The sequence below is a fragment of the Halovulum dunhuangense genome, from assembly GCF_013093415.1.
Classification (GTDB): domain Bacteria; phylum Pseudomonadota; class Alphaproteobacteria; order Rhodobacterales; family Rhodobacteraceae; genus Halovulum; species Halovulum dunhuangense.
The window spans coordinates 1-111,808 of the sequence record NZ_JABFBC010000002.1 but is presented as its reverse complement, the minus strand read 5'-3'; the positions used below and the strand labels follow the sequence as shown (position 1 = coordinate 111,808).

Genomic DNA, 111,808 nt, shown 5'->3' with positions numbered 1-111,808 from the left:
CCAATTTCGCGATCCGGGCCCGCGGTGCGGCGCTGCTGGGCCTGCCGGGGGCGCGCTGGTTCGTGCCGCGGGTGATCGGCCCCAGCCGCGGCGGCGCGCCGCTCAATCCCGGTCACGCCGAGGGCTGGATCACCGAATATCCCACCACCGCGCTTGCGCCGCTGGGCGCGGCAGTGGCAGCCGCGCGCCGGGCGCCCGTGCAGCGGATCGGCGTGCCGGCGCTGTTCGTGCTGTCGGACCAGGACCAGGTGGTGCGCGCCGACCGGTCGCGGCTCGTGGCCGCCCGCTGGGGCGGCGGGGCCGAGGTGCTTGCCGTGACGCCCGGGCCGGGCGACGATCCGGCGGGCCATGTGATCGCGGGCGACGTGTTCAGCCCCGGACTGACCGAAAAGGTGCGCGAGGGGATCCTGGACTGGATCGCCCGCCGGGGGATCGCCGCGCCCTGAGCGGGATCAGAGGATCAGGCCCACCACCACGAAGGCAAGGCCAAGCCCCGCGACCCCGACCGAGGCCATGTTCAGCGCGACCAGCCCGTTCAGCTTGCGCCGCACCGCGTCGCGGTCGGGCTCCTTGCGCAGGGCATTCGCGGTGCGGATGCAATGCGCCAGTCCGATCAGTCCGATCAGCGTCGTCAGGGTGCCGAGGATCACGAGCCATGTCATGCCGCCTGCGTTAGCGTGAAGCCCCGCGCCCCGCAAGTGCTTGCCGGGGGACGGGGCGGCAAATAGGGTCACAGGCCAGATTCGGGCAACACCACAAGGACCATCATGGACATCTCCGATCCCGCCCTCGAGGATGACGGCCCGCGCGACATCCAGCGCGTCGCCGCCGCCGAGCTGCGCCAGTTCATCGAGCGTTTCGAGCGTCTCGAAGCCGAGAAGAAGGACATCGCCGACCAGCAGAAGGAAGTCATGGCCGAGGCGAAGGGCCGTGGCTACGACACCAAGGTGATGCGCAAGCTGATCGCGCTGCGCAAGAAGGATCCGCAGGAGATCTCCGAGGAGGAGGCGATCCTCGAACTCTACAAAGAAGCGCTGGGGATGTGAGACGATGACGGCGACACTGTTCCACCTGGCCTATCACGTCACCGATCTTGACCAGGCGCGCGCCTTCTATGGCGGCGTGCTGGGCTGCAAGGAAGGCCGCAGCACCGACACCTGGGTCGATTTCGACTTCTTCGGCCACCAGATCTCGCTGCACCGGGGGACGCCCTTCGAGACGACCGACACCGGCAAGGTCGGCGATCACATGGTGCCGATGCCGCATCTGGGCGTCATCATGGACCCCGACACCTTCAAGGCGGTGGCCGGCCGGCTGGAGGGGGCGGGCCATGCCTTCATCATCCCGCCCAGCCTGCGATTCAAAGGCCAGCCGGGCGAGCAGTGGACGATGTTCTTCCGCGACCCCTCGGGCAACCCGATCGAGGTGAAGGCCTTCACCAGCCCCGAGGGCGTTTTCGCGGCCTGATCCCGGTGGCGGCCCCGCGATCGGCCGCCGCCGATTCCCGGCGGCGCTTTCAAAGCGCTTTGAATCCCTTTTGGCATGCTGTAAGACCCCGGGCTTGAGGCCCAGGACGCGCAATCGACGGAGGTCGCGATGACCCGTGACGAGCTGAAGGCGGAAATGCTCCGCCACCTGCAATACTCCTTCGGCAAGGATCCCGCCCACGCCCAGGTGCGCGACTGGCGCATGGCGCTGTCGATGGCGGTGCGCGACCGGATCGTCGAGCCGTGGTTCGCCGCGACCCGCGCGACCTATTCCGGGCAGCACAAGCGCGTCTACTACCTCAGCCTGGAGTTCCTGATCGGCCGGCTGCTGGAGGATGCGATCGTCAACCTTGGCCTCGGCCAGGCCGCGCGGGAGGCATGCGCGGCGCTGGACCTGGATTTCGAGGCGGTGATGACCGACGAGCCGGACGCGGCCCTTGGCAATGGCGGGCTCGGGCGGCTGGCGGCCTGCTTCCTCGACAGCCTGTCGACGCTCTCGATCCCCGCGCATGGCTACGGCATCCGCTACGAGCACGGGCTCTTCAAGCAGTCCTTCCACGAGGGCCGGCAGGTCGAGCAGGCCGAGGACTGGCTGAACCAGCCCCACGCCTGGGAATTCGAGCGGGCGGAATCGAGCTACGAGATCGGCTTCTGGGGCGAGGTCGAGGAAAAGGACGGCCGCGCCATCTGGCATCCGGGCGACGCGGTGCTGGCGCGGGCCTACGACACCCCGGTGATCGGCTGGCAGGGGCGCTGGGCCAACACGCTCAGGCTGTGGGGGGCGAAGCCGACCAAGCTGTTCGACCTTGCCCGTTTCAACACCGGCGATTTCACCGCCGCGGCCCAGCCGGAAGAGGCCGCGCGCACCATCAGCCGGGTGCTCTATCCCGACGACACCACCGATGCGGGGCGCGAGCTGCGGCTGAAGCAGGAATATTTCTTTGCCGCCGCCTCGATCCGCGACATCCTGCGCCGCTACACGTCGGAGTATGACGACATCCGCAGGCTGCCCCACAAGGTCGCGATCCAGCTCAACGACACCCATCCCGCCATCGCCGGGCCGGAACTGGTGCGGATCCTGCATGACGAGCACGGGCTGGCCTTCGACGAGGCGGTGCAGATCGCCAGCGCCACGCTGAACTACACCAACCACACCCTTCTGCCCGAGGCGCTGGAGCGTTGGTCCGAGGGGCTGATGCGCCACCTGCTGCCGCGCCACATGCGCCTGATCGAGCAGATCGACGACTGGCACGCCCGCACCACGAAGGGCCGGACCCTGTCGGCCATCGACCAGGGCAGCGTCAAGATGGGCGAATTGTCCTTCATGCTGGCCAACCGGGTGAACGGCGTATCGGCGCTGCATACCGGGCTGATGAAGAAGACCGTCTTCGCCGAACTGGACCGCCTGCATCCAGACCGGATCGTGAACCAGACCAACGGCGTGACCCCCCGGCGCTGGCTTCTGGCCTGCAATCCGGGGCTGTCGGGGCTGGTGACCGAGACCATCGGCACCGGCTGGGAGGACGACCTGGAGCGGCTGGGCCAGCTCGATCCGCATGTGTCGGACGCGGGCTTCCGCGCGCGGTTCGCCGCCGTCAAGCGCGCGAACAAGGCGCATCTGTCGGACTGGATCGGGCGCGAGATGGGGATTTCGGTCGATCCCGACGCCATGTTCGACGTGCAGATCAAGCGCATCCACGAATACAAGCGCCAGCTGATGAACGTGCTCGATGTCATCGCCACATGGCACGCGATGCGGGGCGAGCCGGGGCTCGACTGGGTGCCGCGGGTCAAGATCTTTGGCGGCAAGGCGGCGCCGGGCTACCAGACCGCGAAGGAGATCATCCGCCTGATCAACGACGTGGCGACGGTGGTGAACAGCGATCCGGCCATCGGTGACCGGCTCAAGGTGGTCTATCCGCCCAACTACAACGTCTCGATGGCCGAGCGGCTGATCCCGGCGGCGGACCTGTCGGAACAGATCTCCACCGCCGGCAAGGAGGCGTCGGGCACCGGCAACATGAAATTCGCCCTGAACGGCGCGCCGACCATCGGCACGCTGGACGGCGCCAATGTCGAGATCCGCGAGCGGGTGGGGGCCGGGAACTTCTTCCTCTTCGGCCTGACCGCCGAGGAAGCGATGGCCCGGCGCGAGGTGCCCGATCACGCGGGCCGCGCGATCGCCGCCTCGCCGGAACTGGCGCAGGCCATCGCGCACCTGGAGCGCGGCACCTTCAGCCCCGGCGAGCCGGATCGCTACCGCCACCTGGCCCAGATCCTGCGCCACCACGACTATTTCCTCGTGTGTTCGGATTTCGCGGCCTACCACGCGAAACAGCGCGCGGTGGACGCGGTCTTCCGCGATCGTGACGCCTGGGTCGCGATGGCGGCGCGCAACACCGCCCGCTCGGGGTGGTTCTCGTCGGATCGCACCATCCGCAGCTATGCGGCTGAAATATGGGACGTGACACCGGTGGAGGTCGGGCCTGGGGCTTGCGTTCTGGCGTCCTGAGGCTAGGCTTCGTTCATGGCTTCTGACGCACCCGACCCGACCATCCCGATCGATGCCGAGGCTGCCCGCGCCGTGGCCGAGGGCCGGCATCCCGATCCGTTTTCCATCCTCGGGCCGCACCTGACGGGGCGGGGGCGCGTCCTGTGCGTCTTCGATCCCGGCGCAGAGGAAATGTCGGCCCGCATGACCTCGGGCGAGGTGGTCCCGCTGGCCCCCGTGCCGGATGCGCGCGGCGTCTTTGCCGGCGCGATCCCGGACGGTGGCTATCGCCTGAAGGCGCGCGGCTACGGCCAGGACTGGGAGGTGGACGATCCCTACCGCTTCGGCCCCGTGCTGGGCGAGATGGACGAATACCTGCTGGGCGAGGGCACCCATGCCCGGCTGTGGACCGCGCTCGGCGCCCATGTGATGACCCATGAGGGCGTGGACGGCACGCATTTCGCGGTCTGGGCGCCCAATGCCTCGCGCGTGTCGGTGGTGGGGGATTTCAACGGCTGGAACGGCCGCCGCCACATCCTGCGCAGGCGCGGTGCCAGCGGCATCTGGGAAATCTTCATGCCCGGCCTGGGCGAGGGCACCGTCTACAAGTACGAGATCCTCGACGCGGACGGCAGGCTTCTGCCGCTCAAGGCCGACCCGGTGGGCTTCGGCGCGCAGCACGCGCCCGAAACCGCAAGCGTGGTGCGCGACATCCGCGGCTATGGATGGCGCGACGCGCCCTGGATCGAGGCGCGGGCGGAACGCCAGACGATCCACGCGCCCATCAGCATCTACGAGGTGCATCTGGGATCCTGGCGCCGGCTGGCGGCCGAGGGCGACCGCCCGCTGTCCTACCGGGAACTGGCAAAGGAACTGGTCGACTATGTCGTCGACCTGGGCTTCACCCATATCGAACTGATGCCCGTGTCCGAGCATCCCTTCGACGGCTCATGGGGGTATCAGCCGGTCGGGCTGTTCGCACCCACCGTCCGTTTCGGCCCGCCGCACGAGTTCCGCGACCTGATCGACGCGGCGCACCAGCGGGGCCTGGGCGTGCTGATGGACTGGGTGCCGGGGCATTTCCCGAGCGACGCGCACGGGCTGGGCCGCTTCGACGGCACGGCCCTCTACGAGCATGCCGACCCGCGAGAGGGGTTCCACCAGGACTGGAACACGCTGATCTACAACTTCGGGCGGACGGAAGTGGCGAACTTCCTGATCTCGAACGCGCTCTACTGGCTGGAGGAATACCATATCGACGGGCTGCGCGTGGATGCGGTGGCGTCCATGCTCTACCGCGACTACAGCCGCAAGGATGGCGAGTGGGTGCCCAACCGGCATGGCGGGCGCGAGAACCTGGAGGCGATCGCCCTCTTCCAGCGCATGAACGCCCAGGTCTATGGCGAGGTGGACGGCATCCTGACCGCGGCCGAGGAAAGCACCGCCTTTCCCGCCGTGTCCCGCCCCGTGGACATGGGCGGGCTTGGCTTCGGGTTCAAATGGAACATGGGCTGGATGAACGACACGCTGGGCTACATCCAGAAGGATCCGATCCATCGGCGCCACCATCACAACCAGATGACCTTTGGCATACATTACGCGTGGTCCGAGAATTTCATCCTGCCGATCAGCCATGACGAGGTGGTCCACGGCAAGGGCTCGATGCTGGGCAAGATGCCGGGCAGCGACTGGGAGAAATTCGCCAACCTGCGCGCCTATTACGGCTTCATGTGGGGGCATCCGGGCAAGAAGCTGCTGTTCATGGGGCAGGAATTCGCCCAGGGCCGCGAATGGCGCCACAACACGCAGCTTGACTGGCACCTGCTGGACCAGCCGCTTCACAAGGGGATGCAGGCGCTGGTGCGCGACCTGAACCGGGTCTATGTCGATACGCCCGCGCTACACGCGCGCGACTGCGAACCCGAGGGGTTCCAGTGGATCGAGGCGAACGCGTCTGACATCTCGGTCTTTGCCTGGCTGCGCAAGGGCGGCCATGACAGCGCGCCCTGTGCGGTGATCTGCAACTTCACCCCCGTCGAGCGTACCGCCTGGGTCTGCGGCCTGCCGCTTCCGGGACACTGGGAAGAGGTGCTGAACACCGATGCCGGGCTTTACGGCGGCGGCAACCGGGGCAACATGGGCGGCGTCGCAGCAGACGGCCCCCCGGCGCATGGCCAGCCCCATTCCGCGAAGGTGACGCTACCGCCATTATCGACGATCATTCTGCGCCACAGCGGGCACTAGATCCGCAAGCGCGCCACAGGGAGGGGATAGTTCCATGCACCAACCAAGCCGCCGCCTGACCGCGCGGACCATGGCCTTCGTCCTGGCGGGGGGGCGTGGCTCCCGGCTGAAGGAGCTGACCGACCGACGGGCGAAACCGGCCGTCTATTTCGGCGGCAAGACGCGGATCATCGACTTCGCGCTTTCGAACGCGCTGAACTCGGGCATCCGCAAGATGGCGATCGCCACCCAGTACAAGGCGCACAGCCTGATCCGCCACATGCAGCGTGGCTGGAACTTCTTCCGGGCCGAGCGGAACGAATACCTGGACATCCTGCCCGCCTCGCAGCGCGTGGCGGAAAACAAGTGGTACCTGGGCACGGCGGACGCGGTCACGCAGAACGTGGACATCGTGGACAGCTACGACGTGGATTACGTCCTGATCCTGGCGGGCGATCACATCTACAAGATGGATTACGAGCTGATGCTTCGCCAGCATGTGGACAGCGGCGCGGACGTGACCGTGGGCTGCCTGACCGTGCCCCGCGCCGAGGCGTCGGCCTTCGGGGTGATGGACGTGACGGCCGAGGGGCGGATCACCTCGTTCCTGGAAAAGCCCAGGGATCCGCCGGGAATGCCGGGCGACCCGGACCGCACGCTTGCGTCCATGGGCATCTACGTCTTCGACTGGAAGTTCCTGCGCGAGCTGCTGCTGGCCGATGCCGAGGATCCGAATTCCACCCATGATTTCGGCGGCGACCTGATCCCGCATATCGTGAAGAACGGCAAGGCGATGGCGCACAAGTTCGACGAGAGCTGCGTGCGCCACCGCCCCGACGCGCCCGCCTACTGGCGCGATGTCGGCACCGTGGACGCCTTTCACCAGGCCAATATCGACCTGACCGGCTTCGACCCCGAGCTGGACCTGTGGGACACCAACTGGCCGATCTGGACCTATTCCGAAAGCGTGCCGCCCGCCAAGTTCATCCATGACGAGGAGAACCGCCGCGGCTCTGCCGTCAGCTCGATGGTGTCGGGGGGCTGCATCATTTCGGGGACCGAGGTGCGCAAGTCGCTTCTGTTCACCGGCGTGCACACGAATTCCTATGCCGTGCTCGATCACGTCGTGGCGCTGCCCTATGCGGTGATCAACCGCTCGGCGCGGCTGAAGAACACGGTGATCGACCGCGGCGTGGAAATTCCCACCGGCCTTGTCGTGGGCGAGGACCCGGAAGAGGACGCCAAGTGGTTCCGCGTGACCGAAACGGGCCGCGTGCTGATCACCCAGCCGATGATCGACCGCTGGAGCGCCGCCCGCTGATGCGCGCCGTCCTGTCCGTCGCGTCCGAATGCGCACCGCTGGTCAAGACCGGCGGGCTGGCCGACGTGGCCGGCGCACTTCCGGCGGCGATGGCGGGACAGGGCTGGCGCATGCGCACGCTGATCCCCGGCTATCCGTCCGTGATGGCGCAACTGGACAATGCAAGCGTGCATTGGGAGGCGGCCGAGCTGTTCGGCGGCCCGGCCCGGCTCTGGGGGGGCAGGGTGGCGGGGCTCGACCTGATCGTGCTGGATGCGCCGCATCTCTATGACCGGGACGGCTCGATCTACCTCTCCACGCAGGGCGCCGACTGGCCCGACAACCCGGAACGCTTTGCCGCCCTGTGCTGGGTGGCGGCGATGATCGCGCGGGACGGGCTGCTGGACTGGCGCCCTGAGCTGGTGCATTGCCATGACTGGCAGGCAGCCCTTACCCCCACCTACCTGAAGTCGCAGGGCACCGCCGTTCCCAGCCTTCTGACGATCCACAACGTGGCCTTTCACGGGCTGGCCGGGCCCGACCGGCTTTTCGCCCTCAGGCTTCCGGCCGATCGGTTCAACCCCGACGGCTTCGAGTTCTACGGCCAGATCAGCGCGCTGAAGGCGGGGCTGATGGATGCGGACGCGATCTCTACCGTCAGCCCCACCTATGCGCGCGAGCTGATGACGCCGGATTTCGGCATGGGGCTCGATGGCGTGCTCAGGATGCGGGCGGGCGACCTGCACGGCATCCTGAACGGGATCGACCTGGACATCTGGTCGCCGGCGACGGACCCGGCGATCGCGCAGTTCAGCACGCCGCGCGGCAAGGCGCGGGCGCGGGCGGGCCTGCTGGCCGAATTCGGCATCGAGGATGGCGGCGGGCCGCTGGCCATCGTCGTCTCGCGGCTCACGGGGCAGAAGGGGCTCGACCTGCTGCTGGAAGCCGCGCCGCGCTTTCTGGCGCAGGGGGGCAGCCTTGCGGTGCTGGGTTCGGGCGAGCGCTGGCTCGAGGACCGCTTCCGCCTGCTGGCCGAGCGCGAGCCGCGGGTCGGCACCCGGATCGGCTATGACGAGCCGCTCAGCCACCGCATGTTCGCCGGCGCCGACGCGGTGCTGGTCCCCTCGCGGTTCGAGCCCTGCGGCCTGACCCAGATGTACGGGTTGCGCTATGGGGCGGTGCCGCTCGTGGCCCGCACCGGCGGGCTGGCCGACACGGTGATCGACGCGAACGAGGCGGCCCTGCGCGCGGGCGTTGCCACCGGGATCGTCGTCACCCCCGGCGATCCCGGCGCGCTGGCGCAGGGGCTGGAGCGGCTTTGCACGCTGCATGCCGATCCCGTCGCCTGGTCGCGCATCCAGCGCAACGCCATGCGCCACCCCGTCGGCTGGGAGGACAGCGCCGCCCGCTACGCGCAACTCTACGCAGCACTTGCGGGCTGAGGCGATGGGGCGGACAGATCTCGGACCGGGGCGGCCCGATCCGCTGGGCGCGACCGTCACCGAAAGGGGCGTCAATTTCGCCCTGTTCTCGGCCCATGCAGAGCAGGTGCTGCTGTGCCTGTTCGACCCCGACGGGCAGGAAACGGACCGCATCCCGCTGCCGGAACGCACCGGTGACATCTGGCACGGAGAGTTGCGCGGCCTGACCGCCGGCCAACGCTACGGCTACCGCGTCGACGGGCCCTACGCGCCCCATTCGGGGCACCGCTTCAACCCCAACAAGCTGTTGATCGACCCCTATGCCCGCGCGCTGGACGGACCCCTGGTCTGGGATCCGGCGATCATGGGCTACCATGTCGGCGACACCGGGCAGGACCTGAGCTACGACCGCCGCGACAGCGCGCCCTTCGTGCCGAAATCGGTGGTCACGCCGCCGCTGCCCGATGCCGAGGAACCGCGCCCCGACACGCCCTGGTCGGAAACCGTGATCTACGAGGCGCATGTGAAGGGGCTGACCATGCAGCGCCCCGGCGCCGCCTCTCCGGGCCGCTATGCGGGTCTGGCCGAGCCCGCGACGATCGCGCACCTGAAGGCGCTGGGCGTCACCGCGATCGAGCTGCTGCCCGTGCACGGCTTCATCGAGGACGCGCACCTGGCCGCGCGCGGCCTGCCGAACTACTGGGGCTACCAGACGCTGACCTTCTTCGCGCCCGAACGCCGCTATGCGCAGGCCGACCCGCTGGCCGAGTTCCGCGCCGCCGTCCGCGCCCTGCACGAGGCGGGGATCGAGGTGATCCTAGACGTGGTCTACAACCACAGCGCCGAGGGCGACTGGGCGGGGCCCACGCTGATGTTCCGTGGCATCGACAATGCCAGCTACTACCGGCTCGGCCCCGACGGGCGCAGCTATGTCAACGACACCGGCACCGGCAACACGCTGAACACCGCGCATCCGATGGTGCTGCGGCTGGTCATGGACAGCCTGCGCTTCTGGGCGGGCAAGATGGGGGTGGACGGGTTCCGCTTCGACCTGGGCACCGTTCTGGGCCGCGAGGCGCATGGTTTCGACCGTGGCGCGGGGCTGTTCGACGCGATCCGGCAGGACCCGCTGCTGGCCCGCTGCAAGCTGATCGCCGAGCCCTGGGACATCGGGCCGGGCGGCTACCAGCTGGGCGGCTTTCCCGCCCCCTTCGCGGAATGGAACGACGTCGCGCGCGACACGATCCGCCGCTTCTGGCGCCGCGATCCGGGGCAGGTGCGCCACCTGTCGGGCGTGATCGCGGGCTCTGCGCATCTGTTCGACCATTCGGGCCGCCCGGTCACCAGCAGCATCAACCTCGTGACCACCCATGACGGCTTTACCCTGATGGACGTGGTCAGCTACGACAACCGCCACAACCACGCCAATGGCGAGGACAACCGCGACGGCCACGGCCAGAACTATTCCGACAACATGGGCGTCGAGGGCCCGACCGACCGCGAGGCGATCCGAAGCGCCCGCGACAGGCGGCGGCGGAACATCCTGGCCACGCTGTTCCTGGCGCAGGGCACGCCGATGCTGCTGGCGGGCGACGAACTGGGCAACAGCCAGCAGGGCAACAACAACGCCTATGTGCAGGACAACCCGGTGGGATGGGTGGACTGGGACGGCGCCGATCCCGATTTTCTCGATTTCGTGCAGCGGCTTGCGCGGCTCAGGCGCGGCCATCCGGTCCTGCGCCAGCACCGCTTCCTGCACAGCTCGAGGCGCGCGCGCGACGGGATGCCGGACCTGATCTGGCACCATCCCGACGGCGCCGAGATGACCGACGCGAAATGGGAGGATGACGGACTCCACACCCTGTGCGTCGAGCTGCGCATGGCCGAGGGCACGCAGCACTACGCCGACAGCGACGCGGCGCTCTATCTGGTGTTCAACGCCGGACAGGCCGAGCATATCGCGTTGCCCGACTGCGCCGACGGCCGCGCCTGGCGGGCGTGCCTGTCCACCGCGCGTCGCATGCCCGAGATCGTGGACAATGCCGTGACCGTGCCGCAGGATTCGGTGCTGGTGCTGTCGCTCGAGGCGGCGGCCGCCAGCCCGGCCGCGCAAGACTGACCAGAAGACGGAGCAGACCCATGCAGATCGCCACCCACAAGACCGCCCCGATCGACGGACAGAAGCCCGGCACCTCGGGCCTGCGCAAGAAGACCCGCGTCTTCATGGAGCCGCATTACCTGGAGAACTTCGTCCAGAGCATATTCGACGGGATCGGCGGCGTCGCGGGCAGGACGCTGGTGCTGGGCGGCGACGGGCGCTACTTCAACGACCGCGCCGCGCAGGTGATCCTGCGCATGGCCGCAGCCAACGGGGCGGCCCGGGTGATCGTGGGGCAGGGCGGGATCCTGTCCACGCCCGCCGCTTCCCACATCATCCGGACCCGCGGCACCGATGGCGGCATCATCCTTTCGGCCAGCCACAACCCCGGCGGCCCGGACGAGGATTTCGGCGTCAAGTTCAACACCCCCAATGGCGGCCCCGCCCCCGAAGAGGTGACCGAGCGCATCTTCGCGGCGACGAAGCAGATCGCCGCGTACCGCATCCTCGAGACCCATGACATCGATCTGGGGACCCTGGGCGAGACCCGCCTTGCCGAGATGGTGGTCGAGGTGATCGACCCGGTCGCGGATTACGCCGCCCTGATGGAGCGGCTTTTCGACTTCGACGCCATCCGGACCCTGTTCAGGAGCGGCTTCACCCTGCGCTTCGACGCGATGCACGCGGTCACCGGGCCCTATGCGACGCGCATCCTCGAGGAGATGCTGGGCGCGCCAGAGGGCAGCGTGGTCAACGCCGTGCCCAGCCCCGATTTCGGCGGCGGGCACCCGGACCCGAACCCGGTCTGGGCCAGTGACCTGATGGACCTGATGATGGGGGCGGACGCCCCCGATTTCGGCGCCGCCTCGGATGGGGATGGCGACCGCAACATGATCGTCGGGCGCGGCGCCTATGTGACGCCCTCGGACAGTCTTGCGGTGCTGGCGGCGCTGGCGCATCTGGCGCCGGGCTATGCCGGCGGGCTGAAGGGGGTGGCACGCTCGATGCCGACCTCGGCCGCGGTGGACCGGGTGGCCGAGGCGCGCGGCATCCCCTGCTACGAGACGCCGACGGGCTGGAAATTCTTCGGCTCGCTGCTCGATGCCGGTCGCGCCACGCTCTGCGGCGAGGAAAGCGCCGGCACCGGGTCCGACCATGTGCGCGAGAAGGACGGGCTATGGGCCGTGCTCTTGTGGCTCAACATCCTCGCGGCCACTGGCAAGTCGGTGCAGCAGATCCTGACCGAGCACTGGGCGCGCTATGGCCGCAACTACTACTCGCGCCACGATTACGAGGCGGTGGATGCGGGACAGGCGGCGCGGATGCTGGACGCGCTGCGCGCACGGCTGGACGACCTGCCGGGCCAGTCCTTCGCCGGGCTCAAGGTCGAGGGCGCGGACGAGTTCGCCTATACCGACCCGGTGGACGGCGCCACCTCGACGGGGCAGGGCCTGCGCATCCGCTTCGAGGGCGGCAGCCGGATCGTGCTGCGCCTGTCGGGCACCGGAACCGTCGGGGCGACGCTGCGCGTCTACCTGGAACGCTACGAGGCCGACCCCGCAGCCCAGGCCGAGGATCCGCAGGCGGCACTTTCGCAGGTGATCGCGGCGGCCGAGGCGATCGCCGGGATCCGCGCGCATACGGGCCGCGAGGCGCCCGACGTTCGGACATGAGCCGGGCCGGTAACGCTTCGTCAAGGATCGGGGCCTAGTCCTTTCCCCAAGAGGGAGAGGACGCGATGATTCATCTCGATTTCGCTTTCCGCAACGCGGACCGCCAGGTCTGCCTGCACGGCTGGACCGACGAGGGCAGGGCGCCCGACATCGCCTGCACCCTGAACGGGGTGGACTCCACGCCCCGCCTCTTGCCGCTGTTCGTTCGCGGCGACCTTGACCCGTCGCGCGGGCGCGGCTTTCTCGCCTTTCTCGATCTGCCGGACGGAACCGGCCCCCTGCGGCTTGACCTGCGCTGGTCCGGCAACCGGCGACGGCTGGACCGGGCCGCGCTTGACGCGGACCTGCCGCGCTTTGCCGATGCGGCGCTCGATGCGGCGCTTGTCGAGTTGCTGCACGCCATCGCCACCGGCACGGCACGGCCGCCCGATCCGGCCCGGCTGCGGGTGCTCGCGCCCCGGATCCGCGCCATCGGCGGCCCCTATGCCGAGGATCGCAGCACCGCGTTCGCGCTCGATCATGCCATTGCCGTGGCCGGGCAGGCCGCGGGTTTCCTGCGCGGCTGGCAGCTTTCCAGGGGCGATGCGCTGCCGCCGCTGAGTGTTCTGTGCATGGCGGAAGACGCGCTGACCACAGCCGACCTGCTGCCCGCAAGCCTGCCGCGCCCGGACCTCGCCAGCATGGCGGACCGCTACCGCTACACGGGCATGGACGGGCTTTGCGGCCGCTTCGCCCTGCCCGCCGACGCCGCGCCGCCCACGCGCGTCATCGCCCTTGTCCGGGGCGAGGATGGCTGCCGCGCCGTCGCGATCCCCGTGCTGCGGGCAGAACCGCGCGATCTCGCGGCGGAAGTGCTGCTCGCGCTGCGCGACATGCCAGCGGCGGCCGATCCGCGCATCGCCCGCAGGCTGATGGCCGCCGCGCCGGAGCGGGCTCCGGCGCGGGCATCCGTGCAGGTTCGAACCGTGGTCCCCGCCCAGCCGGTGCTGCATGTGCTGCTCGATCACGATCTGGGCTGCGACATGCTGCGCGAGACGCTCTCGCGGCTCATCGACGCGCATGCGGGGCGGTTTTCGGTGCAGCTTCTGCGCGATGCGCTGCTGCCGCCCCTTGCCCGGGCCGTTGCCGGGGCAAGGGCCGACCATGGCGGCGCGGCGCGGATGCAGCTTGCCGCCAGCCGCCGGATCGACTGGGCCCGCCTGCCGGATTTCGCCGGTCATGTGCTTTATGCGCGATCCTCGGCCCTGCTCCAGCTCGATGGCTGGCGGTCCGAACTTGCGGCGGCCCTTTCGGGGCCGTGCGGCGGCGTGGTGAGCGTGCCCCATGCCGGGCCGGGCCAGCCCACGACCGGGCGGATGATCGCGGATCACCTGCCTTTCGTGGCGATATTCGAGGCGGGGTTCCTGGCCGACGCGATGCCGGGCGCGCGCCCCTCCTTCCTGACGCTCGAGGGGCGGCTTCGCGACCTGATCCACGCCCAGGCGACCGCGGGGGGCGATCTGCGCCTGCGCACCGACCCGGCGCTGACCCTGTTCGAGGGGACGCAGGCCCCCGACGGCCTGGGCTGCGATCCGCATCTGGGCCCCATCGCGCATGACGCAGCCCTGCTGCGCCTTTCCCTGAAGGAGGCTGCCTGACCATGACGCGCATCGCCATCATCGCCCATGCCCATCCCCAGACCAGTCTTGGCGGGGGCGAGCTGGCCGCCCATGGCCAGTTCCGCGCCCTGCAAGCGGCCGGAGAGGAGGCGACCTTTCTGGGCATCTGCTCGGACGAGGCGGCGGCCCGCAGGATCTTCGGGCCGGCCGCGCGGCTCCAGCAACTCGGGGTGCAGGATTTCTGCCTGCGCCTGCCGCCGATGGACCCCTTCACCATGGACCAGGCGCGGGCGGAGGACGAGGACTGGCTTGTCGATCTGCTCGTGGGGCTCGAGGCGGAGGTCTATCATTTCCACCATTTCTGGAACATCGGCGCAGGCACCATCCGCCGCCTGCGCGCGGCGCGGCCCGATGCGCGGCTGGTCTGCACCCTGCATGAATACGCGGCAATCTGCGCCAATCACGGCCAGATGGTCACGGCGGGTGGCCAGGACCTGTGCAGCCGGTCGGGCCCGGTGGCCTGCGCCACCTGCCTGGCCGGGCGCGCGCCGGTCGATTTCGTGCTCAGGCGCGCGCGGCTTCTTCGGATGCTCGACCAGTTCGACCTGCTGATCTCTCCCAGCCTGTTCCTGCGCCAGCGGATGGAGGAGTGGGGCATCGCGCCCGGCCGGATCTCGGTGCTGGAAAACGGGCTCGACATGCCCGACGCCGGACCGGAGGACACGCTCGAGACGCTGGCCGAACGCGCCCGCACCTTTGCCTTCTTCGGCTCCGCCACGCCGACGAAGGGGCTCGACGTGCTGGTGCGGGCCGCCAGCCGCCTTGCGGGCAAGCGGCAGCAGGGCCGGCAGGTCAGCATCGCCGTCCATGGCGTGACCCGCGGCCGGTTCGAGGAACTTTGGCCGGGCCTTGACGTGCCGCCGAACCTGCGCTTCCAGGGCCGCTATGCCCCCGGCGAAGCGGTGTCGCTGATGCGCGGCTATGGCTGGGTGGTGGTCCCCTCCACCTGGTGGGAAAACGCCCCCGTGGTGATCGAGGAAGCGCGCGCCGCGCGCACGCCCGTCATCGCCTCGGGCATAGGCGGGATGCTGGAGAAGACGCAGGCCTTCGGTCGCCACTTCCCCCCCGGCGATGCCGTGGGCCTTGCCGACCTGATGACGCGGCTGGCGGGCGATGTCACGGCGCTGATCGAGCATCGCCAGGCGATCACCCCGCCGCTGAGCCATGCGCAATACCTCAAGGCATGGCACGGTCTGCTTGCCGGGCTTGCGGCGCGGGGCGACAGGCCCGGGCGGCTTGCGCTGCCCTGACCTGTCCCGCGCCCGCGGCGCCCCGCCGGGCAGAGCGAACGCGAACCGGTGATCCGTATGCCACCGGACATGGCCGATGCGCGACGCGGGGCGCGGGGGCCGGTCGCGCGCCCCACGCGTGCGGGTCGGCCGGTTGCGCGCCCGCGCGCGCGGGTCGCGGTGCAGCGGCGCCGTTGCCGTAGCCGCCCTGATCTTGCGGGCTTGCCGTCATTCGCCCGCGCTTGCTGGCGTGTCGTGACCGGCCGGCAGAGCCGATGTCGCAATCGCCCTGGCCTGTTGCCGAGGCGGCCTTCATGCGCGGGCGTTGCCCGTCTGCTCCCCGCGCATCCTTCGCCGCTTTTCGCGCGGCGGGCGCGCCGTGGTGCATGGGCCGCCCCGGCCATTGCCCGATCGCATGCCCCCGAGCATCGCCGCATCCCACGCGGCCCTGTGGAAGGCCGGGCCGGCCCGCCGATCCGCCAGCGGCCCTGCCCTGCCGGCACCCGACGCGCCCTGTCCCGGATACGCGCCAGGCCCCGCTGACAGCGCCGTTCCTTGCGCGCTTTAGCGGCTGGCCCATGGTCCCGCCCGGTCCGGAAACATGCGCCATGTCCGCGCGCGTCTTGCGGGCCGGCCGCCGATCTGCCGAAGTCGCCCCCGATGCCGCGCCTGCCGCCCGCGCCATTCCGCGCGCGGGGCCCCGGGTTCGCTGGCATGTGGAGCCGACCGGCGCAGAGCGGTAGTTGTAAGATTATCTTACTGTAATCGTCATGATTTATTCCTTTCTGATATATCTTCTAAGACTTATAACGGTCCGAGACGGATCGAAGGAGAGAACGGCATGACCGGTTCGGCAGGCAGGCAACCGCTGGAGGTGACGGTCTGGCGCGGCTCCACCTCGGGGGGGGCTACGCAAAGCTTCGAGGTGCCGGCGCAGGACAGCCAGACGGTGCTCGACGTGGTCAGCTGGATCCAGCAATACGCCGACCCCACCCTGACCTACCGCTTCGCCTGCCGGGTCGGCATGTGCGGCAGCTGCGCGATGATGGTCAACGGCGTGCCGCGCTGGACCTGCCGCACCCATGTCTCCAAGGTGGTCGAGGGCAACAGCCTGCGGATCGAGCCGCTGCGCAACCTGCCGGTCATCAAGGATCTGGCGACCGACATGGACCCCTTCTTCGACAAGTGGGTGCAGGCCGAGGCGGTGCATCACCCCTCGCGCGGGCGGGCGGACGCGTTCGATCCGGTGGACCCGGACAGCCCGGACCGCGCCGCGGCCAGCGCCGGGATCGAGTGCATCAACTGCGCGGTCTGCTATGCCGCCTGCGATACCGTCGCGGGCAATCCCGACTACCTGGGCCCGGCCGCGCTTCAGCGCGCCTGGACGCTTCTGAACGACAGCCGCGACGCCGGGCGCGAGGCGATCCTGGATGCGGTATCGGGCACGGGCGGCTGCCACAACTGCCATTCCATGGGCAGCTGCGCGCAATACTGCCCGAACGAGCTGAACCCGCTGGCGGCCATCGCCGGGCTGAAGCGGGAAACGTCGAGGCGCTTTTTCCGGAGGCGGCGCAATGCTTGATCTGCGGCTCTACATGGCGCAGCGCATCACCGCGCTGATCATGGCGCCCCTGGTGCTGGGCCATATCGCGGTGATGATCTACGCGATCCAGGGCGGGCTTTCGGCCGACGAGATCCTTGGCCGCACCCAGGGATCCCTGGTCTGGTTCGCCTTCTACGGAACCTTCGTCGTGGCCGTCGCGATCCATGCCGCGATCGGGCTGCGGGTGATCCTGCACGAATGGGCGGGCCTGCGGGGCCGCGCCCTGAGCTTGCTCAGCACGGGCATCGGGATCCTGCTGCTTGTCATGGGGGCACGGGCCGTCTGGGCCGTGACGCTGGCATGAGACGCCCGCCGCGCGCCCATCCGCTTTGGCTGGCCTTCATCCTGCACCGGCTGTCGGGGCTGGCGCTGGCGCTGTTCCTGCCGCTCCATTTCTGGGTCCTGTCCAAGGCCCTGACCGCACCGGACCAGCTGGACCGGATGCTCGAATTCACCGAGCTGCCCTTCGTCAAGCTGGCCGAATTCGGGCTGGTCTTCCTGCTGGCGGTGCATTTCTTCGGCGGGCTGCGGCTTCTGGCGCTGGAATGGCTGCCCTGGTCCGACCGCCACAAGACGCTGGCCGCCGGCGCCGTCGCGATGGCCTTCTTCCTGTCCGGCGCATTCTTCCTGAGGGCTGTGTGATGAAACCGCAGATCGACCGGCACGACACCGACATCCTGATCCTGGGCACCGGGGGCGCCGGGCTGTTCGCGGCGTTGCACGCCCAGCAATCCGCGCCCGAGGGCACCCGCATCACCATCGCCGTGAAGGGGCTGATCGGCAAATGCGGCTGCACCCGCATGGTGCAGGGCGGCTACAACGTTGCGCTCGGCAATGGCGACACGGTCGAGCGGCATTTCATGGACACGATCCGCGGTGGCAAGTGGCTGCCCAACCAGGACATGGCGTGGCGTCTGTGCGAGCAGGCGGTGGTGCGCATCCACGAGCTCGAGAACGAGATCGGCTGCTTCTTCGACCGCAATCCCGACGGGACCATCCACCAGAAGGCCTTTGCCGGGCAGACCGCCGACCGCACCGTGCACAAGGGCGACCTGACAGGGATCGAGATCATCAGCCGCCTGATGGAGCAGGTGCTCGCGCGCCCCGTCGAGAAGTTGCAGGAACACCGCGCGATCGGGCTTGTGCCGACGAAGGATGGCAGCGCGCTGGCGGGCGTGCTGATGATCGACATGCGGACAGGGCGCTTCCGCTTCGTGCGGGCAAAGACGGTGCTGATGGCCACCGGCGGCGGGCCGACCATGTACAAGTACCACACCCCATCGGGCGACAAGACGATGGACGGGCTGGCCATGGCGCTGCGCGTGGGGCTGCCCCTGCGCGACATGGAAATGGTGCAGTTCCACCCCACGGGGCTGCTGGCCGGGGATCACACGCGGATGACCGGCACCGTGCTGGAAGAGGGGCTGCGCGGCGCGGGCGGGCAGCTTCTGAACGGGGCGGGCAACCGCTTCATGTTCGACTATGACGCCAAGGGCGAGCGCGCCACCCGCGACGTGGTCAGCCGCGGCATCTATGCCGAGATGCGCAAGTCCAACGTCTCGCCCAACGGCGGCGTGTTCATCTCGATGGCGCATCTCGGGCCCGAGATGGTGGCCGAGAAGTTCAAGGGCATGGTCAAGCGCTGCGCCGATTGCGGCTTCGACCTGGCCGGGGGCAAGGTCGAGGTGGTGCCGACCGCGCATTACTTCATGGGCGGCGTGGTGGTGGACGTGGACACCCGCACCGCGATGGAGGGGCTATACGTCGCCGGAGAGGATGCCGGCGGCGCGCATGGCTCGAACCGGCTGGGCGGCAACGGTGTCGCCAATTCCACCGTCTATGGCGGGATCGCGGGCGACGTGATGGGCGCCGACATCCGCCGCATGGGCGCCCTGCGCGACCCGGACGAGGCGGTGCTGGACGCCGAGATCGCCCGCGCCCTGCACCCGCTGACCCGCAAGCCGGACCTGGTGCAGCCGCTGCGCAACCGCCTGCAGGAGGTGATGTGGGACGATGTCGGCGTGATGCGGACGGGGCGCGGAATGGAGCGGGGGCTCGACGGCATCGCGCAGGTGTCGGATGCGCTGATGGAGACGGGCGTCGCGGGCGACGACCTGGCCTTCAACCTGACCTGGCACGACTGGCTGAACCTGCGCTCGCTGTGTGACATCTCCGAGGTGATCGCCCTGGCCGGGCTTGCGCGCGAGAACTCGCGCGGCGCCCATTTCCGCGAGGATTTCCCCGAACCGGGCGATCTGGACGCCTCCTACTTCACCGTGGCGCGCAAGGCCGGAGAGCGGGTCGATGTCAGCCGCGAGCAGGTGCAGTTCACCATCGTGCGCCCGGGCGAGACGATCCTGCCCGAGGACGCCCCGGAAACGCTGGTCGCCGCACAATGAGCACGGACACGAAAGGGCAGGGCATGATCCCGATCGATCTGATCCAGAGCACCGCCGGGCGGCTGATGGAAAAGGCCGCGATCGAGATCCCCGAGGACTACCTTCAGGGGCTGAAGGCCGCCGCCAGTACCGAGGACGGGGATCTTTCGTCTTTCGTGCTGCAGGCGATGCTGGAGAATTACGAGGCCGCGAAGGAAGATCGCCGCGCGATGTGCGGCGATACCGGCGTGCCGCGCTGGTTCGTCAAGATGGGCAACGACGCCCGGATCGAGGGCGGGCCGGTCGCGCTGGAAGCCGCGCTGCGCCGGGCCACCGCCAAGGCGACCTATGACGTGCCCCTGCGCCCCAACCGGGTGCACCCGCTCTGGCGGACCGATCACAACAACAACGTCGGTATAGGCGCGCCCGAGATCGAATACGGCTTCGAGCCGGAAGGCGACTGGATCGACCTGATCACCGTGCACAAGGGCGGGCTGTTCGGCACCGATTACCGGATGCTGTTCCCCTCAGACGGGATCGAGGGGATCAAGCGTTTCTACCTCGATTGCCTCGTGGCCTTTGGCAAGCGCGGGCTGGCCTGCCAGCCGGCGATCATCGGCATCGGGCTCGGCGGGTCCAAGGATACCTGCATGGTGCTGGGCAAGCGCGCCTCGGTGCTGCGCACCGTGGGCAGCCGCAATTCCGACCCGCGCATCGCGGCACTCGAGGACGAGTTCAAGGAGCTTGGCAATTCCATCGGCATGGGGGCCATGGGCTTTGTCGGCAAGAACATGGTGATCGACTGCAACATCGAGGTGGGCTACTGCCACACCGGCGGCATGCAGATGAGCGTGCACGCCTTCTGCCTGTCCTCGCGGCGCGCGGTGGCGCGGCTCTGGCCGGACGGGCGGGTCGAGTACCGCACCGACCCGGACTGGTTCACCCCCTACCAGCGGCGCGAGACGGTCGAATGGGACCCCTTCGCGCAGGCGGCGGAATGACCGACCCGACCCCAACGGGGCCGCTTTGCGGGGTCACCGTGCTGGACCTGACCCATGTCCTGGCCGGCCCCTATGCCACGGGGCAACTGGCCCTGATGGGGGCAGAGGTGATCCGGGTGGAACGCCCCGACGGGGACGATTTCGTGCGCCGTCATGGCGGCACGCAGGAGATGCGAGAAAAGGGCCTCGGCGCCTCGTTCCTCAGTCAGAACGCGGGCAAGCGCTCGATCGTGCTGAACCTGAAGGAAGCAGGCGACCGCGCGCGCGCCCTGCAATTGGCCGCCCGCGCCGATATCGTGGTCGAGAATTTCCGCCCCGGCGTGGCCGAGCGGCTGGGCATGGGCTTCGAGGCGCTGCGCGCGTGCAGGCCGGACGTGATCTGTGCCAGCCTGTCGGGCTACGGGCCGGACGGACCGCTTTCGGGGCGGCCTGCCTATGACCACATCCTCCAGGGCATCAGCGGCCTGATGGCCATGACCGGCACGCCGGAAAGCGGGCCGATGCGCGTGGGCCTGCCGATCGTGGACTATGTGGCCGGGCAGGCCCTGGTCACCGCGCTGCTGGCCGCCCTGCTCGAGCGTGCGCGCCGTCCCGGCAAGGCGCAGCGCCTGCAGGTCTCGATGCTGGAGGCGATGACGACGCTGATGGGCGCCTACGCGCTGCACCACCAGACGACCGGCGCCCTGCGCGGGCTCGAGGGCAACCGCGCCTTCGCCGACACGCCCTTCTCGGGGCGTTTCGATACCGCCGAAGGGGCGCTGGTCGTCACCGCCAACAGCCCCGCACAGGCCACCCGCCTGTGCGCCGCACTCGGCCGGCCCGAGCTTGCGGTCGGGGCGGGACTGTCGGACGCCCAGATTGCCGATGCCCTGCAACAGGTCTTTCGCACCCGCAGCGCCACGGAGTGGGACGAGTTGCTGGCCCGCGCCGATGTGCCCGCAGCACCTGTCCTCACGCTCGCAGAGGCGCTTGCCCATCCGCAGATGACCGACAGCCCGGCCTGGCCCGAACTGCCGGTGCCGGAACTGGGCGTGACCCTGCGCGCGCCGGGCCTGCCCTTCCGCGCCGACTGGGCGCAGCGCCGCTTGCCGCCCGTTCCGCTGATGGGCGCCGACACCGCCACGATCCTGGACAGCCTGTCCCCCCTGACGGAGGCCGCCGATGAAACCGCGTGAGATCCGCCTTTCGACCACCCCCAGCCCCGAGGACCTGGCAGAACTGCGCCTTGGCGATATCGTCTACCTGGACGGGCTGATGTACACCGCCCGCGAGGGCGTCTACATGCGCGCGCTGGAGGAAAAGGCCAACATCCCCATGGAGTTGCCCTCGCAGAGCGCGGCGAACTTCCACTGCTCGCCGGCGGCCGTGATCCGGCAGGATGGCAGCTTCGACATGGGGGCCGTGACCGCCACGGCATCGTTCCGCTTTGCCAAGTGGCTGCCCGACTGGATCGCGCAGACCGGCGCGCGGCTCATCATCGGCAAGGGGGGCATGTCGTCCAGGGACTACCGGGAGTATTTCGTGCCGAACGGCGCGATCTATCTTTCGACCGTGGGCTACGGCACCGGCGCCCTGCTGGGCCGCGGGGTCGAGAATGTCGAGGCGGTCCACTGGCACGAGGAACTCGGCCTTGCGCAGGCGATGTGGGTGATCCGCTGCAACCGGATGGGGCCCTTCATCGTGGCATCCGACCTGGAGGGGAACTGCCTGTTCGAGCGCGAGAACGCGCGCATTGCCGAGAATCTGGAACGGGTTTACGCAGGCACGAAACCCGCGGTCCTGAAACGCTACGGCGAAACCGACGACCGCTCGGACGAGGTGATCGGATGAGCATGCCCGCAAGCCCCTTCGACGGCCCCCAGCCCCGGCGCGAAACCGTGTCCGGGGTTTTCTCGGCCGAGGAGGTGGCGCTTGCGAACCGCAATTCGGGCGCGATGCTGGAACTGCTCGCGCTCGACGTGACGCCCTTGGGCGCGCATTACCTGCTGACGCATTTCGACGTGCCGGTGATCGACCCGGACACGCACCGCCTGCGTTTCGAGGGCGCCTTCGACGCCCCCTTCCAGATCGGCCTGGACGAGATACGCGCCCTGCCGCAGGTGACGATGCCGGTCACGCTGGAATGCGCGGGCAACGGTCGGGCGGGGATGGACCCGCGCCCCTTCTCGATGCCCTGGATGTACGAGGCGGTGGGCACCGCCGAATGGACCGGCACGCCGCTGGCGCCGCTGATCGAACGCGCGAGACCCCGCGCGGGCGTGGTGGATTTCGCGTTCGAGGGGGCGGATCACGGCTATGACAAGGGGGTGGGCCACGCCTTCGGCCGCAGCCTGACGCCCGCGGAACTGGCCGGGCTCGACGTGCTGCTGGTCCACCAGATGAACGGCCAGCCGCTTGCCCCGCAGCATGGCGCGCCGCTTCGGATCGTGGTGCCGGGCTGGTACGGGATGGCCAGCGTGAAATGGCTGACCTCGATCACGGCGCTGACCGAACGCTACCAGGGCTTTCAGCAGGTGGGCACCTACCGCTTCCGCCAGACCCCGGACGAACCCGGCGCGCCGGTGACCACGATCCGCGTCAAGTCGCTGATGGTCCCCCCCGGCGTGCCCGACTGGATCACCCGCAAGCGCCTTCTGGCGCCGGGTCCCGTCACCCTTCGGGGCCGCGCCTGGGCCGGGTCGGTGCCCGTCGCCCGCGTCGAGGTCCTGCTCGATGGCTGCTGGCAGGAGGCGACCCTGGGAGAGCCGCTTGGCCGCCACGCCTGGACCGGCTGGCAGATCGACTGGGACGCAGCACCCGGCCACCACGTCCTTGCCTGCCGCGCGACGGATGCCGATGGCAACACCCAGCCGCTTCAGCCGGAGTGGAACCTGTCCGGCTTTGCCAACAACGCCGTGCAGTGCGTCGAGGTCTTCGTCGAGCGCTAGAGCAACTCTCGCGCCAGCAGCACCGCGCCCGAGACGAAGGTCAGCCCGATCAGCAGCCGCCGGAAAGTGTCGTCCGATACCCTGCGGAACACGAAAATGCCCATCTGCGATGCCGCCAGCGCCATCGGCAGGGCAATCGCGGTGCTGATGACCGTCTGCCGGTCATAGGCGCCCTGCCAGGCCAGCATCACCCCGGTCAGGCCCAGGATCACCACGTTGAAGGGTTGCAGCACCGCCCGCGTCTCGGCCTTGGGCCAGGGTCTGAGCGAGCACCACATCGTCGGCAGCGCCCCCGACAGGCCCGCAGCACCACCCAGGAAGCCCCCGGCAAAGCCGATGGCGCCGTCCGCGACGGGGGTCGCGCGCTCGAATTTCGGCAGGGCGCTGCGCAGGCTGAAATAGCCGCCGTAAAGCAGCAGGAAGCCGCCCGTCACCAGCTTGAGCGTCTGCGCGTCGACCAGCGCCAGCGCCCACACGCCCAGCGGGATCGCCACGATGGCCGGCAGCAGGAACCGCAGAAGCCGGGCCGATTGCGCGCGGATCGTGTGCCGCACCAGCCATACGCCCTGTAGCCCGCTCAGCGCGGAAAGCACCACGATGATGGCCACGGCCTGCACCGGGCTCATCACGTTGAGAAAGAAGCCCAGCGCGAAGAGCGCCGTGCCGAACCCCGCGAGCCCGTTGATGAAGCCGCCCGCAAGCGTGCCGGCGGCCAGGTAGAGAAACACGTCTGCGGTCATTCGACTTTCCGGGCCAGGGTGTTGAGCGCGTCGAGCCGGCCAAGCCGGGCCGCCTTGCACAGGGCGTTGCCGACCTCCTCGATGGTGCGCAGGCGCGGATGGTCGCGCCGGAACACCAGGCCCAGCCGCCGCACCGGCGCGTCGGGGCCAAGCGGGATGCGCTTGATCGGGCGCGGGTTCAGCGCCTGCACGCAGCGCCGCGGCACGATCGAGACGCCCAGATTGACCAGCACCATGCTCGAGATTGCCTCGAGCCCCTCGAGTTCCATCGCTTCCTTCACGCGGATCCCGCGTTCCTGAAGCCAGGCCTCGATCATCTGGCCCACCACCGCATCGCGGCTGAAGCGGATGAAGGGGTGGCTTTCCAGCAGTTCCACCGGGTCGTCGGTCGTGGTGTCCATCGACGCGAGCAGGTGCAGCGGCTCGACCGCGATTTCCACGAATTCGAGATGCGGCGCCAGCGCGAAGGGCCGCGAGACGATGGCCGCGTCCAGCGTCGCGCGCTCGATCTGCACCAGAAGATGCGTGGTCAGCCCCGGATGGAGGTGGACGATCAGGCGGTCGTATTGCTGTTTCAGAAGCCCGATCGCCAGCGGCGCAAGCCCGGTCAGCGAGGTGGGCACCGCCCCCAGCGCGATGTCGCCGCTCAGCCCCTCGTCGCCCAGCACCGATGGCACGATGGCGTCATAGGCGTTCACCACCTCGCGCGCCTTGGCCACGACGGCCCGGCCGATGGGGGTCAGTTCGGGCGTGCGGCGCGTCCGGTCGAACAGCGCCACGCCCCACTCCAGTTCCAACTGGCGCATCTGCTGGCTGACCGCGGCATGCGTGACCAGCATCGCGTCGGCGGCCGCGCTGAAAGTCTTGTTTTGCTCGACCGCGATCAGCGTGCGCAGCATCCTGATGGACATGGGGCCGACACCGAAAGGTATGCTTACATAAAGCGTAATGCTTTATTTCTTATATTAAGTTCGCCTTAAGGTTATAGGTTGTCAAGGGCGCGCGCACCGACCGGGAGACGGGCGTCCGCAAAAGGGAAAGGGAGGAATACCACATGAAGCTGAAATTGCTGGGCGCGGTCTGCGCCGCAACCCTCGTACTGGGCGCCGGCGGGGCGCTTGCGGACTATCCCGAGCGTCCGATCAACATGGTCATACCCTATGGCGCGGGTGGGGCGACCGACATCTCGGCCCGCTCCATCGCGAATCCGCTGGGCGAGGCGGTGGGCCGGCCGCTGGTCGTGGCCAACATCACCGGCGCGGGGGGGGCTACCGGATCGGTCGCGGTGCAGAACGCCCAGCCCGACGGCTATACCATGCTGTTCGCGCGCGTCGGCTCGCACACCGTGAACCCGGCGATGAAGGCGACGCTGCCCTACACGCTGGACGATTTCCGCTTCGTCACCGTCTACGAGATCAACCCCGTCGCCTGCGCCGTCGCCGCCAACTCGGACATCGAGACGATGGAAGACCTGGTCGCCAGGGTCTCGGAAGAACGGGTGAGCTACAGCTCGTCGGGCGTGGGGTCGATGCTGCATCTTGCGGGTGCGATGGTCCTGAGCGAGTTCGGCATCGAGAACCCGGTCGAGCAGGCGGTGCATATCCCGCTGTCGGGCGACGGAGAAGCGGCGACCGCCGTGCTGAACGGCACCGCCACCTTCATCTGCACCAACACCTCGGCGCTGGCGAATTTCGTCGCGAACGGCCAGCTGAAGCCGATCCTCGTGACCACCTCCGAGCCGGTCGAGGGCTTCGATGCCCCCTCGGCCGCCTCGCTGGGCAAGCCCGAGCTGGAAAAGCTGGTGGGCTGGACCGGGATCGCCGGGCCTGCCGGCCTGCCCGATGACGTGGCCGCGAAATGGGGCGAGTGGATGGCCCAGGCGACGCAGGATCCGACCTTCCTCGAGACGATGACCTCGCTTGGCTCGGTGATCGAACTGATGGACCCCGAAGAGGCGAACGCCTTCATCCAGGACCAGTACCAGACCTTCCGCGCGCTGGTTGACCGCCTGGGCATGCGGGTCGAGGGCTGAGCCACGGCGCGCCTGAAGACGCGCAGGCAGGGGGCCGGGCCAGCGGGGCCGGCCCCCACTACAACAAAGGGGTGAGGACATGGTCACGAACCGGAGCATCGGGCTTAAACTAGGGGTCGGGGCCTTGCTGGCCGCGTGCCTTCTGTACTTCTACGCAATACCGACCTGGGTCAGATCGCCCAGCAACGTCCGCGAGATCGTCATGTCGCCGGTGTTCTGGCCGACGGTGCTTTCGGGGCTGATGGCGCTGACGGGCATCGGGCTTGTCGCGGGCGCGCTGCGCGGCGGCGAGATCGACACGCCCGACGACGAAGAGGCCGCCCCCCCCGGCGGCCCGGCCGCCTGGGCGCGCCTGGGCGGGATGGCGGCGATCATGGTGCTGACCATGTTCCTGCTGCCCAGGCTCGGCATGGTCTGGACCTCGATGCTGGTCTTTGCCGCGACGGCCTTCCTGATGGGCACGCGCTACCGCGTCCTTGCGGTCGTCTGCGCCGTCCTGCTGCCGCTGGCGCTTTATGGCTTCTTCGCGCATGTCGCGGGCGTCGCGATCCCGCAGGGCAACTTCGTGAGGCTGCCATGAGCATGTTCGACAGCATCCTTGCGGGCCTGGCGCTTGTCGGCAATGTCGAGGCGTTCCTGTCGCTGGCCGTGGGCATCGCGGTCGGCGTGATCGCGGGCGCGATCCCCGGCATGTCGGCCACCATGGCGGTGGCCCTGGCGCTGCCCTTCACCTTTGCGATGCAGCCCGTGAACGGCATCCTGCTGCTTCTGGGCGTCTACAAGGGCGGCATCTTCGGCGGCTCGATCCCCGCCATCCTGATCAAGACACCCGGAACGCCTGCGTCGTCGGCCACGATCCTCGACGGCCACCCGATGGCCGAGAGGGGCGAGGCCGGGCGCGCGCTGGGCATGGCGCTCTATGCGTCCTGCACCGCCGACCTGGTGTCGAACCTGGCGCTGATCCTGTTCGCGGGCTGGCTGGCGTCGTTCGCGCTGAATTTCGGCCCGCCCGAGTTCTTCACCCTGATCCTGTTCTCGCTGACCATCATCGCGGGCGTGTCCGGCGAAAGCCTGATGCGCGGGGCGCTGTCGGCCGTCCTTGGACTTCTGCTCGCCACCGTGGGGCTCGACCTCGTCTATGGCACCAACCGCTTCACCTTCGGCGATCCGAACCTGATGGGCGGGCTCAACTTCGTGGCGGTGCTGATCGGCCTGTTCGCCATCCCCGAGGTGCTGGCGCTGGCCTGGCATCCGACCGGGCACCTGGGCAAGACCCGCAAACTGGGCGCGAGCCGCGCAAGCTGGGCCGATTACAAGCGCTGCTTCCGTTCGATCCTGCGGGGCAGCGGCATCGGCGTGTTCCTGGGCTCGATCCCCGGCATCGGCGCCGCCCCGGCCGCCTTTCTCAGCTATTCCGAGGCGCGGCGGAAATCGAAGAACAAGGCCAATTTCGGCAAGGGAGAGATCGAGGGCGTCGCCGCCTCCGAGGCGGGCAACAACGGCGTCGCCGGCGCGACCCTGATCCCGCTGCTGGCGCTTGGCGTGCCAGGCGATGTGATCACCGCCATCATCATCGGCGCCTTCATGGTGCATGGCCTGCAACCGGGGCCGATGATGTTCGTGATGAACATCGACCTGATCTATGGGCTCTTCATCGGGCTGATCGTCAGCTCGGTCTTCCTGCTGGTGATCGGCGGCCTAGCGATCCGCGGTTTCAAGTTTGTCGCCGACATTCCCAAGCGCCTGCTGGTGCCGGGGGTGCTCGTGCTCTGCATCTACGGGGTGTTCGCCGTGAACAACAATATCTTCGACGTGGGCGTCATGTTCGTCATGGGCTGGGTCGGCTACGCGATGATGCGCTTCCGGGTGCCCGCGGCGCCCTTCCTGATCGCCTTCATCCTGGGCCCGCTGCTGGAGGACAATTTCCGCCGCGCGATGCTGATGTCGGGCAGCGATCCGTCGATCCTGTTCCGCGGGCCGATCACCTGGTTCTTCTGGGCACTCACGGCGATCACGGTCTTTGCGATCGTGCGCGCGGCGATCCGCTCGACCCGCCCGCAAGGGGCCGGGGCGGCCGCCTCGGGACGGGTGTCCTGAGATGCGGGGCGCCGATCTTCTCGTGCGTACTCTCGCGCTTGCGGGCGTGCGGCACATCTATGCGCTGTCGGGCAACCAGATCATGCCCGTCTTCGACGCCTGCCTCGAGGCGGGCGTCACCCTGACCCACACACGGCACGAGGCAGGCGCCGTCTACATGGCCGAGGCGCATGCCCAGCTGACGCGGGGTATCGGCGTCGCGCTGGTGACCGCGGGGGCTGGCATCGGCAACGCGACCGGGGCGATCCTGTCGGCCCGCGCGTCCGAGACGCCGGTGCTGATCCTGTCGGGCGACAGCCCCGTGGGGCAGGACGGCAAGGGGGCCTTCCAGGAATTCGACCAGGCGGCGATGACCGCACCGCTGACCAAGCTGTCGCGGCGCATCCGCACCGTCGAGGAGATGGGCAGCGCGGTGGCCGAGGCGATCGCCCTGGCGTTGTCGGGCCGGCCCGGCCCGGTGCACCTGGCGCTGCCCTTCGATCTGGTGAATGCCGGGACGGGCATGGACCCGGTCCGGGTCGTGCTGCCGGAGCCTGTCACGCCCGAGCTGCCGCAAATCGCCGAGGCCGTGCGCGCAGCCGCGCGCCCGCTGGTCATCCTGGGCCCGGCGCTGAACGCGACCCGCGCGCCGGGACTGGCCGGGCGGCTGGCCGATGCGCTGGGGGCCCCCGTGCTGGCGATGGAAAGCCCGCGCGGGTTGCGCGACCCCTCGCTGGGCGCGCTCGGCACCGTATTCGCCGAGGCGGACCTGATCCTGTCGCTTGGCAAGCAGGCGGATTTCACCACCGGCTTCGGCGCGGGCGGCGACTGGATCGTCGTGGACCCGGACGCCCCCGCGCGCGACATGGCGCGGCGCAACCTGGGCGAGCGGCTGCGCCGTGTGGTCGCGGCCGACGCGGCAGCGATGGCGCAGGCGCTGGCATCGGGGCAGGGGGCAGACCCGCGGCCTGACTGGCGCGCCCGCGTCGAGGGGCTGACCGCCCGCCGTCCGGACCTGCCGGCACCGGGGGCGCGCCTGAGCTCGGCCAGCCTGTGCGCCGCCCTGCAGGCGCGGATCGCCACGCTGCCCGATCCTGTCGTGATCAGCGATGGCGGCGAGTTCGGGCAATGGGCGCAGGCCCTGACCCGGGGCGCGGCCCGGGTGGTGAACGGCGTCTCGGGGGCCATCGGCGGCGGGCTGCCCTATGCCATGGCCGCGGCCCGCGCCTGTTCCGGTCGTCCCGTCATCGCCTTCGTGGGCGACGGAACCGTGGGCTTCCTTCTGTCGGAGTTCGAGACCGCCGCCCGCGAGGGGCTGCCCTTCGTTCTGATCGTGGGCAACGACCGGCGCTGGAACGCCGAGCACCAGATCCAGTTGCGCGACTACGGCAACGCGCGGCTGATCGGCTGCGAGCTGTCGGACGCCCGTTACGATCTGGCGGCCGCGGCGCTGGGCGCGCATGGCGAGCATGTGACCCGGCCCGAGGATCTGGGCCCCGCGCTCGACCGCGCGCTTGCAAGCGGCAAGCCCGCCTGCCTGAATGTCGAGATGGACGGCCTGCCCGCCCCGACCGTCACCGGACCGTGATCCCGGTGCGCGCGTCCGCGCGTCGAGAAAACGCACGATCCGGGGATTAACCCCCCGGGCCGTGCGCTGTCTTTCCGCAGATGCTTGCGATCGGCTTCCACACGGCAGCCGGCAGGGATCCGACCACAATGGGGCGCGCGGTCCGTCGCCGGTTGCCCGCCCCCCGATCCGGTGCGGGCGGCAGGTCATGGATTCGGGTCTTGGTGCTGGAATTGTCTGGCTGGGGAACCTGGATTCGAACCAGGACCGACGGAGTCAGAGTCCGCTGTTCTACCGTTAAACTATTCCCCAGCAGCGCGCCTCAGGTATCCGCCCCGCGCAGGGAGATCAAGCCGGAATCTGCCGAAATCGCGCCGGATCCGCCATTTTCCGCCGTCGAAACAGGGTTTCACCTTTGTGAATGGCGCCGGGGTTCAATGCGCGACAGCGTCCCCCACATGAGCAGTGCCGGACATCCGGCGCAAACCGACAACTTCCCTTGATGGGAAAACAACGTGGGGACATGAAATGAAACGCATTCTCATCCTGACCGCATCGACGATCGGCCTTGCGGCCCCGGCAATGGCCGGCAATCTCGCCCCGGCTCCGGCCGACACGCCCGTGATGGCGCCCGCCCCGGTGGCGGCCCCGGCGCCGATGGGCAGCGACTGGACCGGCTTCTATGCCGGTGGCAACCTCGGCTACGGCTTCGGCGAGGCGACGCCCGGCGGCGATCTCGATGGCGTGATCGGCGGGCTTCAGGCCGGCTACAACTACGACCTGGGCAATTTCGTCCTGGGGGCCGAGGCAGACCTGAGCCTGGCCGATCTCCAGGTCGAGGGCAGCGCCGACCAGATCGACACCATCGCCCGCCTGAAGGGCCGCGCGGGCTATGACGCGGGCCGGACGCTGTTCTACCTCACGGGCGGCGCGGCCTATGCCGATGGCGATGTCGGCGGGGCCAGCGCCAGCGACTGGGGCTGGGTGGCCGGCGCCGGCATGGACATCATGCTGACCGATCGCTGGGTCGGCGGCGTCGAGTATCTCTACCACAAGTTCGACGATTTCGACGGCTCGGGCGCGGATATCGAGGCGAACACCATCGCCGCCCGCGTGAACTACCGCTTCTGAGCGGGACCGGCGGGACTGCCCCGCCGGCCATGCCTGCCGCGGCCCGGACCTGCCTCCCGGGCCGCGGTTTTTCCCTTGCCATTGCCCTGCGCCCCGCGCATGGTGCGGCCATGACGACGAACGCCACCTGCATTTGCTGCATCATTATCCGCTGACCCACACGTCCGCGGCGCCGTTTCGTCTTTTCCAGACCATCCAAGACTGCTAGGGCGCCACGGGAGCCATCTGCCCGGACCCGCGCCCATGACCCAGATCCAGCTGACCAACACAGCCACCCGCCGCAAGGAGCCCTTCGAGCCGATCGACTCGAGGAATGTCCGCCTCTATGTCTGCGGGCCGACGGTCTATGACCGGGCGCATCTGGGCAATGCCCGCCCCGTGGTGGTCTTCGACGTGCTCTACCGCCTGCTGCGCCATGTCTACGGCGAGGACCATGTGCGCTACGTCCGGAACTTCACCGACGTGGACGACAAGATCAACGCCCGCGCCGCCGCGACGGGGCGCCCGATCCGCGGCATCACCGACGAGACCATCGCCTGGTATCTTCAGGACATGGACGCGCTGGGCGCCCTGCGGCCCACCGACATGCCGCGCGCGACCGACTACATCCCGCAGATGATCGCCATGATCGAACGTCTGATCGGCCGCGGCATGGCCTACGAGGCGCATGGCCATGTGCTGTTCGAGGTGGCGAAATACGCCGAATACGGCCGCCTCTCGGGCCGCTCGACCGAGGACATGATCGCCGGTGCAAGGGTAGAGGTCGCGCCCTGGAAGCGCGATCCGATGGATTTCGTGCTCTGGAAACCCTCGGATGCGGCGACGCCCGGCTGGGACAGCCCCTGGGGCCGCGGCCGCCCCGGCTGGCACATCGAATGCTCGGCCATGTCCGAGGCGCTGCTGGGCACGGATTTCGACATCCATGGCGGCGGCATCGACCTGCAATTCCCCCACCACGAGAACGAGATCGCCCAGTCCAGATGCGCCTGCGACGGCTGCGGCTTCGCCCGCGTCTGGCTGCACAACGAGATGCTTCAGGTAGAGGGCAGGAAGATGTCCAAGTCCCTGGGCAACTTCTTCACCGTGCGCGATCTGCTGGACCAGGGCATCCCCGGCGAGGTGATCCGCTTCGTCTTCCTGATGACGCATTACCGCAGCCCGATGGACTGGACAGCGGAAAAGGCGCGCCAGGCCGAGGCGACGCTGCGCAAGTGGCGCGGGCTGACGGCGGGCATCGAACCCGCCGCCAGCCCGGCCTCGAGCGTGCTCGAGGCGCTCGCCGACGATCTGAACACGCCCGCGGCCCTTGCCGCCCTTCACCGCCTCGCCACGGAGGATGCCGCGGCCCTCAAGGCGTCGGCCGTCCTTCTTGGCCTGCTCGCGGATGACGAGGGCGCTTGGGCCGAGGCGTCCGACGATGCCGCCGCCCTGATCGAGGAACTTCTCGGGGCCCGCCGCACCGCCCGCGCTGCTCGCGATTTCGCTCGCGCAGACGCGATCCGCGACGCCTTCGCCGCCGCCGGCGTCGAGATCAAGGACACGCCCGAAGGCACCAGCTGGAGCCTTCTTCCCGGCTTCGACCCCTCCCGCCTCGAGGCCCTGAAATGACCCGCCCGCCTTCCACTTTCTTCAAATATCCCCGCCGGAGGCATCCCGCCCCCGCCGCCCGCGCAACCGCCCGCAGGAGAGCGCGCCGATGACCCGCGAACGTCTCTATCTCTACGACACCACCCTGCGCGACGGGCAGCAGACCCAGGGCGTGGACTTCTCGTTCGAGGACAAGACCCGCATCGCGGCGGCCCTCGACCGGCTGGGCCTCGACTACATCGAGGGGGGCTGGCCGGGCGCCAACCCGACCGACAGCGAGTTCTTCGCCCGTGCGCCCCGGACCCGCGCCACCTTTACCGCCTTCGGCATGACCAAGCGCGCCGGGCGCTCGGCCGCGAATGACGACGTGCTGGCGGCGGTGATGAACGCGAACACGCCCGCCGTCTGCCTGGTGGGCAAGACCCATGACTTCCACGTCACCACCGCGCTTGGCATCACGCTTGAGGAAAACCTCGAGAACATCGCCGCATCGGTCGCCCATGTCGTGGCCGGGGGGCGCGAGGCGCTGTTCGACGCGGAGCATTTCTTCGACGGCTACCGCGCCAATCCCGACTACGCGCTGGCCTGTATCCGGGCGGCGTACCAGGCGGGCGCGCGCTGGGTGGTGCTCTGCGATACCAATGGCGGCGCGCTGCCCCATGACATCCGCAAGGGCGTGAAAGCCGCGGTCGACGCGGGCGTGCCGGGGGCGCGCCTTGGCATCCACACCCATAACGACACCGAGAACGCGGTCGCCAACAGCCTGGTCGCCGTCGCGGCCGGCGCGCGGCAGATCCAGGGCACGCTGAACGGGCTGGGGGAACGTTGCGGCAATGCGAACCTCGTCTCGCTGATCCCGACGCTGATGCTGAAGGAGCCCTATGCCAGCCAGTTCGAGATCGGCGTCACGCAGGACGGGCTGCGCAGCCTGACCAAGGTGTCGCGCCTTCTCGACGACATCCTGAACCGGGTGCCGAACCCCGCCGCGCCCTATGTGGGCGCCTCTGCCTTCACCCACAAGGCGGGGCTGCACGCCTCGGCGATCGCGAAGGACCCCACCACCTACGAGCACATCCCCCCCGAGGCGGTCGGCAACGCCCGCTTCATCCCGATGTCGAACCAGGCCGGCCAGTCAAACCTGCGCGAGCGGCTGGAGGCGGCGGGCATCACCGTCGAGAAGGGCGATCCGCGCCTGGCCCTCATCCTCGAGGACATCAAGGCGCGCGAGGATCGCGGCTTTGCCTATGACACCGCGCCCGCCTCGTTCGAACTGGTGGCGCGCGGGCATCTGGGGCTCTTGCCGCGCTTCTTCGATGTCGAGCGCTACCGCGTCACCGTCGACCGGCGCTACAATGCGAGGAACGAGCGGATCACCGTGTCCGAGGCGGTGGTCGTGGTGCGCATCGGCGACGAGCGGCTGATGTCGGTGTCCGAATCTCGCGACGAGAGCGGCCACGACCAGGGCCCGGTCAACGCGCTGAGCCGCGCGCTGGCCAAGGATCTGGGCCCCTACCAGTCCAGCATCGAGGATCTGCGCCTCGTGGATTTCCGTGTCCGCATCACCAATGGCGGGACCGACGCCGTTACCCGCGTCATCATCGACAGCGAGGACGGGCAGGGCCGGCGCTGGTCCACCGTGGGCGTCTCGGCCAACGTGGTCGACGCCTCGTTCCAGGCGCTGCTCGATTCCATCGTCTGGAAGCTGCTGCGCGACGGGGTGGAACCGGCGTGACCCCCGAATTCTTCCTTCTGCACAGCGATCTGCCGCGCGAGGGGCCGGGCGATGCCGAAAGCCTGCGCTGGGCCTGCGCGCTGGCCGGTGTCGGGCGCGATGCGCGGATCCTGGACGCGGGCGCGGGGCCGGGCGCCGACGTGGCGGGGCTTCTGGAGGCCGCGCCCAAGGGCCATGTCACCGCGATCGAGGCGCATGCCCCCTTTGCCCAGGGGATCGCCGCGCGCCACGCGGGCGATCCGCGGGTCAGCGCGGTGCAGGGCGACATGGCGGCCCCGCCGGGCGGCCCTTTCGATTTCGTCTGGTCCGCGGGCGCCGTCTATTTCCTGGGCGTCGAGGCGGCGCTGAGGGCCTGGGCAGCGGCGCTGGCGCCGGGCGGGGCCGTCGCCTTCAGCGAGGTCGTCTGGCTGGGCGCCGACCGCCCGCCCGATGCGGCCGCTTTCTGGAAGGAATATCCCGCCATGACCGATACCGAGGGCGTGACCGCCGCGATCGGGCGTGCGGGTTACGCCGTACTCGGCACGCGGGTTCTGGGCGATGCCGCCTGGGAGGGCTATTTCCAGCCGATGGAGGCGCGGATCGCCATGCTGCGCGCCAGCGGCGCGTCGCCGGCGCTGGAAGAAGTGCTGCGCGCGCACGAGACGGAAATCGCCGTCTGGCGGGCGCATCGCGACGCCTTTGGCTACCGGCTGTTCGTGGTGCGCCCCGAATGACCGGAAAGGGGCCCGAGATGCGCGCGGCGCTCGATGCCTGCGCGGCGCGGCTGGCGGGATCGGATCCCGAGCGTTTCGCCGCCGTCATGGCCGCGCCGGTCGAACGCCGGGCGCATCTGATCGCGCTTTACGCCTTCAACCTGGAACTGGCGCGCGCGCCCTGGGTCACGTCCGAGCCGATGCTGGCCGAGATGCGGGTGCAATGGTGGGCCGATGCCGTCGAGGAGATATTTGCGGGTCAACTGCCCCGCGCCCACGAGGTGGTCGCCCCGCTGGCCGCCGCCGTGCACGAGACGGACCTGCCGCGCGCCCCCTTCGAGACGCTGATCGAGGCGCGCCGCATGGACGCGCGGGCCGAGCCGGTCGCGGATGCGCCGGACCGGCTGTGGCGCTATCTTGCGGATACCGGGGGTGCGCTCATGGCCCTTGCCGCCCATGCGCTGGGGCAGGGGGCGCTGGCCGGGCTTGCACGCGATTACGGTACCATCGCGGGGGCCGCGGGCTATATCCGCGCACTGCCCGCGCTGGAACAGGCCGGGCGGCGCGCGCTGCCCGGATCGGGGGCCGACGCCGTGCGCGAACTGGCAGAGACCGCGCTGGCCCGGCTGGATGCGCTTTCCCGCGCCATGCCCGTGCCCCGTGCCGCGCGCCCCGCCTTCATAGCCGGGGGGCCTGCGCGCGCCATTCTCACGGCCGCGAAGGCCGATCCGCAGGCGGCGCTGGAGGGGCGGCTTGCGCTGTCGGAGTTTCGCCGCCGCGCAGCCCTGCTGAAGGCCGGGCTTACCGGGCGCTTCTGACCGCGCGCCCGCGCAGGGTGAACCACAGAAGCACCCCGCCCGCCAGCGTCAGGAACGGGATCATGGCGATGTTCACCAGCGTCCAGCCCTCGACCGCGTCGGTGCCCGCGCAATTCGACAGCAGGCCCGAGGCGAAGGAGGCGATGGTCACCATGCCGAACACGGCCGCGTCGTTCATGCCCTGAACCCGGCCGCGTTCCTCGGGGCTGTGCGCGCCCGACAGCATGGCCGTCGCGCCGATATAGCCGAAGTTCCAGCCCAGCCCGAGCAGGATCAGGGCTGCGTAGAAGTTCAGCAACTCCACCCCCGCGATGGCCACCAGGCCCGCGGCGGCCAGCAGCACCAGCCCGGCCGCGATCACCCGTTCGACACCGAAACGCGCGATCAGGTGGCCGGTGAAGAAGGACGGCGCGAACATCGCCAGCACATGCGCCGAGACGATGTCGGCGGCATTGTCGGTGGTGAAGCCGCAGCCGACCACCGCCAGCGGGGTCGAGGTCATCACCAGGTTCATCAGCGCATAGCTGACCATGGCGCAGATCATCGCCACCGCGATCCGGGGGCTGCGCAACAGCTCCATCCGGCTGCGGCCCGCGGGCGCGTCGATGGCCGGCGCGGGGGGCCTGGGGATGTCGAGGAAGCGGAACACCAGCACGCCCAAAAGGTTCAGGCCCACGATGGCAAGATAGCCGCCCGCGAACGGGATCGGGTCGGTCCAGTCGCCGCTCAGCTTGACCAGTTGCGGGCCGATCACCGCCGACAGAAGCCCGCCCGCCATGACATAGGAAATCGCCTTGGCGCGGAAGGCGTCGCTTGCGGTATCGGTTGCGGCGAAGCGGTAGAAGCCCTGCGCGGCCATGTAGATGCCGGTCCCGATCGAGGCCAGCAGGAACAGCGGGAACGAGCCCAGCAGCAACCCCGCCGCCCCCAGCGCGCCGCCCGCGGCACCGCCCGCCGCCCCGATCACGAAGCCCGCGCGCCGCCCGTGGCGCTGCATGTATTCCGACAGGATGGGGGCCGCGAACATCGTCGTCAGCACGATCAGCGAAATGGGCAGCGTGGCGAAACAGGCGACCGGGCTCAGCATCTGGCCCGACAGCCCGCCAAGCACGAAGCTGATCGGCATCTGCGCGCCCAGGATGGCCTGGGCGGAGACAAGGACGATGACGTTGCGGCGGGCGCGGGAATCCGTGGTCATGGATTGCTTCTACTCGCCGGCCCGGTATTGTCCAGCGGTCCCCGGGGAGTAGCCTGTGCCGTACCGACTTCTGCAATCCGAGACCGACATGGACCATGGCCTCGCCGCGCTGGTGGCCGCCGATCCGGCGCTTGCCCCGGTGGCCGAGGCGACCGGCCCGGTGCGGCTGCGCCGGCGCGAGGCGGGCTTTGCGGCGCTTCTGTCCGCGATCGTCAGCCAGCAGGTGTCGGTCGCCTCTGCCCGCGCGATCTGGGCCCGACTGGAGGGGGCCGGCCTGACCGAGCGCAGCGCCGTCGCCCGCGCCGAAGAGGACGCCCTGCGCGCCTGTGGCCTGTCGCGCCAGAAGATCCGCTATGCGCTGGCGCTGGCACAGAGCGGCGTCGATTTCGACCGCCTGCACGGGATGGATGACGCCGGGATCGTCGCCACGCTTACCGCCGTGCCCGGCATCGGCGTCTGGACCGCCGAGATCTATGCGATGTTCGCCCTTGGCCGGGCCGACATATTTCCCGCCGGCGACCTTGCGTTGCAGGAAGGGGCGCGGCTGGCGCTGGACCTGCCCGAGCGCCCGCGCGAGCGTGCCCTGCGCGCGCGGGCGGAAGCCTGGGCGCCCTGGCGGTCGGTTGCGGCCAAGCTGCTTTGGCAATACTACGCGCTGGTGAAGGAACGCGAGGGAGTGAACAGCCGATGAGCCTGACCGGACCCGCCCGCAACGCTGCCTCCGGCACGGCCAGTTCGCTGGTCGTTCTTCTGCATGGCTATGGCGCGGACGGCGCCGACCTGATCGGGCTTGCCGATCCGCTGGCCCCCCATCTGCCCGACACCGAATTTCGCGCGCCGAACGCGCCCGAGCCCTGTTCGGTCAACCCGATGGGCCGCCAGTGGTTCCCGATCCCGTGGATCGACGGCTCGTCCGAGGCGCAGGCCCGCGCCGGGATGCTGCGCGCGGCAGAGGCGCTTGACGCCTGGCTCGATGCGCTGGCCACGGAAACCGGCATCGGGCCCGAGCGCACCGTGCTGGTGGGGTTCTCGCAGGGTACCATGATGAGCCTGCATGTCGCCCCCCGCCGCAGGACGCCGCTTGCGGGGATCGTGGGGTTCTCGGGCCGCCTGCTCGCGCCCGAAATGCTCGCATCCGAGACGGTCAGTCGCATGCCCATCCTGCTGGTCCATGGCGACCGCGACGACGTGGTGCCGCCCGCCGCCATGCCCGAGGCGGCCGAGGCGCTGCGCTGCGCGGGTTTCCCCGTGGCAACCCATGTCTCGCGCGGGACCGCCCATGGCATCGCGCCCGACGGGCTGGGGCTGGCGCTGGGCTTCATCCGCCAGCGGCTGGGGATCGACGGCTGAGGCGGCCTAACTCTCGGCCCAGAGCCGGGGCTCGGCGAATTCCAGCGAATTGCCCGCCGGATCGCGCAGATAGATCGACCGCGCGCCCCCGGGCCAGCGCACGTCCGCCTCGATCGGGACATGCGCCGCCTTGAGCCGGGCGACCCAGTCCTCCAGTTCCGCAGCACTTGCGGCAAAGCACAGATGCCCCGGCCCGCGCGCGCCGTGACCGGGCACCGGGCCGGTGTCCCCGGCTTCCGTGGCCGAAGCGCGGAACACCAGCAGCACCCCGTCGCGGACCCGGAAGAAGACGTGCCGACACGACTGGCGCGCCACGACCGGAAGCCCCAGCACCCCGGCATAAAAGGCTTCCGCCGCCTCTAGATCCTCGGCATAGAGCGCCGCCTCCAGGATGGCGGGCGGTTTGCGATCATCCTTCGACATGGACCGAAGCCTAGCACGAATTGCCGGACGGGTGGGATCGCGTCACAAAACCGTCAGTCCCTGTGGATATGTTGCCGGCAATCAAGCGGAGCGGCGCAGATGTAGAGTATTGCGCCGATGCCGCTTCGATATATAGTCAACTAGTGGGGCGGGCGCGTCCCGTCCGCCAGTGTCGGGAAGGGCCGGGCAGGACAGGGGAACGAGTCGCCATGCAGATCGCACCTCAACCGAGTTTCATACGTCAGCCGGCAGGCGCGCGGGACCGCCCGGCGCTGGTGCTGAACGCCGATTACCGGCCGCTGTCCTACATGCCGCTGTCGCTCTGGCCCTGGCAGGAGGCGGTGAAGGCGGCCTTTCTCGACCGGGTGGTGGTGATCTCGGAATACGACGAGGTTGTGCGTTCTCCCTCGATGGAGATCCGCATTCCGTCCGTCGTGGTTCTCAAGGATTATGTGCGCCCCGCCCGGCATGCCGCCTTTACCCGGTTCAACCTGTTCCTGCGCGACGAGTTCGCCTGCCAGTATTGCGGCTCGCGCGGAGAGATGACCTTTGACCATGTGCTGCCGCGCGCGCGTGGCGGGCGCACGACCTGGGACAACGTGGTCGCCGCCTGCGGGCCGTGCAACCTGCACAAGGGATCGAAGACGCTGCGCCAGGCGGGCATGCGCCTGCGCAAGCCCCCGCAAGAGCCGAGCCCGGGCGAATTGCAGAATATCGGGCGCAAGTTCCCGCCCAACCACCTGCATGACAGCTGGATGGACTTCCTCTACTGGGATGCGGAACTGGACGCCTGAGCCGCCTTCCAGGCGGCCAGCAGCCACAGCGCGGCAAGGGCGGCCGATATCAGCGCGTTCCAGCCCGCCATGGATAGCCCCATGAAATCCCACGCGATCTCGTCGCAGCGGATCACCGGGGCGGCAAGGATCTGGTCCAGCAACTCCGACGGGCTGAGGCCCGCGGTCCCGCTTGAGGTGCAGGTGTTCGGACCTTCCCACCAGCGCTGCTCGACGCCGACATGGTAGACGCCGATCCCGGCGGTGGTGGCCGCGGCCAGCGCGCCGAAAAGCGCCACCAGCACGAGGGGCGCGACCAGGGCGACGGCGCCCGCGCCGATCGCTGCGACATGGGGATAGCGCTGCCAGTAGCACAGCTTGCAGGGCGCGAGGTCGCCCAGGTACTGGAAGCCCAGCGCGCCCAGCATCAGCGCGGCCGAGCCGGCGGCTGCCAGGAGCATCAGGGACCGGGCGCTCACAGCCACCTCACCAGGGCGAAGCCGCCCAGCAGGATCACGAAGAACAGCGTGGTCATCAGCCCGAAGCGCCGCTCGACCAGCGCGCGGACGGGGGGGCCGAACTTCCACAGGATCGCGGCGAGCAGGAAGAAGATGAAGCCGCGCGCCACGATCGAGCTGGCCATGAACACCCCGAAGTCGAGCCCGGTCGCGCCCGAGGCGATGGTGATGACCTTGTAGGGGAAGGGCGTGATCCCCGCCATCAGCACGGCCCAGGCGCCGAAGTCGTTGAAACGCAAGGCGAATGCGTCGAACTCTGCGCCCTTGCCGTAGAAGTCCAGCACCGGCTGGCCCACCGACTCGAACAGGACGGCGCCGATCCAGTAGCCCAGCGCCCCGCCCGCCACCGAGGCAAGCGTCGTGACCAGCGCGATGGTCCAGGCGCGGTGAGGGGTGGCGAGGATCATCGGCAGCATCATGACATGGGGCGGGATCGGAAAGACCGAGCTTTCCACGAAGGCCACCGCCGCCAGCGCCGGCAGCGCATAGCGCCCCTCTGCCAGCCGCAAGGTCATGTCATAGATCCGTCGGAACATCGGGTTCCCCTGCCAGATTCCCGACCTCACGGACCATGTCGATGCGCCCGGGTCAAGAGGGCTAAGCGGCGCGGCCAGGCGGTATGGAAGGCGTCTGGAAAGTGTATGGCAAGCGTATGGCAGTCTGCCCGACATCCCCCGCTTCCGGCGCGGCGAAGATTCGGTCTGGCGCGGTTCGGAATCTCATGGTAGCCGACATCTCGTCCAGATGCCCGAGTGGTGGAATTGGTAGACACAGGGGATTCAAAATCCCCCGCCGCAAGGCTTGTCGGTTCGAGTCCGACCTCGGGTACCAGCCAGAACCCTACAGCGCCGCCCGCAGCTCCGAAAGGCTGGGCGGGTTGCAGCCGGCGCGGCCGCAGTTGATGGCCGCAGCGGCCGCCGCGCGGCGCATCAGCAGGCGGGCCTGGTCCGGCGTCAGCGCGTCGAGCGCGCCGCGGCGGAGCCAGCCCTCGTGGTGGCACTGGGCGATCAGCGTTCCCATGAAGGTGTCGCCGGCGCCGACCGTGTCGACCAGTTTCGGGACCGGGTGGGGGGGCACCTCGATCTCGCCCGAGCGGGTGATGCCGAAGGCGCCCTTCGCGCCCAGGGTCAGAACGACCAGCCCGGCGCGGCTGCGCCCGGCGATGGCGCGCAGCGCCGCCCGGGGATCCTGGCCGGGGGCCAGCCAGGCGATATCCTCGTCGGACATCTTGATCAGGTCGGCGGTGGCGATCAGCGTCTCGAGCCGGGCCAGATAGCCCGCGCGGTCATGGATGAAGGCCGCGCGGATGTTGGGGTCGAGCGCGGTGAAGGTGCCCGCCTGCGAAAGGTCGCGGAAAAGCCCGGCCCAGGCCTCGGCGTCGGGGCCGTCGGTGACGGCGAGGGAGCCCACGAAGAAGGCGGAGGGTGCTACGGGCAGGGCTGCGCGCAGGCTTTCGGGGGTCACGTCCCGTTCGGCCGTGCGTTCGCGGTAGAACTGGTAGCGGGCCTGGCCCTGTTCGAGCGAGACGACCGCCAGCGAGGTCGGCCGGTCCGAGGGGGTGTGCAGCGCCTGCGCGCGGGGGTTCGCCAGCAGGTCCGCCTGAAGCTGGCGGCCCAGCGTGTCGGTGGAAAACGGGGTCAGGTAGCCCATGGCCACGTCCTGCCGGGCGATGGCCTTGGCCACGTTGAAGGGCGCGCCGCCGGGCACCGCGCGATAGGCGGGGTGGCCGCCATCGGGGGCGTCCTGGATGAAGTCGATGAGGTTCTCGCCGCCGACGATGATCATGGGCTGTGCCGATCCAATGCTTCGTGTCGGGGCAGGGAAACAGCAGGCGGGGCCCGCGTGTCAACCGCGAAGGCCCCCGCGCCGGGTCGTGGCGCGGGGGTTCGGGGTCATTCCGCCGCTTCGGCGTAGCTTTCCATCGGCGGGCAGGTGCAGACCAGGTTGCGGTCGCCATAGGCGTTGTCGACCCGGTTGACCGGCGCCCAGTACTTGTCCACCCGGAAGGCGCCGGGCGGAAAGCAGGCCTGCTCGCGCGTGTAGGGGCGATCCCAGGGGCCGACCAGATCCTCGACCGTGTGGGGCGCGTTCTTCAGCGGGTTGTTCTCGCGGTCCATCTCGCCCGAGGCGATGGCGTCCGCCTCGGCCCGGATGGCGAGCATGGCGTCGATGAAGCGGTCAAGCTCGGCCTTGGGCTCGCTTTCGGTGGGTTCCACCATCAGCGTGCCGGGGACCGGCCAGCTCATGGTGGGGGCGTGGAAGCCGCAGTCGATCAGGCGCTTGGCCACATCCTCGACCGTGACGCCCGCCAGCGCGTCGAGCGCGCGGGTGTCGAGGATGCATTCATGCGCGACCCGGCCGCCGGCATTGGTGAACAGCACCTCGTAGGCGCCATCCAGCCGTTTGGCGATGTAGTTCGCGTTCAGGATCGCGACCCTGGTGGCCTGGGTCAGACCCGCCCCGCCCATCAGCAGGATATAGGCCCAGCTGATCGGCAGGATCGAGGGCGAGCCGAAGGGCGCGGCCGAGACCGGGCCCTGCTGGCCGCCGGTATGCGGGTGGCCGGGCAGGTAGGGCGCGAGATGCGCCTTGACCCCGATCGGGCCCATGCCGGGGCCGCCGCCGCCATGCGGGATGCAGAAGGTCTTGTGCAGGTTCAGGTGGCTGACGTCGCCGCCGATATCGCCCGGCTTCGAGATGCCGACCATCGCGTTCATGTTCGCGCCGTCGATATAGACCTGCCCGCCATGCCGGTGGGTGATGGCGCAGACCTCGCGCACCGTGTCCTCGAACACGCCGTGGGTCGAGGGGTAGGTTATCATGCACCCCGCCAGGTTTTCGGCGTGTTTCTCGGCCTTTGCGCGGAAATCCTCGACATCGATGTCGCCGTTTTCGGCGGATTTCACGGCGACCACCTCCCAGCCGACCATGTGGGCCGAGGCGGGGTTGGTGCCATGCGCGGAAGTCGGGATCAGGCAGACGTTGCGATGCCCCTCGCCGCGCGCCTTGTGGAAGGCGCGGATGGTCAGAAGCCCGGCATATTCGCCCTGCGCGCCGGAATTGGGCTGCATGGACAGCGCGTCATAGCCTGTGATGTCGCAGAGCTTGGCCGACAGGTCGTCGATCAGTTCCATGTAGCCCTGCACCTGGTCGTCGGGCGCGAAGGGGTGGATTTCCGCGAATTCGGGCCAGGTGACCGCCAGCATCTCGACCGTGGCGTTCAGCTTCATCGTGCAGGAGCCGAGCGGGATCATCGCCCGGTCGAGCGCGAGGTCGCGATCCGCCAGCCTGCGCATGTAGCGGGTGATCTCGGCCTCCGCCCGGTTCATGTGAAAGATCGGGTGCGTCATGTAGGGCGTGTCGCGCAGGCAGGCCTGCGGCAGGCGGTAGGGGCGGTCGTGGTCGCGGTATTTCAGGTGGTCGCCGCCAAAGGCGCGCCAGACGGCCTCGACCGTCTCGCCATAGGTCTTTTCGTTGCAGGAAATGCCGATCCTGGTGGTGCCCACCTTGCGCAGGTTCACGCCGTTGGCCACGGCCGCGTTCAGGATCACGCCCTGAAGCGCGCCGACTTCCACGGTGACGGTGTCGAAGAAGGTCTCGGGCTCGACCTTGAAGCCCAGTTCTTCCAGGCCCCGGACCAGGCGCACCGTCTTGCGGTGGATGCTCTGGGCGATCGCCTTAAGCCCGTCGGGGCCGTAATAGACGCCGTACATGGAGGCCATCACGGCCAGCAGCGCCTGCGCGGTGCAGACGTTCGAGGTGGCCTTTTCGCGGCGGATATGCTGCTCGCGGGTCTGGAGGCTCAGGCGATAGGCCTTGTTGCCGCGCGCGTCGATCGACACGCCGATCAGCCGGCCCGGCATGGCGCGCTTGAAGGCGTCCTTGCAGGCCATGTAGGCGGCGTGCGGGCCGCCGAAGCCCATCGGCACGCCGAAACGCTGGGTAGAGCCGATGGCGATGTCGGCGTCCATCTCTCCGGGGCTTTTCAGCAGGCACAGCGCGAGCGGGTCGGCGGCGATGATGCCGAGCGCCCTGGCGGCGTGCAGCTTTTCGATCACCTCGGTGAAGTCGTGCACATGGCCGTAGGTGCCGGGATACTGGAAGATCGCGGCGAACACCGCCTCGGGGTCGAGATCGCGGAACGGGTCGCCGACGATTGTCTCGATGCCCAGGGGTTCCGCGCGGGTCCGGATCACGGCGATGGTCTGCGGGTGGCAGTTCTGGTCGATGAAGAAGCCCGCAGCCTTGGACTTGGCGCCGCGCTGGGCCATGGTCATCGCCTCGGCCGCGGCCGTCGCCTCGTCCAGCAGCGAGGCGTTGGCGATGTCGAGCCCGGTCAGGTCCGAGATCATGGTCTGGAAGTTGAGGAGCGCCTCGAGCCGGCCCTGGCTGATTTCCGGCTGGTAGGGCGTGTAGGCGGTGTACCAGGCGGGGTTTTCCAGGATGTTGCGCAGGATCACGGGCGGCGTGAGCGTGGCGTGGTAGCCCATGCCGATCAGCGAGGTGAGGACCTTGTTCTTCCTGGCGACCGTCCGCATCCGGTGCAGCATGTCCCGTTCGGACAGCGGCGCGCCGAAATCGAGGGCCTGTTCCTGGCGGATGCCGGCGGGCACGGTTTCCGCGATCAGCGCATCGAGGCTGTCCACCCCGAGCACGGCCAGCATCTGCGCCATCTCGTCCGGACTGGGCCCGATATGGCGGCGATTGGCGAAATCATAGGGATCGTAGTCGGTCAGGGCGAAGGTCATTGCGGTCCTCTGGATGCCGGGATCGGCTCAGGAAATCAGCAGCTTGTAGGCGGCTTCGTCCATCAGTTCCTCAAGCTCCGCCTCGTCCGAGATGCGGATCTTGTAGAACCAGGCGTCGCTTTCGGGGCTGTCGTTCACCTGGGCGGGGGCGTCGCTCAGGCTGTCGTTCACCTCGATGATCTCGCCCGTGACCGGGGCATAGATCTCGGAGGCGGCCTTGACGCTTTCGACGACGCCCATCTCGTCGCCCTTGTCGAAGCTTTCGCCGACTTCCTTCAGCTCGACATAGACGACCTCGCCCAGCTGCTCGGCGGCGTGTTCGGTGATGCCGACGGTGGCGATGTCGCCGTCAACGTCCAGCCATTCGTGTTCTTCGGTGTAGTAGATCGCCATGGGATGCTCCGCTCAGCGCTTGTAGGTGTGGGGGACGAAGGGAAGGGATGCGACATGGCCCGGCAGGGCCTTGCCGCGAACGATCAGCGATATGGGCGTGCCGGGGGCGGCGTGGCCCGTCTCGACATAGCCCATGGACACGGGGCCGCCCAGGGTGGGGCCGAAGCCGCCGCTGGTCACATGGCCGATGATGCGGCCGTCGGCGTCGGCGACTTCGGTGCCGGCGCGGGCGGGGGCGCGGCCCTCGGGGCGCAGGCCGACCAGCTTGCGGGCCGGGCCGTCCGCGATCTCGCGCAGGATGCGCCCGGCGCCGGGAAAGCCGCCTTCCTCGCGCCGGCGCTTCTGGATCGCCCAGCCCAGCCCCGCCTCGATGGGCGAGGTGGTCGCGTCGATGTCGTTGCCGTAAAGGCAGAGCCCCGCCTCGAGCCGCAGGCTGTCGCGCGCGCCAAGGCCCGCGGGTTCCACGCCCTCATGGGCCAGCAGGCGGCGGGCAAGCGCCGCGGCCTGCCCCGCGGGGACAGAGATCTCGTAGCCATCCTCGCCGGTGTAGCCCAGCCGCGAGACGCGCAGGGCCACGCCGTCCAGGGTGGCGGTGCAGGTTTCCATGAATTTCAGCGCCGCCGCCTGGGGCACCAGCGGCGCCATGATCCCCTCGGCCAGCGGACCCTGGAGCGCGATCAGCGCCAGGTCCGTCCGCTCGATGATCTCGATGGGGGCGGGGACATTGGCGCGCATGTAGGGGATGTCGTGGTCGCGGCGCGCGGCGTTCACCACCATGTAGAGATGGTCGCCCGCGTTCGACACGATCAGGTCGTCGAGGATGCCGCCCTGCGCGTCGGTGAAGAAGGTGTAGCGCGCCTTGCCCTCGGGCAGGGCCGCGATGCTGGCGGGCACCAGCGCCTCGAGCGCGCGGGCCGCCCCATCGCCGCGGAGTTCGACCTGCGCCATGTGGCTGACATCGAAAAGCGCCGCCTTCCCGCGCGCGGCGGCGTGTTCGCCCATCACGCCCAGCGGGTAGCTGACAGGCATCTCCCAGCCCGCGAACGCGACCATCCTTGCGCCAAGCTCCAGGTGCAGCTCGTATAGCGGCGTGCGCTGGGTCATGTCTGGCTCCGTCCCTTTGTGTCCGGGATCATAGGCGCGGGCATGGGGGATTGAGAAGGGGGTGCCTTCGTCCGCCCGTTGCCGATACCGGTGCCGGTGCCGATGCCTGTGACCGCGCCGGCCCGGCCCGCGCGGTGCGATCCCTGTCTGGTCATGCGTGTCGAGTATCCCAAGCCCGCTGTTTCTGCCCGCCGCCGGCGCGGGCGCCGGTTTCCGATCGGAAACTTTCAGTTTTGCCGCCGAGTCGCAAGGGTGCCCGGATGCCGCAGGGTGATTTTCGTTTTGACAGGAAAACGAAACTGGTGAACCATGGGCCCTGAAGGAGTCTCGCCCGTGATCGCACGCCAGGAAACCATCCTTGCCCTTGCCCGCCAACAGGGTCGCGTCCTGGTGGACGACCTGGCGCGGCGCCTGTCGATCACGCCGCAGACCGTGCGCAAGGATCTGCGCCTGCTGGAGGAGGAGGGGCTTGTCACCCGCTTCCATGGCGGGGCAAGCCTGCGGGCGGGCAGCGCCTATCTGGACTACGGGACGCGGGCGGGCATCGCCGCGCGCGAGAAGCAGGCCATCGGGGCCGCGGCGGCGGCGATGCTGCGCCCCGGGCAGACGGTGTTCCTGAACGCCGGCACCACGACCGAGGCGGCGGCCCGCGCCATGGGGCAGGTGGCGGGGCTGACGGTGATCGCCGACAGCGTGAATATCGCCAACATTACCAGGCAGATACCGGGGCTGACCACGATCGTGGCAGGCGGCGTTGTGCGGCCTGCGGACGGGTCCGTGGTGGGTGCGGGCGCGGTGTCCTTCATCGGCCAGTTCAGCGCCGACGTGGCGCTGATCGGGGCGGCGGCGGTGGGGCCGGACGGCACGCTGATGGATTACGACCTGGACCAGGTGATGGTCGCGCGCGCGATGATGCAGCATGCCCGCCGCGTGGTGCTGCTGGTGGACGGGGCCAAGTTCGACGCCAGCGCGCCGGTGCGGATCGCGCCGCTTGGGGAGCTGTCCGCCATCGTGACGGATATCTGCCCCTCGGCCACGGTGCGCGCGGCCTGCGCGGCCGCCGGCGTGGAGCTGGTCGAGCTGAAGCGCGAGTCGGAGGTGGCGGCGCGCAGCGCGTGAATCGCTTGACAGGAAGGTTCGTTTTTAGGACCATACGAAAATAACGAAGCCTGAGCGAAAAGACTCGGGTCGACCCCTGGGAGGGAAAATAGGTGTCAGTCCCGTGCTAGTCCTGCATGCACCCCTGCGCGCATTGATCGCCGTGAACTCGGTCCACCTGTGGATCGGGCGTCACCTGGCCTGGATCGCGCTTGCCCTGATGGTCTGCGCGATCCTGGCGCAGGTGATCTTTCGCTACCTGCTGGGCAACGCGCTGGCCTGGTCCGAGGAAGGCGCGCGTTTCCTGATGCTGTGGATGACCGGGCTGATCGCGCCCTCGGCCTATCGTTGGGGCGGGTTCGTCGCCATCGACATGGTGCCGCGCGCGCTGCCGCGCATCACCGGCCTGGTCCTGAACCTGTCGCTGCTGTTCGTGGCGGCGGTGGTGCTGGCCATTTCCATCCGCATCGGCTGGAACGACATGACCGGCTTTGGCGGGCGTTTCGCCTCGCCCTCGCTCAAGGTGCCGCTGTCGCTGATCGGCGGCGAGGACATCGCCTTTCGCCGCGCCTGGATGATGGGCGCGCTGGTGGTGGGATCGGTGATGATGTTCCTTGTCAACATCGAGCTGATCCTGCGCAACCTGGTGGCCCTGCTCGATCCCGAGCGCGAGCCGCCGATGGACCGGGCCATGATTTCCGCGGGGGCCGACTGATGCTGATCTGGTTCCTTCCCCTTTTCCTGGTCATCCTGATGATCGGGATGCCGGTGTTCTTCGCGCTGCTGGCAGCACCCGGCCTGCTGCTCTACCTCGACGGGCAGGAGCGGATGCTGGCCACGCTCTATCGCAACGTGTTCACCGGGATCGACAGTTTCCCGCTGATGGCGCTGCCCTTCTTCATGCTGGCGGGCGAGCTGATGAACCGCGGCGGCATAACGCTGCGCCTGGTGGAGTTCAGCCAGGCCATCATGGGCCACCTGCGCGGCGGGCTTGCGCATGTGAACATCCTGAGCTCGATCCTGTTCGCGGGGCTTTCCGGCTCGGCGGTGGCCGACACCTCGGCGCTGGGTTCCACGCTGATCCCGGCGATGGAGAAGAACGGCTATACCCGCAAGTTCGCCGCCGCGATCACCGCCGCGAGTTCGGTGATCGGGCCGATCATCCCGCCCTCGGGCATCATGATCATCTATGCCTATGTGATGGGCGAGTCGGTGGCGGCGCTGTTCCTGGCCGGCATCGTGCCGGGGGTCATGGTGGGCGTCGGCCTGATGCTGATGGTCCGGCTTCTGGCGGACCGCTACGACCTGCCCAAGGCCGAGCGGATCGTGAAGAAGGACCAGACGATCAGCGCGACCGAGAACCTGATCGCGCGGGTGCTGGCGCGGCTGAACATGATCGGCGTGCTCTGGGGGCTGCATGTGCTGGTGGCAAGCCTGCTGGGCACGGCAAGCCTGCCGCCCCTGGCCGGGCTGATCGGCTTCGCGGTCGTCTCCGAGCTGATCTTCACGGCCGCCCGCAAGCGCATGTCCGAGCCCGCGCGCATCGTCTACAAGCGCGCCGTCGTGCCGCTGCAGACGCCCGTGATCATCCTGGGCGGCATCCTGATCGGCGTGTTCACCCCGACCGAGGCGTCGGTGATCGCGGTGGCCTATGCGATCCTGATCTCGTTCTTCATCCTGCGCTCGATGAAGCTGGCGGACCTGCCGGCGATCCTGATGCGCTCTGCGCTGGGATCGTCCACGGTGCTGTTGCTGGTGGGGGCTGCGGTCGCGTTCAAGACGGTGGTGGCGCTGAGCCACGCGCCCGAGGAACTGGCGGAGTTCATCCTCTCGCTCAGCGAGAACCCCTACATGCTGCTGTTCCTCATCAACATCCTGCTGTTCATCGTGGGGATGTTCCTCGATGCGGGGCCGGCCATCATCATCCTTGGCCCGATCCTTGGCCCCATCTTCGTCGAGATCGGCGTCCACCCGGTGCATTTCGCCATCATCATGTCGGTCAACCTGACCGTGGGGCTGGCGACGCCGCCGATGGGGCTGGTGCTGTTCGTGGCGAGTTCCGTCTCGGGCGAGCGGGTGGAGACGATTTCAAAGGCGATCCTGCCGTTCCTGGCGGTCGAGGTGGTGGTGATCTTCCTGATCACCTACTTCCCGGCGATCTCGCTTACGGTTCCCAGACTTGCGGGGTTCATCCAGTGACGGACCCGGCACAAGACCAACAACAACCAGACATCCATTCGACAGGAGGAAGACACATGCAATTTTCGACAGCCATCAAGTCGCTCGCCGTGGCGACGCTGCTGATGGGCACCGCGGCCAGCGCGCAGGATTTCACCATCCGCGCGACCGCCAACTCCAACATGGAGGACGAGGACGCCGACGGGCTGGCGGTGTTCGAGCAGTATGTCGAGGCGGCCTCGAACGGGCGCATCGCGGTGGAAAGCTTCATCGGCACCCAGCTCTGTTCCACCGGCGAGGAGTGCCTGCAGGGCATCGCCGACGGGTCGATCGACGTCTACATCTCGACCTCGGGCGGCACGGCGGGGATCTTTCCCTTCGTGCAGGTGCTGGACCTGCCCTACCTGATGAGCGACGACCGGGTGGCCGAGGCGGTGCTGGCCAACGGCTCGCCCTTCGTGCGGCGGATGCAGGAAATGGTGATGGAGTATTCCGACGGCACCATCCGGCTGATGACCATCGGCAACACCGGCGGCTGGCGCAGCTTCGCCAACACCGAGCGGCGGGTGCAGGAGCCGGGCGACCTGGCGGGCCTGAAGCTGCGCACGGTTCCGGCCGACCTGCCGCAGGAACTGGTGCGCGCGCTCGACGCCTCGCCCACGCCGATCCCGTGGCCCGAGCTGTTCACCTCGCTTCAGACCGGGGTGGTCGAGGGCACCGCGAACGGCATCACCGACATCATGAACATGAAGTTCCCCGATGCGGGGCTTCAGTACCTGACGCTGGACGGCCATTCCTACATGGGCGCGCTGTGGTTCATGAACAACGAGAAGTTCATGGCCATGCCCGAGGATCTGCGCCGGGTGGTGGTGGACGGGTTCTACCAGCTTCAGCAGGCGACATTCGCCTCGCCCAAGCGCAAGTCGATCGCGGCCTACGAGGCCTATCTTGCGGGGGGCGGCGATCTTTACGTCCCGAGCCCCGAGGAAAAGGCCGCCTTCGCCGAGGCTGCCGCGCCGGTCTATGACTGGTTCAAGGCCAATGTCGAGGGCGGCGAGGAGGTCTTCAACGTCCTGACCGAGGCGGTGGCCGAGGTCGAGGCAGAGATCAATGCCGTCTACGACGCCGAACTGAACTGATCCCTCCCAAGGATCGTGCGCCCGGGGCTGGACCCCGGGCGCGCAGACTGGCCCCGCTGTAAAGGTGGGGCATCTTTCCCGAAAGAACCGACAGACATGGCTCGCCCCGATCCGCGTTCCCGACCCCGTCTTGCCGAAAGGCCCGCCCGATGACCGAGGTGCTGGTCTGCGGCTCGGCCGTGATCGACATGATCTTCGAGGTGGACCGCTTCCCGGACCGCGCCGAGAAATACCGCGCGCGCGACGCGCGCATCCTGGGGGGCGGCTGCGCCGCGAACGCCGCCGTGGCGATCACGCGCCTGGGCGGCCGGGCCCGGATCGCCGCGCGCTGCGGTGACGACCTGATCGGCCGGCTGATGCGCGAGGGCCTGGAGGAGGAGGGGGTGGACACGTCCCTTGTCCAGGTGGCGGAAGGCGGGCGCTCGGCCTTTTCCTCGATCCAGGTCACCCCCGATGGCGAGCGGCAGATCATGGCCTTTCGCGGCGCGGGGCTGGCGGTGGACCTGCCCGCGGGCGGCTTGGGCCGGCCCGATGCCGTGCTGGCCGACACCCGCTGGCCCGAGGCAGGCGTCGCCGTGCTGGACCATGCCCGCGCGCTGGGCGTGCCGGGCATACTGGACGGCGAGGCGCCGGTCGCGCCGGAGTTGCTGCGCGCCGCAAGCCATGCCGCCTTTTCGGCGCAGGGCCTGCGCGCGCTGACCGGGCGGGACGACCTGGCCGAGGGGCTGCGCGCTGCCGCCGCCATGACGGATGCCTGGGTCTGCGTCACCGATGGCGCGCGGGGCACGCATTATCTCGACGACGGGCGCATCGCGCATGTCCCCTCGCCCCGCATCGTGCCGGTGGACACGCTGGGGGCGGGCGATGTGTGGCACGGCGCCTTTGCGCTGGCGCTGGGCGAGGGCATGGCGCTTGGCGCCGCCATCGCCTTCGGCAATGCCGCCGCCAGCCTGAAATGCACGGTGCCGGGGGGGCGCGCAGGCGCCCCGGACCGCGCCGCAACCGAAGCCTTCATGCAAAGGAACGAGGAATGGAACTGACAGCCGGAAAGCTCTGGGGGCTGCGCCGCATGGCCGACGCCGCGGGGCGCTTCAAGATGACCGCCGTGGACCAGCGCCCGCCCATCAAGGGGCCGATCGCGAAGTACCACGACCTGCCCGAGGCCCCCTGGGAAGAGGTGGCGCGCTTCAAGACGCTTCTGATCGAGACGTTGCAGGACGCATCCACCGCGATGCTTCTGGACCCGCATTACGCGATCCCGATGGGGCTGGACCGGCTTTCGCCCGCCAAGGGCCTGATCGTCACGCTGGAGGACAGCATCTTCGAGGATGCGCCCGGCGGGCGGCTTTCATCCGAGATCGACGACTGGTCGGTGAACAAGATCAAGCGCATGGGCGGCGACGCGGTCAAGGTGCTGGCCTGGTATCGCCCCGATGCCGCGCCGGAGGTCTGCCGCGCCCAGCAGGATTTCACCAAACGCATCGGCGAGGCCTGCGCGCGCTACGACATCCCCTTCCTGTTCGAGTTGCTGGTCTATCCGCTGAAGGGCGATGCGGACCAGACCAAGGACTATGTGGAAATGGCCGGCAAGCGCAGCGATCACGTCCTGGGCTCGGTCGAGGAATTCGCCAGGTCAGACTACGGCATTGACGTGTTCAAGCTGGAAAGCCCCGTGGCGGCGAAGGACGCCGACGGCTCGGCCGCCGTTCAGGCCGTCTTCGACGAGATGGGCCGGCTTGCCGGGCGGCCCTGGGTGATGCTGTCGGCGGGCGCGGGCAAGGCCGAGTTCAAGGCGGTGATGGAACATGCCTACAAGGCGGGCGCGTCGGGCTATCTTGCGGGCCGGGCGATCTGGCTTGACGCTTTCGGGGCCTACCCCGACTGGGCCGCGATCGAGGCGGGGCTGAGGGGCGAGGGCTGCGCCTACATGGCAGAGCTGAACGCGCTGACCGACGCCGCGGCACTTCCCTGGTTTGACCACCCCTGTTTCGGGGGGCGGACCGGCGTGCAGCCGGCGGATGCCAGTTTCCGCCATGTCTACGGGGCGATGTGACATGGCACGCATCGGCATCCTGCCGCTGGGGCGCCCCACCTTCGACGTGGACTTCGCGGGCGAGAAGCTGGCCGCGATGCTGGCGCGGCTCGACGCATCCGGGCACCAGATCGCGGGGCCGCGCGGGCTGCTGTTCGACGCGGCCGCGACCCGCGCCGGGCTGGCGGAGTTGCGGGAGGCGTCCATCGACCACCTGCTGATCCTGCAGGTGACATTCACCGACGCGTCCATGACGGTGGAGGCGGCCAACGCCTTCCCCGGCGTGCCGCTCTCGATCTGGGCGGTGCCCGAACCGCGCCTTGGCGGGCGGCTGCGGCTGAACGCCTTCTGCGGGCTGAACCTTGCCTCGCATGCGCTGGGGCTGGCGGGGCGGGATTTCGGCTGGCTCTACACGGATGCCGGGGACGCCGACCTGGACGGGCTGCTGGCCGGGCGGCACCAGGCCGGGCGGCTGGCGCCGGTGGCGGGGGCGGGCGATGCGGGGCGGGGCCGCAAGGTGGCCGACGCGCTTGCGGGCCGGCGCATCGCGCGGATCGGCGCGCATCCCGACGGGTTCGACACCTGCGCCTATGACGCGGACCGGCTGATGGCGCTGGCCGGGGTCGCGGTGGACGCGCTGGAACTGGACACGCTGTTCGACACCGCCCGCGCGGCCGACGCGGACGCCGCCGCCAGCTTGCGCGCGCGCACGGCAGAGGCGCTGCCGGATCTGGACGCGGTGGACCAGGACCAGCTGGACCGCTCGCTGCGGCTGCGGCTGGCGCTTGACGCGATCCGGGCGAAGGGCAGCTACGACGCCTTTGCCATCCGCTGCTGGCCCGAGACATTCACCGAATATGGCGGCGCGGTCTGCGGGCCGGTGGCGCAGCTGGGCGAGGCCCGGGTGCCCTGCGCCTGCGAGGCCGATGTCTATGGCGCGCTGACCCAGCTTCTGTTGCAGGAAGTGGCGCAGGCCCCGGTTTTCCTGGCGGACCTGGTGGACATGGATGCGGCCGACGATACCGGCGTCGTGTGGCATTGCGGGCAGGCGCCCCTGTCGATGGCGGCGGAAAGCGTCGCGCCGCACGCGACGATCCACACCAACCGCAAGATGCCGCTGCTTTACGAATTCCCGCTGAAGCCGGGCCGGGTGACGCTTGCGCGCGTCAGCCAGGCGCATGGCAGCCCGCGCATGGTGATCGCGGGCGGCGAGATGCTGGACCGGCCGATGGCCTTTACCGGGACCTCGGGCGTGCTGCGCTTCGACCGTACGGCCGATGAGACGCTGCAAAGGGTGATGGCCAGCGGGCTCGAACATCACATGGGGCTGGTCTATGGCGACCACCGCGCGGCGCTGGCCGACGTGGCGGCGGCCATGGGCCTGCCCGTACTGGAGCTTTGAGAGATGACGATCAGATACGGGATCATCGGTTCGGGCATGATGGGGCAGGAGCATATCCGCAACATCAACCTGCTTGGCGATGCGCGCGTGGTGGCGGTGTCCGACCCCGATGCCGCGATGCGCGGGGCGGCGCAGGCCACCGCGGGCCCGGGCTGCGCCGCCCATGCCCATCACCGCGACCTGCTGGCCGCGGGCGGGCTGGACGCGCTGGTGATCGGCGCGCCGAACCACCTGCACCTGCCCATCCTGCGCGACGCGATGGCAAGCGGCCTGCCCATCCTGTGCGAGAAGCCGCTGGGCCTGACCGATGCCGAATGCGCCGAGATCGAGGCGTTGCAGGCGGGCAGGCGCGCGCCGCTGTGGGTGGCGATGGAATACCGCTACATGCCCGCCATCACCCGGCTGATCGCCGAGGTGGAGGCCGGGACCGCAGGGCGGGTGCACATGCTCTCGATCCGCGAGCACCGCTTTCCCTTTCTTTCGAAGGTGGGCAACTGGAACCGTTTCGCCGATCAGACCGGCGGCACCCTGGTCGAGAAATGCTGCCATTTCTTCGACCTGATGCGGCTGATCCTGAAATCCGAGCCGGTGCGCGTCTATGCCTCGGGCGCGATGGACGTGAACTTCCTTCACGAGGAGTATGGCGGCCGCAAGCCCGACATCATCGACAATGCCTTCGTGATCGTCGATTTCGCCAACCGCACGCGCGCCATGCTGGACCTGTGCATGTTCGCCGAAGGGTCCTGGTGGCAGGAGGTGGTGTCGGCCACGGGCGACATCGCGCGGGTGGATGCGCGCATCCCCGGGCCCGCGCGCTTCAACCCCGACGGGCAGGACCGGCACAGCCAGCTTGTCGTCTCGCCCCGGCTGAAGCAGGGCTACCGGCAGGAGGATATCGCCAACGACCCGGCGCTGGCGCGGGCGGGCGATCACCACGGGTCCACCTTCTACCAGCACCAGCGCTTCATCCAGATGATCCGCACGGGTGGCGCGCCCGAGGTTTCCGTGCGAGACGGACGCATTGCCGTCGCCGTGGGGGCGGCGGCCGAGGAAAGCATCCGCACCGGGCTGCCGGTGCATCTGCCCGAATTTGCCGGAGTGCCCGAATATGCCTGATGTCGTCATCACCGAATTCATGGACGAGGACGCCGTCGCCGCGCTGAGCGCGCGGTTCGACTGCCTTTACGACCCCGCGCTGGTGGACCGGCCCGAGGATCTGGCGGCGCTTCTGGGCGATGCCCGCGCGCTGATCGTGCGCAACCGCACCCAGGTGCGCGAGGCGGTGCTGGGGGCCGCGCCGAAGCTGTCCTGCGTGGGCCGGCTGGGCGTGGGCCTGGACAATATCGACGTGGCGGCCTGCAAGGCGCGCGGCGTGGCGGTCTATCCCGCCACCGGCGCCAATGACGACGCGGTGGCGGAATATGTCGTGACCGCCGCGCTGGTCCTGCTCAGGGGCGCGTGGCACGCGACCGACCGGGTCGCGGCCGGGGAATGGCCGCGCCAGGCGCTGATGGGCCGCGAGGTGGGCGGCAAGACGCTGGGGCTGATTGGCTTTGGCTCGATCGCGCGCCAGACCGCGCGGCGGGCGGCGGCGCTGGGCATGCGGATCGCGGCCCATGACCCCTTCCTGCCCGAGGGCGATCCGGCCTGGAAGGACGCCGAGCGGATGGACCTGGAGCGGCTGGCGGCAGAGGCGGATGTGCTCAGCCTGCATGTGCCGCTGACCGACGGCACGCGCCACATGGTGAACGCCGATCTTCTGTCACGGATGAAGCCCGACGCGATCCTGGTGAACGCGGCGCGCGGCGGCGTGGTGGACGAGGCGGCGCTGGCGGCCGCGCTGCGCGCCGGGCGCCTGGGGGGCGCCGCCCTTGACGTGTTCGAGGAGGAACCGCTGACGGCGGCCGGCGGGGCGAAGTATGACGGGCTGAACGTGATCCTGACGCCGCATGTCGCGGGCGTCACGCAAGAGGCGAATGTGCGGGTCAGCTCGATGATCGCCGATCGGGTGGCGGCGCATCTGGACGCGCTTTGAGGATGGACGCCCCCTGTCGAGGGACTGGCCCGTCCCGGGCTTGACCCGTCCCGGGCTTGACCCGGGACCCCGCGCCGCGAGGCGAGGCCCCGGGTCAGGCCCGGGGCGCGTATCGTGGGGGGCGCGTATCGTGGGGGGCGCGGAGGGAGGCCCCGGGTCAAGCCCGGGGCGCGTATAGTGGGGTGCGGGGGAGCGAGGCCCCGGGTCAGGCCCGGGGCGCGTATCGTGGGGTGCGGGGGAGCGAGGCCCCGGGTCAGGCCCGGGGCGCGTATCGTGGGGTGCGGGGTAGCGAGGCCCCGGGTCAAGCCCGGGGCGCGTATTGTGGGGTGCGTCTGGTGGTCGCCGTGTCCGGGATGCGCCTCAGCCCTGGCGGGCCGCCTCGGCGCGCTGGCGGGCGAGGCCGCTGTCCACGTCGTTCACGCCCAGCAGCTTCACCACCAGCCGCAGGAAGGCGTTTTCCATGTGGTCGCGGTCGTCATCGGCCAGTGCCACGGACCAGAGCGACTCGACGATGGCGCCGCGTTCCTCGTAGGGAACGCCGGTCTTGATCGCCTTGGTCAGGTGCACGGTGTCGCCGGCCTCTGCCTCCAGCGCCTCGCCTCGGGCGCGCAGGGCGGCGGCGGCGGTTCCGTCCAGCCCGTAGCGGCGCATCAGGATGGCGTCGATCACCGCCTGCTCGTGCGCGGCGTAATCCTCGTCGGCCCTGGCGCAGCGCACCAGCAGCGCCGCCAGCGACAGGCGGTAATCCCCTTCGGGGTCGGCCTGCGGCGCCTCGCCCATCAGGCGTTTGAACAGGTCTGCGATCATGCGGGGATACCTAGTCCGTCCTGCCGCCTACACAAGCCGCGACTGTTCGAGGGCCGCGCGCACGAAGTCGCGGAACAGCGGGTGCGGTGCGAAGGGCTTTGATTTCAGCTCGGGGTGGAACTGCACGCCGATATACCAGGGATGCTCGCGCAGCTCGACGATTTCGGGCAGGCGGCCGTCGGGCGACATGCCCGAAAAGGTCAGGCCCTCCGCCTCCAGTTTCTCGCGGTACTTGATGTCCACCTCGTAGCGGTGGCGGTGGCGTTCCGAAATCGCGGTGGTGCCGTAGATATGGGCGACCTTGCTGCCCTCTTTCAGCACCGCGTCATAGGCGCCAAGGCGCATGGTGCCGCCCTTGTCGTCCTGGGTGGTGCGCTGGATGGTGCGGTTGCCCTCTACCCATTCCTTCAGGTGATAGACCACCGGCTCGAAGCGGCGCACGCCCGCCTCGTGGTCGAATTCCTCGGAGCCGGCGTTCGACAGGCCCAGCAGGTCGCGCGCCGCCTCGATCACCGCCATCTGCATGCCGAGGCAGATGCCGAGGTAGGGGATCTGGCGTTCGCGGGCGAACTTGGCGGCGCGGATCTTGCCTTCGGTCCCGCGCTCTCCGAAGCCGCCCGGCACGAGGATGGCGTTGTAGCCCTCGAGCAGGGGGGCCACGTCCTCCTCGCGCTCGAAGATCTCGGCGTCGATCCATTCGGCGCGCACCTTGGCGCGGTTCGCCATGCCGCCATGGGTCAGCGCCTCGGCGATGGACTTGTAGGCATCTTCCAGCTGGGTGTACTTGCCGACGATGGCCACGCGCACCTCGCCCTCGGGGTTGTGGACGCGGTCGACCACGTCTTCCCACTTGTCGAGCACGGGCTTGGGCGCGGGCGAGATGCCGAAGGCATCCAGCACCGCCTGGTCCAGCCCCTCGCGGTGATAGGCGAGCGGGGCCTCGTAGATCGACTTCAGATCCTGCGCCGCGATCACGCTGTCGGGGCGCACGTTGCAGAACAGCGCCAGCTTCTCGCGCTCCTTCTCGGGGATCGGGCCTTCGGACCGGCAGACCAGCACGTCGGGCGCGAGCCCGATCGAGCGGAGTTCCTTGACCGAATGCTGGGTCGGCTTGGTCTTGAGCTCGCCGGAGGCGGCGATGTAGGGCAAGAGCGTCAGGTGCATGAACACGCATTGCCCGCGCGGCTTTTCCTGCGCGAACTGGCGGATCGCCTCGAAGAAGGGCAGGCCCTCGATGTCGCCTACCGTGCCGCCGATCTCGCAGAGCATGAAATCGACCTCGTCCTCGCCGATGCGGATGAAGTCCTTGATCTCGTTGGTGACGTGGGGAATGACCTGGATCGTCTTGCCCAGGTAGTCTCCGCGACGCTCCTTTTCCAGCACGTTGGAATAGATGCGCCCGGCGCTGATCGAGTCGGTGCGCCGCGCGGCGACCCCGGTGAAGCGTTCGTAATGTCCAAGATCGAGATCGGTCTCCGCCCCGTCATCGGTGACGAAGACCTCGCCATGCTCGAAGGGGCTCATCGTGCCCGGATCCACGTTCAGGTAGGGGTCGAGCTTTCGCAGCCGCACCGAGTAGCCGCGCGCCTGAAGAAGCGCGCCCAGCGCGGCCGAAGCAAGGCCCTTGCCCAGGCTGGATACGACACCGCCGGTGATGAAGATGAACCGCGCCATGCATGCGCCTCCCGTGATTGTCGCCCGATCCTGGAACTGGGCCGTGCCGCTATGCTCACGGGAGTCCATATCTACCGGATTCGGAAATCCGGCACAAGGATAGGGTCACTAGATGCTGTGTTGAAAGGAAAAGGGGCAACCAGCGGTTGCCCCTGCAACTTCGGCCCGGTTATTCCGCCGGGGGCGGGACCGCCGGCCCGCCGGGGGCGGGCGGTGTCAGGTCGCCGCCCAGCGTGGGCGGCAGAAGCGGGCTGTCGCCGCCCGCGGGCTGTTCGATCACGCCGTCGATCACGCTGGATCCGACGCTGTCCTGCGTCGCGAACCATGTCAGCGCCAGGCTGGTGATGATGAAGCCGATCGCCAGCGCCCAGGTCACCTTGGCCATCGGCGTCGAGGGCGGGCGCCCCGACATGACGCCGCCGCCACCGCCGCCGATCCCCAGCCCGCCCCCTTCGGAGCGTTGCAGCAGCACCGACAGGATCAGTGCCAGCGCAAGAATGAGGTGGATGGTCAGAACGATGTTTTCCATGTCGGAGGACGTCTCTTTCCGGCTCGTGTCACGGTCAGGCGCGGTCTAGACCATCAACTGTGGGGTGTCGAGGGTCAAATCAAGTCCCCGCGCGGGGCTCAGGCCTCGGCGTCGTCGATGTCGTCCACATCGGTCTGCCCGGACAGGCGGCGGCGGATGATCGACCAGCTCAGTCCCACCGCCATCACGAAGGACAGCGCCAGAAGCCCGATCCAGGTGGTGAAGTCGGGATCCCGGAACGAGATCCAGCCGATGTCGCGCAGCACCCACAGAAGCGCGCCCACCAGCGCCGCGACCAGGCCGATGCCCACCACCCCGATCGAGCGGAAGGTCGCGCGCAGGTAGATGACATAGCCCACGAACAGGACCAGCCCGAACAGCACCACCAGCGACAGCTGTTCGCCGGTATTGGCCTGTGCCCAGCGGAAGTAGTTCAGCGATGTGGGGTTGAAGGTGGCCATCACCAGCAGGATGGCGGCGGCCCAGCGGATCAGGAAGGATCGTCCCATGCGGCGCTCCGGTCTTGCGTCGCGGGAAGCCTAGCGCGCCGATCCCGCGCTGGATAGGGGAAAGGCGGCGGCCCCGGGCGGATTGCCGGGGCCGCCGCGCAGGGCGTCAGTTCTTCGACTTGTCGACCATCTTGCCGGCCGAGATCCAGGGCATCATGCCGCGCAGCTTTTCGCCGACCGCCTCGATCTGATGGGCGTCGTTGATCTTGCGGGTCGCCTTGAACATCGGCTGGCCGACCGAGCATTCCTGCATCCAGTCGCGCACGAAGCGGCCGGTCTGGATGTCGGTCAGCACCGCCTTCATCCGCGCCTTGGTCTCGTCATAGGGCAGGATGCGCGGGCCCGAGACATACTCGCCGTATTCGGCGGTGTTCGAGATCGAGTAGTTCATGTTGGCGATGCCGCCCTCGTAGATCAGGTCCACGATCAGCTTCACCTCGTGCAGGCACTCGAAATAGGCCATTTCGGGGTCGTAGCCGGCTTCCACCAGCGTCTCGAAGCCCATGCGGATCAGTTCCACCAGGCCGCCGCACAGCACCGCCTGCTCGCCGAAGAGGTCGGTCTCGCATTCCTGGCGGAAATCGGTCTCGATGATGCCCGAACGCCCGCCGCCGATGGCCGAGCAGTAGGACTTGGCGATTTCCAGCGCGGTGCCCGAGGCGTCGTTGTGAACGGCCACGAGGCAGGGCACGCCGCCGCCCTTGACGAATTCGCCGCGCACGGTGTGGCCGGGGCCCTTGGGGGCCATCATGATGACGTCCACGCCGGGCTTGGGCTCGATCAGGCCGAAATGCACGTTCAGGCCGTGGGCGAAGGCGATCGCCGCACCCTCGCGCAGGTTGTCATGGACATACTTGCGGTAGGTGTCGGCCTGCAACTCGTCCGGCATGGTCAGCATCAGCACGTCGGCCCAGGCGGCGACTTCGGCCAGGCCCATGACCTGGAGCCCCTCGCCCTTGGCCTTGGCGGCCGAGGGCGAACCCTCGCGCAGGCCGATGGCCAGGTTCTTCGCGCCCGAGTCGCGCAGGTTCAGCGCATGGGCATGGCCCTGCGAGCCGTAGCCGATGATGCCGACCTTCTTGTCCTTGATCAGGTTGATGTCGCAGTCGCGATCGTAATAGACGCGCATGGTGATCCCCTTTCGCGTTTCAGATGGGCGCAAGGATAGGGCAGGGGGCGCGATTTGATTTTCCATTTTCGGCAATTTCCGCTAAAGCGGCGAAAATTCATTCGCAGAACCGCCGGAAAGCGCCTGTCCAATGCAGCTTGACGCCACCGACCGCCATATCCTGCGCCTGTTGCAGGAAGACGCCAGCCGCCCCAACGCCGCACTTGCAGATGCGGTGGGCGTCTCTCCGGGGGCCTGCTGGCGCCGGATCGAACGGCTTGAGGGCGCGGGCGTCATCAAGGGGCGCGAGGTGCGGATCGATCCCCGCGCGCTGGGCTTCGAGGTGCAGGTCTTCCTGCGGGTGACGCTGGACAAGACCGCGCCGAACGCATTCGACGCCTTCATCGCGGAAGCCCGGCGGATCCCGTATGTCCAGAGCATCGAGACGCTGCTGGGCCGGGTCGATATCCGCATGGACGTGATCGCGCGCGACCTGACCCATTACCAGCAGATCTACCAGGAGCGTATCCTGGCCCTGCCGCATATCGCCGACATCGAGGCGCTGATGCTGGTCTCGGAACTCAAGAACACGGGGGCGCTGGCGATCTGATGGCGCTGGATCTGGACGATACCGACCGCGCCATGCTGCGCGCGCTTCTGGCCGATGGCAGCCTGGGGGCCAAGGCGCTGGGCGACCGGGTGGGCCTGTCCCAGCCCGCCGCCTGGCGACGGTTGCGCCGGCTTGAGGAGGCGGGCGTCATCACCGGGCGGCACGCGGTCCTAGACCGCGAGAAGCTGGGCTTCGGGGTGGTGGTGTTCCTGGGCGTGAAGCTGGCCGGCAAGGGCCGCGTGAGCCTTGCCGATTTCGAGCGGGCGGTGACCGCGATCCCGGAAGTGCAGGTCGTGCAGCACGTCCTTGGCGTCTATGACTTCCGGCTGAAGGTGGTGGCGCGCGACCTGGCCGATTTCGAGCGGATCCTGCGCCGCCGGATCATGACCCTGCCCGGCGTGGGCGAGGTGGAGAGCAACGTGCTTCTGAGCGAGGAAAAGCTGCCCCCCGGCCGCTTTCTCGGGCTGGCCGAGGGGTAGGTTTCAGGCCCCCAGCCCCGCGCGCATCGCGACGCGCCGCACCGGCACCGCGCCGTAAAGCGCCCTGAGCCCCGCGCGCCGCAGGTCGCGCAGGCCCTGCGCCTCGGCCATGGCGGCGCGGTTCAGCACATCGACGCCGGTGACGCGCGCGGCGATATCCGCGTGCCGCGCCCGGTTGTACCGCGCAAGCAGATCCGGCGCGCCGATATCCGCGCCCCGGTCGCGGGCCGCCACGCACAGGTCGCGCAGCGCGCGGATGTCGGCAAGGCTCATGTTCAGCCCCTGCGCGCCGATGGGCGGGATCACATGGGCGGCCTCGGCCACCAGCGCCAGCCGCGGGCCGTCGAGCCTTGCCGCGATCTGGCTGATGATCGGCCAGGACACGCGGCGGCTTGCCAGCGCGAGCGGCCCCAGCACGCCGCAGGAGCGTTCGTTCAGCGCCGCCTCGAATCCGGCATCGTCAAGCGCCGCAAGCCGCGCCGCCTCGGGCCCCGTCTCCATCCAGACCACCGCCGAATGGGGCACGCCGTCCTGGTCGGGCAACGGCACCAGCGTGAAGGGGCCGCCCGTGCGGTGGATCTCGGTCGAGACGTTCTGGTGCGGCAGCGGGTGGCTGACGGCAAAGACCATCGCCCGCTGGCCGTAATCCCAGCGCCGCGCCTCGATCCCCACAGCCTGCCGCAGGAAGCTGTCGCGCCCGTCGGCGGCCAGCGCGAGTGCTGCGCGGATCTGCCGGCCGTCGGACAGCGTCACGATCGCCTCGCGGGTGCGGGGGGTGTAGCGCGCGACCTTTGCGCCGGTCAGCAGCGTCGCCAGCGGCTGCGCCTCAAGATGGGCGAGGATCTCGCGCCGGATCAGCCAGTTGGGCAGGTTCACGCCGAACCGCGCCTGCCCGATCTCGGCCGCGTCGAAATCCGCCACCTCGCGGATGCCGGGTTCCGCGCCGCCCGCATCGGCGAGCCGCATCACGCGCAGATCGGTCGCATGGGGGGCGAAGCGGTCCCAGAGCCCCGCCTCGTCGAACAGCGCGATGGCCGGTTCCAGGAAGGCGGTGGAACGCAGGTCCGCGCCTTCGGCCCCGGCCGTGGTGACGGGGGCAGAGGGTTCCACGCAGATGGTGCGAAAGCCCGCGGCGGCGAAGATGGCGGTGGCGGTCAAGCCCGCGATGCCGCCGCCGGCGATGACGATGTCTGTCTGGGTCCTGTCCATGGCCCGCAATCTAGGCCGTGGCGCAGGGCGCGGGAAGCCCGCTCAGATCACTTGCGACAGAAAGCGCGTCAGATCCTCGGTCCGGTGGTGGATGTGGTCGCCCTCGTGGTGGGGGCCCACCAGCACCGTGCGCATGCCCAGCGCGTGGGGCACTTCCAGGTTGCGGGGGTCATCCTCGAACATGGCGCCGCGGTCGGCCTCGAGCTTCGCCAGCCCGAACACCCGCTCGAAGGCGTCGCGCCGGGGCTTGGGGGCGTAGCCCGCATCCTCTACCCCGTAAAGCGCGTCGAAAAGGCCATCCAGCCCCCGCGCCTGCGTGACCCTGCGGGCATGTTCGCGCGAGCCGTTGGTATAGACGATCTTGCGCCCCGGCAGGGCCGCGATGGCCAGGCGCAGCGCCTCGTCGCGGGGCAGGTTGGTCAGGTCGATCGCGTGAACGGCGTCGAGGAAATCCTCGGGGTCCACCCGGTGCAGGTCCATCAGCCCCGCCAGCGTGGTGCCGTGGCTGCGCCAGTATTCCGAGCGCAGCCGCCCCGCCTCTGTCTCGGTGACGCCGAGGCGGGTCACGATGTAGTCGGTCATCAGCCGCTCGATCTGGTCGAACAGCCGCGCCTCGGGCGGGTAGAGCGTGTTGTCGAGATCGAAGACCCACGCCCGGACATGAGAGAAGTCGCGCTGATACATGACGCAACAGCTAGCGCCGGGCGGGGGCGCGCTCAACCGAAATCGTTAGACACGCGGGCCGCCCGGCGCTAGCACAATTGGAAAACACGAAGAATTGCGACCCCTGCCCATGGACAACCTTACCCTGAAGGACGCCTACGAGATGGTGCTCGATGCCATCGACAAGGGCGAGTACAAGCCCGGCGACCGTCTGGTGGAGGCGGAACTGGCCGAACGCTTCGGCGTGTCGCGCACCCCCATCCGCGAGGCGTTCCAGAAGCTCGAGACGCAGGGCATCCTGGCGCGCGACGGGCGGTCGCTGATCGTCGCCTCGCTGGATCACGACCAGATCGGGGAGCTGTATGTCCTGCGGGCAGAGCTCGAGGCGCTGGCAGCAAGGCTGGCCGCCCAGCATGCCGCCCCGGAAGAGATCAAGGTGCTGTTCGAGATGGTCGAGCAGGACCGCAAGCTGATCGGCCAGCCCGACAAGCTGAGCCGCGCGAACAAGCGGTTTCACCGCCAGCTGCACCTGGCCAGCCACAACCGCTACCTGATCCAGCAGCTGGAACTGGTGCACCGGTCGATGGCGCTGATGAGCTTCACCACGTTTTCGGCCGAGGGGCGTTCGCCCGCGGGGCTGGACGAGCACCAGTCCATCGTCGAGGCGATCGCCGCGCGCAATGGCGAGGCGGCGGATGCCGCGGTCAGGGCGCATATCTCTGCCGCCTACGAGACGCGGCTCAAGCAGAACGCGCTGCGGGGTTGATCGGCGGGCAGGCCCGCCGGGGGGGCTGATCGGCGGGCAAGCCCGCCGGGGGTCTGATCGGCGGGCAAGCCGGGGGGCCGGCCCGCCGGGGGTGCCTTACAGGCTCAGCTGGTAGCTGACCGGCACATAGCGGAAGCCCTCTCCCCGGGCCTCGACGAAGCCCACGCCGGGGAAGGGCATGTGGTAGCCCACGAAGGGCACGCGGTCGGCGGCCAGCATGCCGAAGATTTCCTTGCGGCTGGCGGCGGCGGCGGCCTTGTCCATGTCGAAGCGCACTTCCCAGTCCGGACGCTGAAGCGACAGCACGAAATGGTTCGCGGTGTCGGCGGCCAGCATCAGGCGCCGGCCCTCGCTTTCCAGGTGATAGACCATGTGGCCGGGGGTGTGGCCGAAGGCGCCAACGGCCTCGATGCCCGAGGCGACGGTCTGGCCCGGCTCCAGCAGGGTGATCCGCTCGCCGATCATGTCGGCCAGGCCCTTGACGGTGTTGGAGTTGCCTTCGGCGGGGGTGCCCATGCGCGCATCCGAGGTCCAGAAGTCGAACTCGGTCGCGCCGGTGACGTATTCGGCATTGGCGAAGGTCAGCGCGCCGCCCTCGGTCATGCCGTTGATGTGGTCGCCATGCCAGTGGGTGATGACCACCTTGTCCACCTGGTCGGGGCTGTAGCCAGCCTCGGCCATGCGCTCCAGCAGGTGGCCGCGGGCCGGGCGCGCGCCCTCGCCGTTGCCGGTGTCGAACAGGATCAGCTCGGTGCCGGTGTTCACGAGGACCGGGTGGAAGGTGAATTCCATCGCGTTCGTGGGCAGCAGGTTCTCGGTCAGCAGCGCCTCGACCGTCTCGACCGTCTGGTCCTGCCCGAAGATGCCCTGCGGCCCCTCGACCGGGTTGAAGCCGTCAAGCAGAACGGTCACCTCGAAATTGCCCAGCGTCATGCGGCGGAAGCCGGGGCGGGTGGCGCCCATCATCGGGGCCGCGCCGAAGGCGGGCATCGCGGCGGCGGTTGCGGCGCCGGCGGCGCCGGTCAGAAGCAGATCCCTGCGGGTAATCATGGCGTGCTCCATGTTGGTTTGCGTGGACCGGAGTATGGCCCGCAACCCCAGCGTTTCCACCACGCTCACGCCTGCGTGAACCGCCCTAGAGCCCGTGTTCCGTCTTGGCCCAGAAGAAGGGGCGGGTGAATATCTCGAACACCGCGCGCCAGGCGGCCAGCGCGCCAAGCGGCCAGTAGGCGGCCAGAAGCGGCACGGTGGCCAGCAGATGCCGGCGCGGCTGGGCCCAGACGGCGCGGGCGGCCACCGCCAGCATCACCGCCTGTCCGGCGAACATCGCCGCGAAGAAGCCGTGCCAGGCCGCGGGCGGCGCCGCATCGAACAGCGGCAGGCCGACACCCCACCAGCCCAGCCAGAGCACCCAGAACAGCGGCGTCGCGAGATAGGCGGTCAGCCCGCCCAGCAGCAGCAGCTGGAAGCCTGCGAAGCCCCGCGGGCCAAGATCGCGCCACAGCGCGCGCGGCGCGCGCATGTGGGTGGCCCAGGTCATCGCGTAGCCCTTCAGCCAGCGCGACCGCTGGCGGATCCAGGGCAGCGGGCGGCAGTTCGCTTCTTCATGCGTCGTGGTCGCGACCATCTCGGTGCGGTAGCCGAAACGCGCCAGACGAAAGCCCAGGTCCGCGTCCTCGGTCACGTTGTGGGCGTCCCAGGCGCCCACATCCTCCAGCGCGCGGCGGCGGAAGAAGACGGTGGTGCCGCCCAGCGGGATCGGCATGCCAAGGCGCTGCACGCCGCCCAGCAGCACCCGGAACCAGATCGCGTATTCGATCGCGAAGCAGCGCGACAGGAAGTTCTGGCGCGCGTTGTAGAAATCCAGATAGCCCTGCACGCAGGCGACATCCGGCGCGGCGCGGCCCAGATGGCCCACGACAAGGTGCAGCTGGTCGGGCTCTGGCCGATCCTCGGCGTCGTAGATGCCGACGACGCTGCCGCGGCAGAATTCCAGCGCGTAGTTCATCGCCCGCGGCTTGGTCTTCAGCGCGTCATCCGGCACCCGCAGCACCCGCATCCAGGGCGGCAGGTCGAGCTGCGCCAGCGCCAGCGGCGTCGCCAGGTCGTCGCACTCGGTGATGAGCAGCACGTCGAGCAGCTCTTTCGGGTAGGTGCTGCGTTCCAGCGCGGTGATCAGCTGGCGGATCGTCACCTCTTCGCGGTAGAGCGGCACCAGGATCGACACCACCGGCCAGCCGCCGGGCGGCGGCAGCGGCACCAGCCCCGGCGCGGGGGCCGGGGTGACGGGCTGGGGCCGCAGGCTGGTCGCCAGCGCAAAGGCCCGGAGCGCGGTGGTGCAGAGGTTCATCAACGTGACCCATGCAAGCAGCAGAAGCAGCATCGCCATCGGCGCGGCCGCCGTCAGCGCGAGAAGCGCCAGCAGCGCGGCGGGCAGGGCGGGGCCGCCGCCACCGGCCCAGCTGCGGCAGGACAGCGGCGCGGGGCAGCGGTCGCGGGTAAGGCCGGAGAGCACGGCGCCGCGCAGGCGCACGATCTCGGCCTCGATCTGCCGGCGATCGGCCAGCACGAAGCTCAGCCGGTCCGACAGGGCGGGCAGACGGTCGCGGATGCGGGCGATGTCCTGCGGGTCGGCCACGGCGCAGATCAGCCGCCGCCCCAGCCGCCGCCAGGGCAGGAAGCCCAGCCGCAACAGCCCGCGCGGGTCCATCCCGTCCACCAGCAGCGGGTCGGCCGGATAGTGCGCCAGGTCCACCGTCATGTGGCCCCATTGCACCCCCAGCGCCGCCGCCAGCCCGCCGCCCGAAATCTGTCCGCGGCGGTGCAGGATCTCGCCCAAGGGTCGGCGCAACGCGCCCTGCGCCCCGAGCGCGCTGTCGATCTGGGCCCGGGCGATCCCCGCGTCGCGGCGCAGGATCGTGCCAAGCTGAACCGGATCGGAACCGGCGGCCAGCACGGGCGGCGGGCTTGCGGCGATACTCTGGGACTGGTGACGCATCGCGCATACTCGCTGCTGGCCGCGTGGAAACGTGGCCGGCAGGGTCCGCGCTTGCGGTTAAGGCGCGGTTAAGCGCGAAGGCTTCAGGCCGGAACGCTGTCCGCGCGGGCCCGCATCGCATCCACGAAACGCTCGAACAGGTAGAAGCTGTCCTGCGGTCCGGGGCTGGCCTCGGGGTGGTGCTGGACGGAAAAGACCGGGCGGTCGCGCATGGCGATGCCGCAGTTCGAACCATCGAACAGCGAGACATGGGTCTCGACCACGCCCTCGGGCAGGGTCTGGCTGTCCACCGCGAAGCCGTGGTTCATCGAGGTGATCTCGACCTTGCCGGTGGTGTGGTCCTTGACCGGGTGGTTCGCCCCGTGATGGCCGTGGTTCATCTTGAGCGTGCGCGCGCCCAGCGCCAGCGCCAGCATCTGGTGGCCGAGGCAGATGCCGAAGACGGGGATGTCCGTCCTGTCGAGGATCTCGCGGATCATCGGCACGGCGTATTCGCCGGTCGCGGCCGGATCGCCCGGACCGTTCGACAGGAACAGCCCCTCGGGGTTCAGCGCCAGGATCTCGTCGGCGGTGGTGGTGGCGGGCATGACCGTCACCTCGCAGCCGGCAGAGGCCAGGCAGCGCAGGATGTTGCGTTTCGCGCCATAGTCGATCGCCACGACCTTGTGGCCCGGCCCCTCGCGGCGGCTGTAGCCCTCGGGCCAGGCCCAGCGCATCTCGTCCCAGCGGTAGGACTGGGCGCAGGTCACGTCCTTGGCCAGGTCCGCCCCCTCGAGGCCCGGAAACGCCTTTGCCGCCTTGTGCAGCGCCTCGAGGTCGAAGACCCCGTCGCGGGAATGCTGAAGCGCCACATGCGGCGCGCCCTGGTGGCGGATGGCGCGGGTCAGGCGGCGGGTGTCGACGCCGCCGATCCCGATGCGCCCGCGCCGCGACAGCCAGGCGTCCAGCCGCTCGGTCGAGCGCCAGTTCGACGGCTCGGTCGGGTTCCAGCGCACGACCATGCCCGCGGCGACCGGGTCGGCGGTCTCGTCATCCTCGGGGTTGACGCCGACATTGCCGATATGGGGGAAGGTGAAGGTGACGATCTGCCCGGCATAGGACGGATCGGTCATGATTTCCTGGTAGCCGGACATGGCGGTGTTGAAGCACAGCTCGGCCACGGCCAGGCCTTCGGCGCCGAATCCGTGCCCGAAGAAGAACTGCCCATCTGCCAGCATCAGGCAAGCGGTTGGCTTTTCAGTGAAATTCCCGCCGTCAGAGCCCTGGGAAGTGTCTTCGGTCATGGTCGCATCCCCCGTTCCGCCGCGCAAACTCGCCGGAACCTACGCCTGCCGGGGGGCACGGTCAAGCTTGGGTGATTAATAAATAACCAAGCGAAATCAGCATGTTGCGGGATGGGTAAAGGAATTGTAAGCGCGGGCCGTTGGCTGTATAGCTGGGCGCCTGACATCGAGGCCCCTCAACAACAGGAACCGACATGATCCGTGCAAGGCTGTCGCAGGAGCTGAAGGACGCGATGAAGGCCAAGGACCAGGCGCGGCTGTCCACGCTGCGCCTGATCAACGCGGCCATAAAGGACCGCGACATCGCCGCCCGCTCGGAGGACAATATCGAGGGCGTGTCGGACGAGGAAATCCGCGCCATCATGGCCAAGATGATCAAGCAGCGCCGCGACAGCGCGCAGGCCTATGACGAGGCCGGCCGGATCGAGCTGGCCGAGGCCGAGCGCGCCGAGATCGAGGTGATCCAGTCCTTCCTGCCCAAGCCCCTGTCCGAGGCGGATGTTCAGAAGGCGATCGAGGCCGCCATCGCCGAGACGGGCGCCAGTTCGATCCGCGACATGGGCAAGATCATGGGCGTGCTGAAGGCGAAATATGCGGGCCAGATGGATTTCGGCAAGGCCGGCGCCCAGGTGAAGGCGGCGCTGGGCTGATCCGGCCGCCCTGCGGGCGGGCCAGAGTTCAGAGCGCCGCCACCAGCACCACCCAGCCCGACAGGATCACGGCGCCCGAGAGCGTGTAGACGCCGTTCCAGCGGAAGCCGACATGGGCCGCGCTGACCCCGCCGAGCGCGCCGACCATCAGCGTGGTCGCCGTGAAGGGAGAGCTTGCGCCGCCCAGCGCCCAGCCGGCGGTGATCGCCACCACCAGGTCGTCGGGCGCAAGGCCCAGCGCGCCTGCTGTGGGCAGAAGCGGCGCCATCAGCGAGACGGACAGGATCGGGTTCATCCCGATCTGGCCCACCAGCGGGATATACCACACGATCGCCACCAGGATCACCCAGCCCGGCAGCACCGACAGGTCGATCCCGGCGCGGTCCGCGAGCGGCAGCAGCAGAAGCGCGCCCAGCGTGCCGATGATGCCCGCCATCATCAGCAGCACCACCTCGCCGCGATAGGCGGGCAGGTCGCGGATGACGTAGTCCCGGGCGCGGGCGAGCGCCTGCGCGGCGCCCCCCGGTCCGCGGTGCTGAAGGCCGAGCCAGACCGCAGAGATCACCGGGACGACCAGCATGACGACCCCCACCGCCGGCACGCCGATCACGATGTGCAGGAGCGCCACGCTGCCCATCAGCAGCGCGAGCAGGAAGAGAAGCGGCGCAAGGCTGCGGCCCCATGTGCCCTGGGGCCGGGTGCGCGCGGGCGCGGGCGCGCTGAGGCGGGGCTTGAAGGCGGTGTCGAGCGCCCAGCCGAGGGCTGCCAGGATGAAGGCGGTGCCGAGCGCGGGCAGGGCTGCCCCGGCCCAGCTGGCCCCGGGGATGAGCGAGGTGCTGATCGCGATGGAAAAGCCCAGCGGCGACCAGGCAAAGGTGGACACCAGCCCGCGCTGCACCGCCAGCAGCATCCGCCGGATGCGGTGGCCGCGGATCTCGGCATTGGGCTCGTCGCGGGCCGAGGCGGTGGCGAGGCTGCCCAGAAGCGCGATGGCGCCATAGTTCAGCAGCAGGCCGAACAGCTGGCCCCCCAGCGTCAGCGCAAGGTAGCGCTTGCCGGGCGGCTGGGCGGCAAGGAAGCGGCCGCAATCCCGGATCGCGGGCGATGTCTCGGCGACATGGCGCAGGGTGGTCAGCGCCGCGAAGAAGGCGCCGATGAAGGCCGCCCGCTCCAGCGCGGCCATGACCTGCGCGGGGCCGTCGGCGCGCAAGCCGAGCGTCACCGCCCCGAGGGTCACGCCGACGGCGACGAAGATCAGGCGCCCCCGTTTCACGCGCGGGATCAGCGCGAGGATCAGCAGGGCCGCAAGGATCGCTGAGAGCGGCCCCTCCCAGCGGCCCCCTTCCCATTCGCCCATCACGACCAGAACGGTGATGGCGAGCAGCAGCCAGCCGGCGATCCGGTCCAGAAGGCCGGGCACCTGGGGGGCGACCTGTGCGGTCATGGGTGGTCAAGGGGGCTGGGCATCGGGGCCGTCGGGTCAGTCTGGTGTTCCTGCCGACCATGAACACCCGTTCAGGGCCGGGATCAAGGTATCGCGTCGGATTTCGCGGGAAATGCGGACCCGGCGGGGGTGCCCGCCCCGCTCAGGGGCGGGGCAGGGCGTGCAGCGCGCGGTCCAGGTCGTCGCGCAGCGTGAGCCGTTCCTCGGGGCTGAGGAAGGCGCCCAGTTCGATCTCGCGGCCGTTGCCCTTCAGGGTCAGGTAGTTCTCGATCCGCGCGCGGTCGTGGATCCTGACCGTCACCCAGTAGGGGTTGGCGTGCCAGCGGTGCACGCCGCCCTTCGGCTCGGTGCGGACGACCGTGATCAGGTCGGGCCAGATGCGCAGCTCCTCGCGCAGTTCGCCGTCGCGGTAGCTGCGGCGGATCGCTGCGTAAAGCGCGATCAGCGCCCCCACCAGGAAGGGCAGCAGACCCCAGGCCACGGGCGTGCCGAGGAACGGGATCAGCGGGATCGCCAGGGCGGCGGCGACGAAGATCAGCACCTGGCGGAAACCGTCGATGCTGAGCGAGCGATGCGGCCAGAGCGTCAGCTGGAAGGCCGGGGGATCGTCGCGGTCATAGGGGTCCTGAACGGCAGAGGCCGGGGGGGATCCCCCGGCCTCCGGCGTTGTCGTCGTGTCGGGGTCGGGCATCAGTGATGCGCTTTGTCCCACATGTCGCGCGTCGGCAGCGTCTCGAAGGTGTGCTCCGGCGGCGGGTTCGGCAGGGTCCACTCCAGCGTGTCGGCATGCTCGCCCCAGTAGGCCGGCTCGGTCACGCGCTCGCCACGGAAGATGGTGTAGAACACGATGCCGAAGAACAGCAGGAAGGACGCGCCCGACAGGAAGGCCCCGTAGGAGCTGATCTCGTTCCAGTACGCGAACTGCTCGGGGTAGTCGATGTAGCGGCGCGGCATGCCCTGACGGCCCAGGAAGTGCTGCGGGAAGAAGGTGACGTTGGCCCCGATGAAGAAGGTCCAGAAGTGCACCTTGCCCCAGAATTCCGGGTACTGGCGGCCGGACATCTTGCCCAGCCAGTAGTAGACGCCGGCGAAGATCGCGAAGACCGCGCCCAGGCTCATGACGTAGTGGAAGTGGGCCACGACGTAATAGGTGTCGTGATAGGCCCGGTCCACGGCGGCCTGGGACAGCACGACGCCGGTCACGCCACCCACGGTGAACAGGAAGATGAAGCCGATGGCGAACAGCATCGGCGTCTTGAAGTCGATCGAGCCGCCCCACATCGTCGCGATCCAAGAGAAGATCTTGATGCCGGTGGGAACCGCGATGACCATTGTCGCCAGCATGAAATAGGCCTGCTGGGTGGTGGACATGCCGACCGTGTACATGTGGTGCGCCCAGACCACGAAGCCCAGCGCGCCGATGGCGATCATCGCGAAGACCATCGGCAGGTAGCCGAAGATGGGCTTGCGCGAGAAGGTCGACACGACATGGCTGATGATGCCGAAGCCCGGCACGATCACGATGTACACCTCGGGGTGGCCGAAGAACCACAGCAGGTGCTGGTAGAGCACCGGGTCGCCGCCGCCGGCCGCGTCGAAGAAGGCGGTGCCGAAGTTCCGGTCGGTCAGCAGCATGGTGATCGCGCCCGCGAGCACCGGCAGCGCCAGCAGGATCAGGAAGGCGGTGACCAGGATCGACCAGGCGAACAGCGGCACCTTGAACAGCGTCATGCCGGGGGCGCGCATGTTCAGGAAGGTGGTGATGATGTTGATCGCGCCCAGGATCGACGAGGCACCCGACAGGTGCACGGCGAAGATGGCAAGATCGGTCGAATACCCCGCCTCGGTGGTCGACAGCGGCGCGTAGAGCACCCAGCCGATGCCCGAGCCGAGCTGCCCGTTGCCGCCCGGCGAGACCACCGACAGCACCGCCAGCGACGAGCCGGCGACGAACAGCCAGAAGCTGAGGTTGTTCATCCGCGGGAAGGCCATGTCCGGCGCGCCGATCATCAGCGGCATGAAGTAGTTGCCGAAGCCGCCGAACAGCGCGGGAATCACGACGAAGAACATCATCAGGATCCCGTGGCCCGTGATCATCACGTTCCACAGATGCCCGTTGGGTTCGCCGTCGATGAGCATGTACTGGACGCCCGGCTCCATCAGCTCGAGGCGCATGTACATGGTGAAGGCAACCGAGATCAGCCCCAGAACCGCCGAAACGATAATGTAGAGGATCCCGATGTCCTTGTGGTTGGTGGACATGAACCAGCGGGTGAAAAAGCCCCGCGTGTCATGCTCGGCATGGGCGTGTGCCGTTGCATCTGCCATTGGTGTTCTCTCCTGAGACGTCTTTTCTTTCACGCGCACGCCGTCATCCGCGCGCGCCCCGTCCGTCCCCGTGTATAGCCCAGCGGCTCGGGAGGGCTCAACATCAACATGGTCAAGGGTCGATGCCTAATTGTCGCGCTTGGCTTACGTCAGGCGCGGCTGGCAGGGGCGAAGGGGCCGCGGGGGCGGCCCCTTCCGGTGCGTGTGCGGGTCAGGCGAACTTGCGAATCTCGCCCGAGCGCAGGCGCGCGAAATACGACTGCGTCTCGCGCTTGACGATCGGCATCAGGACATAGAGGCCGATGATGTTGGCGACCGCCATGGCGAAGATCATCGCGTCCGAGAAGTCGATCACGGCGCCCAGCTGCGCCGCCGCGCCGATCACCACGAAGGCGCAGAAGATCAGCTTGAAGATCAGCTCGGTCGTCTTGCCCTCGCCGAACAGGTAGGTCCACGCCTTCAGCCCGTAATAGGACCACGAGATCATCGTCGAGAAGGCGAACAGCACCACCGCCAGCGCCAGCACATAGGGGAACCAGCTGAACACCGTGGCATAGGCGGCCGAGGTCAGTTCAACCCCGCTGGCGCCGCCCACGGTCACGATGGCGCCGTTCTCGACCACATAGAGCCCGGTCTCGGGGTTGATCGTCAGCACGCCCGAGATGGTGATGACGAGCGCGGTCATGGTACAGATCACCACCGTGTCGATGAAGGGCTCGAGCACGGACACCACGCCCTCTGTCACCGGCTCCTTGGTGCGCACCGCGGAATGCGCGATGGCGGCCGACCCCACGCCCGCCTCGTTGGAGAACGCCGCGCGGCGGAAGCCCTGGATCAGCGCGCCGACCATGCCGCCCGCGACCCCCAGCCCGGTGAAGGCACCGGCGAAGATCTGGCCGAAGGCCCAGCCCACCAGTTCGATGTTGGCGATGATGATCACGAGCGAGGCCGCGACATACATCAGCGCCATGAAGGGGACCACCTTTTCGGTGACGCGCGCGATCGACTTGATGCCGCCCACGATCACGGCAAAGACGATGGCGGCCATGACAAGCCCGGTGATCCAGCCGTTGCCGTTCAGGAAGCTTGCCTCGCCGCCGGTGATGTTGACCAGCTGCGCATGGGCCTGGTTGGCCTGGAACATGTTGCCCCCGCCGACCGCACCGCCCAGGCAGAAGATCGAGAACAGGATCGCGAGCAGCTTGCCGCCGCCCACGCCCCGCTCCTTGAAGCCCTTGGTGATGTAGTACATCGGCCCGCCCGAGACGGTGCCGTCGGGATATTCGTTGCGGTATTTCACGCCCAGCGTGCATTCGGTGAATTTCGTGGCCATGCCCAGAAGACCCGCAAGGATCATCCAGAATGTGGCGCCGGGCCCGCCGATGCCGACCGCGACCGCGACGCCCGCGATGTTGCCAAGCCCCACGGTGCCCGACAGCGCCGTGGCGAGCGCCTGGAAGTGGCTGACCTCGCCGGCGTCTTCGGGGTTCGAGTAGTCGCCCTTCACCAGCGAGATCGCATGCCCGAAGGCGCGCAGCTGGATGAAGCCCAGATAGACCGTGAAGACGACCGCCGCGACCACCAGCCACAGCACGATCCAGGGAAAGCTGGTGCCGGGCAGGGGGGCGAAGATCAGGTTGACGAACCATCCGGTGGACGAGGCGAAAATCTCGTTCACGCGCTCGTCGACGGTCTGGGCGAAGGCGCCGGCCGGGCCGAGGCTCAGGGCGGCGGTGGCGGCGCCAAGGCGCCGCGACGGAATGAACTGCTTCATCTGCGAATGCTCCGGGATCATGTGGGAACGACGGTGACGGGCACGCTGGCCGAGGCGACGAGATTGCCGGTGACGCTGCCGAAGATGCGGTTGCGCAGGCCGCTGCCGCCGCTTTCGCGGGCGACGACGATCTGGGCCGCGCCCTTCTCGCGGGCGACCTTTTCCAGGATGTCGGCCGCATGGCCGTGCCGCACCACGCCCTCGGCGTCGAAGCCATCGGACGCGAGCGCGGCGAGCGCGGGCTCGATCACGCGGGCGCGGGCGATGGATATCTCCTCTTCGCGGCGGCGGTGGCGCTGCTCGTTTTCCTCGGGGGTCTGGAAACTGAAGGGCGACCATTCGATCACATAGCACAGGATGATCCTGCTGCCCTCCATGCGCCCGGCCTGGGCCTTGGCGTGGGCCAACGCCTTCTGACCTGCGTCCGAGCCGTCGAGGCCGACCAGTATCGTCATTGACATGGGTCCTCCTGGGTGCGCGCGCACCTCTTCCTGTTGTGGCGGAGGAGCCGCATGGCGCCGGGTCCGTCCGCAGACAAATCCGCGCCGATCAGACAGGACAGCGCAGGCCTGAAAGGCTAAGCGCAAGAGTATAGTTGTGACAACGACTTATTTATTGTCTTCGAATACGGATGCGAATGACCTCATGAGTGCAAGATCGACATCCTGCATGCTGACCGGCAGGCCCAGGTCGACAAGGCTGGTCACGCCATGTTCGGAAATCCCGCAGGGCACGATCCCCGCGTAATGCGACAGGTCCGGCTCGACATTCAGCGAAATGCCGTGGAACGTCACCCAGCGCCGGATCCGCACGCCGATCGCGGCGATCTTGTCCTCGGCGGGGCTGCCATCGGGCAGGGGCGGGCGGTCGGGGCGCACCACCCAGACCCCGACGCGTCCCTCGCGCCGCTCGCCGCGGACGTTGAACTCGGCCAGCGTGCGGATCACCCATTCCTCCAGGTGCCAGACATAGCGGCGCACGTCGCGGCCGCGCCGGTTCAGGTCCAGCATGGCATAGGCGATGCGCTGGCCCGGCCCGTGATAGGTGTATTCGCCCCCGCGCCGCGACTGGAACACCGGAAAGCGGTCCGGGGTCAGCAGATCCCCGGCGCGCGCGCTGGTCCCGGCGGTGTAGAGCGGCGGGTGCTCGAGCAGCCAGACAAGCTCGTCGGCGCGGCCCTCGAGGATGCCCGCGACCCGGGTTTCCATCTCTTCCAGGGCCGCCGGATAGGGCGTCAGGCCTGGGCTGATCTTCCATTCGGGCATCGCGTTCCTCGGGATGGGCGGGGGGTCGATTTTTTTTCGTCCTATGAAGTCGATCGGCGCTTCACAACCCCAAACGGACTTGTTATGTGCAGCCGCACCAATCCTTGCGGTCGTGGCGGAATTGGTAGACGCGCAGCGTTGAGGTCGCTGTGGGGTAACTCCCGTGGAAGTTCGAGTCTTCTCGACCGCACCATAGACCGGAACCCTGGTTCCGGTGCTGACGAAACCGCCCTCGGGCGGTTTTTCGTTTTCGGCCCTGCCGCGGCGGGCCGAAGGACTTGCGCGCGCGGCCAGGCTTGAATAAGCGGGCCGCCCCCGGAGAGGATCGGAGCCGCCCGCCATGCAGACCCCCTATTACCTGATCGACAAGTCCCGCCTGCTGCCCAACATGGAAAAGATCGCCCATCTGCGCGAGGTTTCCGGGGCCAGGGCGCTGCTGGCGCTCAAGTGCTTCGCCACATGGTCGGTGTTCGACATGATGAGCGACTACATGGATGGCACCACCTCCAGTTCGCTGTTCGAGGTGAAGCTCGGGCGCGAGAAGTTCCCCGGCGAGACGCATGCCTATTCGGTGGCCTGGGCCGATCACGAGATCGCCGAGGTGCTGGCGAACTCGGACAAGGTGATCTTCAACACCGCGGGCCAGCTTGCCCGCTTCGAGGAAGTCTCGCGCGGGCATGTGCGGGGGCTGCGCGTCAATCCGGGCGTGTCCACCTCCAGCTTCGACCTGGCCGATCCGGCCCGGCCCTTCAGCCGGCTGGGAGAGCATGACCCCCGCGATATCGAGCCGGTGGCCGATCTGGTTTCCGGCTTCATGTTCCACAACAACTGCGAGAACGCGGATTTCGACCGCTTCGACCAGATGCTGGGCCATATCGAGCAGCGTTTCGGCGCGCTCATCAAGCGCATGAGCTGGATCAGCCTGGGCGGCGGGATCCATTTCACCGGCGCGGGCTATCCGCTGGACCGGCTGGCCGAACGGCTGAAGCGTTTCGCGGGCGAACACGAGGTGCAGGTCTACCTGGAGCCGGGCGAGGCCGCGATCACCAACTCGACCACGCTGGAAGTCACCGTGCTCGACACGCTTTTCAACGGCAAGAACCTGGCCATCGTGGACAGCTCGATCGAGGCGCACATGCTCGACCTGCTGATCTACCGCGAAAGCGCCAGGGTGCTGCCGAACGAGGGCCCCGAGGAATGGATGATCTGCGGCAAGTCCTGCCTTGCCGGCGACATCTTCGGCGAATTCCGCTTTCCGCAGGCGCTCAGGCCCGGCGACCGGCTCAGCATCCAGGACGCGGCCGGCTACACCATGGTAAAGAAGAACTGGTTCAACGGCGTGAAGATGCCCGCCATCGCCATCCGCGAGCTGGACGGAAGCGTCCGGCTGGTGCGCGACTTCACCTATCACGATTTCGCGGCAGCCCTGTCGTGAAGCCGCGGCCACGCGGGCCGCATTCCGCAACATCACCTGAACAAAGGGGGTCGTTTGAGTTGAAGAAGAACGTGCTCATCATTGGCGCCGGCGGCGTCGCGCAGGTCGTGGCGCACAAATGCGCGCAGAACAACGACGTGCTGGGCGACATTCACATCGCCAGCCGGACACTTTCGAAATGCGAGGCGATCCTGGCTTCCGTGCGCGAAAAGGGCGCGCAGAAGGTCGAGGGCCGGCTCGAGGCGCACCAGGTGGATGCGATGGACAGCGCCGCGGTGGCCGCGCTCATCGGGCAGACGGGGGCGCAGATCGTGATCAATGTGGGCTCCGCCTTCGTCAACATGACCGTGCTCGACGCCTGCATCGAGACCGGCGCCGCCTATATCGACACCGCGATCCACGAGGATCCGGAAAAGATCTGCGAAACCCCGCCCTGGTACGCGAACTACGAATGGAAGAAGCGCGATCTGTGCGCCGAGAAGGGCGTGACCGCCATTCTTGGCGCGGGCTTCGATCCGGGCGTCGTGAACGCCTATGCGCGGCTGGCCATCGACGGGATGGACGAGGTGCGTTCCATCGACATCGTGGACATCAACGCCGGCAGCCACGGGCGCTATTTCGCGACGAACTTCGACCCCGAGATCAATTTCCGGGAATTCACCGGCACGGTCTATTCCTGGCAGGACGGCGCCTGGCAGGAGAACGCGATGTTCGAGGTGCCGCGCGACTGGGACCTGCCGGTGGTGGGCACGCAGCGCGCCTATCTCTGCGGCCATGACGAGGTGCATTCGCTGGCCGCGAACTACCCGCAGGCCGATGTGCGCTTCTGGATGGGCTTCGGCGCGCATTACATCAACGTGTTCACCGTGCTGAAGAACCTCGGGCTACTGTCCGAAAAGCCCGTCGTGACCGCCGAGGGGCAGGAGGTCGTGCCGCTCAAGGTCGTCAAGGCGGTGCTGCCCGACCCCGCGTCGCTTGCCCCGGACTATACCGGCAAGACCTGCATCGGCGACCTGGTCAGGGGCGTGAAGGACGGGCAGGAGGTCGAGGTCTTCGTCTACAACGTGGCCGACCACAAGGACGCGTATCTGGAAGTGGGCAGCCAGGGCATCTCCTATACCGCGGGCGTGCCCCCCGTGGCGGCCGCGATGCTGATTGCGCAAGGCGACTGGGATGCCGGGACCATGCGCAATGTCGAGGAACTGGACCCGAAGCCGTTCCTGGCCATCCTCGACCGGATCGGCCTGCCGACCCGGATCCGGGATGCCGCCGGCGACCGGGCCTGGAACGCCTGATCGGGCCTTGACGGGGGGGCGCTTCGGCGCCCCTCAGCGTCTGAGGCCGAAGCGGTCCGCGAGTTTCGCCGTGGTCCCGATGATCAGCGGGGCCGAGGGCAGGATGATGAAGATGCGCACCAGATGGAAGGCGGTCACCACGGCGATCCCCTCCTGCAGCACCTTGGCGGTCAGCGCCATTTCCGTGACGCTGCCCGGGGCGGTGGCCAGCACCATCACCTGCCAGGGCTGCCCCGTCACCGCCGTCAGGCCCAGCCCCAGCGCCACGCAGAGCACCATGATCATGAAGGACGCGACCACCGCGCCGGGCACGAAGCTGCCCGCGCGCCGGATCAGCGCGCGGTCCAGCACGGCGCCCAGCCAGACGCCCAGGAACACCTGCGCCCCCACCAGCATCGGGTAGGGATAGGCTGTCACGGGAAGCCCCGCGACGGTGCCGATGGCCGCCGCGCCCAGCGGGCCCACGAAGAACGGGTTGGCGATGCCGACCTTGCGCCCCGCGAAGGCGCCCACGACGGCAAGCACCAGCATCAGCGCCGCGCCGGACGGGGTCCAGGGCGTGTTGCGCAGCGCCTCTGTCGGGTCCGATATGTTGCCGTCGAGCGCCACCAGGATCGGCGGGATCAGCAGCACCAGCACCATGATGCGGAAGGTCTGCGCCAGCACCACCGGGCCGGGCGCGACGCCGTGGCGTTCGGCCAGCGTGGCGGATTCCACCGGCCCCATCGGGATCGAGGCAAGGCTGGCCGTCACCACGTCCACCCGCGCCATGCGCATCAGCGCCGCCGCCACGATGAAGCCCGCGACCACCGTCAGAAGCGCCGCCGCCACCATCGGGATGGCAAGGTCCACCATCGTCGCCAGCGCTTCGGCGGTAAAGGTGATGCCCACGGCCGAGGACACGATCACCTGCCCCATCGGGCGCGTCACCCCGGGCACGTTCACCGGGTAGTCGGCCAGCCGCACGGCAGACGAGAACACCATCGCGCCGATCATCCACGGCAGCGGCAGGTTGATGCTGTCGGCGATGGCGCCCAGGCTCAGCGCGCCGGCATAGATCAGGGCGATGTGCAGCAGTCGCGGGCCGGTGATGTCGGACAGGCGCATTGGGGGCGTCCCTCGGGCGATCCCGGCTCTGGTGCGGCCGGTTGCAGCCCTTGGTAGTCGAGCGCCGCATCGGGGTAAAGTCCGCTGCGGCGATGCCGCCCCGCCGCGCGCCGGCGACACGAAGCGCGGCCCTGTCGGCCGGGGCTGCCGGATGGTCGGTCTTGCACCGGTTCGGGCCGGGGAAACCGCCGATGGGCGTCAGGAAATGCAGGCGGGCCAGGGGGTGCGGCCCGCGCGCGCCCGGCCTGCCACCCGGGCGGACGCGCGACGAGATCCGGGAAAGGTTACTGGCCGAAGCTTCCAAGCGCGTCCAGATCGATGGTCTCGAACAGGCTCATGATAAGGTCGGGATCGCTGCCGCTGCCCTGCACGAGCACGCGGTTGTTGACCAGCATCGACAATTCGCCGTTCTGTTCCAGCACGCGCTGGCGGCCCATGCGGCGGACATTGCCCATCTGGCCCATCATCGCGGTGTTGTTGAGCATGGCGCCCATGCTGACGACCATGGGATTGTCCACCATGATGGTGATGGAGAAGGACTCGCTGCCGTTCTCGTACTCGCCCCGCGTGGTCGCGCCGCCGCCGCCGAACATCGACATCGCCATGTTCGCATCGGAGTTGACCTCCATCGTCCAGCCCTCGGGGGCCGCGGGCAGGAATTTCGCCAGCTCGCCGGTCTGCAGGCCCTGCATCAGCTGCTTGGCGTAATCCAGTTCCTCGATCGCGTAGGCGATGTCGCCCTCCTCGTAGGCGGCCAGCGCGCTGGCGAGGATATCGGTCACTTCGTCGGCCTGCGCGGGGGCGGCAAGCGCCAGCGCGGCAAGGGTGATCGTGGTGGTGGCAATGCGCATCCTGTCCTCTTGTCCATTGGTCATTCTAATCCGTCCTGCCCCTCGGGGCCGGGTTCGAGACTGCCAGACAGCGGTCGTAATGCAAGCCTTGGCGATGACGGTGCGTGATTTTGGCCGCATCGGCAGGGGATCGGTCGGCGGATCCGGCCGGAAACATGGCCCGGCTATCGAAACCGTCGGGATTTCGGTATCCATTCGGGGAACGGGACCTGCCGGGGAAGCGGACCATGAGCGGACTTCTGAGTCTTCTGGATGACGTGGCCACCATCGCCAAGGTGGCGGCGGCCTCGGTGGATGACGTGATGGGCCAGGCGGCGAAGGCCGGGGCCAAGGCGGCGGGGGCGGTGATCGACGATGCCGCCGTCACGCCGAAATACGTCCACGGCTTCGAGGCGGCCCGCGAATTGCCCATCGTGTGGCGCATCGCCAGGGGCTCGCTGCGCAACAAGCTGTTCTTCCTGTTGCCCGCGGCGCTGGTCCTGTCGGCCCTTGCGCCCTGGGCGATCACGCCGCTTCTGATGCTGGGGGGCGGCTATCTGTGTTTCGAGGGGGCGGAGAAGGTGGCGCACCGGCTGTTCCCGGCGGCCCACGAAAAGGTCGCGCCCGAGCCGGTGCCGGACGATCCGCTGCACCTGGAGGAGGAAAAGGTCGCGGGCGCGATCAAGACCGATTTCATCCTGTCGGCCGAGATCATGACCATCGCGCTGGCCAACATCCCCGAGAGCAGCTTCGCGATGGAGGCGGCGACCCTGGCCGCGGTGGCGGTGGGCATCACCGCGCTGGTCTATGGCGGGGTCGCGGTGATCGTGAAGGCCGACGATGTGGGCCTGCACATGGCCAGCCGCGGCCAGCTGGGGCTGACACGGGCGCTGGGCCGCGGCATCGTGAGGGGCATGCCGGGGTTCCTGACGGCGCTGAGTGTCATCGGCACGGCGGCGATGCTGTGGGTGGGCGGCGCGATCATCATTCACGGGCTGGAGGAGCTGGGCCTTGGCTGGCCCGGCCACCTGATCCATGACGTGGCCCTTGCCGCCGCGCATGCGGTGCCGGCGGCCGGGGCGGCGGTGGAATGGGCCGCCAGGGCGGCGATGGACGGGATCTTCGGCCTGGCGCTGGGGCTGGTGCTGATCCCGCTGGGCACGAAGCTGATTGCGCCCGTCTGGGCGCGGCTGACGGGCGGCGGCGCGCCCGCGCATTGAGGGCGGGCGTCAGGCGGGCAGGTGTGTGCCCGCCTCGGTCACGATCGCATCCATCGCCAGATCATGCGGCTGCGGAAAGATGGTCGGCAGGCGCGCGGCCTCGAGCCCGATGCCGATGGCGAGCGGGCGCGGATCGAGCGCGGCGAGGGTTCGGTCGAAATAGCCCCCGCCATTGCCCAGCCGGAAACAGGCGCGGTCCCAGCCCACCACGGGCGCAAGCGCCACGTCCGGGGTCAGCACTTCGGCCTCGGGCGGCGGTTCGGGGATGTTCCAGGTCCCGCGGATGAGCGTCGCGCCCTTGTCCCAGCGGCGGAACTCCAGAGGGGCTGCCGATTGCACGACGACTGGCAGGACGATGGTCACGCCCTCGTCGCGCAGCGCGTCGAAGAGCGGGCGCAGGTCCGGCTCGCCCTTGATCGGCCAGTAGGCGGACAGCACGCGGCCGGAGAGGGCGCCGAGGCGGGATTGCAGGAAATCGCGCAGGTTGGCGGCGATCTTGCGGTCGGCCTCGGCCCGGTCGGCCTGCGAGAGCATCCGCCGCAGGTCGGTCAGGCGCGCGCGCTCGGCCTTGCGCCAGCGGGCGACGTCGCTTGCCTGCCGCGGATCGGTGGCCTGCGGGTCGAAATAGGCCGGGTCGATCTCATGCGCGAGGCAGGGGGGCGAGGCTTGGTCCTTGGGCTCGTCCGGCACGGGCGGGCGTTCCTTTCCTCAGGCGAGGCCGTGCGCCTTGCGGTGGGCAAAGCGGGCGCGGGCGCCGCGTTCGATGGCCGCCGCCGCCAGGCGGTCGATGGCCAGTTCTTCGCGGATCTCTTCGAGCAGGCGCAATTCGACGGTGCGCGCCTTGCCGTCGGCGGCGATCACGTCGCAGGCCAGTGCGTAGGCGGTCTCGAACAGCGATTCCGGCAGCGCGTCGCGCACCAGGCCGAAAAGCGCGTCGAGGCCCTCTTCCTCGGTGAACAGGTCGAAGACGGCGCGCGAGACCTGGGCGATGCGCTCGCGGTCGTAGTTCTCGAAGACGGGCAGGCTTTCGACGATGCGCAGGATCCAGATCATCTCGGGCGCGCTGAGCGCCTCGTCCGAGGCGGAGGCGGCGATCATCACGGCGACAAGCGCGTCCTCGGCGCTGAAGGAAGGGGGCGGGGCCGGTTCGGGTGTCATTCTGTCTGTCCCTTGATGCCATGGGGCGATTTTTGCCCATATGACCCCTGCCGGGGCGTCCCCGCAAGGGCGGGTGCGGGGGCTGGCCTGTTGACCCTGCTTCCGCCCGGCAGTAGGTGCTGGCCCGAAACCCCCTTTCAAGGATGCGGACAATGACCACGAGCGAGCTGCGCGAGATGGCGATGACGTCGAAGGCCTGGCCTTTCGAGGAGGCGCGCAAGCTGGTCAAACGGTATGAAAAGGCGCCGCCCGAGAAGGGTTATGTCCTGTTCGAGACGGGCTATGGCCCCTCTGGCCTGCCGCATATCGGCACCTTTGGCGAGGTGGCGCGCACCACGATGGTGCGCCGCGCGTTCCAGGCGCTGTCGGACATTCCCACGCGGCTGATCTGCTTTTCCGACGACATGGACGGGATGCGCAAGGTGCCCGAGAACGTGCCGCAGCAGGACATGCTGCGCGGGCATCTGCAGCGCCCGCTGACCGACGTGCCCGACCCGTTCGGCAAGTTCGAAAGCTTCGGCCACCACAACAACGCGATGCTGCGGCGGTTCCTGGACAGTTTCGGCTTCGAGTACGAGTTCGCCAGCGCGACCGAGTATTACCGCTCGGGCAAGTTCGACGACATCCTTCTGCGCGCGGCCGAGCGATATGACGCCATCATGGAGGTGATGCTGGCGAGCCTGCGGGAAGAGCGGCAGCAGACCTATTCGTGTTTCCTGCCGATCTCGCCCAAGTCGGGGCGGGTGCTGTACGTCCCCATGAAGGAGGTGAACGCGAAGGCGGGCACGATCACCTTCGACGACGAGGATGGCGAGGAACTGACGCTGCCGGTGACGGGCGGCAACGTGAAGTTGCAGTGGAAGCCCGATTTCGGCGCGCGCTGGGCGGCGCTGGACGTAGATTTCGAGATGTATGGCAAGGATCATTCCACCAATACCGCGATCTATGACCGGATCTGCGAGATCCTGGGCGGACGGGCGCCGGAGCATTTCGTCTATGAGCTGTTTCTCGACGAGAAGGGCGAGAAGATCTCGAAGTCGAAGGGCAACGGGCTGTCGATCGACGAGTGGCTGACCTATGCCTCGCCGGAAAGCCTGAGCTATTTCATGTTCCTCAAGCCGCGCACGGCGAAGCGGATGTATTTCGACGTGATCCCCAAGGCGGTGGACGAGTACCACCAGCAGCTGCGCGCCTATCCCGACCAGGATGCGGCCGGGCAGATGGCGAACCCGGTCTGGCACATCCATGGCGGCAATCCGCCGGAAAGCGACATGGCGGTGCCGTTCGCGATGCTGCTGAACCTGGCATCTGCCTCGGGGGCCGAGGACAAGGAGACGCTGTGGGGCTTCATCCGCAAATATGCCCAGGCCGAGCCGGAAACCCATCCGGGTCTGGACCGGGCGGCGGAATACGCGGTGCGCTACTACCATGATTTCGTGAAGCCGGCGAAGGTCTACCGGCTGCCCGACGAGAAGGAGCGCGCGGCGCTTCAGGACCTGCGCGACCGGCTGGCGGCGTGGCAGGGCGGCACCGATGCCGAGGAGTTGCAGAGCGTGGTCTTTGCCGTGGGCAAGGCGCATGGCTTCGAGCCGCTGCGCGACTGGTTCACGGCGATCTACGAGGTGCTGCTCGGCGCGAGCCAGGGGCCGCGCTTCGGCGGGTTCATCGCGCTTTACGGGGTTCCCGAGACGGTGGCGCTGATCGAGGCGGGGCTCGAGGGGCGGCTGGCCGGGGGGGCGTGAACCGATCCCTTGCCCGCGGCGTATAACCGGAGAGGATCCGGATACGGACGTGGACAGGGAGCGGTTGAAATGCGGAAGCTGTTGATCGGAGCGGTGCTGGCCCTGGGGCTGGGCGCGCAGGCGGGCGCACAGAGCGCCGAGACGGAGATCCAGGGCGTCATTTCTGGCCAGATCGAGGCGTTCCAGGCGGATGATTTCGTCACCGCCTTCGATTTCGCGAGCCCGTCGATCCAGGGCCTGTTCGGCACGCCCGAGAATTTCGGGCGCATGGTGATGAACGGCTACCCGATGGTCTGGCGCCCGGCCGATGTGCGCTTCGCGCAATTGTCCGAGCGCGCCGGTCGGCTGTACCAGACGGTGCTGGTGACCGACCAGTCGGGGCAGTTGCACCTGCTGGAATACGAGATGGTCCGGACCGAAGAAGGCTGGGAAATCAACGGTGTGCAGTTCCAGCGCCCGGGGGCGCTGGGCGCCTGACCCCTAGAAGCGGAACATCCCCTTCACGTCGCATTTGAGCGAGCGGTTGGGCACGATCTGGCCGTTCGCGTAGCGCAGGCAGCCATCGGCGTCGCGGTAGAAACGCTGGCCGCCGGTGCTGGCCGCCGGCGCCGAGCGCGCCGGTTGCTCGCGTTCCCATTCGGCATAGGCATCGCTGGTCTGGTTGAGAAGCTGGCCCACCTGCGCGGTGGTCAGCTGGCCCGTGGCGAGCAGCCCCTGTTCGGTCTGCCAGGCGGCGATGGCGCTGCGGGTGCGCGGGCCGAACACGCCATCGGCGCTGCCCGCATCGTGGCCCGCGAGCCGCAGGCGGATCTGGATCTGGCGGCGTTCCTCGCGGCTGAGCGTCATCGGGGCGTCATCGGCCTGGGCCGTGTCGCCGTCGTCGAGCGCGATGCCGTCGGCGTCGGCGCGGAACACCAGCGTCACGTCGCGCACCGGATCGCCGGCAAGGTCGAGCGGGGCGCATTCGTGGATTGCGGCCTCGGCCCGGATCAGCTGGCGAAGATGCTGCCGCGAGGCCAGCGCCGCGGCAGGTTCCACAAGCTCGGCCGCGCCCGGGGCCCCGTCGGGCCCGAAATCCACCGCGAAGACCACCGGCGCATGGTCCGGCGATCTTTCGGTGAGCGGGCGCAGGCAGGCGGACAGGCGGGTGGCGATCTCGGCCGCGGCCGCATCCTCGTCCGTCAGCGCGGTCAGCACATCGGCCAGGGCCGACGGATCGGGCGGTGGCGTGAACTGGGCGTGCGCCGGCAGGCCGAGGCTGGCCAGAAGCATGACGAGGGGTGCGCTGCGCATGGACGTCTCCGTTCCCTGAAGTTGGCCGGACGCTAGCAGCCGGGGCGGGGCGGGCACAAGTTGCGGGCCGTGCTTAACCGTTTATTGACCAAATCCTGCTAACACTTGGCCCCGTCGCGGTTCCCGCCCGGACCGCACTTTCCCCCCCCCGAGACACAGGTTTCCCCGCCGGCGCGCCCCTTTTTCCCAAGGTGCGGGCAGCGATGCGCGGCGTGAGCGAAAGGACACTTCCATGAACATGGCCATCACAGACGGGCTTGACCTGATGCCGCCGGATTTCGTCGAGGGGCTGCATCTGTGGTCCAGCGGCGACGGCACCACCGGCAGCCCGACCTATGCGACCGATCCGTCGGGCAGCCTGGTCGCGAGCGATCCCGATTTCGGCGATTGCCTGGAGATCGTGACGGCGGCCAATCCCCAGCGGCTGCGCCACATGGGCGAGACGCCGATCCTGCCCGGCACCTATCTGGAGATCGCTGCCCGGGTGAAGCTGATCGCAGGCCCCTCGCCGCAGGTGCGGATCGCGGCCTTTGCAGGCGACGCGAACGGGGTCGCGGTGACATCCGTGCCGCTGCTGGGGCCGGTGGAGGCGGTATCGGATTACGGCCGGGTCGTCACGGTGCGCGCGATCGTCGGCTCGGGCCATCGGACCGGCGTGGACATGGTCTGGGGCACGGCGCCCGTCTTCGGTCATTTCGGGCTGAACATCTCGGGCGGCAGCGGCAGCGTGCTGCGCATCGAGTCGATCCGGGTCGAGGACGTCACCTCGGTGTTTCACCGCAAGATGATCGATGCGGTGGACGTGATGGATTACGGTGCGCGCGGCGACGGCATCACCAATGACGCGACCGCCTTCGAGACCGCGGATGCGGCCGCCGCGGGGCGGGTGGTGATCGTGCCGAAGGGCAGCTACCTGATCGACCGCAACGTTACCATGACCTCGCCCATGCGCTTCGAGGGGACGGTGGTGCAGCCCGAGAACCGCCGGCTGGTGTTGCGCGGGAACTTCGACTACGCGGCCTATCTGGACGCGTTCGGCGACGAGACGCTGGCGCTGAAGAAGGCGCTTCAGGCGCTGTTCAACTTCACCGACCACGACACGCTGGACCTGTGCGGGCGCACGATCAACCTGACCGGGCCGATCGACGTGGCGGCGGCGGTGAACAACTCCACCTTCAGTGCGGTCCGGCGGGTCATCCGCAACGGGCATATCCTGGCAGAGCCGGGCCCGGCCTGGACCCCGGACGTGGTCGGCGCCACGGCCAGCTATGCCGCCGCCGATCCGCTGCGGCTGACCGACGTGACCGATGTGGGCGCCATCGCGGTCGGCTCGCTGGTCGAGGGGTTCGGGGTCGGGCGCGAGGTCTATGTCCGCTCGCGCGACGTGGCGGCGGGCACGCTGACGCTGAGCCAGCCGCTGTGCCGGGCCGCCGGGCGGCAGGCCTATACCTTCACCCGGTTCAAGTACCTGCTGGATTTCTCGGGGTTCCAGCGGATCAACCGCCTGACGCTGGAGGGCGTGCAGTTCGAGGGCGCCAAGGAGGCCTGCGGGATCCTGATGTCGGACCTGGGCACCTGGTGGGCGTTCCGCAACTGCTGGTTCATGCAGACGGGCATGCGGGGCATCACATCGCACGGGGAGGCCTGCCAGGGGCTGACCATCGAGAGCTGCGAGATGATCGCCTCGGACGCGGACGAGCTGGTGCAGGACCGGCGGAGCGTGGGCTTCAACACCAACAAGAACGACGCCAAGATCCGCAACAACCGTGGCATCAACTTCCGCCACTGGGGGGTGCTGTCGGGCAATGGCAACCTGATCCTGGGCAACCACTTCTGGCAGCTGGATCCGGCCGATCCGGGCGAGCGGACGGCGGGGCTGGTGCTGACCGACAAGAAGTCCAAGACCACGATCACCGGCAACTACATCGACACCCAGTTCATCGAGTTCACCAACGAGCACCAGGCGGGCGCGGCCAGCGCCAACAGTTCCGCCTTCGGGCAGGTGACGATCATCGGCAACATCTTCACCGCGACGCAGGTGCCGGACTGGTTCCGTTTTCTCGTGTGGTCGCCGATCGGGTCGCACCGGCTGGAGGGGGTCACCGTCATCGGCAACAGTTTCCAGCTGTTCGGCGGGTCGGTGATCGACCGGGTGGAGGCGGTGGACACCTCGCTTGGCGGTTTCGACATGAGCCAGACGAAGGCGGTCGTGTTCAGCGGCAACACCTATGGCGAGGTGGCCCATCACAGCCAGTCGCCCGCGCTGATCGAGGCGAGCCGGGGCAGCGCGGCCACCAGCTGGACGGTCGATGCCTCGGGGAAGCTGCCCTTCGGGTGTCGCGCGCTGGGGGTGGACGGCGTCACGGCGCATGGCCCGCTGCTGAGTTCGGGCGGGGCGGTGCAGGCGGCGATGCCCCATGTGCTGCCCGCGACCGGGGCTGGCGGCCAGTCGGTCACGGTGGTGTTCCCGACGGCGGTGCGCGGCACGGTGCAGGTCAGGGTGCGCGCGGACCATCCGTCGTGACGGCAGGCTGCGGCCCGGTGCAGGGGTAGGGGCGGCCGTCGGGCAGAACGCAGAGGCCCGTCAGCCGGTCCGCAGACAGCGCGCCGTAGGACGGCAGCAGGTGGCCGGCGTCGAGCGCGTCGAGATAGGCGCTGCAACTGGACAGGTAGTAGGCGTCGATGCGGTTCGCGGAGCCGAACCACTGGTCGAAGGCCGCGGCGGTCGCGCCGGCGATGTCGGCGCCGTCCCCGATCGCCGCCGCGAAGGCGCGGGCGATGTCGGCGGTCTCGGGCATGGTCTCGAGCGCCGACCAGGCGTCGGGCGCACCGCCCTCGCGCAGCCGCCAGGCCAGCAGCGTGGCGATGGCCTGGGCGTCGGCCTCCATCACCATGGTGGCCTGGGCGTAATCCCGCATGGCGAGATCAAGGCCCGGGCAGAAGCCGCGCGCGATCTGGTCGATGTGGCGCAACTCGTGGAGCAGGATCGCCAGCATCGCGGGGCGGGAGAGCCCGGCCGAGAGCGTGACAAGCCCCGCCTCGGGGATAAAGGCGCCGCGCGCCTCGCTGGGGCGGTCGTCGATGCAGAGCGCGATGCCCGGGGCCGCCAGCAGGTCGCGAAGCGGCAGATCGGGCGGCAGCGCGTCAAGAAGCGCCCGCGCGGTGCGCTGGGCCGCGGTTTCGGGCGGATCGCCGGGGTCGAGCAGGCAGACACGGGCGGCATCGGGATGCCAGTCGATCTGCGCCGGGGTCTGGGCATGGGCGGCGGCCGGAAGCGCCAGCATCGCGATCAGTGCCGCGCGCACCCGCAGGGTCATGGCCCGGCGAGCCCCAGATCGGACGGCGCCAGGCGGTAGGCCTTGCCGAAACCGCCATTGAGATGCGCCTCGTGAACGGCGAGGCGGACCAGGTGAAAATCCCCGAAATCGATGTAGAGCCCCGCCTTGGGTCGCCTTGCCAGGAACTGCGCCCGCAGGGCGGGATGCCCGGGCTCGGTCCTGCCGACGAAACGCGCGCGCACCTGGAGCGTCAGGCGGGGATGGGTCAGCGGATCGCCCTTGCCGGGGTCGGAGGCCAGCAGAAGGGAGGCGGCCGGGTTGGCATGCAGCGCCGCCGTATGCGGGGCGAGGTCCGATACAAGGGTCATCGGCGTGCCGTCATCGGCCGGGCAGAAGGCGATGCGGGTGACGAAGGGGGCGCCTGTCGCGGCGTCGATCACGCCCAGCGCCGCGTGGTCGCACACCGCCAGCAGCCGCGCGGCAAGCGCGCGGGCCTCGTCATCGGCGGGGCGGAACGGATCCCTCGGGTCGCTCATGGCCAGAGGATAGGCGCGCGCCACGCTCGCCGCCAGCCCGGGCTTCGTGCTACGCTGCGCCACGAGGGGGGATTTGCCATGCCGACCATCAAAGAGGGCCCCGGGCAGCAGACGGTCATCACCACCTTCGAGGTCAGCCCAGGCACCTGCGAGGACCTGCTCGACCGGTTGAAGGAGGCGTACGATACCTTCATCCGCCACCAGCCGGGGTTCATCTCCGTGGCGCTGCATGCGAACGACGCGCAGACACGGATCGTCAACTACTCACAATGGAACCGCCGGGAGGACTTCCTGGCGATGCTCCGCTCATCGCGGATGCGGGCCTACAACCGGGAATTCACCGCGCTTTGCCGCAGTTTCGAGCCGGTGATGGTGGACGTGGTCCATGTCATCGGCTGAAGGCTGGCACCTTGCGCCGTCTGCGGGTAGGGTCGTGACGAATGCCAGATGCAGGAGGGACACATGGGCATCGGAGGTCTGATCGCCACGCTGATCATCGGCGCCATCGCCGGCTGGCTGGCCGGGCTGATCGTCAAGGGCGGCGGCTTCGGCATCCTTGGCAACATGGTGATGGGGATCATCGGCGCCTTTGTCGCCGGGCTGGTACTGCCGGGGATCGGGCTGGGCTTCGGCGGCGGCGTGATCGCCTCGATCATCCACGCGACGCTGGGCGCGGTGATCGTGCTGGTGGTGATCCGGCTGGTCAAGCAGGCCTGATGGCCGGAATCCGGGCCGGAATCTGGGCCGGGGGCGACAGCCGGTGCGGCACGCCGTTTTCGTCGTAGAAGGCGTGCAGCTCGGCGTAGCAATGCCGGAAAGCCGCGTTCGCGGCGTCCCAGTCATGGTCGAGAATGGCGCGCACCGGATCGCGCCACTGCTCGGCCGCATCCTGCCAGGGCAGGTTATAGAGGTCGCAGAACTCCCGCAGCCGCGAGTCGTAGGTCCAGTAGAAACAGGGCACCGATTGCAGCAGCGCCGCCATGTTGCCGTGGAACCGGAAGCCCAGCACGGCGTCCATCCGGCCTGCACGGTCGAGCCAGTCCCCGACGCCGCGCACGCTGACCATGTGCGTGACCAGATCCTCGGGGCGCAGCGCATCCGCGCCGCCGATCCGGTCGAGCACCTGTCGCGCGGCCGCGAGGCGGCTCTCCATCGGCAGGCGGCTGTCGGCCGCGTCGAATTCCGATTTCACGCCCTGCTCGAAAAAGGCGGCCTCCGATGCGGCCTCGATCGTGTAGCGCATCGCCTCGATGTGGCGGGCGCGCACCGCCTCGGGGTCGCGGCAGTAGATCGTGCGCCGAAGGCCCGTGTGAAGCGAGACGCCCAGCCGCTGGCGCGGCGAGCCCAGCGCCTCGGGCAGGGCGACCTGGGGGATGCCGCCGCCATGGAAAAGCGACGGGCAGCCGGTGATGCGGATGTCCCTGGCCCCCAGCCGGGTGAGAAGCTCGGCGGTGAAGGGGCCGCGCACGGAGATGGATTTCGACTTCTCGGCCAGCTTCGCGACGAACTCCCGCGCGTCCGCATGGTCGTCCAGAAAGCGCGGATCCTGCGTCGGCGCCTGCGCGCCCAGCCCCACGATGGAGAGCGGCGCATCGATGCTGTCGAGCGTGTCGATGGCCGCGCGGTAGTTGAAGCGGGTGCTGAGATAGGTCGAGCCCCGGATCAGCGCGAAGTCGCAGGGCGTCGTGAGCTTGCGCCCGAAGCCGGTGCGCGTGGTTCTGAGCCCCGGTGCGAGGTGGCCCAGGATCGCCGCGCAGACCAGCATGTCGCCGTAATTCGGCCGGGCGTCGGTGGTGCCGGGGTCGGGCCAGCCGACCTTTCCGTCGATCAGCACATGGTTGAAATGGATGAGGGCAACGGTGGTCAAGGGCGGCTCCGGGGAAATTGGCTCGGACTAGGTGTCGGGACCGGACCACAGATCGGGGGGGAAGGGAAGGATTAGGTAGTGTGGCGCCGGTGGCGTCCGAGAGTCGGGCGGTGTCTGGGCTAACGCTTGTATTTTATCTGAATTAAAATAGAAAAATTATTGATCGTAATTTTATTTAAAGAGATATAAATTATTTTTTGATTAAAATATATTATCCAAAATTATTTGATAAAATTCATAATAAGAAATTTTCTATTTATTGATCTGGCCATTTCCCTCTGCGAAAGTGGCTCACGAAAAGCGATCTAGACCACCATCGCATACGAAGAAAAGGTGACGTGACCCTCTCATACTCTCCAAAAAAATGCACTCCTACGCCGTGATAGCCAAACTCACCTTCTTCTTCGACCAATATACCTTTCCCGGTTGCGCCGATAAGCAAGCTGTAATTTCCGTCATAAAACTCTATAAGACTACTTGAATTTTCAGTTGTTTCGAATCCAATAAATCCCATGTTTGGCCCTCCAATTCTGGAGATACCTGTATAAGCTTCTCCAATAACCTGGAAAACGGACCTACCATCCCAGTTCTTTCTTGTTTTTGTTATCGAGATAACCGACCCGCCATCAAGACTCGAGCGTCGGGCGAATAGGCCTGTTCGGATGGCGGGCAGGTTTCCTCCTGCCTCAAACCTGCTTGTGACAAGACCCTGTCTGCACGCGATCAAGAGCTCATCGCGATAGCGCTTCATTTCAATCTTTGTGAAATTCTTGCTTTGCGATGTTACGCTGTCGTATTGATCATGATGATCAAAGCATAAAAAAACAAGATTTTCAATTCTATTGTCATTTCTGTCTTTGTTTATGTGCGCAATTTGTCCTTTTTTTACATCTAAAATTCCATAAAGAGAAAAACATACAGCGCACCTGCGCTTGGACTCCCATAGAACATCAGCTTCAATATTGGTGCCGCGTAGGCTCTTTCGTGGACTCATATGGAATACCCAAAAAGTTATTAACTAATCACCGCTTCCGCCGCTTCACGTTCCCCCCGCGCTGGCCCGGGCGCCCGGCCGTGCTCCGCCCCTCGGCCTTGCGGGCCTGATCCACCGCCTCCTCCACCGCCGACTGCCGGGCGAGCGGGTCGTCATGGACCAGCAGGTCCACCTGCTCCAGCCGCTTGACCTCGTCGCGGAGGCGCGCAGCTTCCTCGAATTCCAGGTTCTCGGCGGCCTTCATCATGTCCTTGCGCAGCGCGTCGAGATGGGCTGCCAGGTTCGCGCCGACCATGGGCTTGTCGATCTTCGCCGTCACCCGCGCCATGTCGGTGTCGCCCTGGTAGAGGCCGGCCAGCACGTCCTCGACGTTCTTCTTCACGGTCTGCGGCGTGATGCCGTGTTCCTGGTTGTAGGCGATCTGCTTCTCGCGCCGGCGCTCGGTCTCGCGGAGCGCACGTTCCATGCTGCCGGTGATGCGGTCGGCATACATGATGACGCGGCCATCGACGTTGCGCGCGGCGCGGCCGATGGTCTGGATCAGCGAGGTTTCCGAGCGCAGGAAACCCTCCTTGTCGGCGTCCAGGATGGCCACCAGCCCGCATTCGGGGATGTCGAGCCCCTCACGCAGCAGGTTGATGCCGATCAGCACGTCGAAGGCGCCGAGCCGCAGGTCGCGCAGGATCTCGATCCGTTCGATCGTGTCGATGTCCGAATGCATGTAGCGCACGCGGATGCCCTGTTCGTGCAGGTATTCGGTCAGATCCTCGGCCATGCGTTTCGTCAGCGTGGTGCAGAGCACGCGGTAGCCCTTGAGGGCGACCTTGCGGATCTCGTCCAGAAGGTCGTCCACCTGGGTTTCCACGGGCCGGATCTCGACCACCGGATCCAGAAGGCCGGTGGGCCGGATCACCTGTTCGGTGAACACGCCCCCAGTCTGTTCCATTTCCCACGCGGCCGGGGTCGCGGAGACGAAGACCGATTGCGGGCGCATCGCGTCCCATTCCTCGAACTTGAGCGGGCGGTTGTCCATGCAGGACGGCAGGCGGAAGCCGTGTTCGGCCAGGGTGAACTTGCGCCGGTAGTCGCCACGGTACATGCCGCCGATCTGCGGCACGCTGACGTGGGACTCATCCGCGAACACGATGGCGTTGTCGGGGATGTATTCGAACAGCGTGGGGGGCGGTTCGCCGGGGGCGCGCCCCGTCAGGTAGCGCGAATAGTTCTCGATCCCGTTGCAGACGCCAGTCGCCTCCAGCATTTCCAGATCGAAATTGGTGCGCTGCTCCAGCCGCTGCGCCTCGAGGAGCTTGCCCTCGCCCACAAGCTGGTCGAGGCGCTTGGCAAGCTCGGCCTTGATGCCCTTGATCGCCTGCTGCATCGTCGGGCGGGGCGTGACGTAGTGCGAGTTGGCGTAGATGCGCACCTTTTCCAGCGTGTCGCTGCGCTGCCCGGTCAGGGGGTCGAACTCGGCGATCGCCTCGAGCTCTTCGCCGAAGAACGAAAAGCGCCAGGCGCGATCCTCGAGGTGGGCGGGCCAGATCTCCAGGCTGTCGCCGCGCACGCGGAAGCTGCCGCGCTGGAAGGCCTGGTCGTTGCGGCGGTACTGCTGCGCCACCAGATCGGCGATCACCTTGCGCTGGTCGTAGCTGCTGCCCACGATCAGGTCCTGGGTCATGGCGCCATAGGTTTCGACCGAGCCGATGCCGTAGATGCAGGAAACGGACGCCACGATGATGACGTCGTCGCGTTCCAGCAGCGCCCGGGTGGCCGAGTGGCGCATCCGGTCGATCTGTTCGTTGATCTGCGATTCCTTCTCGATATAGGTGTCCGAGCGCGGCACATAGGCCTCGGGCTGGTAGTAGTCGTAGTAGCTGACGAAGTATTCCACCGCGTTGTCGGGGAAGAAGCCCTTGAACTCGCCGTAAAGCTGGGCCGCCAGTGTCTTGTTGGGGGCAAGGATGATCGCGGGGCGCTGGGTCGCCTCGATCACCTTGGCCATGGTGAAGGTCTTGCCGGTTCCCGTGGCGCCCAGCAGCACCTGGTTCTGTTCGCCCGACAGCACGCCCTCGACCAGTTCGGCGATGGCGGTGGGCTGGTCGCCGGCGGGCTGGAATTCGGATTTCATCACGAGCCTGCGCCCGCCCTCGAGCTTGGGGCGGCTGCGCGGATCGGGGCGGGTGGCGGCGAGTTCTGCGGTCATCGGGGGGATCCTCTCTGAGCGCATAGATGTGTCCGGGGGGTGGGGGGAATCAAGGTAAAGATCGGGTTAAAACCAGAGGTTGCGTTCTGAAAATATATATCAACCCAAGGGTTGTTTTCCTGTTGCAAGGGCTGCGGCCAGCTTGTTAACCATGAGGGGCAAGCAACGATGCGCCAGCCGGGCGCGGGCCCCGAACCCCACCCCTCACTCCCCGCGCCCGGCTGGCGCACGCCGAACCCCCGATCCGCCCTTGCCCCACGGGCCGTTGCACGCGATAAGGGGGCGGAATTTCTGCGGAGAGAACGGATGGTTGCGCGCATCTTCAAACCGGCGAAATCGGCGATGTCCTCGGGGCAGGCGCGGACGAAGGACTGGGTGCTGGAGTTCGAGCCGGCCGAGGCGCGGGTCAAGGACCCGCTCATGGGCTGGACCGGATCGGGCGATACCCAGGCGCAGGTGCGGCTGGAATTCGACGACCTGGAGCAGGCGCGCGCCTATGCCGAGAAGCATGGCATCCCCTACCAGGTGATGCAGCCCAAGCCCCGCAAGCCCAACATCCGCCCCGGCGGCTATGGCGACAACTTCGCCAGCGGGCGCCGGGTGTCCTGGACGCATTGAGGGCCCTCACACCACCCTGATCCATGTCCCCATGCCCGCGGCGTGGTGCGAGAGCATGTGGCAATGGAACATCCAGTCGCCGGGGTTGTCGGCCAGAAAGACGATCTCGCGCGTCTGGCCCGGGTCGATCAGGATGGTGTCGCGCCACAGGCCCAGGCTGCCATCGGCGCGCAGTTCGCGGAAATGGTGGCCGTGCAGGTGCATCGCGTGCGGAAAGGCGGTGCGGTTGGCGATGGGGATGCGCAGCGTCTCGCCGATCGCGGCTTCGATGAGGGGCGCATCGCCCATGCCGACGATGCCGTTGAAGGCCCAGAACTGCCCCTCCATCGCAAGGCTGCGGCCGTCCAGCGTCCGGCCCTTCCAGACCGCCTGTGACAGGCCGCGCATGGCGCCGCCATCCATCGCAAGCGGCACCGGCCGCGCATCCGAAAGCCCAAGCGGCGTCTGGCCGGGATTGGCGGGCAGCGCCGCGGGGGCGGGCCTGCGGGGGGTGCCGCCCCCGGGGGCGACGGCGAAGGAGGCAAGGGAAAACCCCTCGCCGCGGTCGATCTCCAGCAGGAAGGCCTCGTCGCCGGGATCGGCGGTCACGTCCACCAGCATGTCCACCCGCTGGCCGGGCCCGACGAAGATCTGCCCGATCGCCGTGGGCGCGTCGAGCGGCATGCCGTCCACCGCCACGACCCAGCCCGACAGGCCCTGAAGGCGCAGCTCGAAGATGCGGGCGGGGGCGGCGTTGATCAGGCGCAGGCGGAACCGCTCGCCCTGGCGGGCCTGGTAGCGCAGTTCCGACTGGCCGTTGGCGGTGACGAAATTGCCCAGCCGCCCGGCATGGGACAGGTCGTGCGGATGGCCGAAATCGTCGGCGATGGCGGCGGTGTCCGACAGGCGCCAGTCCGACAGGTGGATCACCTCGTCGCGGTCCACCTCTGGCGCGCCTTCCGCCTCGGTCACGATCAGCGGGCCCGACAGCCCGCGCGCCACCTGTTCGAGCGAGCGGAAATGCGAGTGGTACCAGTAGGTGCCGGCATCGGGCGCGGCGAAGTCGTAGGCAAAGCTTTCGCCGGGGGCGACGGGGGCCTGCGTCATGCCGGGCACGCCGTCCATGGCGTTGGGCAGGCGGATGCCGTGCCAGTGGATCGTGGTGGGCTGGGGCAGGTCGTTGACCAGCAGGCGGCTCAGGCGGCCGCCCTGCGGCACCCGGATCGCGGGGCCGGGCACGCCGCCGTCATAGGTCCACAGGTCGGTGGCGGGGTAGCCCTCGGGGGCAAGCCGGACCTGCGCCACCTGCGCGCGCAGGGGCGCATCCGCGCCCAGCGCGAGGCGCGGGGCAAGGCTGGCGGCAAGGCTGGTTCCAAGCAGGGTGCGGCGGGTGATCCTCATGGCCGGAGTGTCCTCTCGGCGCCTGTCGCGCGCAAGGGATTTGGTGTCGCGGTTCAGGCCGGCAGCGGGGCCGCCCCCGCCCGCCCGCGCGCGAGGATCGCCAGCATGATGACGATGTTGGCCGCGTTCCACACGATGCCGTTGATGAAGGCAAGGTGGTAGCTGCCGGTCACGTCATAGATCCAGCCCGACATCCAGCCGCCCAGCGCCATGCCGATCAGGGTCGCCATGATGACGAAGCCCACGCGCGCCCCCGCCTCGCGCGCGGGCAGGTATTCGCGCACGATGATGGCATAGGCCGGCACGATGCCGCCCTGGGCAAGGCCGAACACCAGGCTGACCACATAAAGCGATACCAGCCCGTCGAAGGGCAGGTAGAAGAACAGCGCCAGCATCTGCAGGACGGACCCCAGCAGAAGCGTGCGCACGCCCCCCAGCCGGTCCGCGATCAGCCCCGAGACGATGCGCGAGGCGACGCCGCCCAGAAGCATCAGCGACAGCATCTCGGCGCCCACGGCGGGGCCGTAGCCCAGGTCCACGCAATAGGCGACGATATGGACCTGCGGCATCGACATCGCCACGCAGCAGCCGATGCCCGCGATGGCCAGAAGCCCGCTGAGCGCCCGCGGCGACAGGCCCGAGGCGCTGCGGGCCAGCGCCGCCGCGGTGTCTGCGGCCACGCTCGCCCCCTCGGGCAGGCGGCGCTTGAGCATAAGCGCGAGCGGGATCATGCCGGCGACCGCGATGCCGGCCAGGGCCAGGAACACCGCCCGCCAGCCCTGGCTTGCCAGAAGCGGGCTGAGGACCACGGGCCAGATCGCGCCAGACAGGTAGTTGCCGCTGGCGGCGATGGACACGGCGATGCCACGGCGGCGCAGGAACCAGTGCGAGATGTCGGCGATCAGCGGCCCGAAGCTGGCCGCGGTGCCAAGGCCCACGGCGAATTGCAGCAGCGACAGGACCACCACCGAGGGCGCGAGCGCCGACAGCGCGAAGCCCGCGCCCAGCGACAGTGCGGCGCCGATCAGCACCGGGACGATCCCGAAGCGGTCCACCGCGCGCCCGAGCACCAGGTTGCCCAGCGCGAAGCCCAGCATCGTCGCGACATAGGGCAGCGAGGCGCCGCCACGGTCGATGCCGAAATCCGCCTGCACCGCCGGCAGGGTGATGATGATGGCCCACATGCCGACATTGCCGATGGACGCCAGCGCCAGCGTGATGGCGAGCCTTGTCCAGGAATAGCGGCTGTCATGCGCCTCAGCGGTCGCGGACAAGATCGGCCTCCAGCGCGGTCAGCATGTCGAGACAGGCTTCAAGCTGCGCCGTCTCGAGATATTCGTCGGCCTTGTGCGCCTGCGCGATGGCGCCGGGGCCGCAGACCACCACCGACATGCCCAGCGACTGGAACAGCCCCGCCTCGGTGCCGAAGGGCACGCAGTCGGCGGCGTTCGCCCCCGTCAGCGCCGCCACCAGGTCGCGGGCGGCGTTTTCCTCCATCGGGACGAGCCCCGCCACCTCGCCGATGACGCGGGTCTCGATCGCGGACTCGGGGGCGGTGCGGCGCATCTCGGGCAGGAGTTCCTCCTCGACCAGCCGGGCGAGGGAGGCGCGGACATGATCGGCGTCGGCCTGCGTCACGGGGCGCATTTCCCAGTCGATCTCGGCGCGGGGCGGGATCACGTTGTGGACCTGCCCGCCGGACAGCCGGCCAAGGTTGATCGTGGTCCAGGGCGGATCGAAGCGGCTGGGATCGGGCGCGCGGGCTGTAAGGTCGGCGCGCAACTCCAGCAGGCGGGCGGCGTAGCGCACGGCGTATTCCACCGCGTTCACCCCGCGGCCCGGGTCCGAGCCATGCCCCTCGCGCCCGGTGAAGATGGTGGTGTATTCGCAGCAGCCCTTGTGCCCCTCGACCATCCGCATCGATGTCGGCTCGCCGATGATGGCCAGCGCCGGGCGCAGCCGGCGGGCGCGCAGCGTCTCGACCAGGTGCTGCGCGCCGAGGCAGCCGGTTTCCTCGTCGTAGGTAAAGGCGAAGTGCAGCGGGCGGCGCAATTCGCGCGCGGCAAGGCGCGGCGCCACCGCCATGCAGGCCGCGATGAAGCCCTTCATGTCGCAGGTGCCGCGCCCGTAGAGACGGCCGTCGGCCTGATGCAGCGCGAAGGGATCGGTGCTCCATTCCTGGTCCTCGACCGGGACCACGTCGGTATGGCCCGACAGCACGATCCCGCCATCGCCTTCCGGCCCGAGGCTGGCCAGCACGTTGGCCTTGGTCCCGTCGGGGGTGGCGATCAGCTCGACCCGCGCGCCAAGGTCGGCCAGCCGGCGGGCCAGGTGGCGCGCCATGTCGATATTGGGCCGCGCCGAGACGGTCGGAAAGGCCACCAGCCGGTCAAGCTCTGCGATGCTGTCGGCGAGAAGGGACATCAGGGCTTCACGAACATCCGGCGCGGGCGGTTGCACAGCGTCTCGGCCGGGCCGCTGTCGCGGATCAGGATGCTTTCGGTGATCTCGAGTCCCCAGTCGTCCATCCACAGCCCCGGCATGAAGTGAAAGGTCATGCCAGGCTCCAGCACCGTCTCGTCCTCCTCGCGCAGGGATACCGTCCGTTCGCCCCAGTCGGGCGGATAGGACAGGCCGATGGGATAGCCCACGCGCCCGCGCTTGTCGATGCCGGCGCGGGCCAGGGCGTCCTTGACCGCGCGCGCCACATCGCCCGCCAGGTTGCCCGGGCGCGCGGCATCGAGTCCCGCCTCCAGCCCCTCGATCTGGGCCGCCTCGGCGCGCAGCATGTCGTCGGGCGGCGTTCCCAGGAACAGCGTCCGGCAGAGCGGTGCATGGTAGCGGCGGTAGCAGCCGGCGATCTCGAAGAAGGTGGCCTCGCCGCTGGCGAAGGGGCGCCCGTCCCAGGTCAGGTGCGGCGCGGACGCGTCGATGCCGCTGGGCAGCATCGGCATGATCGCCGGGTAGTCGCCCCAGGCGTCGCCCGTGCCCCGGATCGCGTCGCGGAGCGCGTCGGCCACCACCTCGTGCTTGGGCACGCCCGGCTCGATCCGGTCCAGAAGCCCGTCCACGATCTTTTCCGAGATGCGCGCCGCCTTGCGCATGAAGGCGATTTCCTCGTCGGACTTGACCCCGCGCTGCCAGTTCACCAGCCCGGTGGCGTCGGTGATGGTGGCGTTGGGCAGGCTTCCCGTCAGCGCCGCATGGCCCTTGGCGGAATAGTAGTAGTTGTCCATCTCGACCCCGATCCGGGCGCTGCCCAGTTCCCAGTCGGCCAGCTTGGCGGCCAGGTCCTGCATCGGGTGGCGCACGGTGGACTGGACGTATTCCTCGGCATAGACGGTGACGCGGTCGGACTCCATCCAGACGGTCCTGAGCGCGCCGTTGCCGTCCATCGCGCGGCCCCACCAGACCGGGTCCTGGTCGGGCAGCACCAGCACGCCCTGCGGGACATAGAAGCTCCAGCCGTCATAGCCGGTGAGCCAGGCCATGTTCGACGGATCGGTGACGAACAGCGCCTCGATGCCCGCCTCGTCCATGGCGGCGCGGGTCTTGCGCAGGCGGCGGGAATATTCGTGCCGGCTGAAGGGAAGCTGCGAGGGGCCCATCCGGATCAAGTCCTCCTGTCGTGTCGGGTATCGGAACGTCGGAAGACCCCGGCAGGGCACACGTTCGCCCCGACCTTCGGCCCGCCCGGCCCGCCGCGTCAAGGGCCGATCCGGCACCCGTGCGGCACCGATGCAGCACGGCCACCGGGCGACGTTGCGTCAGGGGGTTCACATTCCCGCCCCCGCCCGCGATGCTGGGCGCAGCACATGCCACGCGATGAAGGAGAAGAGGGACATGCTGACGAACGACCAACTGGCCGCCTGGGATCGCGAGAACTTCTTCCATCCCTCGACTCACCTGGCGCAGCACGCGCGCGGCGAGACGCCATCGCGGATCATCACCGGCGCCTCGGGCGTGCATATCGAGGATCGCGACGGGCGAAAGCTGCTGGATGCGTTCGCCGGGCTCTATTGCGTGAACGCAGGCTACGGGCGGCGCGAGATCACCGATGCCATCGCGGCGCAGGCGGCGGAACTCGCCTATTACCATTCCTATGTCGGCCACGGCACCGAGACGTCGATCACCCTGGCCAAGATGGTCATGGACCGCGCGCCCGACCACATGTCCAAGGTCTATTTCGGGCTGGGCGGGTCGGATGCGAACGAGACCAACGTCAAGCTGGTCTGGTACTACAACAACATCCTCGGCCGCCCCGCAAAGAAGAAGATCATCTCGCGCTGGCGCGGCTATCACGGCTCGGGGCTGATGACCGGCTCGCTGACCGGGCTGGAGCTGTTCCACAAGAAGTTCGACCTGCCGCTGGCGAACGTGCTTCACACCACCGCGCCGGATTACTTTCGCCGGGCCGAGCTGTCGCTGTCGGAAGCCGAGTTCACCGCGCAATGCGCCGCCGACCTGGAGGCGCTGATCGCGCGCGAGGGGGCCGATACCATCGCCGCCTTCATCGCCGAGCCGCTGCTGGGGACGGGGGGCATCGTGCCGCCGCCCGCCGGCTACTGGGAGGCGATCCAGCCCATCCTGGAGAAGCACGACATCCTGCTGATCGCGGACGAGGTGGTGACGGGGTTCGGTCGCCTGGGCACCATGTTCGGATCCGAGCATTACGGGCTGAAGCCCGATCTCATCACCATCGCCAAGGGCCTGACCTCGGCCTATGCGCCGCTGTCGGGGTCGATCGTGTCGGAACGGATGTGGAAGGTGCTTGAGGAGGGGACCGACGAATTCGGTCCCTTCGGGCATGGCTGGACCTATTCAGCGCATCCCATCGGGGCGGCGGCGGGCGTCGCCAACCTGGCGCTGATCGACCGGCTGGGGCTGGTGGGCAATGCGGAAAAGGTGGGCGCGCACCTGCTGGCGGGCCTGCGCGACGCGCTGGGCGCGCACGCCCATGTGGGCGATGTGCGTGGCGAGGGGATGCTCGCGGCCGTCGAGTTCGTCAAGGATCGCGAGACGCGCGCCTTCTTCGATCCGTCCGAAAAGGTCGGGGCGCGCATCGCGGCCGAACTGGCAGGCCTGGGCGTGATCGCGCGCGCCATGCCGCAGGGCGACATCCTGGGCTTTGCCCCGCCGCTCTGCCTGAGCGCGGTCGAGGCGGACGAGGTCGTGGACAAGACCGCGCAGGCGGTGCTGAACGTGCTCGGCTGAGCGGGTAGTGGAAATTCTCTCTCGCAGGCGCTAATGCGCTTGCGAAAGAGGAGGTCCCGCATGAGCAACCCGCTGTTCGACACGCTGTTCGCCCCCCATGCCGGGGCCGATACGCCGTTCCTGCTGACCGGGGATGGCGACACCATCACGCATGACGCGTTCCTGAGGCGCGTGGCGAAGCTGGCCCATGCGCTCAGCGGGCTTGGCGTCGAGCCGGGCGACCGGGTGGCGGCGCAGGTGGCGAAATCGCCCGATGCGCTGGCGCTTTACGCGGCCTGCGTGCAGGTGGGCGCGGTGTTCCTGCCGCTCAACACCGCCTACACGGCGCACGAGCTGGCCTATTTCCTGGGCGACAGCGCGGCGCGGGTCTTCGTGGCCGATCCGGCGGATGCGCAGTCGCTGGCCCCGGTCGCCGCGGATGCGGGGGCCGAGCTGCTCACGCTGGACGCCCGGGGCGGGGGCACGCTGGCGGCCCTCGCGGCCGACCGGCCGGACCGCTTCCCGACCGCGCCGCGGCATCTGCATGACCTGGCGGCGCTGCTCTACACCTCGGGGACGACGGGCCGATCCAAGGGGGCGATGCTGAGCCAGGAGAACCTGATCTCGAACGCGCGCGTGCTGGCCGAGACCTGGCGCTTCACCGATGCGGACGTGCTGTTGCACGCGCTGCCGATCTTTCACACCCACGGGCTGTTCGTCGCGACCAACGTGATGCTGCTTGCGGGCGGAGCGACGATCTTCCTGCCGAAATTCGACCCCGACGCGGTGCTGCGCGCCCTGCCGCGGGCGACCGCGATGATGGGGGTGCCGACCTTCTACACGCGGCTTCTGGACGCGCCGGAATTCACCCGTGAGCTGGTCGCCCACATGCGGCTTTTCGTGTCGGGCAGCGCGCCGCTGCTGGCCGAGACGCACACCCGCTTCGAGGAGCGAACCGGCCACCGGATCCTGGAACGCTACGGGATGACCGAGACGAACATGAGCACCTCGAACCCCTACGAGGGCGACCGGCGCGCGGGCACGGTGGGCTTCCCGCTGCCGGGGGTCGAGCTGAAGATCACCGATCCCGCGACGGGCGCGGCGCTGGACCACGGCCAGATCGGGCAGATCGAGGTGCGGGGGCCGAACGTATTCCTGGGCTACTGGCGGATGCCCGAGAAGACCGCCGAGGAACTGCGCCCCGACGGATTTTTCCAGACCGGCGACCTGGGCCTGCGGGACGGCGACGGCTATGTGCATATCGTCGGGCGCGCCAAGGACCTGATCATCTCGGGCGGCTACAACATCTACCCCAAGGAAATCGAGCTGGAACTCGATGCGATGCCGGGGGTGCTGGAAAGCGCCGTGATCGGCGTGCCGCATCCCGATTTCGGGGAAACCCCGGTGGCGCTGATCGTGCCGCAGGCGGGGGCGGTGCCGGATCTCGATGCCATCGCCGCAAGCCTGCGGGGCAATGTTGCCGCCTTCAAGCTGCCGCGTCGGCTGATCGTGGTGGACACGCTGCCGCGCAACACGATGGGCAAGGTGCAGAAGGCCGAGTTGCGGCGGGAATACGCGGATCTGTTCGCCGCCAAATGAAACGGGCCGGGCGCATGGCCCGGCCCGCCTGAACCGCGGCCCCGCTCAGGCGCGGGCGCCGGCGTAGTATTCGACGCGGTTTTCCAGCCGGCCGATGATCTCGGCCAGGCTGAGGGCAAAGGCGAACAGGATCAGGATCAGCGCCCAGAAATGCGCCATCAGGAAGTTGTTCGAATAAAGCTGGAACAACGCCCCAACGCCGATGATCGACACCAGAAGCTGGCCGATCACGACGCCCTTGACCCCGCGCACCACGCCCAGCCGGATCCCTGCAAGGATTTCCGGCAGCGCCGAGAGCAGGATCATCTTCAGCCGCTGCGTGCGCGATGCGCCGAAGCTTTCGGCCATCTCCATCAGCGAGGGCGCGACATGCAGCACGCCCGCCCGGGTATCGAGCGCGATGATCCAGACCGCGAACATGAACACGGTCACGATCACCGTGGGCTCGCCCATGCCGAACAGGATCATGATGACCGGCACCAGCGCGGAAAGCGGCGCCGACAGGAAGATGTTGACCCACATGTTCAGCAGCCGGTCGGCGAAGGGCACCAGCCCCATCAGCATCCCCAGCGCAATGCCGCTCACGGCGGCGATGGCAAGGCCCGTCAGGTAGCAGTAGACGGTGATCCGCGCGGCCTCCGCGAAGCTGGGGGTGGTCACCACCTCGACCAGCGCGGCCAGCACCTCGGTGAAGGGCGGAAAGAGCAGCATCAGCTCGAACCGGCCGACGATTTCCCAGATCACGACCCAGAACAGCAGGGCCGCCATCTTGGGGAGTTTGACGCCATATACCGTCATGCCCCTACTCCACATAGGCGCGCAGGCCGCGCCAGATGTCGTCGATCAGGTCGAGATAGGCGCTGTCGCGCCGGATCGCGTCGGGATCGCCGTTGCGCGGGATGTCGGGGTCGATGATCTGGCTGATCCGGCCCGGCCGCGGCGACAGAAGCACGATGCGGTCCGACAGGTAGACCGCTTCCTCGATCGAGTGGGTCACGATGATGAAGGTCTTCTTCTCGATCTCGCGCAGGCGGATCAGGTCCTCCTGGAACTTGCGGCGGGTCTGCTCGTCCACCGCCGAAAAGGGCTCGTCCATCAGCAGCACGTCGGCATCCACGGCCAGCGCCCGCGCCAGGCCCACGCGCTGGCGCATGCCGCCCGACAGCTCGTGCGGGTACTTGTCCTCGAAGCCGGTCAGCCCGACCTCCCTGATGTAGTGGCGCGCCTTGTCCTCGCGCTCGGACTTGGCCACGCCGCGCAGCTCCAGCCCGAAGGCCGCGTTGCGCAGCACGCTTGCCCAGGGCATCAGCGCGAAGTCCTGGAACACGAAGGCGCGTTCCGGCCCCGGCCCCGTGACCGGCTTGCCCGCGACCCGCACCTCGCCCGCATCGGCATCCAGAAGGCCCGCGATGATCTTGAGAAGCGTGGTCTTGCCGCAGCCCGACGGGCCCAGAAGGCTGGTCATCTGGCCGCGGAAGAGTTCCAGGTTGATGTCCTTGAGCGCGACGACAGAGCCGCCATAGGTCTTGTGGATCCCGCGGATCTCGATGATCGGCTCGGGCCGGGCATTGCTGGCCATGGGAACCTCTTTCAGTTGGGGGCGGATGTTCATTTCGCAGTCCGTTTCTCGGGCCGGAACAGCACCGATTCCAGCTTGTGCATCAGGGTGACGGCGACCACGGCAAAGATCACGATGGACACGATGGCCGCGTACATGTGGTCGAATTTCGCGATCGAGCGGTTGTAGGTGATCAGGTCGCCGATGCCCGTGGGGGTGATCAGCAGCTCGGCCAGCACCACGCCGGAAAAGCCCTCGGCCACGCCCAGCCGGATGCCCGCGAACATCATCGGGCTGGCCGCCGGAAGGATGATCTTGAACACCTGCTCGCGGCGCGAGCCCATGAAGGACTGGCACATCGTCACCAGCGAGGGGGGCACGTTGCGCACCGCCTTGTAGCTGTTGATCGCGATGACCGGCATCGCCAGCATGCAGACCGCCAGCACCTTGGATGTCAGACCGATGCCGTAGACAAAGGTGATGAGCGGGATCAGCGCCGCCATGGGGGCCGCCTGCATGGTGATGAAGATGGGCAGCGTCGCCCATTCCACATCGGCCCGAAGCCCCATCAGCACGCCCGCGCCGACCCCGATCACCAGGCTCAGCACCAGCCCGATGATCAGCGGCTCGATCGTGCGCATGTAGGCCTGGATCATGGATCCGTCGGCCAGCATCGACCAGAAGGCCGCGGCGGTGTCGAGAAAGCCGGGGAAGGCCCAGTTGAAGTTGGTGCGCGCGGCCAGTTCCCACGCGGTGAAGAAAAGCGCCAGCGACAGGATCCGCCAGATCGCGGGAATGCCCGCCAGCGTTTCCGTCAGCTGGCCGAGCGGGCCGGCCGTCGTGGCCTGTGTCCTTGCGCCCGGTATGCCAGTTGCCATTGGTTCCTGCCTTGTCCTGAAGTCGCGGCCCGGTGCCGGGGGCTTGCCGGGGCAGGGCGCCCCGGCACCGGGTCTTGCGGATCACATGCCCTTGGCGGCGTTCAGCGGGCCGAAGGTCCAGAAATCCTCGGGGTTGACCTGGGCGCCCGCCTCGAACTGGCCGGCGGCGGACAGGAAGTCGATGTCGCCCTGCACCACCTCGGGAGAGCCGCCATCCAGCGGATAGATCCCGTTGGCGACCGCTTCCTCGTAATAGGGGACGGCCTCGGCCACGGTTTCGGCCGGCAGGTCGGCCAAGAGGCCGTACTGCTCGCGCAGCTCGCCCACGATGGCGGGGTTGTCGTCGATGTCCTTCCAGGTGCGCAGCAGCTCCTCGACGAAGATCTTCATGTCCTCGGCGCGGGCATCGAGCACGTTGGTGTTGGCGTAAAGCGCCTCGTCGGTGGCTTCCACGCCCTCGACCGACAGGCGGACGAACTTGTCGCCGCCCTGTTCCTGAAGCAGCCGGAAGGCGCTGGCATCCACGATGGTGGCGTTGATCGTGCCCTGAAGCATCGCGCCGGCCCGCACCTCGGAGCCCGGCACATAGGAGATCTGGGAATACTTGATCCCCTCGCGGGTCTCCATCAGGCGCATCAGCGCCTCGGTGCCCGAACCGCGGGAATGCACGGTGACTTCCTGGCCGTCGAGATCCTTCCAGTCCGTGTAGACCTCGGAGTTGACCACCGGGAAGAACAGCAGCTCGCTCATGCGGAAGAACATGCGGATCGGCGCGCCCGAGTTCTGGATGAAGGCGTAGGGCGCGCCGACGCCGATATCGGCCTGCCCGCCAAGCACGGCCTGCGTGGCCACGTCCTCGGAGTTGAAGAAGGTGATCTCCATGGGCACGCCGCGTTCCTTCGTGCGCTCCATGGCGATCAGCAGGTTGAGGCTTTCGACGCTGGCGATGTCGCCGAAGGCGATGCGCAGCGGCGCGTCCTGCGCGGCGGCGCTGCCGGCAAGCCCGCCCGCGGCGATCAGGGCAAGGGCGCCCGCGGTGGCGGACAGAAGATGGCGTCTCAGGATGGTCATGGTTTCACTCCCCAGTTTCCGGCTCGGTTTGTCCGATGCCCGGTTTTCCGTTTTGGTCCCGCCTGCCGCTCAGCCGCCGAACAGGCGGCCGGAGACGGATCTGAGATGGGTGCGCATGGCGGTCTGCGCCCCCTCGGCATCGCGCGCCCGGATCGTTTCCAGGATCCGGTCATGCTCTGCGAAACTGCTGTGGTCGCGCGGCGGGGCGGACTGGCTGCGCTGGACCGTGCCCCATGTGACCGAGCGGCGGATCGAATTGAGCTGGTCGAAGATCGCGAGCAGCGGCAGGTTGTCCGCCGCTTCCGCAACCGCGCGGTGAAAGCGGTCGTCCGCCGCCTCGTAGGCGCGCCAGTCGGGCGCATCGTGGGCTGCGCGCCGCGCCGCCTCGATCCGGTCCATCGCGTCGGCCGAGGCGTTGATCGCCGCCTCCCGCGCGATGGCGGGTTCCACCGCCAGCCGGGCCTGCATCATCTTGACCGGCGTGGTGCGCCGCGCCAGCGCGCTGACCGAAACCGGCTGCTGCGCGCGGCCGCCCTCGCGCGTGGTGCCGGCCGTCAGGAAGGTGCCCTTGCCGACATGGCGCCAGATCAGCCCCTCGCGTTCCATCTGGTCAAGCGCGCGGCGCAGCGCGGTGCGGCCCACGCCCAGCATCTCGATCAGGTCGCGCTCGGGGGGCAGGCGGTCGCCCGGCCCGAGCCCGCGCTCGGCGATCAGGGCGCGCAGCAGCCCATCCGCGGGGTCCGTCTCTGCGATGCTGCGGTCGAGATGCATGGGCGCTTCGGTGCTTTCTCTCTTGATTGGTCGCGCAATATGCGGATCAATTCGAATCGAGGCTACCACAGAGTCCGTGGAAGTGAAGCATTTTCAGTGAAAGAAATATCATCGCGCCCGGATTGGTTTTGATTGATCTGTTGTGCGCCGTGGTATACGCAATTTGCGACCAATCCAGAAGGGGAGTGCCCAATGTCTGACTTCGTGATCGAACCGCCCGCGGCGGTGACCATTCCGGTCGCCGGGGGTGGGGAGTTCCCGGTGCGCCGGGTCTATTGCATCGGCCGCAACTACGCCGCCCATGCCATCGAGATGGGCCATGACCCCGATCGCGAGCCGCCCTTCTTCTTCCAGAAGAACCCCGACAACCTGGATGCCTCGGGCGAGTTTCCCTATCCGCCCCACACCTCGGACGTGCATCACGAGGTGGAGCTGACCGTCGCGCTCAAGACCGGCGGCACCAACATTCCCCTGGACAAGGCGCTCGACCATGTCTTCGGCTATGCCGTCAGCCTCGACATGACGCGGCGCGACCTGCAGGGCGAGGCCAAGAAGCTTGGCCGGCCGTGGGAAATCGGCAAGGCGTTCGAGCGGTCTGCCCCGGTCGGCCCGCTGGTGCCGGTGGAAAAGACCGGCCATCTGGACCAGGGCCGGATCGAGCTGTTCGTGAACGGCGAACTGCGCCAGCAGGGCGACCTGAACCAGATGATCTGGAAGGTGCCGGAAATGATCTCCTACCTGTCCGAGTATTTCGAGCTGGCGCCGGGCGATGTCATCATGTCGGGCACCCCGTCGGGCGTGAACGCCGTCGTCAGGGGCGACAGGATGCATTGCAGGATCGAGGGCCTGGGCGAACTGGAAGTCGTCGTCGTCTGACACCGCCCCCCATTTGACATGGGCCCCGGTCCGGCGCGCAGCCGGGCCGGGGCGCCGCCGTTGCGGGCCCCGGGGCGCGCGACCGGCGTCAGATCCGGTCGGGATGCCGACCCTTCCGGGCGCGATAGGTGGGCAGCCGCCAGTCGAAGACCAGCGCCAGCCCGCGCAGGGCGAAGGCGGCGCCGAAGCCCAGGCAGGCCGCCAGCGCCATCCCCGCGCCAACAGCGTCGACCGCCACGAAGACCCCCGCGCCGGTCAGCGCCGCGGTGACATAGATTTCCCGGCGCAGCAGCACCGAGGGCTCGTTGGCCAGCACGTCGCGCAGGATGCCGCCCAGCGTGCCGGTAAGCATCCCCATGACCACCGCCACGATGGGCGTGCCCGACACCAGAAGCCCCTTGTAGGCGCCGAACACGCCATAGGCCGCCAGCGCCGCCGCATCGAGCCAGAGCAGCCAGCGATACCGCGATTCCGCCAGATGCGCGGTGAAATACAGAAGCACCGCCACCCCCATGCAGACCAGCACATAGACCGGCCGGTCGACCCAGAATACCGGCACGTCCAGCACCAGGTCGCGCACCGTGCCGCCGCCCATCCCGGTGACGGCCGCAAGGAAGATGAAGCCGATGATGTCGAGTTGCTTGCGCGACGCCGCAAGCGCGCCGGTCGCCGCGAAAAGCGCGACACCCGCATAATCGAAGAACTCCACCACGCCCATTCCGCTTCCTTCCGCGCTGCTCCACGATGGGGCTACCACCGCGGGCGCGTCGCCGCCAGCGTCTGCGGGGCGGGACGCGTCCCCGCCATGCGACCGCTCGACCGGGCGGCAAACGGACTATCTGGGACCGGCATGGCGGGCGGGCGGCCCTGCCCGAACGGGGTTCACGGCGCCGCCATGCGGCTGTAAGGCAGGGCGCGGCCGGCAACGATCCACGGGGCAGGCCACGCGACAGGGAGAAGGGATCATGCGTTTCTGGACGGCGATCGGTCTGATCCTGGTCCTGTCGGCCGTCGGTCTGACCTACGAGATCGCGGCGGGGCGCGTGCTTGCGCCGTTCTTCGGCACCTCGTTGCTGACCTGGACGGCGGTGATCGCGACCGTGCTGGCGGGGTTTTCGCTGGGCAACGCGCTGGGCGGCTTCCTGGCCGAGCAGGAGCGTGGGCGCGCGCTGCGCGGCATCCGCGCGGTGCTGGTGGCGACCGCGATCCTGGTGGCGCTTTCGCCCCTGGTGCTGGGACTTGTCTACGCCCTGGGCGCGCGCGGTACCGGGGGGATGCTGGTCAGCGTGGTCCTTGCCTTCTTCCCCGCCTCGGTGCTGATCAGCGCGCCCTCGCCGCTGCTTGCGAAACTCGCGGTCGAGGCGCGGCCCGGGCGCGAGGGCTCGTCGCTGGGGCTGGTGCTGGCGGCGGGGTCGCTCGGGGCGATCCTGGGCGCGGTGCTTGCGGGGTTCGTGGCGCTTCCGCTGGCCGGGTCGCTGGCCACCTTTGCCGGCTGCGCCACGGCGACCCTGCTCTGCCTGCCCTTCCTGCGCAAGGGGGCAGGGGATGCTCGGGCCTGGCTTTCGACGCTGCTGGGCGTGGGCTTCCTGGCGGCGGCCAGCCTCGCCCTCGGGCCGGTCTGCCGCTACGAATCCGGCCTGTCCTGCATCGACGTGACGCGCACCGGGGGCGCCGTGCATCTCTATTCCGACCGGACCCGGCAGGCGGCCGAGCGGATCGGGCCCCCCGAAGCCGGGGCGGACCTCGTCCTGCCCTACACGCAATGGATCTGGGCGCGCATGGACCGCGATCTCGGCCCCGCGCCGTCGGTGCTGTTTGTCGGTGGCGGCGGCTACACGCTGCCCACGCAGCTTCTCGCCGCGCGCCCCGAGGCCGAGGCGGTGGCGGTCGAGATCGATCCCCTGGTCACGCAGGTCGTGCGCCGCCACATGCCGCGGGCGGGCGCCGCGATCGCCGCGACGGGCTACGACGCCAGCGAGGGCGACCCCGGGGAAAGGCGGCTGGGCATCGTCCATGCCGACGGGCGGGTCTACCTGAACGAGACCGACCGCCGCTTCGACGCCGCCGTGATGGACGCGTTCTCCTCGGGCTCGGTGCCGGCGCATCTGGTCACCGTCGAGACCTATGCAAGACTGCGCGAGATCGTGCGCGGCCCGGTCTATGTGAACCTGATCGACGTGCCCGACGGCCGGCTTGCCCGCGGCACCCGCGCGATCCTCGCAAGCCTCTATCCCCATGTCATCGCGGTCGAGGGGCCGATCACCGGGCAGGGGCTGGCCAACATCGTGATGGTCGCCTCGCCCGCGCCGCTGGCGCCGCTCGACACCCTGCCCGACGGGTACCATGCCGCGACCATCGGCCCCGGCCGCGCCTTCACCGACGACCGCGGCTGGGTGGGGCACCGCTGAAGGGCGCCCGCCGGTTGTGCTTTGGCGGACGATGCCGTATGAGCGCGCATCGAACCTGGACCCCGCGTTGTCGGGGTGGCTATTCCGGCCGCCGATCCGCCGGACAACCACGCAAGACGCTGCACATGCAGGCCTGCCCCGCGCGTC

104 protein-coding genes, 3 tRNA genes and 1 other annotated feature (1 of these 108 cut by a window edge) are annotated in these 111,808 nt (G+C 68.6%); of the genes, 59 read left to right on the top strand and 48 right to left on the bottom strand.

Features of this window, described 5'->3' with window-relative positions:
- Positions 1-446: the 3' portion of an alpha/beta hydrolase gene (locus HMH01_RS11160; protein ID WP_246237421.1), read on the top strand. The gene continues 430 nt to the left of window position 1, outside the view; the window shows 446 of its 876 coding nt (coding positions 431-876); the start codon falls outside the window, past its left edge; its stop codon occupies positions 444-446.
- A 6-nt stretch (positions 447-452) separates the two neighbouring features.
- Here the strand turns inward: HMH01_RS11160 and HMH01_RS11155 are convergent, their stop codons facing one another.
- Positions 453-662: a hypothetical protein gene (locus HMH01_RS11155; RefSeq protein WP_171325549.1), complete on the bottom strand. Its 210-nt coding sequence runs from the start codon at positions 660-662 to the stop codon at positions 453-455.
- Between the two features lie 105 nt (positions 663-767).
- On the opposite strand from HMH01_RS11155, the gene HMH01_RS11150 reads away from it, so the two are divergent.
- From HMH01_RS11150 to HMH01_RS11065, 18 genes are all read left to right on the top strand, one after another.
- The gene (locus tag HMH01_RS11150; protein WP_171325547.1) at positions 768-1,046 is read left to right on the top strand and encodes a DUF2312 domain-containing protein; all 279 of its coding nucleotides are present in this window, start codon (positions 768-770) and stop codon (positions 1,044-1,046) included.
- Between the two features lie 4 nt (positions 1,047-1,050).
- Complete coding sequence (locus tag HMH01_RS11145; protein ID WP_171325545.1) at positions 1,051-1,467, top strand: VOC family protein; 417 nt, start codon at positions 1,051-1,053, stop codon at positions 1,465-1,467.
- Between the two features lie 129 nt (positions 1,468-1,596).
- Positions 1,597-3,999 carry a glycogen/starch/alpha-glucan phosphorylase gene (locus HMH01_RS11140; protein ID WP_171325543.1) on the top strand — a complete coding sequence of 801 codons (2,403 nt, stop codon included), beginning with the start codon at positions 1,597-1,599 and terminating at the stop codon, positions 3,997-3,999.
- A gap of 15 nt (positions 4,000-4,014) precedes the next feature.
- The gene (gene glgB / locus HMH01_RS11135; protein ID WP_171325541.1) at positions 4,015-6,222 is read left to right on the top strand and encodes a 1,4-alpha-glucan branching protein GlgB; all 2,208 of its coding nucleotides are present in this window, start codon (positions 4,015-4,017) and stop codon (positions 6,220-6,222) included.
- A gap of 34 nt (positions 6,223-6,256) precedes the next feature.
- The gene (glgC, locus tag HMH01_RS11130) at positions 6,257-7,522 is read left to right on the top strand and encodes a glucose-1-phosphate adenylyltransferase (RefSeq protein WP_171325539.1); all 1,266 of its coding nucleotides are present in this window, start codon (positions 6,257-6,259) and stop codon (positions 7,520-7,522) included.
- A complete protein-coding gene (gene glgA / locus HMH01_RS11125) occupies positions 7,522-8,943 on the top strand; it encodes a glycogen synthase GlgA (protein ID WP_171325537.1) in 1,422 nt (473 codons plus the stop codon). The genes glgC and glgA overlap by 1 nt, the downstream gene beginning before the upstream one ends.
- A gap of 4 nt (positions 8,944-8,947) precedes the next feature.
- Positions 8,948-11,041: a glycogen debranching protein GlgX gene (gene glgX / locus HMH01_RS11120; RefSeq protein WP_171325534.1), complete on the top strand. Its 2,094-nt coding sequence runs from the start codon at positions 8,948-8,950 to the stop codon at positions 11,039-11,041.
- Between the two features lie 20 nt (positions 11,042-11,061).
- The gene (locus HMH01_RS11115) at positions 11,062-12,693 is read left to right on the top strand and encodes an alpha-D-glucose phosphate-specific phosphoglucomutase (RefSeq protein WP_171325532.1); all 1,632 of its coding nucleotides are present in this window, start codon (positions 11,062-11,064) and stop codon (positions 12,691-12,693) included.
- A 65-nt stretch (positions 12,694-12,758) separates the two neighbouring features.
- A complete protein-coding gene (locus tag HMH01_RS11110; protein ID WP_171325530.1) occupies positions 12,759-14,330 on the top strand; it encodes a hypothetical protein in 1,572 nt (523 codons plus the stop codon).
- Positions 14,331-14,332: 2 nt separating this feature from the next.
- Entirely contained in the window at positions 14,333-15,601 is a 1,269-nt protein-coding gene (locus tag HMH01_RS11105; protein ID WP_171325528.1) for a glycosyltransferase, read from the top strand.
- Between the two features lie 820 nt (positions 15,602-16,421).
- On the top strand, positions 16,422-17,162 hold the full coding sequence (locus HMH01_RS11100; RefSeq protein ID WP_171325526.1) for a succinate dehydrogenase/fumarate reductase iron-sulfur subunit: 741 nt from the start codon (positions 16,422-16,424) through the stop codon (positions 17,160-17,162).
- Complete coding sequence (locus HMH01_RS11095) at positions 17,155-17,487, top strand: succinate dehydrogenase/fumarate reductase transmembrane subunit (RefSeq protein ID WP_171325524.1); 333 nt, start codon at positions 17,155-17,157, stop codon at positions 17,485-17,487. The genes HMH01_RS11100 and HMH01_RS11095 overlap by 8 nt, the downstream gene beginning before the upstream one ends.
- A complete protein-coding gene (sdhC, locus tag HMH01_RS11090) occupies positions 17,484-17,825 on the top strand; it encodes a succinate dehydrogenase, cytochrome b556 subunit (protein ID WP_171325523.1) in 342 nt (113 codons plus the stop codon). Before HMH01_RS11095 ends, sdhC begins: the two co-directional genes overlap by 4 nt.
- Positions 17,825-19,582, top strand: a complete 1,758-nt coding sequence (locus HMH01_RS11085; protein ID WP_171325521.1) for an L-aspartate oxidase — start codon at positions 17,825-17,827, stop codon at positions 19,580-19,582. Before sdhC ends, HMH01_RS11085 begins: the two co-directional genes overlap by 1 nt.
- A gap of 23 nt (positions 19,583-19,605) precedes the next feature.
- Entirely contained in the window at positions 19,606-20,562 is a 957-nt protein-coding gene (locus HMH01_RS11080; protein WP_171325519.1) for a fumarate hydratase, read from the top strand.
- Positions 20,559-21,737, top strand: a complete 1,179-nt coding sequence (locus HMH01_RS11075) for a CaiB/BaiF CoA transferase family protein (protein WP_171325517.1) — start codon at positions 20,559-20,561, stop codon at positions 21,735-21,737. The genes HMH01_RS11080 and HMH01_RS11075 overlap by 4 nt, the downstream gene beginning before the upstream one ends.
- On the top strand, positions 21,724-22,392 hold the full coding sequence (locus tag HMH01_RS11070) for a fumarate hydratase C-terminal domain-containing protein (protein WP_171325515.1): 669 nt from the start codon (positions 21,724-21,726) through the stop codon (positions 22,390-22,392). The genes HMH01_RS11075 and HMH01_RS11070 overlap by 14 nt, the downstream gene beginning before the upstream one ends.
- Entirely contained in the window at positions 22,389-23,489 is a 1,101-nt protein-coding gene (locus HMH01_RS11065; protein ID WP_246237394.1) for a sulfite oxidase, read from the top strand. Before HMH01_RS11070 ends, HMH01_RS11065 begins: the two co-directional genes overlap by 4 nt.
- Here the strand turns inward: HMH01_RS11065 and HMH01_RS11060 are convergent.
- Both HMH01_RS11060 and HMH01_RS11055 read right to left on the bottom strand, forming a co-directional pair.
- Positions 23,486-24,229, bottom strand: coding sequence for a sulfite exporter TauE/SafE family protein (locus HMH01_RS11060; RefSeq protein WP_171325513.1), 744 nt, complete (start codon positions 24,227-24,229; stop codon positions 23,486-23,488). The two genes, HMH01_RS11065 and HMH01_RS11060, sit on opposite strands and share 4 nt — an antisense overlap.
- On the bottom strand, positions 24,226-25,140 hold the full coding sequence (locus tag HMH01_RS11055; RefSeq protein ID WP_171325512.1) for a LysR family transcriptional regulator: 915 nt from the start codon (positions 25,138-25,140) through the stop codon (positions 24,226-24,228). Before HMH01_RS11055 ends, HMH01_RS11060 begins: the two co-directional genes overlap by 4 nt.
- 143 nt (positions 25,141-25,283) lie before the next feature.
- Here HMH01_RS11055 and HMH01_RS11050 point away from each other — a divergent pair, with 143 nt between their 5' ends.
- The 4 genes from HMH01_RS11050 (at position 25,284) to HMH01_RS11035 (ending at position 29,925) form a co-directional block, all read left to right on the top strand.
- Positions 25,284-26,261, top strand: coding sequence for a Bug family tripartite tricarboxylate transporter substrate binding protein (locus tag HMH01_RS11050; protein WP_171325510.1), 978 nt, complete (start codon positions 25,284-25,286; stop codon positions 26,259-26,261).
- Positions 26,262-26,340: 79 nt separating this feature from the next.
- Positions 26,341-26,841 (top strand): tripartite tricarboxylate transporter TctB family protein, encoded by a 501-nt coding sequence (locus HMH01_RS11045; RefSeq protein ID WP_171325508.1) that lies wholly within the window; start codon positions 26,341-26,343, stop codon positions 26,839-26,841.
- Positions 26,838-28,358: a tripartite tricarboxylate transporter permease gene (locus HMH01_RS11040; RefSeq protein ID WP_171325506.1), complete on the top strand. Its 1,521-nt coding sequence runs from the start codon at positions 26,838-26,840 to the stop codon at positions 28,356-28,358. The genes HMH01_RS11045 and HMH01_RS11040 overlap by 4 nt, the downstream gene beginning before the upstream one ends.
- A 1-nt stretch (position 28,359) precedes the next feature.
- Positions 28,360-29,925: a thiamine pyrophosphate-binding protein gene (locus HMH01_RS11035; protein ID WP_171325503.1), complete on the top strand. Its 1,566-nt coding sequence runs from the start codon at positions 28,360-28,362 to the stop codon at positions 29,923-29,925.
- A gap of 217 nt (positions 29,926-30,142) precedes the next feature.
- Here the strand turns inward: HMH01_RS11035 and HMH01_RS11030 are convergent.
- Positions 30,143-30,216, bottom strand: a tRNA-Gln gene (locus tag HMH01_RS11030).
- A 216-nt stretch (positions 30,217-30,432) separates the two neighbouring features.
- On the opposite strand from HMH01_RS11030, the gene HMH01_RS11025 reads away from it, so the two are divergent.
- The 5 genes from HMH01_RS11025 to HMH01_RS11005 all read left to right on the top strand — a co-directional run bounded on the left by HMH01_RS11025 (position 30,433) and on the right by HMH01_RS11005 (position 35,864).
- A complete protein-coding gene (locus HMH01_RS11025) occupies positions 30,433-31,035 on the top strand; it encodes an outer membrane protein (RefSeq protein WP_171325501.1) in 603 nt (200 codons plus the stop codon).
- Positions 31,036-31,278: 243 nt separating this feature from the next.
- Positions 31,279-32,643: a cysteine--tRNA ligase gene (gene cysS, locus HMH01_RS11020; protein ID WP_171325499.1), complete on the top strand. Its 1,365-nt coding sequence runs from the start codon at positions 31,279-31,281 to the stop codon at positions 32,641-32,643.
- 88 nt (positions 32,644-32,731) lie between these two features.
- Positions 32,732-34,354 carry a citramalate synthase gene (cimA, locus tag HMH01_RS11015; RefSeq protein ID WP_171325497.1) on the top strand — a complete coding sequence of 541 codons (1,623 nt, stop codon included), beginning with the start codon at positions 32,732-32,734 and terminating at the stop codon, positions 34,352-34,354.
- Positions 34,351-35,067 (top strand): methyltransferase domain-containing protein, encoded by a 717-nt coding sequence (locus tag HMH01_RS11010; RefSeq protein ID WP_171325495.1) that lies wholly within the window; start codon positions 34,351-34,353, stop codon positions 35,065-35,067. Before cimA ends, HMH01_RS11010 begins: the two co-directional genes overlap by 4 nt.
- On the top strand, positions 35,064-35,864 hold the full coding sequence (locus HMH01_RS11005; protein WP_246237393.1) for a squalene/phytoene synthase family protein: 801 nt from the start codon (positions 35,064-35,066) through the stop codon (positions 35,862-35,864). Before HMH01_RS11010 ends, HMH01_RS11005 begins: the two co-directional genes overlap by 4 nt.
- Here the strand turns inward: HMH01_RS11005 and HMH01_RS11000 are convergent.
- Positions 35,848-37,062, bottom strand: a complete 1,215-nt coding sequence (locus HMH01_RS11000) for an MFS transporter (RefSeq protein WP_171325493.1) — start codon at positions 37,060-37,062, stop codon at positions 35,848-35,850. The genes HMH01_RS11005 and HMH01_RS11000 overlap by 17 nt on opposite strands.
- Positions 37,063-37,117: 55 nt before the next feature.
- Between HMH01_RS11000 and HMH01_RS10995 the strand changes: the two genes are divergently transcribed.
- Both HMH01_RS10995 and HMH01_RS10990 read left to right on the top strand, forming a co-directional pair.
- Positions 37,118-37,753: a DNA-3-methyladenine glycosylase family protein gene (locus HMH01_RS10995; RefSeq protein WP_343035252.1), complete on the top strand. Its 636-nt coding sequence runs from the start codon at positions 37,118-37,120 to the stop codon at positions 37,751-37,753.
- A complete protein-coding gene (locus tag HMH01_RS10990) occupies positions 37,750-38,412 on the top strand; it encodes an alpha/beta hydrolase (protein WP_171325491.1) in 663 nt (220 codons plus the stop codon). Before HMH01_RS10995 ends, HMH01_RS10990 begins: the two co-directional genes overlap by 4 nt.
- A 6-nt stretch (positions 38,413-38,418) precedes the next feature.
- Here the strand turns inward: HMH01_RS10990 and HMH01_RS10985 are convergent, their stop codons facing one another.
- Positions 38,419-38,835: a VOC family protein gene (locus HMH01_RS10985; RefSeq protein ID WP_171325489.1), complete on the bottom strand. Its 417-nt coding sequence runs from the start codon at positions 38,833-38,835 to the stop codon at positions 38,419-38,421.
- Positions 38,836-39,044: 209 nt separating this feature from the next.
- Here HMH01_RS10985 and HMH01_RS10980 point away from each other — a divergent pair, with 209 nt between their 5' ends.
- Positions 39,045-39,629 (top strand): HNH endonuclease, encoded by a 585-nt coding sequence (locus HMH01_RS10980; protein ID WP_171325487.1) that lies wholly within the window; start codon positions 39,045-39,047, stop codon positions 39,627-39,629.
- On the opposite strand, the gene HMH01_RS10975 is transcribed toward HMH01_RS10980, so the two are convergent.
- Together HMH01_RS10975 and HMH01_RS10970 are read right to left on the bottom strand one after the other, a co-directional pair.
- Positions 39,602-40,069 (bottom strand): disulfide bond formation protein B, encoded by a 468-nt coding sequence (locus HMH01_RS10975; protein WP_171325485.1) that lies wholly within the window; start codon positions 40,067-40,069, stop codon positions 39,602-39,604. The two genes, HMH01_RS10980 and HMH01_RS10975, sit on opposite strands and share 28 nt — an antisense overlap.
- Positions 40,070-40,083: 14 nt before the next feature.
- Complete coding sequence (locus HMH01_RS10970; RefSeq protein WP_171325483.1) at positions 40,084-40,662, bottom strand: YqaA family protein; 579 nt, start codon at positions 40,660-40,662, stop codon at positions 40,084-40,086.
- A gap of 210 nt (positions 40,663-40,872) precedes the next feature.
- On the opposite strand from HMH01_RS10970, the gene HMH01_RS10965 reads away from it, so the two are divergent.
- Positions 40,873-40,957 (top strand) — tRNA-Leu (locus tag HMH01_RS10965).
- 9 nt (positions 40,958-40,966) lie between these two features.
- Here HMH01_RS10965 and HMH01_RS10960 read toward each other — a convergent pair.
- The 4 genes from HMH01_RS10960 to gcvT form a co-directional block, all read right to left on the bottom strand.
- Complete coding sequence (locus HMH01_RS10960) at positions 40,967-41,911, bottom strand: PfkB family carbohydrate kinase (protein ID WP_171325481.1); 945 nt, start codon at positions 41,909-41,911, stop codon at positions 40,967-40,969.
- A gap of 107 nt (positions 41,912-42,018) precedes the next feature.
- On the bottom strand, positions 42,019-44,874 hold the full coding sequence (gene gcvP, locus HMH01_RS10955) for an aminomethyl-transferring glycine dehydrogenase (RefSeq protein ID WP_171325479.1): 2,856 nt from the start codon (positions 44,872-44,874) through the stop codon (positions 42,019-42,021).
- A gap of 27 nt (positions 44,875-44,901) precedes the next feature.
- On the bottom strand, positions 44,902-45,267 hold the full coding sequence (gene gcvH / locus HMH01_RS10950) for a glycine cleavage system protein GcvH (protein ID WP_171325477.1): 366 nt from the start codon (positions 45,265-45,267) through the stop codon (positions 44,902-44,904).
- A 12-nt stretch (positions 45,268-45,279) separates the two neighbouring features.
- The gene (gene gcvT / locus HMH01_RS10945; RefSeq protein WP_171325475.1) at positions 45,280-46,371 is read right to left on the bottom strand and encodes a glycine cleavage system aminomethyltransferase GcvT; all 1,092 of its coding nucleotides are present in this window, start codon (positions 46,369-46,371) and stop codon (positions 45,280-45,282) included.
- A gap of 333 nt (positions 46,372-46,704) precedes the next feature.
- On the opposite strand from gcvT, the gene HMH01_RS10940 reads away from it, so the two are divergent.
- From HMH01_RS10940 to HMH01_RS10900, 9 genes are all read left to right on the top strand, one after another.
- A complete protein-coding gene (locus tag HMH01_RS10940) occupies positions 46,705-47,490 on the top strand; it encodes a DeoR family transcriptional regulator (protein ID WP_171325473.1) in 786 nt (261 codons plus the stop codon).
- A gap of 103 nt (positions 47,491-47,593) precedes the next feature.
- Positions 47,594-48,184: a TRAP transporter small permease gene (locus HMH01_RS10935; RefSeq protein WP_343035251.1), complete on the top strand. Its 591-nt coding sequence runs from the start codon at positions 47,594-47,596 to the stop codon at positions 48,182-48,184.
- A complete protein-coding gene (locus HMH01_RS10930) occupies positions 48,184-49,668 on the top strand; it encodes a TRAP transporter large permease (RefSeq protein ID WP_171325471.1) in 1,485 nt (494 codons plus the stop codon). Before HMH01_RS10935 ends, HMH01_RS10930 begins: the two co-directional genes overlap by 1 nt.
- 56 nt (positions 49,669-49,724) lie before the next feature.
- Positions 49,725-50,786: a TRAP transporter substrate-binding protein DctP gene (gene dctP / locus HMH01_RS10925; RefSeq protein WP_171325469.1), complete on the top strand. Its 1,062-nt coding sequence runs from the start codon at positions 49,725-49,727 to the stop codon at positions 50,784-50,786.
- A 149-nt stretch (positions 50,787-50,935) separates the two neighbouring features.
- Positions 50,936-51,826 (top strand): PfkB family carbohydrate kinase, encoded by an 891-nt coding sequence (locus HMH01_RS10920; RefSeq protein WP_171325467.1) that lies wholly within the window; start codon positions 50,936-50,938, stop codon positions 51,824-51,826.
- Positions 51,817-52,839 (top strand): tagatose 1,6-diphosphate aldolase, encoded by a 1,023-nt coding sequence (locus tag HMH01_RS10915; RefSeq protein ID WP_171325465.1) that lies wholly within the window; start codon positions 51,817-51,819, stop codon positions 52,837-52,839. The genes HMH01_RS10920 and HMH01_RS10915 overlap by 10 nt, the downstream gene beginning before the upstream one ends.
- Before the next feature lies 1 nt (position 52,840).
- Positions 52,841-54,220, top strand: a complete 1,380-nt coding sequence (locus HMH01_RS10910) for an L-fucose/L-arabinose isomerase family protein (protein ID WP_216366846.1) — start codon at positions 52,841-52,843, stop codon at positions 54,218-54,220.
- A 3-nt stretch (positions 54,221-54,223) separates the two neighbouring features.
- The gene (locus tag HMH01_RS10905) at positions 54,224-55,336 is read left to right on the top strand and encodes a Gfo/Idh/MocA family protein (protein ID WP_171325461.1); all 1,113 of its coding nucleotides are present in this window, start codon (positions 54,224-54,226) and stop codon (positions 55,334-55,336) included.
- Positions 55,329-56,255 carry an NAD(P)-dependent oxidoreductase gene (locus HMH01_RS10900; RefSeq protein ID WP_171325459.1) on the top strand — a complete coding sequence of 309 codons (927 nt, stop codon included), beginning with the start codon at positions 55,329-55,331 and terminating at the stop codon, positions 56,253-56,255. Before HMH01_RS10905 ends, HMH01_RS10900 begins: the two co-directional genes overlap by 8 nt.
- A 360-nt stretch (positions 56,256-56,615) precedes the next feature.
- Here HMH01_RS10900 and HMH01_RS10895 read toward each other — a convergent pair whose 3' ends face one another.
- The 5 genes from HMH01_RS10895 to ilvC all read right to left on the bottom strand — a co-directional run bounded on the left by HMH01_RS10895 (position 56,616) and on the right by ilvC (position 60,903).
- Complete coding sequence (locus tag HMH01_RS10895) at positions 56,616-57,062, bottom strand: tellurite resistance TerB family protein (protein ID WP_171325457.1); 447 nt, start codon at positions 57,060-57,062, stop codon at positions 56,616-56,618.
- A gap of 27 nt (positions 57,063-57,089) precedes the next feature.
- Positions 57,090-58,736, bottom strand: coding sequence for a CTP synthase (gene pyrG, locus HMH01_RS10890; RefSeq protein WP_171325455.1), 1,647 nt, complete (start codon positions 58,734-58,736; stop codon positions 57,090-57,092).
- A 169-nt stretch (positions 58,737-58,905) separates the two neighbouring features.
- A complete protein-coding gene (secG, locus tag HMH01_RS10885) occupies positions 58,906-59,265 on the bottom strand; it encodes a preprotein translocase subunit SecG (RefSeq protein ID WP_171325453.1) in 360 nt (119 codons plus the stop codon).
- 98 nt (positions 59,266-59,363) lie between these two features.
- Complete coding sequence (locus HMH01_RS10880) at positions 59,364-59,774, bottom strand: DUF6524 family protein (RefSeq protein WP_171325451.1); 411 nt, start codon at positions 59,772-59,774, stop codon at positions 59,364-59,366.
- Positions 59,775-59,880: 106 nt separating this feature from the next.
- Positions 59,881-60,903 carry a ketol-acid reductoisomerase gene (gene ilvC / locus HMH01_RS10875; RefSeq protein WP_171325449.1) on the bottom strand — a complete coding sequence of 341 codons (1,023 nt, stop codon included), beginning with the start codon at positions 60,901-60,903 and terminating at the stop codon, positions 59,881-59,883.
- A gap of 130 nt (positions 60,904-61,033) precedes the next feature.
- Here ilvC and HMH01_RS10870 point away from each other — a divergent pair, with 130 nt between their 5' ends.
- Positions 61,034-61,492, top strand: a complete 459-nt coding sequence (locus HMH01_RS10870) for an Lrp/AsnC family transcriptional regulator (RefSeq protein ID WP_171325447.1) — start codon at positions 61,034-61,036, stop codon at positions 61,490-61,492.
- Positions 61,492-61,971, top strand: a complete 480-nt coding sequence (locus tag HMH01_RS10865; protein WP_171325445.1) for an Lrp/AsnC family transcriptional regulator — start codon at positions 61,492-61,494, stop codon at positions 61,969-61,971. The genes HMH01_RS10870 and HMH01_RS10865 overlap by 1 nt, the downstream gene beginning before the upstream one ends.
- Before the next feature lie 3 nt (positions 61,972-61,974).
- Here the strand turns inward: HMH01_RS10865 and HMH01_RS10860 are convergent, their stop codons facing one another.
- Both HMH01_RS10860 and HMH01_RS10855 read right to left on the bottom strand, forming a co-directional pair.
- On the bottom strand, positions 61,975-63,180 hold the full coding sequence (locus HMH01_RS10860) for an FAD-dependent monooxygenase (RefSeq protein ID WP_171325443.1): 1,206 nt from the start codon (positions 63,178-63,180) through the stop codon (positions 61,975-61,977).
- Between the two features lie 42 nt (positions 63,181-63,222).
- Complete coding sequence (locus tag HMH01_RS10855) at positions 63,223-63,864, bottom strand: pyrimidine 5'-nucleotidase (protein ID WP_171325441.1); 642 nt, start codon at positions 63,862-63,864, stop codon at positions 63,223-63,225.
- Between the two features lie 109 nt (positions 63,865-63,973).
- Here HMH01_RS10855 and HMH01_RS10850 point away from each other — a divergent pair, with 109 nt between their 5' ends.
- Positions 63,974-64,609: a GntR family transcriptional regulator gene (locus tag HMH01_RS10850; protein ID WP_171325440.1), complete on the top strand. Its 636-nt coding sequence runs from the start codon at positions 63,974-63,976 to the stop codon at positions 64,607-64,609.
- Between the two features lie 96 nt (positions 64,610-64,705).
- On the opposite strand, the gene HMH01_RS10845 is transcribed toward HMH01_RS10850, so the two are convergent.
- The 3 genes from HMH01_RS10845 to carA form a co-directional block, all read right to left on the bottom strand.
- Complete coding sequence (locus HMH01_RS10845) at positions 64,706-65,659, bottom strand: MBL fold metallo-hydrolase (protein WP_171325438.1); 954 nt, start codon at positions 65,657-65,659, stop codon at positions 64,706-64,708.
- Positions 65,660-65,744: 85 nt separating this feature from the next.
- Positions 65,745-67,607: a glycosyltransferase family 2 protein gene (locus HMH01_RS10840; RefSeq protein ID WP_171325436.1), complete on the bottom strand. Its 1,863-nt coding sequence runs from the start codon at positions 67,605-67,607 to the stop codon at positions 65,745-65,747.
- Positions 67,608-67,690: 83 nt separating this feature from the next.
- Positions 67,691-68,824, bottom strand: a complete 1,134-nt coding sequence (gene carA / locus HMH01_RS10835; protein ID WP_246237391.1) for a glutamine-hydrolyzing carbamoyl-phosphate synthase small subunit — start codon at positions 68,822-68,824, stop codon at positions 67,691-67,693.
- Positions 68,825-69,084: 260 nt separating this feature from the next.
- On the opposite strand from carA, the gene HMH01_RS10830 reads away from it, so the two are divergent.
- Positions 69,085-69,540: a GatB/YqeY domain-containing protein gene (locus HMH01_RS10830; RefSeq protein ID WP_171325432.1), complete on the top strand. Its 456-nt coding sequence runs from the start codon at positions 69,085-69,087 to the stop codon at positions 69,538-69,540.
- Positions 69,541-69,568: 28 nt separating this feature from the next.
- Here HMH01_RS10830 and HMH01_RS10825 read toward each other — a convergent pair whose 3' ends face one another.
- From HMH01_RS10825 to lipB, 6 genes are all read right to left on the bottom strand, one after another.
- Positions 69,569-70,984, bottom strand: a complete 1,416-nt coding sequence (locus HMH01_RS10825) for a hypothetical protein (protein WP_171325430.1) — start codon at positions 70,982-70,984, stop codon at positions 69,569-69,571.
- A gap of 142 nt (positions 70,985-71,126) precedes the next feature.
- Positions 71,127-71,675, bottom strand: a complete 549-nt coding sequence (locus HMH01_RS10820) for a DUF2244 domain-containing protein (RefSeq protein WP_171325428.1) — start codon at positions 71,673-71,675, stop codon at positions 71,127-71,129.
- Entirely contained in the window at positions 71,675-73,312 is a 1,638-nt protein-coding gene (gene ctaD / locus HMH01_RS10815) for a cytochrome c oxidase subunit I (RefSeq protein ID WP_171325426.1), read from the bottom strand. Before ctaD ends, HMH01_RS10820 begins: the two co-directional genes overlap by 1 nt.
- 211 nt (positions 73,313-73,523) lie before the next feature.
- Entirely contained in the window at positions 73,524-75,086 is a 1,563-nt protein-coding gene (locus tag HMH01_RS10810) for an alanine/glycine:cation symporter family protein (protein WP_171325424.1), read from the bottom strand.
- Between the two features lie 17 nt (positions 75,087-75,103).
- Entirely contained in the window at positions 75,104-75,547 is a 444-nt protein-coding gene (locus HMH01_RS10805; RefSeq protein WP_171325422.1) for a universal stress protein, read from the bottom strand.
- Positions 75,548-75,694: 147 nt separating this feature from the next.
- Positions 75,695-76,351, bottom strand: coding sequence for a lipoyl(octanoyl) transferase LipB (lipB, locus tag HMH01_RS10800; protein ID WP_171325420.1), 657 nt, complete (start codon positions 76,349-76,351; stop codon positions 75,695-75,697).
- A gap of 106 nt (positions 76,352-76,457) precedes the next feature.
- Between lipB and HMH01_RS10795 the strand changes: the two genes are divergently transcribed.
- The 3 genes from HMH01_RS10795 to HMH01_RS10785 all read left to right on the top strand — a co-directional run bounded on the left by HMH01_RS10795 (position 76,458) and on the right by HMH01_RS10785 (position 79,081).
- A tRNA-Leu gene (locus HMH01_RS10795) sits at positions 76,458-76,544 on the top strand.
- Positions 76,545-76,691: 147 nt separating this feature from the next.
- Positions 76,692-77,786: a carboxynorspermidine decarboxylase gene (locus HMH01_RS10790; protein WP_171325418.1), complete on the top strand. Its 1,095-nt coding sequence runs from the start codon at positions 76,692-76,694 to the stop codon at positions 77,784-77,786.
- Positions 77,787-77,845: 59 nt separating this feature from the next.
- On the top strand, positions 77,846-79,081 hold the full coding sequence (locus tag HMH01_RS10785; protein ID WP_171325416.1) for a saccharopine dehydrogenase family protein: 1,236 nt from the start codon (positions 77,846-77,848) through the stop codon (positions 79,079-79,081).
- 33 nt (positions 79,082-79,114) lie between these two features.
- On the opposite strand, the gene HMH01_RS10780 is transcribed toward HMH01_RS10785, so the two are convergent.
- Both HMH01_RS10780 and HMH01_RS10775 read right to left on the bottom strand, forming a co-directional pair.
- Positions 79,115-80,188, bottom strand: a complete 1,074-nt coding sequence (locus HMH01_RS10780; protein WP_171325414.1) for an AbrB family transcriptional regulator — start codon at positions 80,186-80,188, stop codon at positions 79,115-79,117.
- A gap of 284 nt (positions 80,189-80,472) precedes the next feature.
- Entirely contained in the window at positions 80,473-81,063 is a 591-nt protein-coding gene (locus HMH01_RS10775; protein ID WP_246237390.1) for a hypothetical protein, read from the bottom strand.
- A 203-nt stretch (positions 81,064-81,266) separates the two neighbouring features.
- Here HMH01_RS10775 and HMH01_RS10770 point away from each other — a divergent pair, with 203 nt between their 5' ends.
- Positions 81,267-82,238, top strand: coding sequence for a DUF808 domain-containing protein (locus HMH01_RS10770; RefSeq protein WP_171325412.1), 972 nt, complete (start codon positions 81,267-81,269; stop codon positions 82,236-82,238).
- 9 nt (positions 82,239-82,247) lie between these two features.
- On the opposite strand, the gene HMH01_RS10765 is transcribed toward HMH01_RS10770, so the two are convergent.
- Together HMH01_RS10765 and HMH01_RS10760 are read right to left on the bottom strand one after the other, a co-directional pair.
- Positions 82,248-82,928 (bottom strand): 5-formyltetrahydrofolate cyclo-ligase, encoded by a 681-nt coding sequence (locus HMH01_RS10765; RefSeq protein ID WP_171325410.1) that lies wholly within the window; start codon positions 82,926-82,928, stop codon positions 82,248-82,250.
- An 18-nt stretch (positions 82,929-82,946) separates the two neighbouring features.
- A complete protein-coding gene (locus HMH01_RS10760) occupies positions 82,947-83,396 on the bottom strand; it encodes a tellurite resistance TerB family protein (protein ID WP_171325408.1) in 450 nt (149 codons plus the stop codon).
- Between the two features lie 152 nt (positions 83,397-83,548).
- Here HMH01_RS10760 and HMH01_RS10755 point away from each other — a divergent pair, with 152 nt between their 5' ends.
- Both HMH01_RS10755 and HMH01_RS10750 read left to right on the top strand, forming a co-directional pair.
- Positions 83,549-85,138, top strand: a complete 1,590-nt coding sequence (locus HMH01_RS10755) for a lysine--tRNA ligase (protein ID WP_171325406.1) — start codon at positions 83,549-83,551, stop codon at positions 85,136-85,138.
- Between the two features lie 69 nt (positions 85,139-85,207).
- The gene (locus HMH01_RS10750) at positions 85,208-85,615 is read left to right on the top strand and encodes a DUF4864 domain-containing protein (protein ID WP_171325404.1); all 408 of its coding nucleotides are present in this window, start codon (positions 85,208-85,210) and stop codon (positions 85,613-85,615) included.
- 3 nt (positions 85,616-85,618) lie between these two features.
- On the opposite strand, the gene HMH01_RS10745 is transcribed toward HMH01_RS10750, so the two are convergent.
- On the bottom strand, positions 85,619-86,431 hold the full coding sequence (locus HMH01_RS10745; protein WP_171325402.1) for a peptidoglycan-binding domain-containing protein: 813 nt from the start codon (positions 86,429-86,431) through the stop codon (positions 85,619-85,621).
- A 232-nt stretch (positions 86,432-86,663) separates the two neighbouring features.
- On the opposite strand from HMH01_RS10745, the gene HMH01_RS10740 reads away from it, so the two are divergent.
- Positions 86,664-88,955, top strand: coding sequence for a glycosyl hydrolase family 28-related protein (locus HMH01_RS10740; protein WP_171325400.1), 2,292 nt, complete (start codon positions 86,664-86,666; stop codon positions 88,953-88,955).
- On the opposite strand, the gene HMH01_RS10735 is transcribed toward HMH01_RS10740, so the two are convergent.
- A complete protein-coding gene (locus HMH01_RS10735) occupies positions 88,927-89,748 on the bottom strand; it encodes a DUF6782 family putative metallopeptidase (RefSeq protein ID WP_171325398.1) in 822 nt (273 codons plus the stop codon). The genes HMH01_RS10740 and HMH01_RS10735 overlap by 29 nt on opposite strands.
- Positions 89,745-90,245: a HugZ family pyridoxamine 5'-phosphate oxidase gene (locus tag HMH01_RS10730; RefSeq protein ID WP_171325396.1), complete on the bottom strand. Its 501-nt coding sequence runs from the start codon at positions 90,243-90,245 to the stop codon at positions 89,745-89,747. Before HMH01_RS10730 ends, HMH01_RS10735 begins: the two co-directional genes overlap by 4 nt.
- 78 nt (positions 90,246-90,323) lie before the next feature.
- On the opposite strand from HMH01_RS10730, the gene HMH01_RS10725 reads away from it, so the two are divergent.
- On the top strand, positions 90,324-90,644 hold the full coding sequence (locus tag HMH01_RS10725) for an antibiotic biosynthesis monooxygenase family protein (protein ID WP_171325394.1): 321 nt from the start codon (positions 90,324-90,326) through the stop codon (positions 90,642-90,644).
- A 63-nt stretch (positions 90,645-90,707) separates the two neighbouring features.
- The gene (locus HMH01_RS10720; protein WP_171325392.1) at positions 90,708-90,962 is read left to right on the top strand and encodes a GlsB/YeaQ/YmgE family stress response membrane protein; all 255 of its coding nucleotides are present in this window, start codon (positions 90,708-90,710) and stop codon (positions 90,960-90,962) included.
- Here the strand turns inward: HMH01_RS10720 and HMH01_RS10715 are convergent.
- The 3 genes from HMH01_RS10715 to uvrB all read right to left on the bottom strand — a co-directional run bounded on the left by HMH01_RS10715 (position 90,949) and on the right by uvrB (position 95,309).
- Complete coding sequence (locus HMH01_RS10715) at positions 90,949-92,112, bottom strand: polysaccharide pyruvyl transferase family protein (RefSeq protein ID WP_171325390.1); 1,164 nt, start codon at positions 92,110-92,112, stop codon at positions 90,949-90,951. The genes HMH01_RS10720 and HMH01_RS10715 overlap by 14 nt on opposite strands.
- A gap of 256 nt (positions 92,113-92,368) precedes the next feature.
- The gene (locus HMH01_RS10710; RefSeq protein WP_171325388.1) at positions 92,369-93,106 is read right to left on the bottom strand and encodes an HNH endonuclease signature motif containing protein; all 738 of its coding nucleotides are present in this window, start codon (positions 93,104-93,106) and stop codon (positions 92,369-92,371) included.
- 28 nt (positions 93,107-93,134) lie between these two features.
- Positions 93,135-95,309 carry an excinuclease ABC subunit UvrB gene (uvrB, locus tag HMH01_RS10705; RefSeq protein WP_171325386.1) on the bottom strand — a complete coding sequence of 725 codons (2,175 nt, stop codon included), beginning with the start codon at positions 95,307-95,309 and terminating at the stop codon, positions 93,135-93,137.
- Positions 95,310-95,615: 306 nt separating this feature from the next.
- Here uvrB and HMH01_RS10700 point away from each other — a divergent pair, with 306 nt between their 5' ends.
- Positions 95,616-95,927 (top strand): ETC complex I subunit, encoded by a 312-nt coding sequence (locus HMH01_RS10700; protein ID WP_171325384.1) that lies wholly within the window; start codon positions 95,616-95,618, stop codon positions 95,925-95,927.
- A 6-nt stretch (positions 95,928-95,933) separates the two neighbouring features.
- On the opposite strand, the gene HMH01_RS10695 is transcribed toward HMH01_RS10700, so the two are convergent.
- From HMH01_RS10695 to HMH01_RS10680, 4 genes are read right to left on the bottom strand one after another with little or no spacing between them, the layout of a single operon-like run.
- Positions 95,934-97,307 (bottom strand): multicopper oxidase family protein, encoded by a 1,374-nt coding sequence (locus HMH01_RS10695; RefSeq protein ID WP_171325382.1) that lies wholly within the window; start codon positions 97,305-97,307, stop codon positions 95,934-95,936.
- Between the two features lie 53 nt (positions 97,308-97,360).
- Entirely contained in the window at positions 97,361-98,581 is a 1,221-nt protein-coding gene (locus HMH01_RS10690) for an MFS transporter (protein ID WP_246237389.1), read from the bottom strand.
- A complete protein-coding gene (argE, locus tag HMH01_RS10685; protein WP_171325380.1) occupies positions 98,565-99,731 on the bottom strand; it encodes an acetylornithine deacetylase in 1,167 nt (388 codons plus the stop codon). Before argE ends, HMH01_RS10690 begins: the two co-directional genes overlap by 17 nt.
- Positions 99,731-100,915, bottom strand: a complete 1,185-nt coding sequence (locus tag HMH01_RS10680) for a M24 family metallopeptidase (RefSeq protein WP_171325378.1) — start codon at positions 100,913-100,915, stop codon at positions 99,731-99,733. Before HMH01_RS10680 ends, argE begins: the two co-directional genes overlap by 1 nt.
- A gap of 235 nt (positions 100,916-101,150) precedes the next feature.
- On the opposite strand from HMH01_RS10680, the gene HMH01_RS10675 reads away from it, so the two are divergent.
- Both HMH01_RS10675 and HMH01_RS10670 read left to right on the top strand, forming a co-directional pair.
- Positions 101,151-102,521, top strand: a complete 1,371-nt coding sequence (locus tag HMH01_RS10675) for an aminotransferase (protein ID WP_171325377.1) — start codon at positions 101,151-101,153, stop codon at positions 102,519-102,521.
- A 60-nt stretch (positions 102,522-102,581) separates the two neighbouring features.
- Complete coding sequence (locus HMH01_RS10670) at positions 102,582-104,099, top strand: malonate--CoA ligase (RefSeq protein WP_171325375.1); 1,518 nt, start codon at positions 102,582-102,584, stop codon at positions 104,097-104,099.
- A gap of 45 nt (positions 104,100-104,144) precedes the next feature.
- Here the strand turns inward: HMH01_RS10670 and HMH01_RS10665 are convergent, their stop codons facing one another.
- The 5 genes from HMH01_RS10665 to HMH01_RS10645 all read right to left on the bottom strand — a co-directional run bounded on the left by HMH01_RS10665 (position 104,145) and on the right by HMH01_RS10645 (position 108,377).
- Complete coding sequence (locus HMH01_RS10665) at positions 104,145-104,897, bottom strand: ABC transporter permease (RefSeq protein ID WP_171325373.1); 753 nt, start codon at positions 104,895-104,897, stop codon at positions 104,145-104,147.
- A 4-nt stretch (positions 104,898-104,901) separates the two neighbouring features.
- Positions 104,902-105,678 (bottom strand): ABC transporter ATP-binding protein, encoded by a 777-nt coding sequence (locus HMH01_RS10660; RefSeq protein ID WP_246237388.1) that lies wholly within the window; start codon positions 105,676-105,678, stop codon positions 104,902-104,904.
- Positions 105,679-105,707: 29 nt separating this feature from the next.
- On the bottom strand, positions 105,708-106,535 hold the full coding sequence (locus HMH01_RS10655; RefSeq protein ID WP_171325369.1) for an ABC transporter permease: 828 nt from the start codon (positions 106,533-106,535) through the stop codon (positions 105,708-105,710).
- Between the two features lie 81 nt (positions 106,536-106,616).
- On the bottom strand, positions 106,617-107,606 hold the full coding sequence (locus tag HMH01_RS10650; protein ID WP_171325367.1) for an ABC transporter substrate-binding protein: 990 nt from the start codon (positions 107,604-107,606) through the stop codon (positions 106,617-106,619).
- A 69-nt stretch (positions 107,607-107,675) separates the two neighbouring features.
- Complete coding sequence (locus tag HMH01_RS10645) at positions 107,676-108,377, bottom strand: FadR/GntR family transcriptional regulator (protein ID WP_171325365.1); 702 nt, start codon at positions 108,375-108,377, stop codon at positions 107,676-107,678.
- Positions 108,378-108,569: 192 nt separating this feature from the next.
- Between HMH01_RS10645 and HMH01_RS10640 the strand changes: the two genes are divergently transcribed.
- Positions 108,570-109,253 (top strand): fumarylacetoacetate hydrolase family protein, encoded by a 684-nt coding sequence (locus tag HMH01_RS10640; protein WP_171325363.1) that lies wholly within the window; start codon positions 108,570-108,572, stop codon positions 109,251-109,253.
- Between the two features lie 88 nt (positions 109,254-109,341).
- On the opposite strand, the gene HMH01_RS10635 is transcribed toward HMH01_RS10640, so the two are convergent.
- Entirely contained in the window at positions 109,342-109,971 is a 630-nt protein-coding gene (locus tag HMH01_RS10635) for a trimeric intracellular cation channel family protein (RefSeq protein ID WP_171325361.1), read from the bottom strand.
- Positions 109,972-110,218: 247 nt separating this feature from the next.
- Between HMH01_RS10635 and HMH01_RS10630 the strand changes: the two genes are divergently transcribed.
- Positions 110,219-111,661 (top strand): fused MFS/spermidine synthase, encoded by a 1,443-nt coding sequence (locus tag HMH01_RS10630; RefSeq protein ID WP_171325359.1) that lies wholly within the window; start codon positions 110,219-110,221, stop codon positions 111,659-111,661.
- Positions 111,662-111,715: 54 nt separating this feature from the next.
- Positions 111,716-111,770: a sequence feature (sul1 is cis-regulatory element that is thought to sense ions involved in sulfur or methionine metabolism; They are found in Alphaproteobacteria), on the top strand.
- Positions 111,771-111,808 lie beyond the last annotated feature (38 nt).

Coding starts and splice junctions, on each gene's coding strand:
- HMH01_RS10930 (WP_171325471.1), top strand. CDS start 48,184: ATGCTGATCTGGTTCCTTCCCCTTTTCCTGGTCATCCTGATGATCGGG.
- HMH01_RS10670 (WP_171325375.1), top strand. CDS start 102,582: ATGAGCAACCCGCTGTTCGACACGCTGTTCGCCCCCCATGCCGGGGCC.
- HMH01_RS10730 (WP_171325396.1), bottom strand. CDS start 90,245: ATGAGCGACCCGAGGGATCCGTTCCGCCCCGCCGATGACGAGGCCCGC.
- HMH01_RS10920 (WP_171325467.1), top strand. CDS start 50,936: ATGACCGAGGTGCTGGTCTGCGGCTCGGCCGTGATCGACATGATCTTC.
- HMH01_RS11035 (WP_171325503.1), top strand. CDS start 28,360: ATGCGGGGCGCCGATCTTCTCGTGCGTACTCTCGCGCTTGCGGGCGTG.
- HMH01_RS11105 (WP_171325528.1), top strand. CDS start 14,333: ATGACGCGCATCGCCATCATCGCCCATGCCCATCCCCAGACCAGTCTT.
- HMH01_RS10725 (WP_171325394.1), top strand. CDS start 90,324: ATGCCGACCATCAAAGAGGGCCCCGGGCAGCAGACGGTCATCACCACC.
- HMH01_RS11040 (WP_171325506.1), top strand. CDS start 26,838: ATGAGCATGTTCGACAGCATCCTTGCGGGCCTGGCGCTTGTCGGCAAT.
- pyrG (WP_171325455.1), bottom strand. CDS start 58,736: ATGGCGCGGTTCATCTTCATCACCGGCGGTGTCGTATCCAGCCTGGGC.
- HMH01_RS10770 (WP_171325412.1), top strand. CDS start 81,267: ATGAGCGGACTTCTGAGTCTTCTGGATGACGTGGCCACCATCGCCAAG.
- HMH01_RS10775 (WP_246237390.1), bottom strand. CDS start 81,063: ATGACCAATGGACAAGAGGACAGGATGCGCATTGCCACCACCACGATC.
- HMH01_RS11150 (WP_171325547.1), top strand. CDS start 768: ATGGACATCTCCGATCCCGCCCTCGAGGATGACGGCCCGCGCGACATC.
- HMH01_RS11155 (WP_171325549.1), bottom strand. CDS start 662: ATGACATGGCTCGTGATCCTCGGCACCCTGACGACGCTGATCGGACTG.
- HMH01_RS11025 (WP_171325501.1), top strand. CDS start 30,433: ATGAAACGCATTCTCATCCTGACCGCATCGACGATCGGCCTTGCGGCC.
- HMH01_RS11110 (WP_171325530.1), top strand. CDS start 12,759: ATGATTCATCTCGATTTCGCTTTCCGCAACGCGGACCGCCAGGTCTGC.
- HMH01_RS10630 (WP_171325359.1), top strand. CDS start 110,219: ATGCGTTTCTGGACGGCGATCGGTCTGATCCTGGTCCTGTCGGCCGTC.
- glgC (WP_171325539.1), top strand. CDS start 6,257: ATGCACCAACCAAGCCGCCGCCTGACCGCGCGGACCATGGCCTTCGTC.
- uvrB (WP_171325386.1), bottom strand. CDS start 95,309: ATGACCGCAGAACTCGCCGCCACCCGCCCCGATCCGCGCAGCCGCCCC.
- HMH01_RS10700 (WP_171325384.1), top strand. CDS start 95,616: ATGGTTGCGCGCATCTTCAAACCGGCGAAATCGGCGATGTCCTCGGGG.
- gcvH (WP_171325477.1), bottom strand. CDS start 45,267: ATGGCGATCTACTACACCGAAGAACACGAATGGCTGGACGTTGACGGC.
- ctaD (WP_171325426.1), bottom strand. CDS start 73,312: ATGGCAGATGCAACGGCACACGCCCATGCCGAGCATGACACGCGGGGC.
- HMH01_RS11060 (WP_171325513.1), bottom strand. CDS start 24,229: ATGACCGCAGACGTGTTTCTCTACCTGGCCGCCGGCACGCTTGCGGGC.
- HMH01_RS11095 (WP_171325524.1), top strand. CDS start 17,155: ATGCTTGATCTGCGGCTCTACATGGCGCAGCGCATCACCGCGCTGATC.
- dctP (WP_171325469.1), top strand. CDS start 49,725: ATGCAATTTTCGACAGCCATCAAGTCGCTCGCCGTGGCGACGCTGCTG.
- gcvT (WP_171325475.1), bottom strand. CDS start 46,371: ATGACCCAGCGCACGCCGCTATACGAGCTGCACCTGGAGCTTGGCGCA.
- HMH01_RS10680 (WP_171325378.1), bottom strand. CDS start 100,915: ATGGGCCCCTCGCAGCTTCCCTTCAGCCGGCACGAATATTCCCGCCGC.
- HMH01_RS10855 (WP_171325441.1), bottom strand. CDS start 63,864: ATGTATCAGCGCGACTTCTCTCATGTCCGGGCGTGGGTCTTCGATCTC.
- HMH01_RS11050 (WP_171325510.1), top strand. CDS start 25,284: ATGAAGCTGAAATTGCTGGGCGCGGTCTGCGCCGCAACCCTCGTACTG.
- HMH01_RS10900 (WP_171325459.1), top strand. CDS start 55,329: ATGCCTGATGTCGTCATCACCGAATTCATGGACGAGGACGCCGTCGCC.
- HMH01_RS10910 (WP_216366846.1), top strand. CDS start 52,841: ATGGCACGCATCGGCATCCTGCCGCTGGGGCGCCCCACCTTCGACGTG.
- HMH01_RS11045 (WP_171325508.1), top strand. CDS start 26,341: ATGGTCACGAACCGGAGCATCGGGCTTAAACTAGGGGTCGGGGCCTTG.
- HMH01_RS10645 (WP_171325365.1), bottom strand. CDS start 108,377: ATGCATCTCGACCGCAGCATCGCAGAGACGGACCCCGCGGATGGGCTG.
- glgX (WP_171325534.1), top strand. CDS start 8,948: ATGGGGCGGACAGATCTCGGACCGGGGCGGCCCGATCCGCTGGGCGCG.
- HMH01_RS11065 (WP_246237394.1), top strand. CDS start 22,389: ATGAGCATGCCCGCAAGCCCCTTCGACGGCCCCCAGCCCCGGCGCGAA.
- HMH01_RS10830 (WP_171325432.1), top strand. CDS start 69,085: ATGATCCGTGCAAGGCTGTCGCAGGAGCTGAAGGACGCGATGAAGGCC.
- sdhC (WP_171325523.1), top strand. CDS start 17,484: ATGAGACGCCCGCCGCGCGCCCATCCGCTTTGGCTGGCCTTCATCCTG.
- lipB (WP_171325420.1), bottom strand. CDS start 76,351: ATGCCCGAATGGAAGATCAGCCCAGGCCTGACGCCCTATCCGGCGGCC.
- HMH01_RS10810 (WP_171325424.1), bottom strand. CDS start 75,086: ATGAAGCAGTTCATTCCGTCGCGGCGCCTTGGCGCCGCCACCGCCGCC.
- HMH01_RS10895 (WP_171325457.1), bottom strand. CDS start 57,062: ATGATCGCAGACCTGTTCAAACGCCTGATGGGCGAGGCGCCGCAGGCC.
- HMH01_RS10655 (WP_171325369.1), bottom strand. CDS start 106,535: ATGGCAACTGGCATACCGGGCGCAAGGACACAGGCCACGACGGCCGGC.
- HMH01_RS10780 (WP_171325414.1), bottom strand. CDS start 80,188: ATGCGCCTGTCCGACATCACCGGCCCGCGACTGCTGCACATCGCCCTG.
- HMH01_RS10710 (WP_171325388.1), bottom strand. CDS start 93,106: ATGAGTCCACGAAAGAGCCTACGCGGCACCAATATTGAAGCTGATGTT.
- HMH01_RS10720 (WP_171325392.1), top strand. CDS start 90,708: ATGGGCATCGGAGGTCTGATCGCCACGCTGATCATCGGCGCCATCGCC.
- HMH01_RS10865 (WP_171325445.1), top strand. CDS start 61,492: ATGGCGCTGGATCTGGACGATACCGACCGCGCCATGCTGCGCGCGCTT.
- HMH01_RS11070 (WP_171325515.1), top strand. CDS start 21,724: ATGAAACCGCGTGAGATCCGCCTTTCGACCACCCCCAGCCCCGAGGAC.
- HMH01_RS10905 (WP_171325461.1), top strand. CDS start 54,224: ATGACGATCAGATACGGGATCATCGGTTCGGGCATGATGGGGCAGGAG.
- glgB (WP_171325541.1), top strand. CDS start 4,015: ATGGCTTCTGACGCACCCGACCCGACCATCCCGATCGATGCCGAGGCT.
- HMH01_RS10870 (WP_171325447.1), top strand. CDS start 61,034: ATGCAGCTTGACGCCACCGACCGCCATATCCTGCGCCTGTTGCAGGAA.
- HMH01_RS10975 (WP_171325485.1), bottom strand. CDS start 40,069: ATGCTCCTGGCAGCCGCCGGCTCGGCCGCGCTGATGCTGGGCGCGCTG.
- HMH01_RS10970 (WP_171325483.1), bottom strand. CDS start 40,662: ATGTTCCGACGGATCTATGACATGACCTTGCGGCTGGCAGAGGGGCGC.
- HMH01_RS11080 (WP_171325519.1), top strand. CDS start 19,606: ATGATCCCGATCGATCTGATCCAGAGCACCGCCGGGCGGCTGATGGAA.
- HMH01_RS11100 (WP_171325526.1), top strand. CDS start 16,422: ATGACCGGTTCGGCAGGCAGGCAACCGCTGGAGGTGACGGTCTGGCGC.
- HMH01_RS11115 (WP_171325532.1), top strand. CDS start 11,062: ATGCAGATCGCCACCCACAAGACCGCCCCGATCGACGGACAGAAGCCC.
- HMH01_RS10860 (WP_171325443.1), bottom strand. CDS start 63,180: ATGGACAGGACCCAGACAGACATCGTCATCGCCGGCGGCGGCATCGCG.
- HMH01_RS10985 (WP_171325489.1), bottom strand. CDS start 38,835: ATGTCGAAGGATGATCGCAAACCGCCCGCCATCCTGGAGGCGGCGCTC.
- HMH01_RS10740 (WP_171325400.1), top strand. CDS start 86,664: ATGAACATGGCCATCACAGACGGGCTTGACCTGATGCCGCCGGATTTC.
- HMH01_RS10820 (WP_171325428.1), bottom strand. CDS start 71,675: ATGCCCGACCCCGACACGACGACAACGCCGGAGGCCGGGGGATCCCCC.
- HMH01_RS10665 (WP_171325373.1), bottom strand. CDS start 104,897: ATGACGGTATATGGCGTCAAACTCCCCAAGATGGCGGCCCTGCTGTTC.
- HMH01_RS10850 (WP_171325440.1), top strand. CDS start 63,974: ATGGACAACCTTACCCTGAAGGACGCCTACGAGATGGTGCTCGATGCC.
- HMH01_RS10980 (WP_171325487.1), top strand. CDS start 39,045: ATGCAGATCGCACCTCAACCGAGTTTCATACGTCAGCCGGCAGGCGCG.
- HMH01_RS10760 (WP_171325408.1), bottom strand. CDS start 83,396: ATGACACCCGAACCGGCCCCGCCCCCTTCCTTCAGCGCCGAGGACGCG.
- cimA (WP_171325497.1), top strand. CDS start 32,732: ATGACCCGCGAACGTCTCTATCTCTACGACACCACCCTGCGCGACGGG.
- gcvP (WP_171325479.1), bottom strand. CDS start 44,874: ATGACCTTCGCCCTGACCGACTACGATCCCTATGATTTCGCCAATCGC.
- HMH01_RS10880 (WP_171325451.1), bottom strand. CDS start 59,774: ATGGGACGATCCTTCCTGATCCGCTGGGCCGCCGCCATCCTGCTGGTG.
- HMH01_RS10640 (WP_171325363.1), top strand. CDS start 108,570: ATGTCTGACTTCGTGATCGAACCGCCCGCGGCGGTGACCATTCCGGTC.
- HMH01_RS10755 (WP_171325406.1), top strand. CDS start 83,549: ATGACCACGAGCGAGCTGCGCGAGATGGCGATGACGTCGAAGGCCTGG.
- secG (WP_171325453.1), bottom strand. CDS start 59,265: ATGGAAAACATCGTTCTGACCATCCACCTCATTCTTGCGCTGGCACTG.
- HMH01_RS10805 (WP_171325422.1), bottom strand. CDS start 75,547: ATGTCAATGACGATACTGGTCGGCCTCGACGGCTCGGACGCAGGTCAG.
- argE (WP_171325380.1), bottom strand. CDS start 99,731: ATGTCCCTTCTCGCCGACAGCATCGCAGAGCTTGACCGGCTGGTGGCC.
- HMH01_RS10845 (WP_171325438.1), bottom strand. CDS start 65,659: ATGATTACCCGCAGGGATCTGCTTCTGACCGGCGCCGCCGGCGCCGCA.
- HMH01_RS10695 (WP_171325382.1), bottom strand. CDS start 97,307: ATGAGGATCACCCGCCGCACCCTGCTTGGAACCAGCCTTGCCGCCAGC.
- HMH01_RS11085 (WP_171325521.1), top strand. CDS start 17,825: ATGAAACCGCAGATCGACCGGCACGACACCGACATCCTGATCCTGGGC.
- cysS (WP_171325499.1), top strand. CDS start 31,279: ATGACCCAGATCCAGCTGACCAACACAGCCACCCGCCGCAAGGAGCCC.
- HMH01_RS10735 (WP_171325398.1), bottom strand. CDS start 89,748: ATGACCCTGCGGGTGCGCGCGGCACTGATCGCGATGCTGGCGCTTCCG.
- carA (WP_246237391.1), bottom strand. CDS start 68,824: ATGCTGGCAGATGGGCAGTTCTTCTTCGGGCACGGATTCGGCGCCGAA.
- HMH01_RS11005 (WP_246237393.1), top strand. CDS start 35,064: ATGACCGGAAAGGGGCCCGAGATGCGCGCGGCGCTCGATGCCTGCGCG.
- HMH01_RS10675 (WP_171325377.1), top strand. CDS start 101,151: ATGCTGACGAACGACCAACTGGCCGCCTGGGATCGCGAGAACTTCTTC.
- HMH01_RS10960 (WP_171325481.1), bottom strand. CDS start 41,911: ATGATCATCGTCGGCGGCGAGAACCTCATCGACTTCATCCAGGACGCC.
- HMH01_RS10745 (WP_171325402.1), bottom strand. CDS start 86,431: ATGCGCAGCGCACCCCTCGTCATGCTTCTGGCCAGCCTCGGCCTGCCG.
- HMH01_RS10635 (WP_171325361.1), bottom strand. CDS start 109,971: ATGGGCGTGGTGGAGTTCTTCGATTATGCGGGTGTCGCGCTTTTCGCG.
- HMH01_RS10660 (WP_246237388.1), bottom strand. CDS start 105,678: ATGGCCAGCAATGCCCGGCCCGAGCCGATCATCGAGATCCGCGGGATC.
- HMH01_RS10990 (WP_171325491.1), top strand. CDS start 37,750: ATGAGCCTGACCGGACCCGCCCGCAACGCTGCCTCCGGCACGGCCAGT.
- HMH01_RS10650 (WP_171325367.1), bottom strand. CDS start 107,606: ATGACCATCCTGAGACGCCATCTTCTGTCCGCCACCGCGGGCGCCCTT.
- HMH01_RS10790 (WP_171325418.1), top strand. CDS start 76,692: ATGCAGACCCCCTATTACCTGATCGACAAGTCCCGCCTGCTGCCCAAC.
- HMH01_RS11075 (WP_171325517.1), top strand. CDS start 20,559: ATGACCGACCCGACCCCAACGGGGCCGCTTTGCGGGGTCACCGTGCTG.
- HMH01_RS11000 (WP_171325493.1), bottom strand. CDS start 37,062: ATGACCACGGATTCCCGCGCCCGCCGCAACGTCATCGTCCTTGTCTCC.
- HMH01_RS10825 (WP_171325430.1), bottom strand. CDS start 70,984: ATGACCGCACAGGTCGCCCCCCAGGTGCCCGGCCTTCTGGACCGGATC.
- HMH01_RS11145 (WP_171325545.1), top strand. CDS start 1,051: ATGACGGCGACACTGTTCCACCTGGCCTATCACGTCACCGATCTTGAC.
- HMH01_RS10750 (WP_171325404.1), top strand. CDS start 85,208: ATGCGGAAGCTGTTGATCGGAGCGGTGCTGGCCCTGGGGCTGGGCGCG.
- HMH01_RS10840 (WP_171325436.1), bottom strand. CDS start 67,607: ATGCGTCACCAGTCCCAGAGTATCGCCGCAAGCCCGCCGCCCGTGCTG.
- ilvC (WP_171325449.1), bottom strand. CDS start 60,903: ATGCGCGTCTATTACGATCGCGACTGCGACATCAACCTGATCAAGGAC.
- HMH01_RS10915 (WP_171325465.1), top strand. CDS start 51,817: ATGGAACTGACAGCCGGAAAGCTCTGGGGGCTGCGCCGCATGGCCGAC.
- glgA (WP_171325537.1), top strand. CDS start 7,522: ATGCGCGCCGTCCTGTCCGTCGCGTCCGAATGCGCACCGCTGGTCAAG.
- HMH01_RS11055 (WP_171325512.1), bottom strand. CDS start 25,140: ATGTCCATCAGGATGCTGCGCACGCTGATCGCGGTCGAGCAAAACAAG.
- HMH01_RS11140 (WP_171325543.1), top strand. CDS start 1,597: ATGACCCGTGACGAGCTGAAGGCGGAAATGCTCCGCCACCTGCAATAC.